Source organism: Mesorhizobium maamorense, from assembly GCF_044998965.1.
GTDB lineage: Bacteria > Pseudomonadota > Alphaproteobacteria > Rhizobiales > Rhizobiaceae > Mesorhizobium.
The window spans coordinates 288,358-403,700 of sequence record NZ_CP173356.1 but is presented as its reverse complement, the minus strand read 5'-3'; the positions used below and the strand labels follow the sequence as shown (position 1 = coordinate 403,700).

Here is a 115,343-nt window from a genome sequence, read left to right as displayed (position 1 = left end):
CGTATCACACACCCGGCGACCGCGCGTGTGTTCGGCATTCGTGCCTCAACGGCCAGACGCCTCCAGCATCCGCCCAATCGTCTCGGCGGCGCTCGGCATCATCCGCGATAGCGAGACGCTACGCGACGGGGTGACAACCCTGTTGCCGATTGCAGCTCACGACAGCGCTGCCTCGGATCCCGCCTTGGTCGCGCTGATGATCGCCATTGCGGCCCTGCGGCGCGAAGAGAGCCGCGGCTCGCACTATCGTTCCGATTTCCCCGGACGCGATGCTGATGCGCGCCTGTCACGGCTGACGCTGCGCAGCGCAATACAGACCGCCGTCGCACTCAGCTGGCGGGCACCGACACGGAGCACCATGGCATGAAGTCATTCTCACCCCTTCCCTCAACCCTGATCGAGCCGATCGTGCGCGGTGCTCTTCTCGAAGACCTGGGCAGATGGGGCGATCTGACCAGCGACGCCGTGATCCCGCATGATCGCACAGCCACGTTGGTGCTCAAGTCGCGACAGACGGGGATGGTTGCCGGGCTCGATCTGGCCGCCTTCGCCTTCATGCTCGTCGAACCTGCGATCGACATGCAAATCTGGCGAGCTGACGGCAGCGATGTTGCGGGGGGCGAGACTATCGCCGTGCTGTGCGGACCGGCGCGAGGCCTGCTCACGGCCGAGCGCACGGCGCTCAATTTTCTGTGCCGCCTGAGCGGCATTGCCACGGCCACGGCGGCTATGGTCGAAGCCGTGCGTGGCCACAAGGCGAGGATCGTGTGCACGCGAAAGACGACGCCCGGCCTGCGCGCGTTGGAGAAATATGCGGTACGCGTCGGCGGCGGCGCCAATCATCGCTTCGGGCTCGACGACGCCGTGCTGATCAAGGACAACCACATCGCTATCGCCGGCGACATTCGCACGGCAATAGAGCGTGCGCGCGCCGCCGCAGGGCACATGGTGAAGATCGAGGTCGAGGTCGAGACCCTTGAGCAGCTCGATACAGCGCTCACGCTGGGAGTCGACGCAGTGCTGCTCGACAATATGTCGGTTGAGGACCTTGCCCGCGCCGTGGCAATGGTCGGTGGCCGCGCCATCACCGAGGCTTCCGGTCGTGTGACACCGAAAATGGCTCCGGCGATTGCTGCGACGGGTGTTGACCTCATCTCGGTCGGATGGCTGACACACAGCGCGCCCATTCTCGACATTGGCCTGGACATGCCGGCTCGCGGGAACATCAGCACTCATTTGAACTAACGGGAAACACAATGAGGAGCAACGCGCTCGGGCTGCACGCGCAGACAAGAGGCTCGAAAGAGCATGCTTCATGCGGCTCACCATTCAACACTTGCGGTATTCCAGTGTGCGCTCACCGACGAGCCCATCGGAAGGGGCTCTCCAACGGACGGACTCGTGAGTGCGCTCGCTGATCAGCAATAGAGGCTTTGACGATGATGACGGGAATGAACGAGGAGTGCGAGTCGGACTGTGCCACGCAGTCGATGGAGGCAGCACTAGCCCGATGGAGCCGCAAAGAGGCCGAGGCCATATACGATATGCCGTTCAACGATCTGCTCTTCCTGGCCCAGACCATCCATCGCCAGAACTTCGATCGCAACCGGGTGCAGCTTTCGCGGCTGCTCAGCATCAAGACCGGCGGATGCCCGGAGGATTGCGGCTATTGCAGCCAGTCTGCGCATCATGAAACCGGCCTGAAGGCATCGAAGCCGATGGAGGTCAAACGTGTCATCGAGGAGGCGACCAAGGCACGAGATGCTGGCGCAACCCGCTATTGCATGGGCGCTGCCTGGCGCAGCCCGAAGGAGCGCGATATGGACGCAGTGCTCGCTATGATCGAAGGCGTGAAGGCGCTCGGCATGGAGACCTGCATGACGCTCGGCATGCTCGACCTCAGCCAGGCGCAGCGCCTGAAAGCGGCCGGTCTCGACTACTACAACCACAACATCGACACTTCCGCGCGCTATTACGGCCAGGTTGTTTCAACCAGGACCTTTGCCGACCGGCTGGAAACGCTTGGGCGGGTGCGCGAGGCTGGGATCAAGGTCTGCTGCGGCGGCATTTTCGGGATGGGAGAGGAAAAAGCCGATCGCATCGATATGCTGGTAACGCTGGCGAACCTGCCCGAGCCGCCGGAAAGCGTGCCGATCAACATGCTGATCCCCATCAGGGGGACGCCGCTTGCCGATGCCGAGCCCATGGATCCGATCGATTTCATCCGCACCATTGCGCTCGCCCGCATCATGATGCCGAAATCCTCTGTGAGGCTCTCCGCCGGCAGGACGGCGATGAGCGACGAGACGCAGGCGCTGTGCTTCTTTGCCGGGGCCAATTCCATCTTTGTCGGCGACACGCTTCTGACGGCGGACAATCCCGGGGAGGACAAGGATTCTCGTCTGTTTAGGCGTCTCGGCATCGAACCGATGCATTGCGAGGCGAAATGAACGAGCCACCGCTCGCCCGCTATGAAGCCACCTTGCAGGGGCTGGCACGCAAGGACCGGCTGCGCACATTGGCGCCGCGGGCCGGGTTGGACTTCTCCTCCAACGACTATCTCGGGTTTGCCGCCTCGAAGAGACTTGGCGATGCAGTCGCGGCCGCAATCGAGCGGGGCACCAAGGTCGGCGCTACCGGATCGCGGCTTCTGCGCGGCAACGCGCCGGAGCATGAGGCGTTGGAGTCAGATGCTGCCGCGTTCTTCGGGGCCGAACGGGCGCTGTTTTTCGGCAGCGGCTACATCGCCAACTTCGCCCTGCTGAGCACCCTTGTGAAAAAGGGGGACCTCTTGATCCTCGATGAACTCGCGCATGCCAGCATGCATGAAGGGGCGCGGGCTGGACGCGCCGAGTTCAGGCTGGTCGCGCACAGTGACATTGATGCTTTTGAGGATGCGATCAGGCGCTGGCGCGCCGAAGGCGGCATTGGCCGCATCTGGATCGGAGTCGAAAGCCTTTACAGCATGGATGGCGACCGCGCGCCGATAGAGAGCCTGGTCGAGCTGGCCGATCGGCACGAGGCATTCATACTGATCGACGAGGCACATGCCACCGGGGTCTGGGGATCGGGGGGCCGCGGGCTGGCCGCGGCGTTCGAGGGCCGCGACAACATCATGGCTCTTCATACATGCGGCAAAGCGCTCGGTGCATCCGGCGCGCTCGTCACGGGGCCGGGAGTGCTGTGCGACTATGTCGTCAATCGCTGCCGGCCGTTTATCTACGCCACCGCGCCATCGCCGCTCATGGCCGTAGCTGCGCGCGAAGCGCTCGCAATGCTGGTCGACGAGCCGATGCGCCGCGTTGAGCTGCATGAGCACGTTGCCTCAGCAAGCCGGCAACTGGCCGAGCATTGCGGAGCCACGCCCAGCGGTTCGCAGATCCAGCCATTTGTCATTAGGGACGTGACGCGCACCATGGCGGTCGCGGCGGCTCTGCAGGCACGTGGCTTCGACATACGCGGCATTCGTCCGCCGACGGTGCCAGAGCGTACCTCGCGGCTGCGCATCTCCCTGACGCTCAACGTGGGCAAGGCTGACATTTGCGCCATGGTCGAGACACTTGCCGAAGTATTGGCCACTGCATGAGCAAGCGCATCGTCGTCACGGGAACGGATACGGGAATTGGCAAAACCGTTTTTGCCGCGGGGCTCGCAGGTCTGCTGGACGGCTTCTACTGGAAGCCGGTCCAATCGGGTCTCGATGGTGAGACCGACAGTGAAGTGGTTGAACGGCTGGCCGGCCTGCCCTCTGGGCGGGTGCTGCCGGAGGCCTACCGCTTGAGGAGCCCGCTGTCGCCGCACCGTTCAGCCGAAATCGACGGTGTCTCGATCGAGCCTGCCGATCTTTCATTTCCGGTCCTGCCCACACCGCTCGTCATCGAAGGCGCTGGCGGACTGATGGTGCCGATCAACCGACAGACAAGATTCATTGACGTCTTCGCTGAATGGCGGCTGCCGGTGATCCTGTGCGCCCGCACCGAGCTCGGCACGATCAACCACAGCCTGCTGTCGATCGAAGCCCTGCGGGCTCGCTCCATCCCGCTGATTGGCGTTGTCTTTGTCGGTGAAGAGGCGGCCGATACGCAATGGACAATCACCGAATTCGGCGCGGTGCGTCAGCTCGGCAGACTGCCACACCTCACTCCGCTCACGCGCGAAACTCTGCGAAAGGCGATGGTTGCTGGCTTCGATCTCGCCCAGATCCTCGGAGCCGAGTGATGTCGCGGTCGCGCGTCTGGCACCCATTCACCCAACACGCGATCGAGCCGCCGATGCTGTCCGTTGTCCGCACGGAAGGAGCTTGGCTGCAGACGAATGACGGAAGTCGTATCCTCGATGCAATCTCCTCCTGGTGGGTGGTCACTCACGGCCACCGCCACCCACGGATCATGGAAGCGATCCGGATTGCGACCGAGATGCTTGACCAGGTGATCTTCGCCGGCCTCACCCATCAGCCGGCAGAGCAATTGGCCTTGGCGCTGATCGAAATGGTGCCGCCAGGCCTCGACTGGGTCTTTTATTCCGACAGCGGCTCTACTTGCGTTGAAGTCGCGCTGAAGATGGCACTCGGCTATTTCCGCAACATCGGCGCGCCGCGCTCGCGCATCGTCGCCATGGAACACAGCTATCATGGCGACACGATCGGCACGATGAGCGTCGGCGCCCGTGGCGTGTTCAACGACGCCTACGAACCGCTGTTGTTCGAGGTCGACACCATTCCCTTTCCGGCCGCGGGGCGCGAGCAGGAAACGCTGGACCGTTTCGAGGCGATGTCTCGCGAAGGCCGCGCCGCCGCGCTGATCATCGAGCCGCTCGTCCTTGGCGCCGGCGGCATGCTGATGTATCCGGCCTGGGTTCTGACCGAATTGAAGAGGATCGCTGAGGCGTCCGGCACGCTCTTGATCGCCGACGAAGTGATGACCGGCTGGGGGCGCACCGGGACCATGTTCGCCTGCGAGCAGGCATCGATCTCACCGGACATATTGTGCACTTCGAAGGGCTTGACTGGCGGCGCCGTCCCGCTGGCAGCCACGCTCGCCAGCGATGCCATTTTCCAGGCCCACTATTGCGTGGACCGAAAGAAAACCTTTTTCCACTCGAGTTCCTACACCGCCAATCCGATCGCCTGCGCGGCCGCACTTGCCAGTGTTGAGGTCTGGCGGAGCGAGCCGGTCGCCGAGCGGATTGCGGCCTTGAGTGCGAAACAGGCCATTGGTCTGCAACGCTTCCGCAGTAATCCCTTCTTCGCCGACAGCCGAGCGAACGGCACGATCCTAGCTCTCGATCTGCGCACCGGCTTGACCGGCTACCTGGCGGAGATCGGGCCGAAACTGCGCGCTTTTTTCCTCGAGCGTGGCTTGCTGGTGCGCCCGCTCGGTAATGTGCTCTATCTGCTTCCGCCCTATTGCATCACCGGCGAGGAGCTCGACCGACTCTATGGCGCCATCGAGGAGGCCGGCGAACGCTTCGGTTCGCGGTCATGATCCGGTGGTCGCGCATAGTCGGCTTCGGTCATCATGCGCCGGCGCGCAAGGTCGAGAACCCGGAGATCGAAAGCCGCCTCGGACTCGAGCCCGGCTGGATCGAGCGACGCACCGGAATCCGCTCGCGCTTCTGGGCAACGGGCGAAGACACGTTATCGGGCCTTGCCGCGCGTGCCGGCGACATGGCGCTGGCGAATGCCGGCATCGGGCGCGCCGACATCGGTCTTTTGTTGCTTGCCACCTCGACGCCCGATCACCTCTTGCCGCCCAGCGCGCCGCTGGTGGCACACCGGCTGGGACTCGACCGCGCCGGTGCGGTTGACCTGACAGGCGCCTGCGCCGGCTTCATCTATGCCCTGATGTTCGCGGACGGATTCACCCGCGTTCATGGCAAAGCAGCCCTGGTCATCGCCGCCAATATCCTCAGCCGCCGCATCAATCCGGCCGAGCGCGCCAGCGCCGTGCTGTTTGCAGATGCCGCCGGCGCCGTGGTGATCGTTCCGTCCGAGGACCAGGATCGAGGCATTCTCGGCGCTTCGGTGGGTTCGGACGGCTCGCGCTACGGGCTGATCCAGATCCCCGCCGGCGGAAGCAATACGCCGTTTCATGGCGACCTGGACCTCGAGCAAACCCGGATGACCATCAGTGACGGCCGTGAAGTGTTCGCCAAGGCCGTAGAGATGATGTCTCGCTGCTCGCAGGATGCCCTCTGTGCTGCCCGAATGGGATCGCAAGACATCGACCGGTTCGTGCCACACCAGGCCAATGCGCGGATTTTCGATGCGGTCGGCAGGGTTCTCAGAATAGATGATGAAGCGATCGTCAAGACGATTGCCGACTACGGCAACTCTTCCGCCGCGACCATCCCGCTCTCGCTCTCGCTTTCGCATCGGGCACAGCCGTTTCGGCCCGGTGAAAAGATTCTTCTTGCGGCAGCCGGTGCCGGTCTCAGCGGAGGCGCCCTCATTATAGGAATTTAGCCGCACGGCGGTCATGCACAGGAGTGGTCACGGATGACAAAGCAAACGGGTCTGCCAAAAAACGGTAGCCGGCAAGCTTCACGGGCGCTGGCGCGGTGACGCGAGAGCGATCAAAGTTGCAGGCCATTCTGTCGATCAGCACAATCGGCAATGTTATCTTGCCGCAAGGGTTGTCGGCGCCAGCGTGGGAGAGTCGAGCCGACAGAGCTCACAGCCTCCGCGTTCGACGGGTCATCCTGGTCGATAGGTCGGCCCTTCCGGTGCATAGATCAACATTGTAGCGGCAGCAGTGCAGCCGAGAATTTGAATAAGCGGCCCTCTAAGGCATCATCATGCAGTCCGAAGACAATACAAATCTGCCTTCCTCAACAACGCTCGCTCCCTTTCGAAACCAGGTGTTTCGCTCGATCTGGATGGCCACACAAATATCCAGCCTCGGCTGGCTCGTGCAGACGGTGGCCATCAGTTGGCTGATGGCCACGATTTCCGCTTCGGATCTGATGGTTGCACTCGTGCAGGCTGCATCCACCTTGCCGGTATTCCTCCTTTCAATCCTGGCCGGCGCCATTGCCGACAATTTTAGCCGCCGATGGGTGATGTTTGCGGGACACTGCCTGATAGCCTTGGCGTCAACGACGCTGATGATTTCTGTGGGTCTCGGATTTGCCGGTCCCTGGCTAATCCTCGGATTGGGTTTCCTGGCCGGCTGCGGCTTTGCCTTGAATGATCCGGCCTGGCACGCTTCTGTTGGCGATATCCTTCACAAAAGGGATATCCCGGCCGCGGTTACCCTCATGTCCGTCGGATACAACATTGTGCGCAGCCTCGGTCCGGCTTTGGGGGGCGTGGTCTTGGCATTCTTTGGACCGCTGGCCGCTTTCGCCTTGGCAGCGTTGAGTGATCTGGCGCCTCTAAGCGCAATATGGCGTACTCGCTGGGATGTTCGCACTTCCCCTCTCCCTCGTGAACGCATGACGATGGCCATTCATGACGGAGTGCGCTTCACGGTGATGTCCCTGGAGATCAGGGCAGCAATTGCCCGTGCAACCCTTTTTCGGCCTGGCAAGCATCTCCATCCTTGCATTGCTGCCGCTGCTTGTCCGGGACCAGCTGAAAAGCGGACCCATCATCTACGGCATCTTGCTGGCCGGCTTCGGCATGGGTGCTTTCATCGCGGGCATGAGCAATAGCTTTCTGAGGCGGGTCACGTCTCAAAACAGGCTGGTGTCCTTCGCCTCCATCGCTTGTGCAGCATGTTGCCTTTCGCTTGCACTCACATCGTCGGTCCCTGTGGCGGCCGTTTCGCTGGCACTTGGCGGCGCGGGTTGGCTCATCACCTGGACTGGCATCGACGTGTCGGTGCAGCTGGCAAGCCCCAGATGGGTGGTCGGCCGCACATTGTCGATCTACTACGCGTTGAGCGCAGGTGGGATGGCAGCTGGCAGCTGGATCTGGGGTACTGTCGCACAGAACTACTCCTTGGGCTGGGCTTTGGAGGGCGCCGCAGGTGCTCTGTTGCTGGTTGCAGCTGCGGGAATACTGTTTCCGGTCGGTCCATGGGAGGAAACGGATCAGGAAAGTTCGGATTTTCGGCCGCCGGAGCTGGCACTCGACTTGAAGCCCAGAAGTGGTCCCATAGTAGTGAAAGTGGAGTATCGTATATCCGAAAAGAATATCGAGACCTTTCTGGGCTACATGCGCGCAAGGCGCCATGTCCAGAGCCGTGCCGGTGCGCGTAACTGGACACTGCAGCGAAATCTTCAAACGCCTTCGATCTGGACAGAGACATTCCGCACGCCAACCTGGATGGATTTTCTTCGCCTGAATCATCGGCTCACGGCAGCGGATAAGGAAATCGGTGATCATCTCCTGTCCCTGCATGATGGGGAGCGTCCTCCTCACACAGTGCTTTCCATCGAACGCACGACTGAGGCTGCTCGTACCCGTTCGCCGACGCTCTTTTCTCGCCCACCCAGGTGACGTGCTCCAAGAGCGATGCTCAGCCTGCGCCGACAAGAGAGCGCCACGAGCAGCAGCGGCCAATTTAAATTATCGCGAAGCCGGCTCGTCGGAATGGCACGTCGCTTGCTGCTCCGCATGGAACGCACCCTGCTAGCCCACTAACAGCGGAGATGATTATGGCGATTGATTCACAAGGGCTGCCCCTCCCGTGTGCCCGAAGAGTTTGGCCGAACAGCCGTGTGGAAGCGGGGCGGTAGGCGTTGTGACGTCTATTTTTAAGCCGGACGCAGGTCGATCCTCACTTTTGTCGGCAGAAGGCAACCCAGCACAGCGTTTCTTCCGTGTGTCGCACCATTGTCGACGCAGTACGTCCTCGCGCCAGACAAGACGTCGATTTCCTTATGCCAATATCAGACGGCAACTCACCTATTCAGCGGGTATTCCGCATTCCTCAGATCGCAATGAAGAACGCGATCCCCTTTTGAATGGAGAATCCAGAATGAACGTGAGCAGCCTTCTTCTCGGCTCGGTTGCGGCCCTGATCTCCGTTTCGGTGGCTCGCGCGGCGGACGAAATCTCCGCGTCGGACCGGACCGAACATGTCCACATCTGCGACGTCTACGGTGCAGGCTACTTGCATGTCCCCAACACCGACACCTGCCTGCGCATCGGCGGCTACGTCCAATATGACGTCGGCATCGGTGGTGTCCCTTCGCATGAGGGGGCAAGAACATCCAGTGCGAGAACCGGGGAGGCTCAGGGCAGTTGGCGAAACAACACGCCTTTCACGTTCAAGACTTGGACAAGCCAGGAAACCGAAATGGACCACTGAAGACCTATACTGAAAGCCGCCTGAACTTCGGCAACCGCAACCCTTATCCGGGTCCGGACAGTGCTCAGAACCAAGCCTTCAACAGTGGCGCCAAGTTGGCTTCCGCCTGGATCCAGCTTGGTGGTCTCCGAGTCGGGAAGGACGAATCGGCCTTCGACACATTTATCGGATACACCGGGAACGTCCTCAAAAACGCACTTGTTCCGTATGGCGACTTCGCTCAGTACTACATGGATACCGTCAATGGGTTTTCGGCTGTGGTTCACTTGAACAAGGGGCGAGTGAGGTCGGTTCTCTCGACAGCCATGTTCCCGACGTCGGTCTTAGGCGTGAGACAGAGGCCGGGGAACTGCGCTCTCTGGGCGATCCGCAAGGCGGCAGAAGCGCATTGGTCTTGAGGGCTGGTGGTCGCCGGCTTTCGCCCTTCGGCGGGCGGTTCAGCCAGTTGTGCAGCCCGGATGGCGGGCAAGAGGGTCCCGCTCGCTGCAGGGCAGCCAGAAACGGGGCTGTTCGAGACCAAGCGTTTCGAATTGCACCTGGCGAAGCGCACGCAGGGTCCTCGAGCTTTCGGCGCCGGAGACGGCGGGTGAAGGGAGCCCCGGGACGAGAACGCGTTCAGTGTCATTGCTGCGCAATTTGGGCGGCTTGCCTTTCGCGATGTTCGCGTCGGTGAGCTATCGAGTTCTTGGTGGGTCATCCCAAGCGCCCGCCCCTCCTCTCGCCATGTGGCGACCACCCTCTCGACGTCTGCGAGCTTTTGGGCAAACGTTCGGCGACGAGGAGCAGGCCTTGTTCGTTCCGCTGGGCGTCGACGATCTTAGTCAGAGCCTCTTCAAAGCCCAGAACAAAAAAGGTCATGGCGTAAGCACCCATAGCCACCGTGGGGTCTCCTTTTTCGATCTTCAAATAGGATGCCCAGTCGTTCCGCCATCATCATCACAGTCAGGCTGTATTTTTGCGGGCGAGCGCAATGTCGGCCCAGACTCTGGGAGGCAATGTGTCGGTCACTGTCGAGCGCATCTTTGTCTCATAAAAACGGCCTTAACTCATTTTAGGTCGTTTACATAAGCCCGAAGCCGGAATGTGTCGGTATTGGCAAAGGCTGTCGGCATCGGGCGAAAGTGTCAGATTCCAAACATACGAAGTTGTCCCAAGCTCTGATTCTCGTGCTCAGCCTGCGCCGACAAGAGAGCGCCACGAGCAGCAGCGGCCAATTTAAATTATCGCGAAGCCGGCTCGTCGGAATGGCACGTCGCTTGCTGCTCCGCATGGAACGCACCCTGCTAGCCCACTAACAGCGGAGATGATTATGGCGATTGATTCACAAGGGCTGCCCCTCCCGTGTGCCCGAAGAGTTTGGCCGAACAGCCGTGTGGAAGCGGGGCGGTAGGCGTTGTGACGTCTATTTTTAAGCCGGACGCAGGTCGATCCTCACTTTTGTCGGCAGAAGGCAACCCAGCACAGCGTTTCCGCCGTGTGTCGCACCATTGTCGACGCAGTACGTCCTCGCGCCAGACAAGACGTCGATTTCCTTATGCCAATATCAGACGGCAACTCACCTATTCAGCGGGTATTCCGCATTCCTCAGATCGCAATGAAGAACGCGATCCCCTTTTGAATGGAGAATCCAGAATGAACGTGAGCAGCCTTCTTCTCGGCTCGGTTGCGGCCCTGATCTCCGTTTCGGTGGCTCGCGCGGCGGACGAAATCTCCGCGTCGGACCGGACCGAACATGTCCACATCTGCGACGTCTACGGTGCAGGCTACTTGCATGTCCCCAACACCGACACCTGCCTGCGCATCGGCGGCTACGTCCAATATGACGTCGGCATCGGTGGTGTCCCTTCGCATGAGGGGGCAAGAACATCCAGTGCGAGAACCGGGGAGGCTCAGGGCACCTGGCGAAACAACACGCGTTTCACGTTCAAGACTTGGACGCGCCAGGAAATCGAAATCGGACCACTGAAGACCTATACTGAAAGCCGCCTGAACTTCGGCAACCGCAACCCTTATCCGGGTCCGGACAGTGCTCAGAACCAAGCCTTCAACAGCGGCGCCAAGTTGGCTTCCGCCTGGATCCAGCTTGGTGGTCTCCGAGTCGGGAAGGACGAATCGGCCTTCGACACATTTATCGGATACGCCGGGAACATCCTCAATAACGCACTTGTTTCGTATGGCGACTTCGATACCAACGTGGCTCAGTACTATTTGGATTTCGCCAATGGCTTTTCAGCTCTGGTTTCACTTGAACAAGGGGCGGGTGAGGTCGGTTCTCTCGACAGCCATGTTCCCCACCTCGTCCTAGGCGTGAGACAGACGCAGGCCGGCGGCGCGATCACCGGCGTAATCGCTCGTGACAGCAACTACGACGCTTTGGCCGGCAAGGTCCGAATCGACGTCAATGTCACAGATGACCTGTCGCTATTCGGTATGTTCGGCTACGGCTCCGTTGGCAATCTCAACGACGACCCAACCAAGGCAGTCGCCGCTCATGGTCGCGGCTTCTACAAGAATTGGAGCGGCGACTGGGCTTTGTGGATGGGTGCCACTTACACGCTCGACGAGAAAACGTCGTTGAACCTCCAGCTCTCTGGTGATCAGCTCAGGAACTCCGGACTGGCTGCAAACGTCGCCTATATGGCCATTCCAGGTTTCACAGTCACAGCCGAAGTCGACTATGCCCACTACGCCAATCTCACTGCCGTCGGCCGTTCCGGCATGAATCCGACACACGGCAAAGCGGACAGCCTCGGCGGCGTACTGCGATTCCAAAGCTCGTTCTAGCGCAACGAATCTGAATGTCGGGGTCCGACTGGTGTGGCCTCGGTGTCTGGCCTTGCGATGTTCAAGATGTCGTCCCGGAAGATCATGCCGGGACTTTTGCTGGACTTCATAGCCTGCTCAGCGAGGCTCCCGTGGAGCGCTCAGCAAAGCCACTCAACAGCTGGTCCAGGACATCCCTGGGTCCATCTGCATCCCTGTGGTGCTACCCCCATTGCGATGAGCTGCTCGATATCGAGAGCTCCGGCGGCACGGCAAGAATGGTAGACACCTGGACGCCAGACACTCGTCAACTTTCCTCGGTGGTTCAGGATCAGTTTTCGGCGGGCGTCATTGCAAATCAGTCTAAGTCAGCAAGAATCTTATTCTGGTTGGGCCATCTTCAAGGGGAACTCAATCCGTGTTTGAGTCGCAGCGGATCGCCCAGAGGTGCGCAAGCGTTTGGTCCTGATCGAACGCTTGACAGCATAATGTCGATCTTTAGTCCACGTTCGTCCTACCTTGCGTAGTTCTCCGCCGCGTGATGGCGCCGAAAATGTGGCGGACGCTGCGATGTCGAGCCGGTGTCCTCAGCAGCACCGATCGGGCATCAATGCATCCATGTCGTGGATGTTCCTATCGAAGCAATCGATTTCTCTGGCTGTCCGATGATGAATATGAAGCGTCACTTGGCGTGGCGGGCGCCATCGGAGTCGTTGCATGGAATCGTTTGTCCAAGGCGGCCCGGGTGCAGGCGACCTTCAGTGGGGTCGACCTTGTGATCTACTACGAACGGCAATCGGGTGTCGTGGAGACGATGGCTTCGATCAAGTAGCTGGGACCATCTGCCGGGTGAAAAATTACTGTAGCAAACCGCATGTGGTGGCGAGCACGGCCGCGCGCCGGGACGGCCGAGCTGAAGCGGCGATGGTGCGTACCGAACTGTTCGGCTGCAAATTGCGACGACGTCGCCCACATCACAGCTGCGCCTGCAGTCTCCCGTGCCAGCGCTAAATTGACGTGTTCAGAGGAGCCATGGCAATATGCACCGTCGTAGTCTGATCAAGGGATTCGTCGCGCTGGGCGCGCATCCTATTTGCGCTGAAGCCGCGCAGGCGTCCAGCACCGAATGGGGATATGCCGGCCCGGTCGGACCAGAACAATGGGGGCATCTGGACAAGACGAATCTGGTCTGCTCGGCGGGCATGCAGCAATCGCCGGTCGATATCAAGGGCGCGGTCAAAGCGGATATCCCGCGCATCGCCATAGGCTGGCACAGGGGCGGCGGCAGGATGGTGAACAACGGCCACACCATTCAAATCAACCTGCCACAAGGCAGCACGCTCACTCGAGGGGATCGTGTTTATGAGCTGCTACAGTTCCATTTCCACGCGCCAAGCGAGCACCACGTCGCAGGCAAGAGTTTCCCGGTGGAAGTGCATTTTGTCCATAAGGACCGCAACAGCGAAATTCTGGGTGTGCTGGGCGTGTTTCTGACGCCAGGCGCAACAAATGCCAGCTTTGCCAGGCTTGCTGCATCATTTCCAGGAACGTCAGGCGAAGAGGCTGTGCTCGACGACGTCGACCCGAACGCGCTTCTGCCGGCTTCGCTTGGCTACTGGACATATGAAGGATCTTTGACGACACCACCATGTACCGAAAACGTCGACTGGATGGTGGCGATAGAACCGGTTGAGGTCGACCCAGCGGATATCGAGCGATTTACCTCGCTATATCCCCGGAACGCGCGCCCTATCCGTTCACCCAATCGGCGCTTCATCCTGGGCCTCGACTGAGGGTCCGTGAGGCCGTGAGGGATCGAAGCACCCCCGGCGCGGTGTATTCATCTGCTTCCAAGATCGTAAGGATGTGCTCCGCCTGGCGGAGGCCTTTGGGCGCTCATTCTCGTCCTGGAAGCGGACCAAGACACAGTTTGGCAACGGTGTTGAACCGTCTTCATAAGACAGAGAGGTAGGCGTGGCTTTCCTGTTCCCGCAGCATCCTGCTGCATACCGAGGCCATGGCGAACTGGAGTTCAGGTCGGACCTTCGCAAGGCGTGCACCGCGGATCAAACGCCGTTTCCTTGGGAAACATGGCTCAGTTCCGACAAAGCAATTGTAGTCGCCCTAGCCGCCTCGATTGCGCTCTTGGTCGGGACGCAGGGGCCGTTCACGCAGATGGACTACGCGATCCTAAGCCAGCTGCGAGCGATTCAGATCAACGATGCATTGCTGCGGCGTGACGTCTCCCGCGCCCGGACGAATGCGGCATTGGACTCCCGGTCGGTTGCTTCTGCCGGACAGGCATTGCAAAGGAATCGTGAAAGCTTGCGACGCGCTCCCGAGGTTTCGCCCGATGAGAGCTCCGGGCAATCCAGATTGCGCGCGCAGCTCATAAACTCGATCGAAAACAAAGAGGCTGCCGTCTCAGCCTTGATCAAGCAATATCAGCTTGTGCAAAACTGCCTTGCTGATCTTGCTCGCTCCTTTGGTCGCCTTGGGGGGGCACCTTCGCGCAGGGTTGCACTGTCCAAGCTGATCGCGTTTTTGGCCGAACCGGGGCTCACGCTCGCATCACAGATGGATCAGGCTCCCGACCGGGTTGCTGCCAGCCAGGCCCGGACTGCCGCGGATGTCGTGGCCAAGGCCGTCGCTACCGGGTCTTCTTTGTGGTGGTTGGACCAAGCTGCCAATCAGATCGCATCGCTCGACACGTCATCCAAGGCAACCGAACTGGAGCGAGAGCATTTGAAAGGCTGCGCTTTGGCCAGCGCGCAAGCGCAGCGTACGCGAATTTTCTTCGGCTTCGTGTCCATATGCCTCTGCTTGTTGGCGGTCATTCGGTCCTCCAGGCAGCATCTGCGGATAAACCAGCTGAAAAGGCGGTTGGAGCTTGAAGAGGCAATGCGTGAGATCGAAGCTCGCTTCAACGACACTAAAGCAAAAAACGCCTCCGCGCGCTTTTCCACCGAAACAGCGCTTGGACTCGTTCAACGCGTTTTCGATGCGCGTCAATGCGCGCTCGCGCTGGTGGATCCAAGTCTCAGCAGGCAGACTGAGTGTTTTGTGGCGAACACGTGCATACCGGTCTGGAACGTCGCGCTTCTTGATGAAGTCGTTTCACTTGCCCGCGCAGGACGGCCAGTGTTTCGCGTCGTTCCGGCGGCGGAAATGGTTGGCACCGCCCCAGGCACTTCCGGTGTTTGTCAAATTGTTGCTTGCAGGGCCTCCGATCAGCAGGCCGTGGTTTGCATCCTTGATTTTGAACGAGATCGCTCACTCCCCCCAGCAGGCGACCTGCGGGTTCTTGCCAGTGCCATTGTGCGTTTGAGCAACCATCTTGAAATCCAACGTGTGAATACCGAACGCGACCTTCTGGTAAGTCGATGGGAGCATGTGGAAAGGCTGAGGACCGTCGGCACGATCGCAAGCGGCGCCACACATGAGTTCAACAATATTTTAGGCGCGATAATCGGATATTCAGAAATTGCCCGAGGTCTGGCGCGTCGCCCCTCCAGAATTCGGAACCAAATCGACCAAATCATCTTAGCTGGACATCGAGCCAAGCCGATCGTTGACCAGATCTTGTCACTCAGCCGAGACCGAAAGCGCGTTGCAGTGCCTTTCAACGTCTCCGAAATTGTCATGGATCTTGCGCCATTGCTGCGGGTTACAGTTCGTGCGGGTGTTCAGTTGAATTTCAAGATCAATGAGTGGCAAACGGTGGTCGAGGGCAGCCCAACCGAGATACAGCAGATCCTTATGAATCTGTGCAAGAACGCGTCGGAGGCTGTCTTGAACCAGGGCCGTATCGAGGTTAGCGTTTCCCGCGCCCAGGTGTGCCAAACAAAGCCGCTGGCTCAGGGCAGCTTGAGACCTGGACATTACGTTCTGCTCTCCATCAGCGACGATGGCCCGGGAATTGCAAGTTCGATACTCCCGCATGTCTTTGAGCCCTTTTTTACCACGCGCTCTCTCGTCGGCGGGACCGGGCTGGGTCTTGCTGCGGTTGACAGGCACGTGAGCGCGCTCGCAGGATGCCTTGACGTCACCTCGGCTGTTGGCCGAGGGACGCGGTTTGATATCTACTTACCGGCCTCCGAGGAAGAGCCAGTCAGCGCCGACATCGCCGTCGGCCCATACGACGGATCACTTGGCAACGGAGAAATCATTGCAGTCGTGGAGCCCGACCCAGCAGAGTTGGACATCTACAAAAAGAATATCGCCGCGCTGGGTTATAAGCCGGTCGGCTTCGCGACCTTCGAAAGCCTTTGCGGCTGGATCGAGAGCGGGAAAGCAGCCGACCTGCTGATCTTGGGTAAAATGCCTTTCCTCGAGCGAGAACAGGTAGAATCGGCATGCCCCACCCTCATGACGGTGCCTGTCATAGTCGTCGGTGAAATGGACCTCATGCCGGTCACATCTGCCAATCAGGCCTTCGTCCTTTGGCTAGCGAAGCCGGTCTCGTCCCGGACAATGGCGCATGCGGTTCGTACAATGATGATGGCATGATGCCCCCGACTCGCTCAGGCTATCCAAGCACTCCGAGGAGGCCCGTCAAAAAGACATCGAAGTAGAACAGAATGACACGTCGCGGCGGCCGGCTTACCGATCCCGAGACGTTGTTCCCGCCTTAGTGCTTGTTGAGAAGGTCGGCTACTGTCTCTCCCCGTCGGCGGGCATCGGCGGCGAGCCATACCTCTCCCACCTCGTACACTTCGCCTTGGGTACGGAACGGGACAATGACGTCAATGGCAGCCGACAGCATATCAATAAGCGTGCTGTCTTCCACAGCGGCTCCTTGCGCGCTGCTCTTGACGAGTGAAAAGAGCTTTTTGAAACCTTGGACCGGATCAGCCCCATGGATCGTTGATATGGATCCCGCATGGCCGGAGACGACTTCACTAAGATAGGCCCAAGCGGCATCATCGCGCATCTCGCCAAGCAAAATTCGATCAGGGCGCATGCGCAAGCTGGCTTGCAACAGTTGCTCGGCCGTCACCGCACCTGCGCCTGCTCGGTCCTTCGGATAAAGTAACCGGACATGGTTCTCGTGCGGGATTGCAAGTTCGAGCGTGTCCTCGATGCTGATCAACCTCTCTTGCGGGGGTATAGCGTCGATCAAAGTCTTGCTCATTGTCGTTTTGCCGCTTCCAGTAGGTCCGCAAAGCAGCATTGTGAGCCGCCCGCAGACGCAGGCTCGCAAAAAATGCTCCAAGTCACCATGGTCGTAGTGCTGAAGGATCGTTTCGTCCTGCCGCTCTTGGCGCTTTTTTCGTGAGCGCCATTGATTCCAACGCGAGTATTCGTAGCGAGAAGAGACATCCTTTAGTTCGGTCACACGACTTGAGGGACTCCGTATCGTCAGGCTTATTGTTCCTGAGGGCACAGCGGGCGGCAAACAGATCTGCAACCGCTCTCCGTTCGGCAACTCGGTCGCACAGAGGGGGCTTTGCGGTCCGACATCTTGCTTGCGCAGCGCTCCAGCGAGAATCGCGATGTCCTCAAGATCGTCATAAGACAGTGGCAGCGGATGTTTCGCGAAAACGCCGGCCTGTCGGACAAAGGCTTCCCCAGGCCGGTTGATAGCGACCTCTTCGGTCCTTGGTTCCTCAAGCCATTTCAGAACGGGCTCGAGAAGCAAACGCAGTTGAGGATCAGCCTCCGATTGCATTGTTGTCTCTCCGGCGTTCGCGATGTTGGGGGAATGGCGCCACGGCAGTCGCTCTAAGATCGTATACACCTGAGAAGTCTAGGTCCCGAGCCACAAAGATGGATACGGCATCTCCCTGGTTTTTCCTCAGGGTTGGCGGAACGTTGATCGTCGCTCTCAGTGTCGTCTCGACGGCTTGTCCGCCATTGCTCTGCAAGCTGTCGATGCCGCTTCCTCCGCCAGAGCTGGCCGCAAATTGACCGGCGGCCTGAAACGCGCCTTGGATGACGCTCATGAGAATCGCGCCGCCAAAGCGTTCCCGGAAGTGATTGTCCACCGTGCCAGGCATTCCGGAGCGGCCGAGCTCGTCAGCGCCCGGCGATGCTATCGAAACGAGGGCATGGTCAGGTGTTTCGATGCGCGTCCACAGCACGAAGACACGCGCATCCCCCTGCTGGAGACCGCGCTGGATTTCGCCAATCACGGTCGTCCCGCGGTCCAAGAGCACGACATTGTTGGTTGTGCCGCGGACGTCTTTAGGTAAAACGCACTTCACATAGCCGGGTAGATTTGTGTCAACTGCCGTTTGCAAAATGCAGGGGATAATCGTCCCTTGAGTAATTACGAGATCAGGGTGCGGCAAAAGTGTAGCCCGGCTCGGCTCCTGTATATCTGGCTTCAATCGGCCTGACAGATCGCCACCGACTGAAATCTCATCCGCGTTCGCCGGCGCATCCTTATGCTTGTCTTCGCTCCGCTGATCGTCATTGGGCATTTGACCGCTGCCACTGTAGGCGAAAATTGGTGATTCCTCCGGCGGCGGATCATCTGGCGCCGGTGGGGGCGGCGTGGATGGCGCAGGATCTGCCGCCTTGGCCGCCTCTACGGGTGCTGGAGGTTCTGGAGCAACCTCGATTGGCACGGGGCGGAATGGCTCGGCGTTGGCGACAATTGGCGGTTTTGGCTGAGATGGCTCGTCTTCTTTGCTGGAACGACCTCCGAGCCAGATGAGCGATAGAGATGAGACGAGAACAAGAGCAGCGATGGCCAACTTCTGCGATCCCGAAACATGCCGGCGGGTCGGCTCCGAGACCATCGATCCGGATGCATGGACATCATGTCCCGCCTGTGGGCCGGTACCATTCATTGGCCTGAGCCTTTCAAAACGCGCCAGACGTCGGGTGTCACTGTACCGGTCCCTGGCGCTCGTCCCAAAGGATCATAAGCCCTGTTGAAAATGGACAAGACCGTATTGCCATCTCTCAGACGCCACTCCCGGGCGACGGCGGATACTTCAACATAGTCGCCTTTGACCGTGTAATTGGCAGCGGCTTCCTTGCCGTCGGGATTGATGACGTAGAGGGAGGGTATGCGGGAATTGCTTGCGAACCCAAAAACGGTCGTAAAGCCATTATCGAAAACTTCCAGCGGCGCCAGCGATCGATCGCCCTTTGCGACGTAGTGAAAATTGCTTTCGTCCGGACTGGCAGATGCGGCGGGCCGACTCAATAAATCCTGAACTCTCTCGTCCTGCAGCACCTTCGCCCGGGCCTTACCAAGAATCGAGCGCCTTTCTGCTTCCTTTCTCTGAGCAGCAGCCTCATCAGCAGGATAGGTGAACTGCACACTGTAGTATAGGTCCGGTTGCCGCTCATCGAGCTTTGGCATCGCTTTCGTAGAAATACTGAAGACGTATCTGCGCGTACCGGACTCACTTTCGGCCAGCACGATCACCGGCTGCGGCGGGAGCATCCGGCTAGCCTTGAAAAAAAGATAGTTGGCGCGCGGGAGCGCAGCCAGGTCTTTGCTATTGGAAACGGCCACGGCTGCTACGGTCTCGTTGGCCGCGAATGTGACGACCAGCGTTGCCCCCACTGCGGTCGACAGGCGCACCACTTCATCGGGACGGTAGGCCAGGTAGCGCATCCGCGCATCATGCTTTCCGGCAAGTGGCGTGTCTTCCGCGCCCGCTCCCATCGTTAGGAAGAGTGAACAGGCCAGGGCGAGAAATGCTCTTTTTGTCATGGCTGCACGTCGCCCAGGTTTGATACGGTATCTTCCGAGGTTTGATAGGACGTGACGAGTAGGCCGCCCGGATTGGTGAGCCTCGATTGCCCCGGCAGACCCGTCAGGCGCTCGTAGCGGATGGTAGCTGTCCAGGTAGTCACTATCGGCATCTGCCCATCGATAAGAAGCATACGCTTGTATCGGATCTGCTGAACGTCGGGACTGAGGTCGCTTGAGGAGATATGCCCGACCTCGAGCTTGCCGCGCTTGCCGACCGTGACCTGCGGCGAGGTGGGATTCGGATAGTTGAAGAAATCTTGATATTGCTGTTGCACAGCCGGTGCGCTGAAACTGGACACGAGGTCATAGGCGTATTGGGCTGTATCTGCCGTGTAGCCCTCCCGCAGGCGTACATATTCCCACAGCGAAGCGTTTATGACGGCTCGGTCTTGGGTTTCGGGCAGTCGAGAGATTGACACTTCGCTGTCAACGGTCCCGTCCGGCCGGACCCAGAGGAACACAGGTACGAGCTTGGCCAACGGGACCATGGCAGCAATGGTAAATGCCTGGGCAACATTGCCTAGGACCGCCGCTGCGGCAAAGGCTATAAGGGCCTTTGACAGGCGCCGCGCAGACTTTGCTCGTGAAGTTTGAAACGCTTCCACCTTCTTGTAGTGAGCGGCTAGAGTTTCTCTCTCCACCAGAAGGGCATGTTCAGGAAATTTCACTTGGGCTCTTCCGCACATTCGACCTGAAGATCCTCAGGGGTGGTTTCCCATTGTCCCGCGTTCAGTTGGAATGGCGTACCCGTGCAGGTCGCAAGCCGATCGGTTGTCTTGCAGGCCGCCAAAACTAGGATTGACAAAAGTAGGTAGCGTTTCATGTTTTTGGCACCGGTTGATTGATTATTGACGCGCCGTTTTGGCAAAGTAGCGGTTGAGGTTGCTAAGAGGTCGGTTCTCGCCTGCCCAAGAGCCGCCGGCGATGCTGCTGGCGATCGTCGGAAGCGCGACGATGAGAGCGTCGCCAGCCAGGAAGAGCATGTCGAGCTCGTAAAGCCCGATGATCTTGGCAGCTGTCGTGCCCGACATTTTGATCATGATAATCATGCCCCCCAGCCCGAGTGCTTCGGCAGCGATAACTATCGTTGCAACGATGTTGAGGAGGAGAAGCAGCAGCCCGTACGAGAGCAGTTGGCCAATCCACCTGGTGGCCATGTCTCGCGTGTGATCGAAAAGATAGCCTACAAGGACCAAAGGGCCGATCGTCAAGAGCACCTTCGTCAGAATTCCCACGGCATCGTAGATCTCGAACGCTGTCCACAGCGAGCCGTAGAAAATCCATTGCGCTCCCTCGAACGCAAGTATGTCCTGGCCGTTCATAGGCCCAATTTCGGAAGCAATCATCTGAAACGCAAACTGGCTTGAGGCAAACATCATGTCGAGCTTCCGGGGAATGTCGACGAATGGCAAGTCGCTGCTACTCATCTTGTGAGCAAACCTTGGAATCGTGTCGTCGAAGAACGCCTCAATGTAATACTGGTATTTGGACTGGTCTAAGATAAGGGCAACGACGATCGACACCATGATTACGCGGGAGATACCCCCGCGCGCATCGACTTGACCACGCATGACTAGACAGCCTTGGATTATTATCCAAAGCGTCACACACGCAACCAGAGGCGCGCTGACCGCCTCTTGATTTTTTTCAAGCACGTTGTGCAGCCCTGACGTAAAGGCCACATGAAAGATCGTGTGTATGGCCGTGAATGGCGCGGGAATCTTGAAAGTCATGGCATGAGCCTGATTTGTCCCTGATCAGCGGAACTGAGCCGGATGAACTCTGCGTGGTTCACGGCAGCATGAACATCTTGGCGGTATCCTGGCGTTCCCGACGCTGCGTGGCGGCCTCCTCCACTGCGTGAAGGCTCCCTTGTGCAGTGGCCATCGTCAGCAGACTGGTGGCCTGGACATTCTGGACGATCGCATCGTGAATCTGCTTGAGGACCAGACCGTTGGTCACCGTGGCCTGCACAATATTTCTCGAGCTGGAGAGCTGACCAGGCGTGCTGTCGTTAGCCTTAAGGCGCTTGTCCATTACGTCCAGAGTGTCGGCTGCAAGAGCTGCGGCATTGGCGGCACCAGCGATTTGCCCCTGTAACAGTTTCCCTTCTGCATCGGTGCCGGTGACTATCCGAGTTGGGTCCTGCGCAATATTACGCGCCATGGTCGAAACTGGCGCCCGAGCATCAAACATCTGCCCCTCCAGCTTATTGCTCGACGGGTAGTGATTTCCTTGGTTCAGTGCGCCCAGCAGTCCCGTGACAGCAAATGACGACTTCAGCATCTCCACCATTTCGATCGTGGTAGCGAGCGTCTCGATTGACTTCTTAAGCATTGCCGCAGTGGAAGCCGCTGTTAAGCCCGCTTGGAATGCTACTCCGGGGTCTGTGACGACCCATTGCGACCGGGCCTGTGTGCTAAGCAGAAAGGAAGCAGCAAGCGTCGTTGCTGCAAGCTTGGCAACTCTCATGAATATTCCTCCGTCAGTCTTGAACTTCGTGGTAGCGAGCCATGAACTTGTCGAGCCACCCGCTTGGGGCATCTCCGTGCTGGTCACGAAGCTGGTCGGCAAAGCGTACGGTGTTGGCCCGCCCCGAGAGTACGGCGACATACTCGCGCATCTGGCCAAGATCGAATTCGCAAACAACACTCCCGCTGTCGCGCTTGAGCAAAAACTTGCGGCTGCCAATTGCCATTCCCTGGCGGATTGCCTCGAACTCCTGCGTGGTGCACTTCAAGCCATCGACATAAGCTGCCCGGTCCGCCGTCGGTGATGGGTAGAAAATCTTCGTCATGCATTGTGCAACGAGACTGGCTCCGAGCGGCGATTCAAGCACGTGTTCAGGCTGCTGCGTTGCGAGTATCAACATCCCGTTGTTCTTGCGAACGGTGAGCAAGAACTTGTCGATCACAGCGGAGAATTGGGGGTTGAGCAGATAGAAGCGAAATTCGTCGCAGCTCATGACGAACCGACGACCATCGACAACAGCGCCCACGCGGTGCAGAAGATATGCGGCGGCCGGCGCACAGACCTCCTCAAATTCCAGGAGCTGTGTCATGTCGAAGCCTGTGATGGAGGCATCCAGCCTCACTTCGTCGACATCTCCGTCAAAGGCCCATCCAAGCGCATTTCCTCTACACCACCGCTGCAGCCGCGCTCCTGCGCCCTCGGAAGGGCCGTGCAGCAGGAATTCGCGCAGGCCCGCAATTGAGCGCATGACGGGTTCGAACGAAAGTTGACGAACAATGCCACGTTCTAGTCGACGGCTTTCCTCCGGCGAGATCGGGCCACGGCCGTCACTCTCGATTAGAGCCACCGACCATTCGCGCAGAAAGTCCAATGAGGCGGAGGTGTTGTCCAGTCCACGCAGAGGGGCCAAGCCGCTCGGAGCGCCTCTGCGCAACGCTAGATATGTCCCTCCGGTGGCTCGCACCAGCAGTTCACCACCCCGGTCCTTATCGAAAAAGACGATGGCACCATCGCGATCGACCACGCTTTGCTCAAGCATCGCGAGGATAAAGGTCATCAGCGTCGTCTTGCCTTTGCCGACGGGTCCGAATATCGCCGTCATGCCGACGTCATTCTCATGGGGGATGTAGTCGAAAGAAGTTCCACCGTTCGTGCGAAAGCGCGCAACAGCTTTGCCCCAGTGGCCGGAAGTGGAACCGCTTGGGAAGTTTTCAAAAGAGACCAGCCCGGCAAAGTTATGCGAGGTGATCGCCCCGGGGCGTGTGCGCCACCTGCTGTTCCCCGGAAGCTGAGACCAGTAGGCGGCCTCCATGCCGATACCTTCTTGAACGATAACGGCGCCTGCGTCAGCCAGCCTTGCGCGCGCATTTGCTGCGCGATCTGCAAGGCTATTAAGGCTGTCGGCATAGACGCACAGGCTCAAATGATGCGAACCCATGACGAACTCGTTGCTTGCCAGGGCGTCCTCTGCCTCGGCAAGTTCACTGATCTGGGTGAGAGCCTTGTCGCCGGCGCTCGTCATCTGGCTGGACTTAAGGCTAAGCTTCGCATGAGCTTGTGGCCGAGTGAGGAAGGAAAAGCTCTGGCTGAGGACAAGCGGGAAGTTGGCGGACAGCAAGGGATTCAGCATGCCTGGCCGCGTCGTCGCCGGATATTCACGGAACGAAAACAATGATCCCACGGAGCTGCCCCCGGGTCGTCGAATTTCAAGCGCCCGCTTCCCGCAGATGACCTGGTCAGTGTAGATCGAGGCGCCAAGTGAGCCGGTAACCATCGGAACCGGAAGAAACCGGCACGTCATTATCAGCCGAAGCGCCTCACCGATTTCCGTGAAGAGCACGTTGCCTTTCTCACGGATACCCAACCGGCGCAGACCGTAACTGCCCAGTGACCCAACAATGATCTGCCAGAGGTCCTCCAGGCTTCGAATTTGTGTGGCCAGATCGTTGTCATTGCGCCTGGGGGATTTGGCAACGCGCCAGCCGATCTTGCCGATTGCGGTGCGGGGGAACACGACGAGAGTGAGGAAGTGATCGTTGCGAAAGAGCTTGCCCGACAGCACACGGGTCTCATAGGCCTCGCTCAGACTGCCAGCGAATGCACTTTGAAATTGGCGCGATGCTGTCTCCGGCACATCGTTGTTTCGCACGAGATGTGCGTACAGCGTGACATTGTCGTCGGCGATGTTGCGCAATAGAGTGTTGAACGCGCGGCAGCGCGAGTTGCGCATCTCAGCGTCTTCCAAATCAAAGGGCAGTCCATTCAAATGTCCCATGGCCATGATCGACCCGTCCTCCAGAAGGACAACTTGATCGCTTAGATGACCGACATACGGAAGGTAGATCTCGCCAGATCTCTCGGTCCGGCCACCGGCACCAAACATCACACCATTCCTCTTCCGCGTTTTGGCACTCTGATCGGATTGGCGCTGACGCTCGCGCCGCCCCAGACCTGTCCGTCCACGCTTCTGCCGGCGGTCTGCAAATAGAGGAACACCACGCTTGCGGCGTTATAGTCACGCTCAACAATCAGCCGTGCTCCGAACCAGAGTGGCACGAGCACGACTTCATAAAGTGGGTTCTTAAGGAGGATAATGACGAGCCCCGCCAACATCATGAGCGCTCCGGCGAGCGTCAGCGGCACCCCCAGAAAAAGTGCGGGACGTGTCGCCGCCACATAGAGGGTGCTCACTTCCAACCGGTCGCTCATCAGCCGCCGCCTATGAGCGCCTTGCCCAGGAAGCTGGCGCCAAACATGATGACGATTCCTCCAACGACGCCCGCAACCAGGCCAAGTGAAGCACGACCGAACATCCAGGAGATACCGATGGCCACGAGTCCGAGCACGGCCAGCGATTGTCCGAAGGGGCCAAGTATGAAGGCGCAGATATTCTGGACCATCTTGGCAGGATCCGTCCCTCCGGTCACCTGGGCCGCGGCTGGCCCGCTGGAGAAGACCGTCCACGCGACGCCCGCAGCAGCGGCCGGTACGTATTCAGCCGCCATGCGCAGCATGGAAAAAGGCGAAGGAACACGCGTTCTAAGCGCACGAAGTATTTTGAGTGGCTTCATCATTGTATCTCCATGATTCAATCGAATACGAGTTTGTTCGGGTTCGAGGGTTCCCGCTCTTGCGCAGTCTGGCTGCCTGTCGGACCGAAGGGATCGGCCCCGGAGCGGTTTGGCTGATAGGAGCCCCAGATGTCCCAGGAATTTTGGTTGGGCTGCTTTCTACTGGCCTGTTGGCTCCGTTGGAGCAGAGGCGGCACGGCTTTGCGACCGAGTTCCTCAAGGTGTGGCGCATCTCGGGCGGTCGGCTCCAGCGTTCGCTCAAGCTGACTTGACATGTCCTTTGCGGCCGACTCGACCTTGCGTACATAACCGTTGGCGAAGCCACGCGTGACGTCGCCCGTGTTATAGGCCGAGATGGCACGGCGTAGCGACAGTTGCTGCGCCGGTGCAGTCGTCCCGCCGACATACCGGCTCTCAAGCAGGTGTGCAGCAGCCGAAAGCGAGGCGCAGGGCTCGAAAGCCTTTTCCGGCGTGAGATTGAGCATGGGAAAGTTCTTGCTGTTTATCTGCATCAATCCAACATCGACAGAATGTTGTGCTTCGAGGCGGTCCTTGATGCCCCGCGTGGCTTGCAGGTGGTCTATCCAGCGAAGCTGCTCGCCTGTGGTGTTGTCATGAGCCACCAGCGTTTCAAAGCCACTTTCAATCTTGGCAATCGCTGCGAGGGTGGACGGCGCAACCCAGGGAGCGCATTTGCGCGATAGGCTGTGGAACTCACGGGGCGAAAGTGGCGCGGGCTCGGCTGGGAGCGACATGGATGTCAACAGGACAATGGCCAGCGGCCAAACTGCAATAAACATTTCCTTTCACCTACCTTTCCAAGCCGCCGGGCGGGTTCTGGCCCTGTCCGGCACGCGCTTATCGCGGAGGTTTGTTACTGTGTGATGTTCAAGTTCAGCCTTTCGGCTTCAACTGAAACAAAGACCTTGTTCGTGTCAGCGTGGGTGAGCATCTTGCGCATGCGCGGGGTGGCCCTGGCCCGATCAAAGCATCTTGATATGATGAGTCGTGTGCGGATTTGCCCGTCCCGGTCGTCCGTTGCTCCTGGACCGTAAACCGCGGCTTCGGCGTCATGGATGATGGATCGTCTGCGGGCGCTTGGTCAAAGGCAAATGGAAGCTCGGCGGGTTGTCCAGGCTGAGGATACCGTCGGCCCGATCGAACGGGAGGACGCCAAGCTGCCACGTGCGGTATGCTGCCATTGCTTTAAGAGACTGCCATGAGCAGCCCCACACGGTCAGGTCATCGATTTGACCGCGAACTCGTCCGCAAAGCAGGCGGAAGGCGCAAATCCGCGGGGCGCGAGGGTCAATTCGAAGACGCAGCGGCGCAGCCCAGCCTGATGCGAGCCTAGTCAATTGCTCGGGCGCACTGCCAACGGGGATCATGCACAGTCCGGCACAAAACCCCACGCCATTGGCGGTTTCCGGGGCCGAGCTTGGATCCGTCTGGTCGCCCTTGATGCGGTCAATTGGCTTTGGATGAGAAGACGAGGACGAGCAACGCCTCACATTGGCCGCACGCTACGGCGAGTGGTAGCAAGGAGCAGCTGTTCTGCGTCGGTGACCCAGGGTTGCTCGGCAACAGCTTAAAACAGGGGATTCAAGATTGAAGGTGAGCCGTTGAAACATGTTCTTGTCATTGACGATGATGCCGCAATGCGGCGCCTCATCGCTGAGTATCTCATGATGCATGCCTTGAAGGTGACCGCAGTCAACGATAGCAAGCAGTTCAACCACGTTCTATCCCATGAGCCAGTCGACCTCGTGGTTGTTGACCTCAATCTGGGCCGGGAGGATGGGCTTGCGATCGTCCGCAATCTAGCGACAAAATCGGATTTACCCATCATAGTGATCAGCGGCGACCGGTTTGATGAGGCGGAAAAAGTGGTCGCACTGGAGCTCGGCGCAACCGATTTCATTCCCAAGCCTTTCGGGATGCGCGAGTTCCTGGCCCGCATTCGCGTAGCGCTGCGCCAGCGAATCTCCAGTCCGCGAACCAAAGATCATCGCTCATTTCGGTTTGGAGCCTGGAAGCTCAGTGTCAAGCAGCGGCGGCTGATCTGTGCAGAGCGTGGAGAAGTCAAGCTTACCGCATGTGAGTTCAACCTCTTGATCGCGTTCCTGGAGAACCCCCGCAGCGTATTATCCAGAGAACGGCTTTTGCTCGCGAGCCGCGTGCGTGGAGAAGAGGTCTACGATCGAAGTATCGATGTCCTGGTCTTGCGATTGCGCCGAAAGCTGGAGGCTGATGCGGCCAATCCTCGCCTGGTCAAGACGTGTCGTGGTGCGGGGTACTTCTTCAACGCTGACGTAGACGTAAGCTACGGAGGCACCTTGGCCGCGTGAAAGGAGCTATTTGTGGATAGCTGATGAGGCTGATCAAGCGTAAGCGTTGTTCTCCGGCCACGGCCTTTAGCTCGCGGGCGTCCCAGTGTAAGCCCAAGGGGCAGGTCGTCGATCTGACTGCCCGGTGTTCGGGACGCCGTTCGAGCCAGCGAAGAGCCCGATCGGGCGACTGAGCGCTCGATGGTGTTGCTGCCGATCTCCATGCGACCATCGTCAAGGAAGCGTGTAAGGCCTTCCCGGCGTGAGACCATGTAGCGGATTGCCTTGGCACGCTTGGTCTTCTGACCGACAGGCAGGGCTTTCGCGCAGCCAAGGTTCAAGATCGGCGACACTAGTCTAGCGCGGCTATTTTCCTGACGCGTCGCCCGGCGTTCATCGGCCGATGCGGTCGCGGGGACACCGTCCTCCGTCTTATTAAGGTCGGCGATCCGCTCAGCGCCCTGACTGCGGATCGGCGAGTTCCAAGCCTAAAATCGCCTTGCAACAGCCTCACCGTTACAAAAAGAGCTGTTCTGCTTCATCCGCCATCGAGCTCACCGCCCCGCGTCGGAGCGCTCTCTGCTTCTGAAGGAGGCCATCAGGTCCGCTCGGGCTTGATCGGAGGCTTGCCTGATGGACGTCGTGGTTGCTTCGCTCGGCTGCCGCCCCATGGCGAGGCTTTGCGGATCATCAGTCCTCTGCCTCTTCGCCGGTCTCAACAGCGCTGTGTAATGTTCATTGTTGATGATGATGCCCCCGGTGTTCACGCGGTTGCTCCTGTCAGGTGTACTCGTCAGCTCGTCCTGGGCCTCGCGAGTCCTGCCCAAGCGCCGTTCAAACGGTGCTGGCGCGACTTGTCGGGCTTGCTGCTCTTGCAACACGGCTTGTTGCACCTGCGACCCGGCTGCTGCAAAAGCGTCGGCGGGGATTGCGGCAAGCTCGTGCGGCAAGCGGCCCAGCCTCAGTCGGTTTTGCAGCGCCTGCCGATCGGCCACGAGGTCGTCGAGGTGCAGCGGCCGCTGCCGTTCCGGCCACTCTTGGTTCGCCAATCTCTGAACCAGCGCGCGCGTGCCGTCCACCACGAAGACGCCGCAATCAACACCGTTGTTCTGCCGGGCCATGGCGGGTGTCACCACGGTGGTCGCGTCCAGTCTTGTTGCGAGCTCTCGTGCAGGCGCGTCATTGTATCCCCGTCCATCGGGCTGATGGATGGAGTCGTAGTGATAGGCGACCGCTCTTTCCGGGTCGCGGCGATCAACGAGCAGCAGCGACCAATGCTCGGTGCGTCCATCATTCTCCGCCATAGCCATGGGATTGCCACTGTTCACCGGCAGGAACACGAAGTCGGCTGCGACGTCGTTTTGATGATAGATGGACAGCACCGTATGTTGCGCGTCCCGGTCGGGACGGCGCAGTTGCTGGGAGACCAAGGGATCCACGAACCGCGTTCGGGCGGCGAGCGCTGGGTGGGCCTGCTGCAGGTCCTGCTCCAGCAACCGGTAATCCCTGTGGATATGGGCGTCGCTCAGCAGGTCGGCGCCGAGCACCGCCCCCTCGGGGAGGTTGGACGAGCCTGACGGAAGCGCTGCGATCCGTGCGTCGGAGGAGGTGGTCAGATCGACTACCGGAACACCGCGATAGGTGTCTGACAGCCTGGCGGTCGCTGGCGAGGCGGGTTCTGGAGCCCTTGCCGGTACTGCTGCCGCTGCAGCTTCACTCAGCGGACCGCGATGGACAAGCCAAACGTCGTTGCCTCCCTCTGGCCTCCGGGCGGTGTAGCCGTGACCTTTAATCTCGTAGTTCCATTCCGACTGGTCCGCGTCCGGCAAGAGGCCATAATTGTACAAGGAAGAGAGCATCGCATCTGGGACGGGTTGAGTCCCATGGGAAAAGCCTTCGGGGACGGCGAACGGGATGTTTATGAAGTCCTCGACCGCAGCGGGGGGCGCCTCCGACCTTGCGGAGGGCGCGGCCTCCGCATGCAGCCTTCCGATGTGTTCGGCCCCTGTGCCTTGAACGGGTACCCCTGCCAATGGCAATTCACCCAATTGCTGCATGGGGGGCTGCATCGGCACGAGGCCGGCTGAATTGCCGATTTCGCTCGGCGGCTGCTGAATGGCGGCGGCTTGCGGCGTATTCAGGGCCCTCTGCCTCTCCGCTGGCCGCAACAGCGCCGTGGAATGTTCATTGTTGATGATGACCCGCTCGGGTGCCAGGTGGTTGCCCTGGTCAAGCGCATCGGGCCAGGGCCGGTGTTGGCTGGCAGCTAACGCTGGAGGGGCGGCGGCCTCAACTCCGGCGTGCCCAGAGCCGGCCGCTGCGAAAGCGTCCGCCATGATCCTGTCTGACGCGGGTTCCGCATTGCGAACCCGTTTCAACGCGAAGAGGAGACTGCTGTTGCCTGGAAACAACGTCTCGGCGAGTTTGATCCGCGAATCATGATCCAGCCCAGAGATCGTCAGGCCCTGACTCTCAAGCGCCTCAGAAAATCTGCGAAGAGGACGACCATAGACACCAAGGGTTCTTGGATTCAACCTGCGGCCACTGGCTAGTTGTTCCAAGACATGCGCGTCTGCCTTTGAGGGCTCCGGCACTCGCCACCCGCGAGTAGCTGAATAGCCTGGCTCATGATACGCACGCAGGACGTTCAACGCCGTCTTTATATCATTGTCTTGCGGAAGGAAAGCATCGACGTGATCGACCAGGGATTGGTGATTTTTTAGATCAGTCGCTTGGCCACGAGCGCCGAGATCATTTGCCAATCGGCGAAGTGAATACCTGTATTTTCGGGCCGTGCTCTCGCTAAATGTTTTCTGAGCCGCAGCGTGGGCGATCGCCTTATCAATAAGGTCCCGGTGTTCGTCGGACAGATGGGGATGATAGCGGGTAGCACGGGCGCCACTCGCGACAGGTTCGGCTCGGCGCGGCTCGGCCACGTGCTGCTCAAAGCTCACTTGCCGGGCCTGGCCCGCATTCGGCAAGGGGTCTTGGCGATCCACGAAAGAGAGCATCGCGTCTGGGACGCGTTGAGTCCCATGGGAGAAGCCTTTTGGGACGGCGAATGAGACGTTTATGGAGTCCTCGATCGCAGCGGGGGTGCCTCAGACCTTGCGGAGGGCGCGGCCTGAGCATGCAGCCTTCCGATGTGTTCGGACCATGTCCCTTGAACGGGTACCCCTGCCAATGGCAATTCACCCAACTGCTGCATGGCGGGCTGCATCGGCACGCGGCCGCCTGAATTGCCGATTTCGCTCGGCTGCTGCTGAATGGCAACGGCTTGCGGCGTATTCAGGCCCCTCTGCCTCTTCGCCGGTCTCAACAGCGCTGTGTAATGTTCATTGTTGATGATGACGCCCCCGGTGTTCACGCGGTTGCTCCTGTCAGGTGTACTCGTCAGCTCGTCCAGGGCCTCGCGAGTCCTGCCCAAGCGCCGTTCAAACGGCGCTGGCGCGACTTGTCGGGCTTGCTGCTCTTGCAACACGGCTTGTTGCACCTGCGACCCGGCTGCTGCAAAAGCGTCGGCGGGGATTGCGGCAAGCTCGTGCGGCAAGCGGCCCAGCCTCAGTCGGTTTTGCAGCGCCTGCCGATCGGCCACGAGGTCGTCGAGGTGCAGCGGCCGCTGCCGTTCCGGCCACTCTTGGTTCGCCAATCTCTGAACCAGCGCGCGCGTGCCGTCCACCACGAAGACGCCGCAATCAACACCGTTGTTCTGCCGGGCCATGGCGGGTGTCACCACGGTGGTCGCGTCCAGTCTTGTTGCGAGCTCTCGTGCAGGCGCGTCATTGTATCCCCGTCCATCGGGCTGATGGATGGAGTCGTAGTGATAGGCGACCGCTCTTTCCGGGTCGCGGCGATCAACGAGCAGCAGCGACCAATGCTCGGTGCGTCCATCATTCTCCGCCATAGCCATGGGATTGCCACTGTTCACCGGCAGGAACACGAAGTCGGCTGCGACGTCGTTTTGATGATAGATGGACAGCACCGTATGTTGCGCGTCCCGGTCGGGACGGCGCAGTTGCTGGGAGACCAAGGGATCCACGAACCGCGTTCGGGCGGCGAGCGCTGGGTGGGCCTGCTGCAGGTCCTGCTCCAGCAACCGGTAATCCCTGTGGATATGGGCGTCGCTCAGCAGGTCGGCGCCGAGCACCGCCCCCTCGGGGAGGTTGGACGAGCCTGACGGAAGCGCTGCGATCCGTGCGTCGGAGGAGGTGGTCAGATCGACTACCGGAACACCGCGATAGGTGTCTGACAGCCTGGCGGTCGCTGGCGAGGCGGGTTCTGGAGCCCTTGCCGGTACTGCTGCCGCTGCAGCTTCACTCAGCGGACCGCGATCAACGAGCCAAAGGTCGTTGCGCCCTTCCGGCCTCTCGGCGGTGTAGCCGTGACCCTTAATCTCGTAGTTCCATTCCGGCTTTTCCGCATCCGGCAAGAGGCCATAATGGTCCAAGGAAGAGAGCATCGCGTCTGGGGAAAAGCCTTCAGGGACGGCGAATATGAAGTCCTCGACCGCAGCGGGGGGCGCCTCCGACCTTGCGGAGGGCGCGGCCTCCGCATGCAGCCTTCCGATGTGTTCGGACCATGTCCCTTGAACCGGTAGCCCTTGCAATGGCAATTCACCCAACTTCTGCACGGGGGCTGCATCGGCACGAGGCCGGCTGAATTGTCGATTTCGCTCAGCGGCTGCTGAATGGCGGCGGCTTGCGGCGTATTCAGGGCCCTCTGCCTCTCCGCTGGCCGCAACAGCGCCGTGGAATGTTCATTGTTGATGATGACCCGCTCGGGTGCCAGGTGGTTGCCCTGGTCAAGCGCATCCGGCCAGGGCCGGATCTGCTGTTGGCTGGCAGCTAGGACTGGCGGGGCGGCGGCCTGAACTCCGGCGTGCCCAGAGCCGGTGGCTGCCAAAGCGTCCGTCACGATCCTGTCCGACGCGGGCTCCGCATCGCGAACCCGTTCCAGAGCCAAGCGGAGATTGCGGCTGCCTGGAAACAACCCCTCGGCGAATTTGATCCGCGAGTCATGATCCAGCCCAGAGATCGTCAGGCCCTGACTCTCAAGCGCCTCAGAAAATCTGCGAAGACTAAGACCATAGTCAGCACGAGTGCTTGAGGCCAAGCTGCTGTCACTGGTCAGTTGTTCCAAGACATGCGCGTCTGCCTTTGAGGGCACCGGCACTGGCCATCGGCCAGACGCTGAATAGCCCGGCTCATGATACGCACGCAGGACGTTCAACGCCGGCTTTATATCCTTTATGCCAGTGTTTTTCGGAAAGAAAGCATCGACGTGATCGACCAGGGATCGGTGATTTTTTAGATCAGTCGCTTGGCCACGAGCGCCGAGATCATTCGCCAACCGGCGAAGCGCAGACGAGTATATTCGGAGCGTGCTCTCGCTATGGTGTTGCTGAGTCGCAGCGTGGGCGATCGCCTTATCAATCACGTCCCGGTGTTCGTCGGACAGATGGGGATAGCGGTTAGCCGGGGCACCGGCAGTCGATGAATAGCCCGGCTCATGATAGGCACGCAGGGCGTTCAACGCCCTCTTCATTTCGTCGTTTTTCGGAAAGAAAGCAGCGACGTGATCGACCAGGGATTGGTGATTTTTTAGGTCAGTCGCCTGGCTACGAGCGCCGAGATCATTTGCCAATCGGCGAAGTGCAGACGTGTATTTTTGGACCGTGCCCTCGCCATATTTTTTCTGAGCGGCAGCGTGGGCGATCGCTTTATCAATAAGGTCCCGGTGTTCCTCGGACAGATGGGGATAGCCGGTAGCACGGGCGCCACTCGCGACAGGTTCGGCTCGGCGCGGCTCGGCCACGTGCTGCTCAAAGCTCACTTGCCGGGCCTGGCCCGCATTCGGCAAGGGGTCTTGGCGATCCACGAAAGAGAGCATCGCGTCTGGGACGCGTTGAGTCCCATGGGAGAAGCCTTTTGGGACGGCGAATGAGACGTTTATGGTGTCCTCGATCGCAGCGGGGGTGCCTCAGACCTTGCGGAGGGCGCGGCCTGAGCATGCAGCCTTCCGATGTGTTCGGACCATGTCCCTTGAACGGGTACCCCTGCCAATGGCAATTCACCCAACTGCTGCATGGCGGGCTGCATCGGCACGCGGCCGCCTGAATTGCCGATTTCGCTCGGCTGCTGCTGAATGGCAACGGCTTGCGGCGCATTCAGGCCCCTCTGGCTCTCCGCTCGCCACACCAGCGCCGTGGAATGTTCATTGTTGACGATGACCCACTGGGGTGGCCAGTGGGTGCCTTGGTCAACCGCATCCGGCGAGGGTCCGATCTGCTGTTGGCTGGCTAACACTGGCGGGGTGGCGGCCTCAACTCCGGCGTGCTTAGAGCCGGCCGCTGCAAAAGCGTCGGCCACGATGCTGTTGAGGTCACCCGGTCCAGCGGGCATCCCTAGGTCGCTGAAAAGAGACGAGGCGGCGTGATCATCCTGCCGTCGCTGAAGCACTTCGCTCAACAGCACTTCGCTCAACGCCTGTTCCAGTCGCAGAACCTCCTCTGGATTGGTTGGCGACTCGTCAGCTTGATCGAACAGCCTCCGGGCCTCGGCAAGGTGCTGCTCATCGCCCACTTGCCGGGCCTGGCCCGCTTGCCCCTCTTCCAAGCTGGCGTCCTGCACCTGCGACGAAGCTCTTACACGGGATGGATTACTATTTCGCGGGTCCACACTAGCCTCACATCAAATTGTATCGTCAAAGTTCTGCGCTAATCCACGCAGCGGCTCATCGAGTTGAGATTCTGCCGAGAGCCCCTCGTCTGCTATCGTCAAGGGTGCCGGCTCCGGGAGGGCGCCTGTCTGGCTTTCAAAGATGCGTTTCAGAATGCGGTCCGAAAAATATCGCACCTTCCTCAATTGCAATGGTGGCAGACCTTTGATGAGAACAATCTCGTAGTCGTCATCGAGCAGCCGAACCTGTTCGGGACGCAACAGCGGTGCACCTTGATGCGAATTCTGAATGTTCCAGTCGAAGGTTCGCGCCTGGCTGTAGGAAATTGATTTGGCTTCAAACGTGTATTCACCGATGGCTTTGGAAATGTAGTTCGGAGTCTCGTCATCGGCCGTGGCCATGAACACTTGCAGTCCGGTATTGCTGAGAAAGTTCTGCTTGCCAGCCTCTCCATAAGCCCCCGTCAGTGCCGAAAGGCTTTGGATGATGAGCATGAAACGCCCCTTGTAGCCAGCAATAGTCGTAATAGCGGTTTCGATCGCCTCCAGCTTACCCAAGTGCTTGAACTCATCGAGCAGAAAGAGAACCTCGTTCTTTTCATCCCGGCGGGGGAGCGACCGCTGCAGAATTGAAACGATTTGTTGAAAAAACAAGCGTATCAAAGGCGCGATCACCTCAAGATCGTTCGGACCAACGCAAAGATAGATGCACGTTCTGCGACGGCGAAGATCATAGACCGAAAAGTCCGAGCGACTTGTAGCTGCCTTTACAGCGGGATCCGCCCACAGATTGAGCCCGCCATCGCCGAGCACGGAAGTGTAGGAGGTCAGGATTTTCGTGTCGTTCCCCGCCATGTCGTCGAATATGCGTTGTGCCTCTTTGTTCCGGGTCTCCATGGCGAGTCGCGCGAAGAGCTTAAACTTCTCCCCCGGCTGGGCGAAGAGATCATAGACGGCGCCGATTGTTGGCGTGCCCCGCTCGATGCAGGCGAGGATCCCCGCGACAAAGATATCTCGCGCGCCGCTGACGAAACCTTCCGCGCCCTCCCCCTTGGCCGTAATCAGGTTTGCGGCCAAGCGGCGGGCCTCGGTGAATTGCTGCTGTGGCGGCAGCGCTATAAGATCCAACAGCGGATTGTAGCAGTTTGTGCGCCGCTCCGAATCCAGCGGCGCGAATTTGAACACGTCGTCGCCTGCGGTTTTGCGCGCCCTCGAGGTGAGCTCAAAGAGCTCCCCTTTGACATCCAGAGCTATCACTGAGCCTTTGAATGTAAGTAGCGTTGGAATGACTATGCCGACGCCCTTGCCAGCGCGGGTCGGTGCAACGATGAGGCTGTGAGGCTGCTCGCCATTGGTCAGGTAGTAGCCAGGCCAGAAAGGGCCACTCGTCTTCCCAAATACCGGGCCTGTCACGCCACGGTATCGTCGCAGATATCCGGTGCGTCGCATTTCATCCACTCGAGCCCAACGAGCCGTCCCGTGGTGTTCGAGCTTGCGGCGCAATACGATCTGCTGAATCAGCAAGACCACCGCGGATGTCGAGAGCACGATAGCCGCGCCCCGATAGAAAACGGGGGTTGCGAAACCCAGATAGAAGGGCGTCTCAAACCAAAAGGCACGGACATCAAACGTCATCAGAGCCTCGCCGCCAACGCCGTGGCGGAAGGTTGCGTACAGACTTGCCGCACAGAAGCCCAAGGCGAGTGAGCAGGCGATGCTAACGGCTATGTTAGGGGGCGTCGTTTTTGTTGAAGGCATTGTTCCATTGCCGATTAGCCGTAGCTAATGCTGCGCTTGCTTCAGACACCGAACCGACGTCGCGCGCGATGTCGCCATTCGACAGATCGATGCCGCAGCGGGTGGTGCGACGCTTGCATCGCACCACCCGCAGCCGTGGTTTTTGAAAGTTACACTAAGCAGGTACGTCAACGGACAGCGAATTGAAACGGCAAGGCCGTGAACGGAATTCGGGAGAGAAGGCGTCACTGTACCATGGCCGAGACCTCAACGGCCCGAGCGATCTCTGCTTCTGGAGGCAGCCATTAGATCCTCGCGGGCGTGATTGTAGGCGTGGCTTATGGACTGCCCGAGTTGACCACCCCGCTGCAGCTGTTCATGGGAGATTTGCGCACCTACTGTATCACGGACTGCAGCCTCAATACCTGCTATGTGGCCGTCCAGATTCGCAGTCCGTTCCTCTGCTGCACGCTGCGGCCGAGGCATGTTCTGCAACAGACCATGCAGGTGGGGAAGTGAGCTAGCTTGCGCCTGTTGATTTGCGTCTAATTCATGATACACGGCGATAATGGCATTTTGTGCGGTCTCCTTGACCATGTGGTGATTATGAGGATCCGCAGCCAAGTCGATGGCCTGCTCAAAAATGCGAGATTTATTTTGGTCATTAAACTTACTGAAGTTTTCCGCCACAACCATAACTCCAGCAGCTTGCCCCATTGGGTCCATGTTGCCAATGCGATTAACAACAGCATCTTGCATCTGTGGCGTTATGTAATTGGCTATACTACCGACCGCTCTGACTTGCTGCAATGCTACGTTATCCGGTTGATACCCCAATTCGGCTGTCAATTTCCCGGCCAGCTCGATGGATGATTGTCCGAGTTGATTGGCTCGCCTTTCAAATTTCGCGAGGTCAGTTTCTGGCCCGGGTTGAGTGCCCCGAACGGCTGTTCGCGCTTGCGTCCCGAGGTCTTTGAAGCCCCCAAGATTTCGCGCTGTATCGCGCGGGTTAGCGGTTACCAGCCGTTCTGCAACATCGCTCAATGGCCCCTCCGGAAGGTCCAGGAGACCACTGCGTCTCCCCCCGCCTTGGGATGAACTTGCAACTGCGCGTGCCGGTTTATTATCGCGATCCATTCCTCGGCCTCCAAAGTCGTTTCTCTACCCAATGAGGTTACCACCGAAGCTTGACCTGCTGAACCAATATGAAGTTACAGTTGTAGTCTGGCAGAGGGTTCAGCCCCGTCTAAGCCAAAGAAGGCTGGCATCAAATGCGATGAGTGAGTTCTGCCTGAGCGCATGAATGGCACGCCTTCGCCGACTCCTTGGCCTGCTGCTTCCGGTCATTCCGAGAGCCCGGCATAATATCCCCCGCAGCAGCTTCTCCTTCGAGCGCAGGTTTGCATGCTTGAAGGTTTCGAGGACGACCATCGCCCCCTCCGGCTGATCGGCCGAGTTGTCGTGCTCCCTCGGCCAGGAAAACAGTCGCAACCTGACCGGCAATTTGCGCAGCGCCGCGCAAATTGCATCACTGTTCCATGCCACCACTGCCATTCCTGCTGGAGGCCGTGGTCCGACGAGGAAAAAATCGCGCGCGAGCGGCCAGCACGGCATCGCGCAACGCGCCCCGTGCTTCACGCAGCCGCCTGTCGCCTATGAGTGCCGCGGTCGTCAGCACCAGCCGCTGGCGAGCCAACCGCCGGCTGGGCGATGGCGACTTCTTCAATGCCTTGGGCCTGGGTTTTCACAACAGGAGTCACCTGGCGCAGCCGGCATATTCAGCGCCACCTCCGCAGCAAGGTGACCGGCTGCAATCGCCGCGCTGCCCCAATCGCATCTTTGCAGGCGCACCATCGACATAACTTGCTTTGGCTGCAACATCCCCTCGCCTTCCGTGCGACGGTCTAGGATTCACACCCTTCAGGCCGCAGTCTGGCGCCAATCGTGAATGGTCTCCACGATCGGGTGCAAGGGGTTCAATGAAGGAGGGGGCAAGTGGCGCCCACCCGCTTTGCTTGTCAGACCCGACTGGCATGACTGCGGGGATGGAGTCATCCTGGCCGACACCATGCCTGTTCGTGGGCACAGCCCGATTGATCGCCTTGTCAAGGCTCAATGACGTTTCAGCTTACCGTCGCGATCGGGCATTAGCACGCTCTCACCACCCACATTTCTGCGCGATGCCAAGGCAAACATAGGTGGCCCACAACCCTGTCGTTGAAAGCTTTTTTCTTTTGGCACGCTTAGTGCAACATGGTCCTCAAACTTGCATGGAACTGCTGAGAGCGCGAACCCAGGCACGAACATGAGAGGCATCATTACGTCGGTCGCGCTGTCGACTTTGTCCGGCTGCCAGAGGTTGGAACAGTGGGACGCAGGCCTGATATCGTTAGGGGCCGATCCTACAAAGCGGCATTTCACGTCCTGAACCCGGTGCAGGGAGCAACATGGCGGACAGCGTGTTTTCACGTGTAAAGCCTGACGCGGCTGTCCACGGTTCCAACATTGAATTCGACCACGACTTTGGGAATGAGGAGCCGATCTGCAGCCAGAGCCAAGGCACAGTGACCGATATCTACCACGATCACTGCAACATCGACGAGATCGTCGGATCATCAGGCACGGTTGAGGACACCAACTATGATGGGAGCATCGACAGCGTTGAGGGTATGCAAGCCTGCTTAGCGACCAGCATCAGTTTGCTAATTTGCAGGAGCCTCTCACAAAAAGGCATCGTGGCGCCGGCCAGAGTTGCCACTCGCCTGAAGCCGAGGCGCGCCTCAAACCATTGTTGCTGTGTAGGTCTTTGCCGCCCCTGTGCAACTTTGGGAGACCACGCATCAATGAAGCGGATCAGCTTGCTTCTGTTGAGCGCATTCGGGGCTCGACTTGAGTCACTCAAGAAGAGAGTGGTTCGATCCGGCACTGACCCTCGGGCGGGGGGCTTGTTTGAGCCGGTGCCGGACCGAACCGTCTCAGGCAACGCCGGCTATGTCGTGGGATTTTGTGGCAATCGCGTGGCCAAATCATGGCGGGAATGTGGCGCAGATTCACCGATTCCAACACGCGCGTTGCAAACGTGACTGGACGTTTCGGAAAGCGCCTAGGGCTGCTGGGTCTGACAGGAGCTCTGCAGGTGGGATGCTACTACCTTGGCTGTGAAAATAGCCGTCCGACCAGACGTTGGATGCAGGAAGGGAAACTCACAATGTGGTTTCCGCGTGATGAAGGGGGACACACCACCGCAAGCCAGCCGGCGCGGCTCGACCGCGTCGAATTCGGCCATCTCTTTCGAAAGGGCTCACAGAGGACAGGTCTATCAGGACATGCGGATCCGAAGCAGAAGTCGTGCGCTTCAATCTCGCGGCCTTATACTAGACGCCCGAGATTTCATGATCTGGCAAGGCCGTTCCGTTGGTCAGCGATGCCGGATCGGCGAGGCGGGCCCGAGTCGGGACTATACAGATGAGGCGAGCCGGCCGGGTGTGGGGTCGGCTGACGCTGGGCGACAACCCTTGAGCGGCAGGGTTTCACGGCGCCAGTTCATCGCAGCGGCGGCTTGCGCGGGGATCGCGGTCAAGATCGGTTTTCTGGGCCAGCCCGCATCGGCTGCGCTCATTGCCGATCTGCCCGGCCGCCCGCCGGAAAAGACGGCTCCCGGCTTCTATGGCGACATGTTCCTGGTGCCGAAGGGACGCGTTCCGCGCCTGCTCGGTCAGCCGGTCGCGCTCTTGATCTACAAGGATTTTGCGCGCTTCGACGCGGCCAAGCGGCTGGTCCGTTTCGCCAAGGGCATCGTGCGCTGGGGCGCGATCGGCGGCTACGACACGCCACCGCATTACGGCGCCAGCCGCTTCGTGCGCATCAGCGGCGGGACATCGGATGCAACCGCTCCGCTCGAAGGCACCACCACCTACGGCACTTTCGACGGCGATCGGGTCGTCTGGCCGAAGCCGGATCAGAGCGGCGATGCGGTGGCCCGCGCCATGTGGGCGGCGGGCGAGATCGAGCGTGAGATCACGGCAGCCGGCGACGATGCGTTGGTCCTGAAGCGAAGCTATTTCTCGCAGTCGACCGACGCCTGCGCGATGGAAGCCGACAATGGCAATGCCTGGTTCGAGCCGGGCAATTCGACCCTGCACGCAGTCATCGCGACCCAATCGCGTATCCGACCGTGTCAGCGATTGAAAAGTCGAGTGCCTTCACCGCGAACCGCGATTTCGAGAGCATTTCCAATGTCGAGGTCGCCACCTCATAAGGCGCGGCACCAAGGATCATTCCATCTTTCCCTATTACGCTATCCTGGCAGGCCTCTATGGCGACGGGCGCCCGGTGCGTCTTGCCAACGACCGCTTCGAGCAGTTCCAGATGGGATTGAAGCGCCATGCCTCTGGATGGAGAACACACTTGTCGTGGATCGCTCCACGCACGCCTTCCGCATCATGAAAGGCAACTATCGCACGGATGCCGGAGGGCGGCGCAACTTCTCGCCCGACGTTGGCAAGGTCGGGGGCCGGCGCGGCGCAGAGCATCTATTATCTGCCGAAGAGCGATTTCTCGGTCGAGGTCCGCGCTTCGCGCGCTGTCGATGCTGGCTCGACGCGCGGGTACGGAACGCTGCAGACCATGGCCGCGACAGAGATGATGGTTGATGAGGCGGCCGAACTGCTTGGCATCGATCCCATCGAGCTTCGCCTCAAGAACGCGTTCAAGACCGGCATGAAGGGCCCGGTTCGTGACGATGTGGCCGGCGACATCGACTGCGTGAACTTGGAAGACGTGCTTAGCCAGATCGAGGCCAACGGTAGCGACAGTGCTGAGGTCGGTGGTAGTCGTGCCCATGGACGGTGCTCCTTCAGATGAGTGCTCGACAGCAGCCATCTTGGCACGCCTCTCGCGAGGATGATGCCGTTGCGGGCGCCGTCCACCCCATCAAGCGAGCCTGAGGGCGCTTTCGAAGCGCTATGGCATCAACCCTAAGACGGTCGCGAAATGGAAGAAGCGGAGTTCGACCGCCGATCTACCCACCGGCCCCAGGGAGCCGAGATCGGCGGTTCTGTCTATCGAGGAAGAGGCTGTCGTTGTGGCCTTCCGCCGGCACACGCTGCTGCCGCTCGATGATTGCCTCTACGCATTGCAGCCGACAATCCCGCATCTGACACGCTCTTCATTGCACCGCTGTCTGCAGCGCCACGGCATCGGCCGGTTGCCGGATGTCGAGGGCGACAGGCCGGCGAAGAAGAAGTTCAAGGCCTATCCGATCGGCTTCTTCCACATTGATATCGCGGAGGTCCGAACCGAACAAGGCAAGCTACACATGTTCGTCGCCATCGACCGGACCTCGAAGTTCGCCTTCGTCGAACTGCACGAGAAGGCTCCGACAGCCATTTCCAAACAGTTTCTGCTACGCCTGATCGCGGCCGTCCCCTACAGGATCCACACCGTGCTCACCGACAACGGGATCCAGTTCACCACGCCAGGCGCTGGCGGTTCGGCCGTTCCGCTGATCAAGGAAGCGATCGCAAATGGCGAGATGTTCCGGGCTCATGCCTTCGAATACGATATCGAACATCGAACCACAAAGCCAAAGCACCCCTGGACCAACGGTCAGGTCGAGAGAATGAGCCGGACCATCAAGGACGCAACCGTCAAGCGCTTTCATTACGACGATCACGACCAACTGCGTCGGCATCTTGCCGACTTCGTCGCAGCCTACAACTTCGGCCGCAGGCTCAAGACCCTCAACGGCCTCACGCCCTACGAGTTCATCTGCAAGGCATGGGCTTCCCAGCCCGAGCGCTTCACTCTCAACCCGATCCAGCAAATGCCGGGACTTCTCTATTCGGCGTGTTGAAGTCAAGCGCTTTCGAGCTCCCTCATCCAAGGGGTTTTGGTGCCTTCGCGGGGCCTCGCTTCTCTTCGGGATCGGCGCTTTGGCCCTCCCAGGATGGGATCAGTTGGAATGAAGGGAGCAATCTAAACAGCGTTCTCACCATGTTGCCATGGCCGACACGAGTCCCGGCACGCTCTTCCTCATCCTCCGTCCCGCGAAGGACATCTATCCACCCCAAGGCGGATTCCGTTATTGGTCGTTGCGTTCTGTTCTTCGATGAATCAGCTACATCACCGCTGGCGTATCTCGCTGCCGTCAATCCATATCCTGTGCATGATGACCGCCAATCTGCGTGCAAGAGCGACTGTAGCCCTTTGTCGACCACGGCGTTTGGCAACATTCATCGCCCACGCTTTCAACCACGACCACTTCTTCACGACGGTCAACAAGACTTGCGCGGCTTCATAAAGCAGCGTCCGCATCATAGCGTCGCCGCACAGTGAGACACGTCCGACGCGATGGTCTTCCCCTGATTGATGCAGCCGCGGCGTCAAACCGAGAGAAGGACCCACAGCCTTCGAATTCCTGAAGCGTGCCGGAATGTCGATCGTGGCTTTGAAAGCCAGCGCAACAACGGGACCCACCCCGGGCACGGTCATCAATCGTCTGCAAACAGGGTCACCCTTCACAATCGACAATAATTTTCCCTGCAAAACCATGAACTGTTCGCGCAGCTTCTGACGAGCTGCCAGCAGAGGTTCCATGATCTCGGCCAAGTCGGAGATGCCATCGACAAGCTCACGGATACGCTCGCCGAACTTGATTACACTCACAATGCCGACCTTAAGCCCGAAGTTGCGCAGCAGCCCCCGGATATCATTCTCGATTGCCACAGCCTTTTCCTGCAACAGTTTGCGCGCAGTCAGCAAAGCCCGGCGCTTTTGACTGGTGAGCGTCTTCACATGCACGGGTCGGAACAAGTTGACCCGCATCATCTGGGCAATGCCACGGGCGTCGTTGCGATCGCTCTTGTTTACCTGCGCCTTCAGGTAGGCCTTCGTGTGCCGGGTCTCGATGCAAACCACCGGTAGCCCGGCTTCCGCCATCCCGCTGAACAGCCACTGTGACAGCGGCCCGGCTTCAAGACCGATGCGAGTCGCTGGCATCGCAGGATCATTGAGCAACCTCACCAAATCGTCGGGATAGCTCGGGATCTTGGTCTCACGGCAAATCTTACCGGCGTCGTTCACGATACAAACCGAGGTCTCTTTGACCGAGACGTCCAGGCCAACATAATATGACATGCTGCGCTTCTCCATCTGATGCTTGTGGCTGCTCCAAAACAGACCACGTTTACCATCAGCTCGAAGCGCAGCACCTCAACGGGGAAACGAGGGGCTCGGACAGCCGAATACCCCATCTAAACATCTAGTTCGCCAGCGTTCGCAGCTGAAGAACCTGATTCGGTCAATCCTCCACGCCCATCCGATCCCGCGATGTCCGCATGGGAACCTCGTCGGGATCAGCGGGCGAAAATGGCTGACGAGGGCAAATATTCCTTGCGGATGAGCGCGCCGCCATCGAACGCCACCTCGGCTTGATTGGCCAGATCAACGAGGCGTTGACGGCGGTTGAGGCGGATATCGCGGTGCATACCCTCCAGAACCGGCAATCCGCCGTCTGATGACGTTGCCGGGCCTCGATATAACGGTGGCTGCAAGCGTTGCCGCGGCGATCGGCGACATTCGGCGCTTCGGCGATCCACAGAGGCTTGTCGCCTATCTTGGCCTCAATCCGAGCGGCAGTCCGGTGAGAGGCCGGCCTATCACTGGCGCATCACGAAGCGGCTTGCCCGGCGCGATTCTATTCGCTGATCCTTCGACCTTGAGAGAATGGCGTTCGAGGTGAACTCGGTGCTTGGATCGGACACGCCCATATCTGGCTTGCCACGCTGATCAGGGCTGTCAGCTCGCGCGCGGCGCGGGAGCCGAAGGTCGAGGTATTTCGTATCGAGGCCAGGCATTTGCGCGTCACGTCGTCGATGATGTTGAACACGCGGAACCTCGGCCCGCAGGCGAACTGGTCATGGACGAAATCCACCGACCAGCGCGCGTGCGGCTTTGCCTCAACCAGGGCACCCACGCGCTAATATCGGCGAGACCGAGCGTCAGTTTTTCTCCAGCATAACCGCCGTCGGCCAACAGACGACGCAACCTAGGGTAAAGCCGTCGAATGGGGCTTGCGCCACCCCCGCTCCTCGAGGCTGGCGTATGCAACCTCAACTGACCGACCCGTCAGTGTCAATGATATCGAGCTTGCCGCCCTCGATCGTCGTAGCCATGGAAGCCGGCAACGTCCTTGGTCTTGCCGACTGACTCTCGAGCGCCGACGCTCGGGCTCGCCTCCCGGACCAGGACCAGGGTGCAGGGAAGTTGATGGCCTTCCCCAGCATCCCGACAGCCGGGCAGCCGGCCCCTGGCCAATCCGAGTTTCGGGTTCAGGGCCCCATGTCGGCCAAAAATGAAAAAAAGCAGCAAAAAATTTTACAGCAATAACACACACCGCTGGCCCAGGGCTGATTATAGTTTCCCTGATCGACATGAATGTTCCGGGGGCTATGATCATGAGCGGCCAAAATCAGACGAATACGCCCTACTCAAAGAGAGCTGATGCAGATTGGCTGCAAATGCTTGACAGAGCGCGCGAGGTAATCCGCGCTGAGGCGCAAGCGCTCGAGGCAGTGGCTGCTCGCCTCGATGAACAGATTTGTAACTTGGCGGAGCACATACTCTCAACATCCGGTCTCGTCGTCGTTTCGGGGGTCGGCAAATCGGGTCTTGTCGGCGAAAAAATCTCGGCAACGCTCGCTTCGACGGGTACCCGCTCGATTTCGCTTGATCCGCTCGACGCTCTTCATGGCAGCCTTGGGCGCATTAGTGCAGGTGACGTATTTCTTGCACTGTCAAACTCGGGCGAAACCGAGGAGCTCAGGCAGGTCGTATCGGCTTTGAAGGCGCAGCCGGTTTTCATCGCGTTGATAACCAGTCGTGCGGACTCCTCGCTAGCGCGAGCAGCTCATAGCGTGCTCGGCATCGGCCCGGTCCAGGAGGTCTGCGCCCTGGGACTTACACCGACCACTAGCACTACAGCAATGATGGCGCTCGGCGATGCCCTAGCGCTTATCATACAGGAACGCCGCGGATTCACTGAACGCGATTTCGCACGTTTTCATCCAGGTGGAAGTCTCGGCAGAGAACTCGTGCGGGTGCGTGATCTCATGTGGCCGCTAATAACTGTTCCAGTCGTACGTCCGGGCACACAGCTCGGCGAGGTACTCGTGAGTTTATGTGGGGCGGCACGCTGCACCGAAATGGCTATTGTTCGAGGTGCCGACGAAAAGATCGTTGGGATGGTCAACTCGCGAACAATCGCAAGCTATTTAATGCGAGCGCAGCAATTGGACTTGGAAGGGAGCGTGGATTCGTACATCCAGCGGCCCCCAGACGCAATTCAGGACAATGCAAGCCTAAGTGACGCCGTCCAGGTATTTCTGCGTGATGGTGGTGACGTCTTGTTTGTCCAGGATACAGCCGGCCACTTCATCGGCCTCCTGTCCCGAAGAGATGTGGAAACGAACAGCGGATTGCGCCGCAGGTCGCGTGTCATGGATGTCTAAGAACAACCGTTCGAAAATTCGGTTTGTACGTACCTCGCGCGTGGGCAGAAACCGAGACTTTATGAGGGCTTCAACATGAAAACGCCGCGTTATAACTCGGGCCATAGGCATTTGCGCTTTTGGGGACAGGGAAGGGGTAACTTTAGCACCTCATTTTGGTCTAGCCGGTGGAAGCAGGACGTCCGGACGCTCATTCCAAGTAACCGGTCGGAGGAAGGCATCCCCCATTTCCAATTCACTGATGTTGCCGGTATCAACTCGGGCCAATTGCCTTATCGGGTAATCTCCAAATCGTCCCATCAGACGCCGTCCGATGCACTTGAGAGGCCCATGAGCGGTGACCACGAGGATGGTTCCGGTGGGTTCGCGATAGCGCCTGAGATCCAAAAGAAAGCTGTCGATCGCGTCGACATAAACATTCTGGTCCGTGTTCCAGTTCGATATAGGCCATATACTACGTCGATACCAGTCGAAGAAAACACGCGCGCCAAAACGGCGGACCACTTCAATATTGGAGAGTCCTTCCCAGTCGCCATAGTCTATCTCGCTAAGCCTCGAATCAGGGATCGGAGACCGCATTGCACCAGAAGTGGCCAAAGCGATCTCTGCATATGCGCTTGTTCGTCGCAAAGGGCTACAAAAAGCAGCGGATGGAATGCGCCTTGCACGTCGCAGTGCGATCCCAAGTCGCCGTGCCTGACGTTCCCCTTCCAAGACGAGAGGAGGATCGGTCTGGCCACCTATCCATATCGCCTTCGCGGCAGTCGAAAACGTATTTCCGTGTCTAGAGAAAATAACTTTCATAGCTGCGCAGGCTTCCGTTGGAGAACTTCTTTAACTTATCAGTTCTCACCTATTAGTCCTGTTAAAAGACCTTCATATTTGTTTTCAGATTTATGAACGGAAGAAGGGAGGAGTGTATACTGGGGGCCGGCCCCCCGCTGACGCTTTCGGAACAGGACGCGTCGGATCGACGGATGACGAAATGCAAACAGGAACACTTACGAATCAACAGTTGCAACTGATAGAAACCTTGGTCGTGCCATTGTGACACGCTTCGTCTCAGACCCGGCCCACGTAGCAGTGTCAGACCTGGCCCCCGATGAAGTCGTTGACGGAAGCAAGTGAGGTTTTATGGATGGTTCGCCTTTGGAGTATGTTTGATGGTGACCAATTCGACGGTCGTCGTCGGCGACGGTGCCGGCTAGGTGGTATTCTCGCCGAAAAACCGGTTCACCCTAATCGCCGGCTCCCTTGCCTGATGGAGAGCCACGAACATGCTTTCATGATGGCTGGCAAGCTTGCTGAGCTCTGCAGGTCATTCGGCGTAGGCCTTGTGTGCAAGTCGTCCTTCGACAAGGCAAACTTCGCTGTCCGGCAAGAATACGGCTTTCGGGTGCTGACGACATCCACACAGAACTGTGATCAAGGTTGCTATGCACAACTTGCGGTGGGTGAAGTAGACGATCAGGATTAAGGGAAGAAAGCGATCAGCGGCGTGGGTAGACAGGAAAACTTAAATGAACACAGCGGCTCTTGAAGGACGGGTAGCGATTGTAACGGGTGGACACGGTGGGATCGGCCGCGCAATCGTGGCGCGACTCCTTCGAGAGGGTGCGCGGGTTGCGGTGTTTGACCTCGCGGCGAGCAAAGAAAAGAGTCACGATTCGGTGCTTCGGATCCATTGCGACGTCACCGTGCCAGCTGACGTCGAAATGGCGCTAGCCTCAGTTCGTGAAACTCTCGGACCGGTTCAAATCCTGGTCAACAATGCCGGGCTTCTCGGCCCTGTTGCGCGTGTACTAGAAATCACGATCGAGACGTGGCGACACGTAATAGACGTGAACCTGACGAGCACATTTGTCTGTTGTAAGGCAGTCGTAAGCGACATGGTTCAAGCTGGCTATGGCCGAATCGTAAACATAGCCTCGGTTCAAGGAAAGGAGGGGATGGAGCTCGCGGGAGCATACGCCGCGTCTAAGGCAGGGGTCATCGCTCTGACCAAGACTCTTGGCAAGGAACTCGCCACAAGCGGGGTCTTGGTGAACTGTATCACACCAACGGCAGTTAACGGCGGCATGATTGATGAGATTGCGAACCAACGCCGCACTTACATTCTCGATCGCATTCCAATGAAGCGTTTCTGTTCCGTAAACGAAGTTGCGGCTATGGTCGCTTGGCTCGCAGGTGACGAGTGCTCGTTTTCCACAGCAGGTGTGTTCGACCTTTCGGGTGGAAGATCGAGCTATTGAGTTTTTGCGCCTGTCCGATCACTTCCCCTCGGGATCGAAAGAGGGTCTCTGGGGCTGATTCGGTAGCCTTGAACTAGTTTTCGCAAACCTCTCGGCCTCTTTTGCACGCAGCCACGACAGCGACGAGAAGCGCGTGACCCGCGAACGTAACGACCCGAAAAAAGAGGGAGTAGCTTAACCTCAATGACCCAATCAGAGAGGTCCCGAATTGTCAAATTTGTTCGGTCCGCGACATACGTGTTTTACAAGTCTCCTGCTTTTCCAAGTCTAACTAGCTGAAATTACCAGAAACCTTTTTTCGGACCGGCCAAACAAATTGGCACGCATTTTGAACCCTATGCAACGTGGGCTGTGGGGGGGCGCGCGCCGCCGCATTGATCTGCAAAGTGACGTCCAATCCCTGGCGAGACGATGCAGTGTCACAGCTTAAGGAGGAAGAGAAACCCGCGAGAAAGGAAAGCATCATGAAAGATCAGGTAGTAGATCATGACCTCTATACACAGTATGGCGAAGTATGGTACGACGTCTATGACGAATATGCGGAAGTACTCAATAAATCCGTCGAGAACGTGCATGCAGTCGGCTTCCTCAAGTCCTACCTCAAGGACGGAACTGCGCTCGAACTTGGCGTCGGAAATGGCCATATCGCCCTACCCCTCGCGGAGACAGGGGCATCGGTTCACGGTCTCGATAACTCGGAAAGGATGCTTGCCTCCCTGCATGCGAGGGAGGGAGGTGATTCGGTCACGACACACTTTGGCGACATGGCAATGTTCGATCTTGGAACTCAATATGATCTGGTATACTGTGTAAATAGTACATTCGCACTTATGGCAACGGCCGAACAACAATTAAGCTGCTTTGAATCAATTGTGAAGGCGCTAAGGCCAGATGGCCGAGTCGTATTGGACTTATACTATCCTTATACCGCAGACTTCTCACATTCCGGCGTATACGGAGACCAGAGAACCACCGTCATGCATACGGACGAGCGGCGGATGATTGTGCGTTTTGCCAGACATGAACGAAATCAGCAACTGTTTATTTCTCAGGACCTTTTGATCACAGCCTCTAGAAACAAACTGATACCGCTCAAGTTGCGTTATGTCTATCCAACCGAGCTCGACTTGCTTGCAAGGATCAGCGGACTTGAGCTTATCGAGCGGTATGGAGATTGGCAGAGGCGCCCTTTTGAGAATGCATCTCGGCAATACATGTCGGTGTTCCGCAAAGCCACGAACTGAAGTGACCCGGCTGGAGACGTTACGTGCGGTATGCGCTCGCTTGGATGCATATCGCACGATGGGTGAGGTGGTGCCGCTTTTTGAGACAGTTCGGCGGCCTGGCTGACGTGGATCGAGGTTCTTCTAGGCGGCCAATTGCTCCGTCATTCCCGCCGTATTATGTGCGTCTCGGACGGATCGCTTTGTCAGCGAGGGTATTGCCCGCTGCCTAAGGCGATCATCCTGAGTGAATTGCAATAATGCGGCCTGCGTCGCAGCGGCCAAAACGCCGCAAGATCGTCCGCCGCAATGGAGATCAGCCGCGATATTTCCAGAATTCTTTCACCCCCAAACCGAAGGCTTGGACCAGCGACACTCACCGTTCCGACTGGTGATCCGCCATTTGGACGTATTGCCGAGGCTATCGATATCACGCCAAGTTCGGCTTCGTCCACCGCCAAGGCCCAGCCTTGTTCTCGTGTGACTTCGAGTTCGCTTAGGATCGCCTCAATGGTCCGAACGGCATTGGGACCATGGGTGTCTGGATCCCCGAACCCATTTTTCAGTACTGCCTTGACCGCGGCTCCGGTAGTAAGAGTTGCGAGCCACGCCTTCCCCTCGGCGGTGACTTGTAACGGCACTTCTGCCGTAGTCTCCGGTTCGTACATGAGGCCAGCCTTCGCGCCTTGCGCGTAGGCAATCCAAGCAAGACCGTCCTGTTGGACGGTAGCCACACGCACGAGTTCTTGGCTGTCCTGCGCAAGGCGATTCACGATAGATTGGCAGATATCAGGGGTTTTGGTTGCAGACAGGAGCCTTTGCCCGAGAACAGCAAGTCGCAGTGTTAGACGATAGAAGCCGGTTTGAGAATCCTGCTCGAGCCAGCCAATTAGGCAAAGCACCGATAGAAATCGACAGACTGCGCTATTCGGCAAATCGAGATGCTCGACGATATCCTCGAGTCGCAGGCTTTTCGCTTCAGTCGCCAATAGCTCAATTGTATCGAAGCACCGTTCGACAAGAATGTTTGACATGTTTATGATAAAATGCGGTGTATTCGTCTGCACCGACGGTCACATTTCCTTCCGCGATGCGGATGATGCCGGCGCGACAACGACAACTTGTCAAGTGAGACGGACCGGAATGTCTTTGTCAACCTCTCGTAACCTAGCATCGTTGGACCAACCGCCCTCCCGCAATGTTGCATTCGGTCACGATGTCGGCCGCGAGGCGAAGGCCGAGAGCGGTCAACTTCACGTGGTTGCAAGAGCCCTTCTCGCCGGCGGGCTCGCGAATCTGCGCGGCAGTCAGCAACAGCGGGTCGGTTGCCGGCGTCGTAATGGTCAGTGAGACGATGCATCCGATCACCAGTTCATGTCGGAAAGCCGACCGTCGAATCCCTGACGGACCGGGCGAGGAAAGGAGTCAGCTAGGCGCTCAATATCGCCAGCGTCCTGAGCGGAGGCAGGCGGATCGGAGCCCCGGCTGTTGGCGACAACGCTGATGTTGTAGACCGGATACCCCGGTCCGCTGGCATAGGTTCCTACGCGCGCATGGCGGTAACCGAACCCCGCAAAGATCAGGTGATAAAGGAGAAGCCCCGCGTTCCAGAGCGACACATCTCCGTTCACAAACTGATTCTTCATCGGCGGCACCGTCACGAGGAAACCGCCTGGTCGAAGGCGAGCCAGGTATGGCCTTAGGAATGCGTTCGGATTCAGTTGATGCTCCAGCACGTGGCAGACCCACACCAGCGCCTGCCATCCGCGGACGCCAGGCCTGACTCCAGCGTCATCCCTCGATCGGTCCGGGAGGCCCGCCGCCCCGGTGTTCTTTGGTAAGGTGATCATGGAACAATTTCCTTGGTCCGTGACGTGTTTGCAGATGACCCGCACGTACCATGCCAATTGAGAAACCGTTTAAAGGCTGTGATATATTTGCGTATCCGAATTTGTCGGACATTGGAAAGGCGCCGAACGCGAAGCGCTTACGGGTTGGGACGATATATCTTGCTCTCGGGCAGGATTGACCGTGCTGCTGCGCAGGGACAGGATGCGTTTCGAACTGGCCTTGGCCCTTGTAATAGAGTGAAAGCTAATGAGAGCCTGGGGATGATAGTAGTTGCCGCGGAACGCTTCCTCGACAGGCAGGCCAGGGTCAAACGAGCAGAGGAGACAGGAGGGTGGCCGGTAGGGAAGAGGAGTTGGCACCAGGCGACTCCCAGTGCAAATGCATTGCACCGACCGCTCCCGCTCTAGTAGATGCCCGCCCGCCCCATTTTTGGGAAGGCTCGAATTGTGCGTCGGGTTCTCAAAACTTGAACTGGTCAAAATGTGCTCGGTCTTGGGCGGTTCCTTCGAACCAGGTTGCCGTTACCAACCCACCGACCTTGCCGGAGATGATCACCGCAACCCCGCTCGCTTCAGCGCTGTTGGGGGCGCGCTCACGAGCGACTTCGGCAGGGACACGACCCTCCATTCCGCATTGTCTGCAATATAACAAAGTCGGACATGACAGGCTCGTGCAGCTATCATTTTGATAAAGACATTTTTCACCGTGACACGGAACCCTCCTGACCCTGTGCCCAGATCGAGGTCGCCACCGCTCTGCGGCTCACAGTTACAGAATCCCGGAGTGTGGCAGTACAAATCCTGTGGCCGCTTAGATGCCCACATGATTTGGAAGTCATTCGCTAAGGCGCGCATCATCAGGATGGCTGCAGGATCCTGGCGAGATAGCAGGCCCGCGAGCGCTTCCTGCCCATCGTGCAATGGCATCAGCTCGATTTCGCGCTCACGGAACAGCTGCACGGCTTGAGACGCGTGCCCGGAACTGTTTGAAGGCCGCTGCATGGCGTCACGACACGAAAGTAATGCCGTCAGCCGCGCATATCGTCATCGAGCTTGGCTTGCGCACAAGCCGAGGGGAGGCAGGTCGCGTATCTGCCCGTGTTTAACAACCCCTGGGCGAGGGCGAATTTTTCATATCGCTGCAAGGAAAAGTACATGAACAATTCACACTGAAAATCGCCCTGGCGTTTATAGTATCCCTATGATTGCCGATGACCGGAGAATCTCGCATGAACATTAATAGGATATCCTATGTAAGAAAGCGCCTGGCAGAAAGCCAATTATCTGAATTCCCGAAGTATGCCCGTTGTCTTGGACTAGATATAGAAGTACACAAAGACGTATTCTGGGACGACAATAATAACGGCACTGGCCGTTGGGTAGCGGAGAATGTACCCCCAACGGCTGGGAAGCGCGTGCTCGAACTCGGATGCGGATGCGGCCTCATTGCCTTATTCTTGGCGAAGAGTGGCGCTTCCCACGTGCTTGCCACCGATTTAAATCCGAACGCGATCACCAACACACTGGCCAACGCTCACCGAAACGAAATTACCAACGTTACTAGCATTCAAAGCGACCTTTATAAGAGCGTTGATCAAAATTCGCGTTTTGACCACATTGTGTTCCATTCGCCATCAACCCGTGTTCCAGAGAACTTCGATTTCTCCAGCATGATCGAATACAGCAGTTTCGATCCAGGCGGGCAATTACTCAATAGGCTTCTGCAGGATTCTGGAAAATATTTAACACGAACTGGTACATTAATGTTGGCATACAATGTATCGCAAAATGAATCTGCGATCACAGACAAGTTGGATAAACTAACTCTTTCTCATAAGTTGATTGCGAGTAAGAAATTTACATCTGATAGCATGATCAATCTGCATTTGTATGAGATTTGGCCGCTTCCCGCTGAATGATGGCCGAGTATACGATTAGTGGTGGTTCGCTGATTCGAGGTCTCAAGTGATTTATAAAACGTTCTCCTGATGAAGTGCCGCCTAATGAGTGGGGATCCACATACCAGGCGCAATTGAGTGGCTGCAGTTTGCATCGCTCGCAAACTCGGAAGTCAATTTAATGCCCAACGTATTCGACAGCTCCCGGCGCGCAGGATGCCTGTGGCAGTGGTGGGTGATGGGATGTACATAGTCATTAGGATAGCAGGTGATACATCGACGGCTACGTTGGCGGCGCCTTGGTCACAGCCAGGATCGGTTATTGAGGCCCGTTCGGGATCAAATAGGGAAAATGGCCTTCTTCCACTCCGCTATGTTCACCTCGGAGCCGCTCGAGGAACTAGTAGTTTTTCACAGTGATGTTGACTGGTCGATTTGCAGCCATTGTAGGATTGGCAGGCGTTGCGGCGGATGAGGATCTCGATGCTTCGGCGAACTCCGGGTTGACGGCGAATGAGGCCATTTCGTTTTAGGGTGACAACCATCTGGTGGACCGACAGCGAACTGACCCGAAAATGGCGCTGGATATCGGCTTCGGCGGGTGGGCGTCGAAACATGTGCGAGTAGGTGTAGATGAAGGCCAAGTACTGGCCTTGCTTTTCGGTGAAGCCTTGGTCGACGGACCGGTGCGCAGCGCCTGATTTTTGACTGTTCTTTGGATTCGTCCAGGGCCCAACAAAAGGAGGCTGCGATGAACATCATCTGATGATCGATGCCACCATCTCAAAGCGCATCGCACTGCCGCCATCCTACTCAAAAAGGGGCTCTATCCCGATGTATCGGACGCAGCCGAGGCGGACTGACCACCAAGCTGCAAGTGGTGTGTGACGGCAAAGGACGCCGCGGCTACTGCATCTGAGCGAAGGGCAAGCCAATGATCACAAGACTGCTGCGGCAGCGATCGAGGATTTGCCCACCGCCAACACCCTGCTGGCCGACCTACAGTTCAGCGGCCTTCCGCCAGGCGCTCGTCGAGCGCGGTATCACGCCATGCATCCCGCCCCATGCCAAGCATCGTATTCAGCACAGCTACGATCCTGTCCTATACCGACAACGCCATAGGATTGAGAACATCTTCGCACGCGCCTCAAAGACTGGCGTCGCATCCACACGAGGTACGACAGATGTGCTCACACTTTCCTGTCGGCGATCGCCTTCGCCGCAGTCCTCATCTTCTGGATCAATGAGTCCTGACCCTAGCTCACCGATCACTACAGCTTGTCGCACGAGACGGTGCGCCGCCGGCTGGCCGAGAATGGCCTCAAACCCTGGCGCCGGGACATGTGGTGCATTCCCGAGGCAACGGCGAATACGTGGCGCGCATGGAAGACGTGCTCGATCTGTATGCCGAAGCCCTCGACCCCGAGCGCCCGGTGGTGTGCTTCGACCGCCGATCGAGATCTCGACCATGTTGAGCCAGCTGGCGTGCTTTGGCGTGTAATGAAACTCCAGGCGCTTGGCGTCGTTGATAGGTCGGTCCAGGCTGCTGAGGACGTATTTTCAGCAATAGAGGGTCCGAGGCGGTTGAAACAGCCGTCATGATGCACGAGCCAAAATGGGCCGCGCCTATCCTGAAACAGGCAACGAGTCACCCGCAGGAGGAGGCGGGCCTCGGTCGGCGGGAAGGTTTCGTAGAGGGCACCGGCCGTGTGGGTCCATAAGTTGTCCTGGACGACGCGAATGCAGGTGGGCCGTGGGAAAGTGGACATCGACGAGGTCGCGCATGCAATGGGCATAGTCTCGTGCCGTACGCTGTTTGGTGACTTTGACCTTTCGCAGAATCACTTTGAAACGGAACTAGCGTACTGACGACCGATGCTCTGGAAGGCCGCAAGGTCGGTTCACGTCGAGAAAGACAAACAGGGTTGAAGGTGCCGTTGCGGCGATACTCGTAATCGCACTATTTCGTGGAGATTGGTCTGCCGCGGCGAACAAAGTCATTGGCCGCCGGGCAAGGGACGGAACTTGGCATTGGCTACCAGGTAGCGCGCCGGACACCCTGCGAAGAGATGCTTCCGGAGCATATTTCATATTTCGCTCGGCTACGAACATAGGGGGCGATTGGAAAGCGAAACGCCGGAGCAATACGGATTGCGTGCAGCCAATGAGCCAATGAATTGGAACAGGCATGTCTGGACGACCCCAGTTGCGCAAGGGTGATTGTGGGTGACGGACCGGCCGGGCGCAGTCATATCTACGGGCGGTTTCATGTGAGGCTCGCCTCGCAGGCCAAGATGAAGTCCGTGGATCGGTTCCCAATCAATTTTGCGCGCTTTTGATGCGCTCTGACCGCAAGGGGTGTGCCGATCCCCGCACGGCCGGTTCGTCATCTCCTCTCAGCACCCATGCGCATTCGTTGGCAGCGCAGATACCGGCTACGCCGTCGGCGTCACGTAGGTCTCGTTGCGGTGCAGAGAAGCGCCTACGCGATCCGCGCTATCTTGTTAGCCAACGCGAGCGCGACGACTTTCGGGCGCTTCCTGCGAGAAGCTGCGTTGCCCAAATCTTCGCTCAATTGACGATCGTATCGCAGCACGGCTGTAGCGCCGACACAACCAGGCGGCGAAGATAGTCGTCTCCTTGTTTGCTGATGCCCATTAGCCGCTCATGCCCACCGCTCGAAGGAGCTCTCGGCGTCGTCAGGCCGAGCCAAGCGGCGCACTGTCGCCCTGAACGGAACAGTGAAGCGTCGGGGACGTCCGCAGCGATCACGCTTGCTGTGAGTGGTCGATCGTGGCGAGACGTTTGCTGGCGCGTGCCCGCGATGCCATTGCTGTACCGATCACATTGGGGGCGTTCAAACGGTGGCACAGTTAGCGTTGCAGGTCCGCGGTCGCGCCTGACCACGGAGCGGCAGAAAGAAATAGCATCATCGGTCGTGTCTACGGCTGCCAAGCTTGGAGAGTTATGGCTACTCAGACAACGACAAAACTCTGATAAGTGAATCGCTTGAATGAGCATCGGGCGCCGGCGGCGGCGTTCTGTATTTCGCTCGCAGCCGGTCGATGGTGCGATTTTCACACAAGACGCCTACGTGCAGGTAGGTCGTACAGCACACCTGGGTCGCATCAGGCTGAGCCGAGAGGTGCGGCGGAGGGCTGGCGCCCGTGATTGGTAACCCCCGCGCATTTTACCTACAGGCGATCCTCCTAGCAGCGTAACGCGAAAAAGCCCCGAGCCGCAATTGACACGCTATCCTAGTTGGAATTAGGTTCTATATAAGACGTGTGGAGTCTTTGGGCAAAAAGGTGAATTAAGCCGCCAAGCGCGAGCCCGTGCTTCCCTCAGTGATTAAGGTTGCGCGTTAGAAAGTGGTTGCGGATCGGTTTGCAGCCCAAAGTCCGGATTCGTTGCGGGCGACTGCGGGTTCCCGGAAAAGACCAGATATTTGGAGAAAACGTTGCATGAAAACCCGCGCCGCCGTTGCCGTTGCTGCCGGAAAGCCGCTTGAGATCATGGAGGTCGACCTCGACGGCCCGCGCGAGGGCGAGGTGCTGGTCGAGATCAAGGCGACCGGCATCTGCCACACCGACGAGTTCACGCTGTCGGGCGCCGATCCCGAGGGCCTGTTCCCGGCCATTCTCGGCCACGAGGGCGCCGGCGTGGTGGTCGATGTCGGCAAGGGCGTCACCTCGGTCAAAAAGGGCGACCATGTGATCCCGCTCTATACGCCCGAATGCCGCCAGTGCCCGTCGTGTTTGTCGCGCAAGACCAATCTGTGCACCGCCATCCGCGCCACGCAGGGCCAAGGCCTGATGCCGGACGGCACCTCGCGCTTCTCGATCGGGGGCGAAAAATTGTTTCACTATATGGGCTGCTCGACCTTCTCCAACTTTACGGTGCTGCCGGAGATCGCCGTGGCCAAAGTCAATCCCGACGCGCCCTTCGACAAGATCTGCTACATCGGCTGCGGGGTGACCACCGGCGTGGGCGCGGTCATCAACACCGCCAAGGTCGAGCAAGGCGCGACCGCCGTGGTCTTCGGCCTCGGCGGCATCGGGCTCAACGTCATCCAGGGCCTAAAACTTGCCGGCGCCGACATGATCATCGGTGTCGATCTCAACAACGACAGACGAGCCTGGGGCGAGCGCTTCGGCATGACGCATTTCGTCAATCCGAAGGAGATCGACGGCGACATCGTTCCCCATCTCGTCAACATGACCAAGCGCGGCGCCGACCAGATCGGCGGCGCCGACTACACGTTCGACTGCACCGGCAACACCAAGGTGATGCGCCAGGCGCTGGAGGCTTCGCATCGCGGCTGGGGCAAGTCGGTGGTCATCGGCGTGGCCGGCGCCGGCCAGGAGATCTCGACGCGGCCCTTCCAGCTGGTCACCGGGCGGACCTGGATGGGCACCGCCTTCGGCGGCGCGCGCGGCCGCACCGACGTGCCCAGGATCGTCGACTGGTACATGGACGGCAAGATCGAGATCGACCCGATGATCACCCACACGCTGAAGCTCGAGGACATCAACAAGGGTTTCGACCTCATGCACGAGGGCAAGTCGATCAGGAGTGTCGTGGTTTACTGAGGGCGGCCACACGCCGCAGGCAACGGGCCCGCGACCTCTGTGGTCAAAAATGGGAGGAGAAAAGCATGGCGGAAAAACTGCATCCGAAAATCGACAATGGTCTGCCCAGGGAGAGTGCGAGCTTTATCGGCGGCACGCTGGTCTGCGCCTGTACCAGCAATCCGGTCAAGGTGAAGGTCAAGGGCCAGATCGCCCACAACCACGCCTGCGGCTGCACCAAATGCTGGAAGCCCGAAGGGGCGGTGTTCTCGGTGGTGGCCGTAGCCGGCACCGGCGACGTCACCGTCGCCGAGAACGGCGACAAGCTGAAGGTGGTGGACCCGAGCGCGTTGATCCAGCGCCATGCCTGCACCGGCTGCGGCGTCCACATGCATGGACCCGTCGAGCGCGACCATCCGTTCAAGGGCTTGTCCTTCATCCATCCCGAGCGCTTCGAGGAGGATGGCTGGTCGCCGCCGGGCTTTACCGCCTTTGTTTCTTCGATCATCGAATCCGGTGTCGACCCGAGCCGCATGGACGGCATTCGCGGCCAACTGAAATCGATCGGCCTCGAACCTTACGACTGCCTCAACCCTGGCCTGATGGATTATATCGCCACCTGGACCGCGAAGAAGTCTGGCGCCTTGCCAAAGTAGGCTGGTAAGCCGCGACCCGGATCCCGAGCCCCAGTGTGACGCGCACGACCGTTCCCGTCGTTCTGTCGCTCGAATAACAATGTACGGTGAAACGACTGATTTGAAGGGAAGGCCATTGAAATCGACCGCAATAGAACCTGCTACTCTCCACAATCCTTCAGCTCCGTTTAGCCAAGCCATGCTCACGCCATCTGGCGCGAACTGGCTTCATGTTTCTGGACAGCTTTGTGCTGAAGGATCCTGTGAGGAACAAGCTCACTCAGTTTGGGACCAAATAGCGGCTTTGCTCAAGGAAGCGGGAATGGACATCCACAACCTTACTAAGATCAATCAATATATCGTCGCGGGTACAGACGTTTCAGCTTACACTGGCGTGCGAAATCAGTTTCTCGCAGGTCATCGCCCTGCCAACACGCTGGTCTTAGTACCAGCGCTGGCTGCACCAGGAGCGCTTGTCGAGGTAGAGGTAATAGCCGCCAAATTCTAGGCTACAATTGTCTGCGCAGATGAATGGGGCCGCGATCAGAGTCGCCTGACGTCACATGCGCGGGCGACGTCATGGCGGCTGCCTTTGATCGGCCGGTGATCAGCCAAGCGCGATCGGCGATTGCTGGCACAGCCGCCCCACGTCCAACGCAAGCCCGCGCACCATTTTCCACAAAATGCGTATCGAGTTCCAGATTGAATACCGTTCCACTGACATTGACTTCCGGCGTAGGATTTTGTACCAAATACTCACCCCCAACGTTTGCATGGCCCAGCAGAGAGAAGTTACGAGATGGAGAATATGGCTGAAAAGACGGTTACGGAGTTGGCTGCCCTTCAACGCCCTGGGCATTCACTCGACCGTGTCTTTTACGTTGACAAAGATATCTTTGAGCGGGACCTCGAGGTGATTTTCGGTCGACAGTGGCTTTTCGTTGATCATGTCTCGCGCATTCCGACACCGGGGGACTTCATAACTTTTGAGATCGGCGGTGACTCGATCGTCATTGTGCGCGGCACAAACGGCGAAATCTTTGCGCACCACAATGTCTGCCGCCATCGGGGCAGTATAGTTTGCCAGAAACCAGAGGGGAAGGTCCGGACGTTTACCTGCCCTTATCACGGCTGGGTTTACGATTTGAGTGGCCGTTTGGTGCACGCCAAGAATATGGGTGAAGGGTTTGATCGCTCGAAATGGGGGTTGCACTCATGTGCAGTGCGTGTGACTGCGGGATTGATCTTCATTTATCTTGGGAACGAGAAGGACGCCCCTGATTTTGCTGCGATGGAAGCGGATGTGCTCCCCTATCTGGAGCCGCATGGGCTAACGAGGGCAAAGATCGCTCACGCTGAAGTATACACAACACCCGGAAATTGGAAGCTGGCGGTTGAGAACTTTCGAGAGTGCTATCACTGCGTAATGGCACATCCGGAATACACAGCGGTAAATGCATATGTCAAAACGAATGATGCCGTGCCAGGCTCGTTTGAAGCGAATGTTCTTCCCGCATGGGAAGAGGCCGCGAGGGAGGAAGGATTCGTTGTGGGGTCTGTCGCGCTTGCCACTGGACTTCAGCCATATCAAGTCAGGCGGCGGCCAATCCGCGATGGGTGGCAAACCGCTTCCAAAGACGGCCAACCGGTTGCTCCACTCATGGGCAACCTGAGGAAGTTCGATGGGGCCGAAACTGCCGTGGACTTTATGCCTCAGTTCGGGCTTCATAGCACCAGTGATCACACAACCCTTATTCGTTTCACCCCGATAGATCCGACCCACACGGAGATGCGGCTCACTTGGCTGGTGCACGAAGACGCAGTCGAGGGGACGGACTATGACGTGGAGCGACTGAAGTGGATGTGGCATGTGACCACTCTGCAAGACGCAGAGCTCATCGCGAACAACCATCGAGGGGTGACTTCCCGCCATTACACTCCGGGCCTGTACTCGGTGCGCGAGGAAATGACAGCAGCGTTTGTCGCTTGGTACTTGAAAAGGCTGATCAACGAGTAATGCTGTGAGGACACTCCGGATTAGTCGATGCGTAGATGAGGCCCTCGGCATACGCTCTTACGAGTTGGTAGACCCTGACGGCGCGCTTCTCCCACCCTTTGAAGCCGGTGCCCACATAAATTTGCATTTGCCCGACGGCCGCACACGGTCTTACTCACTTTGCAACGATCCTCGGGAACGCCAGCGCTACGTTATCGCTGTTCTTCGCGAGCCCGCCGGGCGCGGAGGCTCTGTCTACGTGCACGAGAATCTTGCCGTGGGCAGTCAAGTTCAAATCTCAGATCCCCTGAACAACTTTCCGCTGCTGGCGGGAGCTAGTATCTATACCCTAATCGCCGGGGGTATTGGCATCACACCAATTTTGTCGATGGCCCGCTATCTCGAGAGAACGGGCGCGGCATACTCGATTCACTACTGTGCTCGAAATCCTGAGCGAGCCGCCTTTCGAGACATTCTTGACACGGCACCCTTTAGCCGGCGCACGGTGACGCACTTCCATGGCGAACATTCCGGACAAAGGCTCGACCTCGCTTCCCTGCTCCGTGAAAGAGTGGAAGGACAGCAAGTATATTGCTGCGGGCCTTCGGGTCTGATTGACGGTGTCAAAGCCGCCACATGGGATTGGCCGGCAAGCTCCGTTCACTTCGAACGGTTTAAGATAGATCCGACTCTATCAATCGGGTCAGGACGGGACTCCACCTTCGAAATAGAGATCGTTTCAACCGGACAAATCTTGGACGTACCGCCGCAAAAATCCATTTTGCACGTCTTGCGCGAGAACGGGATTTTCCCTGATAGTTCATGCGAAGAGGGGATTTGTGGGACGTGCGCAACAGGTCTTCTGGGCGGAACAGCAGATCACCGCGACCTCGTCTTGACCGACGAAGAGAAGGCGTCGCAAACCGTCGTTATGATTTGTTGCTCACGAGCGGAATCTAGGCGTCTAAAGCTCGACCTATAAGCCTTTCCTGTCGATGTGCCTTCAGTTGTGAAGCCCTGATTCTTAGGCGCTTAACGGCCGAACAAGTTCTTTTGGGGCGCCACCACGGCTGCTGTTTTCGGCGACTTTGCTGAGTGTCCATCGGCTTAGATTTGCTTGGTGGGCCGCAGGGCCTACGCACTGTCGGCCGCGCCCATCGGTGATTTACCTTCCAGCTCATGCGCAGCCGATCCCTAGATCCCTCGTTAGGCCAGTCAGCATCGCTACGTCGTCATACCGTGGTTGAGCCGGCAGCAAACTTTAGCGCGGCACTTGACGGTATTTTGAAACGGTGATCTAGTTGGAACAGGCTTCCATTTTGGTTGCTCCATGCTTGGGACCGTGCCCTCGGGACCTTCTAACGGCTGTCGGCGGCCTGTGCGCCCAGGCCCGTAACAGAATTCGGCAACTCACATTCTATCCACGCTAAATGCTGGATAGACCGACTGATAAACTACTTTATCACTGCTAGGAAACCAAAGGGGAAGAAGTAATGAACAAGGATGAGTTCAGTCATGTCGCAGAATTCGGCGGAGAATCCGGGTATAGCCGACGGGGCTTCCTCCAACGAACCATGGCTCTAGGTCTCGCCGCTGCCGCGGCAAATAGCATGTTCGGCACCGGCGTAAAGGCGGACGCGCCAAACAAAGGTGGTACCCTGACAATGGGACTGGGGGGCGGAGGCACAACAGACTCCCTTGATCCCGCACTGGCTTCCAACGGGGTCGCCCTCGTTTACCTCAACACCTTGGGTGAGACCCTGGTCCAAGTCTCGCCAAAGGGCGAAGCGGTGCCCGCCCTTGCCGAAAGCTGGGAAAGTTCGGCCGATGCCGCCACTTGGACATTCAAAATTCGCAGGGGCGTCGAGTTTCACAATGGTAAGACGCTGTCGCCGGACGACATCGTGAAGACAATTCAGCGCCATTCCGATAAGAATTCCAAGTCGGGCGCCTTCGGCATCCTTGAGCAAATCGCGGATGTGAAGGTGGATGGCAGCAATGTCGTCGTTTCGCTGAAATCCCCCAACGCAGATTTGCCCTATTTGATGTCCGATTGGCATTTGGTGATCCAGCCTGGCGGGGGAATAGACAAGCCGGACGCAGGGATATTCAGCGGCGCCTACAAGCTGAATAGCTTTGAGCCGGGCGAGCGTATCCAGATGGAAAAGTTTAAGAATTATTGGGATCCAACGGTCGGTCATTTCGATGCGGTCAATATCCTAGTGATAAACGATTCGACTGCGAGGAATTCGGCGCTTCAGTCTGGCCAAGTGGACATGGTCAACCTAGTCGAGCCACGCGTAGCCGGGCTCCTCAAGAAGGCACCGAAGGTCATCGTCGAGTCATCAGTTGGCCGCGCATACAACTGCTTCAACATGTTCTGTGACACTACTCCCTTCGACAACTACGACCTCCGCATGGCGCTGAAGCTCGCCATCAACCGCGAGCAGATGCTAAATAACATTCTTGCCGGTTACGGGTCGATCGGCAACGATTCCCCCGTCAATGCATCCTATCCGCTGTTTGACGACTCCATCCCGCAGCGCGCCTATGACCCGGATAAAGCCAAGTTCCACTATAAGAAGTCCGGCCATGACGGCTCGATCCTGCTGAGGACCTCCGACGTTGCCTTCGCCGGGGCCGTCGACGCGGCGCAGCTCTTCCAGCAGAGCGCCGCCAGCGCCGGCATCAAGATCGAGCTCAAGCGCGAACCGAGCGACGGCTACTGGGACCAAGTCTGGAACAAGGAGCCTTTCTCGACCGCAGAGTGGAGCGGTCGGCCCACACAGGACCAGATATTCTCAACCGTCTATTTCTCCTCGGCGAACTGGAACGATACTCGTTTCAAAAATCCAAAGTTCGACGCGTTGATCTTGAAAGCGCGAGGCGAACTCGACAAGACCAAGCGCAAGGATATGTATAGCGAAGCGAACCTGATCCTGCGAGACCAGGGGGGCTGATCACCCCGATGTTCAAGAGCTTCATTAAGGCCTACCGCAGCGACCGGGTCGCTGGATGGCAGGAAAACCCAAATATGGACATGATGAACGGTAAGGCCGCCGTCCTGTGCTGGCAGGCCTGAGAGGTGAGTTTCGTCTCAAGACTGGTGGCTCAGCGCATTGCGCTGGGCTTCCTCCTGTTGATGGCCGTTTCGGTCCTGATCTTCGCCGGTACCCAGATTCTTCCGGGCGACGTCGCGCAAGCCATTCTCGGACAATCGGCGACGCCGGAGTCGCTCGCCAATCTGCGCGAGCAGCTCGGGCTCAACGACCCGGCCTATCTCAGGTATTTCCGCTGGCTCGGCGGCGTTTTGACCGGCGATCTCGGGACCGCCATGTCGAGCGGACAGGATATCGCGACATCGATCAAGGGCCGGCTGTGGAACACGCTGTTCCTCGCCTTCTGGGCGGCGATCGTGGCCATTCCGCTAGCCATAACGCTTGGCCTGATCGCGGTGCGCTACCGCAACGGCTGGGTCGACAAGCTGATCTCGGGACTGGCGCTCGCCTCGACCTCCTTCCCGGAATTCTTCATCGGCTACTTGCTGGTCTTCTACTTCGCGGTTCAGCATCAGTGGTTCCCCGCCATCTCGACCGTCTATGACGGCATGCCTTTCGGTGAACGCATGCAGGCGATCGCGCTGCCGGCGGCGGCGCTGACGCTGGTGGTGCTTGCCCATATGATGCGCATGACGCGCGCTGCGATCCTAAACGTCATGCAATCGGCCTATGTGGAGACCGCCGAGCTCAAGGGGCTCTCGGCTTTCGCGGTCATCCGCAAACATGCCTTCCCGAACGCCATCGCGCCGATCATCAACGTCGTCATGCTCAACCTCGCCTATCTGATCGTCGGCGTGGTCGTGGTCGAAGTGATCTTCGTCTATCCCGGCATGGGGCAGTATCTGGTCGATCACGTCACCAAGCGCGACGTGCCGGTGGTGCAGGCGGTCGGACTGATCTTCGCCGCCGTCTATATCGGCCTCAACATCATCGCTGACATAGCGGCAATCGTCGCCAATCCGCGTCTCAGACATCCGAAATAGGGAGCGGGCATGCTCGACATAAAACGCATCCCCATCCCGGCGCTGATCGGCCTGGTGCTGACGGCGCTGTTCGTGCTGGCGGCGATCTTCGCGCCCTGGATCGCGCCGTATGGCAATGGCGAGATCGTGGGCGATGTCTGGGGACCGATGTCCGCGGCAGATTGGCTGGGCACCGACAATCTCGGCCGCGATCTGTTGTCGCGCATGATCTATGGTGCGCGCATCACCCTTTTCATCGCAGTGCTCGCCACGGCGTTGTCCTTCTCGCTTGGCGCCATTCTCGGCTTTTCGGCGGCGGTGTTCGGCGGCTGGTTCGACACGATCCTGTCGCGCCTCGTCGATCTCCTGATGTCGATCCCGACGCTGATCATGGGCCTTGTCGTGCTCTCGGTGCTGCCGACAAACCTGGTGACGCTGATCCTGGTGATGGGCATTCTCGACTCGACCCGCGTCTACCGCCTGTCGCGCGCGGTCGCCGTCGACATCAACGTCATGGACTATGTCGAAGCCGCCAAGCTGCGCGGCGAAGGCAGCACGTGGATCGTCTTCCGCGAGATCCTGCCCAATGCGTTGTCGCCGCTGGTCTCGGAACTCGGCCTGCGCTTCATCTATGCCGTGCTGTTCCTGTCGACACTGTCCTTCCTCGGCCTCGGCGTGCAGCCGCCTAGCGCCGATTGGGGCGGCATGGTCAAGGAAAACAAGGACGGCATCGTCTTCGGCATTGCCGCGGCGCTCATACCGGCGGCCGCGATCGCGGCGCTTGCGATCTCGGTCAATCTCGTCGCCGACTGGGTGCTCAACCGCACGACAAGCCTGAAGGGAGGGCGCGGATGATGGCCGACAGTAAAGCGAAACCCGGGCAGCCGAAGCCAGGAGTGCTGCTCGACATCCGCAACTTGCGCATCGAAGCGACGGTATACCCGCCCGGCGAGCCGCCGAAGAACATCGTGCTGGTGCATGATGTCTCGCTGACCCTGGAAAAAGGCAAGGTGCTCGGCCTGATCGGCGAATCCGGTGCCGGCAAGTCGACCATCGGCCTGTCTTCGATGGGTTATGGGCGCGGCGGCGTGCGCATCACGGGCGGCGAGGTGATCCTGAACGGCCGCGACATCCTCAAGGGCGGCAAGGAAGGTTTCCGCAGACTGCGCGGACGCGAGGTCTGCTATGTCGCGCAGTCGGCGGCAGCGGCTTTCAACCCGGCGCACCGGCTGATGGACCAGGTGGTGGAAGCCACCCTGCTGCACGGCAGGGCGACGCGCGCGGAGGCCGAGAAACGCGCCGTCGCGCTGTTCAAGAAGCTGAGCCTGCCGAACCCCGAAACCATCGGCGAGCGCTTTCCCCACCAGGTCTCAGGCGGCCAGCTGCAGCGTGTGATGACGGCGATGGCGCTGTGCTCGGAGCCGGACCTGATCGTCTTCGACGAGCCGACCACAGCGCTCGACGTGACGACGCAGATCGACGTGCTGTCGGCGATCAAGGACGCCATCCGCGACACGCATGTGGCCGCGCTCTACATCACCCACGATCTTGCCGTCGTCGCCCAGGTATCGGACGAGATCATGGTGCTACGCCATGGCCGGCTGGTCGAATGGGGCGGCACCCAGCAGATCATCAAGGAACCGCGCCAGGAGTACACCAAGGCGCTGGTGTCAGTGCACGAGATCGAACACGCCGAGCAGAAACCCGGCGTCTCGCCATTCCTGTCCGTGAAGAACGTCACCGCCGCTTATGGCGGCGGCCACATCAAGGTGCTGAAGAACGTTTCCGTCGACATCTATCCGGGCCAGACACTGGCTGTGGTCGGCGAGTCCGGCTCCGGCAAGTCGACGCTGGCGCGCGCCATCACCGGCCTGTTGCCGCCAGAGCAGGGCACTGTCACCTTCGACGGGCGGCCCCTCCCCAACCGGCTTGCCGACCGGCCGAAGGAGGATCTGCGGCAGCTGCAGATGATCTACCAGATGGCCGACGTGGCCATGAACCCGCGCCAGACCGTCGGCACCATCATCGGCCGGCCGCTGGAGTTCTATTTCGGCATGCGGGGACGTGAGCGCGACCGGCGCGTTGCCGAATTGCTCGACGAGATCGAGATGGGCAAAGGCTTCATCGACCGCTATCCAGCGGAGCTGTCGGGCGGCCAGAAGCAGCGCGTCTGCATTGCCCGCTCGCTCGCCGCCAAACCGAAGCTGATCATCTGCGACGAGGTGACCTCGGCGCTCGACCCGCTGGTGGCCAACGGCATTCTCAAGCTTTTGTTGAACCTGCAGCAGCACGAGAAGGTCGCCTACCTCTTCATAACCCACGACTTTGCAACCGTGAGATCAATCGCCGATTCGATCGCGGTGATGTATCGCGGCGAGGTCGTGCGCTACGGTGCGAAGAGCAAAGTGCTGATGCCGCCCTTTGATCCCTATACAGACTTGCTGTTGTCGTCAGTGCCAGAGATGCGACCGGGTTGGCTGGATGAGATTCGCGACGCGCTAACAACCGACTTCGCGAAAATGGCGGAGATGTCGGATGAGCGTGCACGTCTCGCATCAGGCGGTTAGAGATGGCACCGAAAGTTACAAATGAAAACCGGAGATACCAGACAGCTCCTGTTTCATATTTCTCATCGACATAAGCTTCGTAGGTGGCTCGTAGGGTTAACCCAAAAAGTATATAGTGACGCTCTCCAATGGTGACCATGCCGCAATGGCCGCCGCCAGCGCCGACGCTGACCAGGAAATTTCGGGACCTCGGTGTTCACACTCCAACTGCTTCTCTTCTTCGATGAGCCGCAGGAGTGAGGCAACGCCATCGGGAACAGCAATCGTTCCCGATGGCGCCGATCGCCACTACAGCCCGCTACGTAGCGTCTACGCCGCCTTTGCGCGTACCTCTTCCAAGGCTATCGCTATAGCCTCACTTAGCAATCCCGAGATTGTCTCGACATTTTCCGGAGTCGCGATCAGAGGTGGGCAAATCACGACGTGGTCCCCGACATGGCCGTCAACGGTTCCACTCTGCGCATGTGTGATCAGACCCTTAACTTGAGCGCTTTGATAGATCTTCGAGCTTAAGCCGAGCGCCGCCGGGAACGGAGCCTTCGTTTCCCTATTTTCGACGAGTTCCAAGGTCATTAGCATACCTCGACCTCGAATGTCGCCGACATGTGGATGTTGAGCAAACCGGTCTTTAAGCTGAGCGGCTAGCACATTTCCTGTTGCCTTTACGTGGTCAAGAAAACCAGGAGCGCGCAGAATCTTTTGCACTGCTACCGCAGCTGCACATGCCGTGGCATGCCCGGAATAGGTATATCCGCCCTTAAAAGTTCCTGAGCCGCCTACAATGGCGTCGTAAATCTTCTGGTTCACCATCGTCGCGCCAATCGGCTGGTAGCCAGCCGCAATGCCTTTTGCAAAGGTCAGAAAGTGGGGGGCCACGCCATCCTGCTCGCAAGCATGGAGAGTACCGGTTCGGCCCAAGCCACAGAAAACCTCATCCAAGATGAGTAGGACACCATATTTGTCACAGATCTCACGAACACGTTTGAAGTAACCCGGAACAGGTGGAGTAGCACCGCTCGTGGTGCCGGTCACAGTTTCTGCGACGAAAGCCATTACGCTTTCGGGCCCGAGCCCAAGAATTGCCTGCTCCAATTCATTGGCTGTACGCAGACCGTATTGTTCCGGCGTCTCGCCTTCCAATCGGCCTCGGTACTCATAGCAAGGCGAAATGTGAAAGACGCTTGGGAATATGTCTTCAAATGGTGTTCGACGTGCCACCTGGTATCCAACGCTTAACCCCGTTAAGCCGGCTCCGTGGTAACTGCTCCGGCGTCCAATGACTTTTTTCCGCCTAGGATCGCCGACCTCCACAAAATATTGCCGAGCCATCATGATGGCTGTTTCCACCGCTTCTGACCCACTGTTCGTGAAAAAAACACGAGTTAGGCCTTCCGGAGCATCAGTCGTCAAAATGGATGCAAGTTCCTCGAGCGGTTCCGAGGTAAACATCCCGGCGTGGAAAAAAGCCATTTCACCGACTTGATGCCTGATGGCGTCAATTACCTCTTGTTGACTATGGCCGAGGCATGACACGCAAGCGCCGCCGGCGTAGCCGTCGATGTATCGCTTGCCATCTCGGTCGAATATGTACATGCCGTCACCCTTGACGGCGACAGGAAGATGCCGCTTAGGAATTCGGTGGAACACGCTGCTCATATCAGCTCTCCTTGATTGGTTCTCATTCGAAACGGGGGCCGGATACCAAGAGGTTAGGTCGAGAGGTGGATTGTTCGCCCCCCCTCAGCTGCTGACGTGTAGGCGGCTTCGACAAGCTCCAGCACGCCAGCCGCGTCCTGGAAATTTGCTATTGCGGGACTGCCTGCCTTCAACGCATCAAGCACATGTTCGACGAATTTGGAGTAACAGGGCTCGAATTCGAAATCGGCAACCACAAATTCATGCTCGACACCGGCTCTCATGTCTTTAATGACTTCGATGCCCTTATCAACAGACCGCAAGAACCGGTCGCTGGACCGAATAGAGAACGAAAAGTCACGTTGCAGGCCGGGGGCACTGGGGAATGTGTATCCACATTCGATTATGCCGATAGCCCCGGATTCGTTTTGAAGCGTGACGGCAATGAAATCTTCGATGGACAACTCGTTAATGTGTGATGTGGCAAAAGCCGATACCGCGACGATCCGGCTTTCACTTAAGGAGCGGAAAAGGTCAACCATATGCACACCAACGTTGATTAATGGCCCACCGCCCGCGATATCGCGCTCCAGCATCCAAAGGTTGCCCGCCTGCCTATAACGGCTTGGCGGTCCAGCAATGAAGCGAAAGCTGGCGTGGTCGATTTTAGCCGGAAATCCTCCACTGCGAATGACCCTCATCGTGTCACTCAAGCGAAAGATAAAAGGAATTGCTACAAATGCCTGCTTCTGGGCGGCCTTCGCCGCCAGCTGTCGAACATCAACAGATCTTATCCCACACGGCTTTTCGATCGCGAAGGGAATGTCGTGATCCAACAACAGGTTAGCTGAAATAGGCATGTCGATGTGCCGGCCAAAGACAAATGCCAGATCGGGCCTTACCTGCGCGATAAGCTCCTCGCAACTTGCAAAGCACTTCGTCTTTAGTTTTTGAGCGAGGGCGGGTCCGGTCGTTCCGGTGGGATCGGAGATGCCTACAAATTCGACGTCGGCTTTGAGCAGGGCGTCGAGGTAGAGCGGGACGTGCCAATGGGCCGTATCGATCAATGCTACTTTTATCAATGGAGCGTCTCCTCTGCGGCAAGTCTCATAGTAAACGTGCTTCGACTCCTTTTCGGTACTGCAAGGGCCGTGCCGGACCGCGAGTCGCTAATAGTCATGGCGCCAAGTGCGCCGCGGCACCGGGCCTCGTCCAGGGTATCAGGTTCCGAAGCCTACCCACGGAGGACGACGGTTTGCCTTTGCCGGCCTAGCCCACTGGCCCCCAATTCCACCACATCGCCCGGCTGTAAAAATACCGGGGGTTTCATTCCGAGTCCGACACCATGGGGCGTACCGGTGGTAATGACGTCCCCCGGCTCAAGCGCCATGAACTGCGAGATGTATGAGATCAGATATTTGAAGGGAAAGATCATTTTGGCGGTCGATCCTGACTGCCTCATGTCCCCATTCACCGTTAGCCACAGATCCAGACTTTGAGGGTCCGGAACCTCATCTGCCGTCACAAGCCAAGGCCCAAGGGGGCCAAAGCTCGGCGAGGATTTCCCTTTGATCCACTGTCCTGAACGATGGATCTGAAATTCGCGCTCCGAAACATCGTGGCAGACAAGATAGCCAGCCACAACCGACAACGCATCCTCTTCTGCCATCTCAAAAGCATGCTCTCCAATGACAACAGCGACTTCCGCCTCCCAGTCCAACATGCGGGATTTTGGCGGCATCAGGACGTCATCGTTCGGTCCAACAATGCACGACGGCGCCTTTGAAAAGACAACTGGCTCCTCAGGCATCGGAGTATTGGTTTCGATTGCATGATCGGTGTAGTTCAGGCCGACGGCGATGAAATGTCGGACATCGGCCACCGGAGGTCCTAAACGAACATTGCTGTCAATAGTGGGCAATGACGACGTATCTACTGAACGCAGCATCTCCAGGCCGGTGCGAGAGAGCGTTTTTTCGCTAATATCCGGAATCACACCACCGAGGTCACGAATAGTTCCATCATTGTCCAGCAACCCCGGCTTCTCAGACCCGGGTGCTCCAAATCGTAATAGTTTCATGACTTTTCCCTTAAACTACCCGGCCGCCGAATCGGTCTTCAACCGGGTGTACTCGAGCGAATAGCGGCCGACCTGCGCCTGCCGTACCATTGGATGTTGGAGGACAGCCTGCAACGGTATTTCCAGAGACTCCACGGTGCAACCTTCCAAAAGCATGAACCAATTGGGCGGCGCATCAAAGTCCCTCCGCCCCTCACTCTCGGCAGTGCGCACCTCCGTAGCCTCTTCATCAGATTTGCATAAATGCGCACCGGTTATGAGTGGTGCCTGCATAAGCTGGGATGCAAGCGATGAGAGCTCACCGGCTACTTGCTCGTCGTGGACTGTCGCACCATGGAAGCGTACTGTCGCAAGGACGCCGCCCGGCCCAGGTCCCTCCGACGACAGGACTCGCGCCAAACCGCGAGACGTATTGCGAAAATTTGATGTCGCGCGCTTTGTCCAAGGGGTCGGGGCATTGAGGCGCCTGGCATATTCCTCGCCTTTTATGACCTCGAATTGCTCAACTTCGTAGAGCGTAAAGAACTCAGGATGGGTGTCTTTATCAGTCGCCCTGTAGCGTCGCCCCCTTTGAAAGCCCGGGATGCCGGCTCGCTCCGGCATGTGCTCGTGTATGTGCCACTGATAGAAGTCCTGGCGCCCGTCCTCGGATATTCCGTTCCAGATGGCAACCACGCCTTTGCCGCAGAGCATTGCTGTCTCCTCAATTCTCAAAGCTGTTGAAAAGCCACCGAGACTGGCGAGAACCCGTCAAACTCGGCTGCTATCTCATCACCGGATCTTGCTGTGTGAAAACCTGTGTAGCTTCCCGTCGTCACGATCTCACCGGGCCTCAAGACGAGCCCTCTTTCACGAAGATCGTTTGCGAACATAGTGAGGAGGCCAATAAGGTCGCTGTTTGGGTGACCGCCCGTGCTTTGGCAGACAGTGGTTCCGTTGATGCCGAGGTGAGCCCGAAGGTTGTTAAATGCCACGTCCCGCCAATTTTTGTTCACTGCGCCAACGACCAACGCGCCGTTCGAGAGCAAATCCGCGATCATTGCGTTGCGAGGAGTCGAGAAGGCCGTCGTCCACCGGCTGTCTACAATCTCGATTGCTGCGCAGGCCCCGTCGATTGCCTCGATAATTTGCGCTCTCGCGAAGCCACCTTTGTCCGGAACTGGCTCTTTCGCAAAACGAAATGCAATTTCGCATTCGACACCACCAAGTCCATAAGTTGTTTGAGAAATGCGCGCCGGACTATGAAGAAGGCGGCTAGTGACGATCGGGGCAGATATTAGGTCTCCATCGGGCAAGGCAGCAACCTTCCAACCCGCGATTGGAACTGAGAGTCTGCTGACGACCTCATGTTGGATACTTAGAGCTTGTGCGCGGCTCAGAGACTCTAGGGTCGATAAGTCGGCTCCGACGCGCTGGCCGCCTTGGTGGGCAGCGACAAGACTTTGTGCGAGGGCACTCGAGATTGGGGATGCTGTGTTTGACATGACATATCATCTGGAATGGCGTTTCATTTGCCATACGCTTTTCGACTGGCTAGGTCAACCGGCGGTCGAGAAGAAGTGCCGCCGCCGTAACCTGGGCCTGCCCGCCGGGATCAGATCAGGGCGCGATCTGCCCCGGCCTCTTTGTGTGCCCTGCCGCCCCCACCGGTATGGAACGGAGTTCTCGACAAAGAGATAGTTGCGTTCTTCTTTTATTGATTGGCTTGGCTTTTGAACGGCTACGAGGTCATTGAACCTACTTCAACGTCGTCGATCTTGATCAATCGGCTTGAGACCGAGCACCGTGGCGGCAAACAGCCCAGCATCGCCGACTGTCTCACCCGTCTCGACTTCGTCATACTCGACGAACTCGGCTATCTCCCCTTTGCCCAAGCCGGCAATAATCGGCTTGACATCATTTTTATGACTGTTCTAAGTGGAACGTCGTTCGAATAATGAAATGATCGCCAGAAGAGGACTGGGAGGGATTTCCATCGGCATTCCTCTAATGGCGTCGAGAGCCTGCATACGACAGCGGCACGGCCCGCAGGTTCTGGTGCACGAGGTAACAGGCGAAATGGAAGCGAGTGGCCAAGTAGCAGCGTGTACAGCCAGACAATGTACCTTTACGACAGGACAAAGACGGCGGTTAGCGGCGAAGATAACGTTTTCACCGAAGACAAAAAGCGAAACATTGTTCCGCAAACAGAACAGCATTTGACTGCCACATCTAGAGAGTCCGAGTAAACTTCCGGGATTGGATAATACGCACTGGAGTGCGCCAGTCTTATGCGGCATGGCAAGAGGTGACTTATGACAAACCACTATGAAGTAATCGTATTAGGTGGCGGACACAACGGCTTGGTGTGTGCGGCTTATTTGGCACGAGCAGGAATGCGAACGGCTGTTCTGGAACGGCGGCACGCAGTCGGCGGTGCGGCATTTTCAGACGAGGTGTTTCCCGGCTTCACATTCTCAGTCTTTTCGTACGGGTTACAGCACCTTTACCCGCAGATTATCCATGACCTGGACCTTAGGAAGTTTGGGTTGAAATCTGTCCCTTATGGGGACCTCTTCAGTCCGACAGAAGACGGTCATTGCTTGATAACAAATGATGACGTCGCAGCAACTGCGAAGAACATAGCACAGTTTTCTACGCGAGACGCTGAAGCGTATCGCAAGTTCGTCGACTTTCATAATGGATTAGCGGTCTACTTGCGTCATCTCGGTACGGAGGTTCCGCCAGATCCAACTGCTTCAACGTTCCGCGATGTGACCAGAACGCTCGCCTTCTCTTGGCGAAACTTTGGGCTGAGAACGAAGTTATTTGATTTTGCGGAACTTATGACTCAAAGCGCCGAGGAATATCTGAGCCATTGGTTTGAGAACGACGCAGTTCGTGCGCTGTTCGCCTATCAGGCGGGCATTGGGAATTTCGTAGGTCCGCATTCGCGAGGGTCCGCGCTTGCGTGCCTCTACAATATGCTGACTGATCATTCCCACGAAATACCACGCGGGCACGTTATCGGAGGCATGGGAACCGTATCGAAAGCCTTGGCTGCATCCGCTCAGCGCTTAGGTGTAGAGATTCACACCAACTCTGAAGTCGAACACATTATCGTGGACGGTGGTAAGCTCAAAGGCGTAGCAACCAAAGACGGTCGGGAGTATCGCGCTGCAATTGTAGCCAGCAGCATGAATTCGAAAATTCTCTTTGGTGAGATCGTTGATCGAAAGCATCTTCCAGATGACCTTCTTCAATCGCTGGAAAAATTCAACACTGTGGGTACAAACTGGAAAATCAACGTCGCTTGCAATCGGCCACCTCAGCTCAAATGCCTTGGGTCGGACACTGGCAGGCCAGTATCAGCATTCGTGCATATCGGGCCGACTATAGATTACCTAGAAAAAGCATACGATGATGCGAAGTACGGAAAATTCGCCCAGGCCCCCTGGATGACCGTGGCAACGCCTACCTACCTCGACAAGAGTATGGCGCCCGAGGGTAAGCATGTTGTGAACCTGTACGGTGGTCATGTTCCATATAAACCGCGCGAGGGAGACTGGTCGTCACATCGATCCGAGTTCGTCAAAACTGTGTGGAAAGTCTTGGATGAATTTATTCCAGGATTTGTGAATGAGATCATAGATTATCAGGTCCTGCTTCCTACCGATATCGAAAATATCCTTAACATACCAGGGGGCAACATCCTGCATGGGCAGATGACTCCCGATCAATTGTTCTCGCGCAGACCGTACCCGCACTACGCGGACTATAGGACACCCATCCAAGGTTTATATCAATGTGGCTCCTCCTGCCACCCTGGCGGGGGTGTCACCGGATTACCGGGCTATAACGCGGTGCGGGAGATTCTGCGAGATCGAGGGAAGAATCGATCTTGAAGCTGACGCTCGGTGGTCGCCATGACGCCACGGCTCAGTTTACAAGTGCCTGTCACCTGGGCGATCTCGTGGGAACGAACTCTTAGCCTCTTTGGAGGTAGTCGCGCCGCGAGGTGGTCCGGTTAGCGGGATGACCTTTCTCTGACAACGGCGCTCGGAAGTTATGCTCGACACGCCGTTGGCACTCTGGACTGCTGCCGGTTTTCGTGACACCGGTCGCGGCGAACGCTCGAAGACAGATTTCATCGATCGATCGTGCCTCGCTCCGGTCCACCGGGTTGATGTTGCTTTCCAGCGCGACCGGAGAGTTTCTGCGTTTTACCCGAGCGGTACAAATCATGCGCTTGCATCCAAAGGTGCTGCTATCGATACGTCCGCAGTTGCAAGCCTACGCTTTGCGTAGACCTCCGGAATACCCTTGACCGATCCACTTCTGCGGCTGATAGAATGTCATTATTTTTGGAACGATCCGTAGGAGGTGCATGGTGCGAGTGGTGAATTCCCTTGTGGAGCGTTGCTTTGCCGTAATAGAGCTATTAGCGAATGAGGCGGCAGCGATGCGTCTCGGTGAGATTGCTGAGAAACTCGACCTTCAAAAGAGCGCAGCCCATCGAATGCTCAACATTTTGAGTGAAACCGGTTGGGTAGAGCAGGAGCCTGTCACCGGTTTTTATAAACTCACGCTCAGGCTTGCCATTTTTGGTCAACGGTTTCTAAGCGCGACCCACCTGACTGATGTTTGCCAGCCTGCATTGGAGCAATTGGCGGCAGAAAGCTCTGAGCTTGTTCGAATGGCTGTTGTGCAGGGCGAAACCCTCACCTGGATTGCACAGGTTCAAGGCGCTCGAAATGGCCTGAAATATCAGCCTGAATTGGTAGCAAAAGTTCGCTTGGCGAATACAGCCAACGGCAAGGCCTATTTGTCGACGCTCGACCAGACGGATGCAATTCGCATCGCCATTCATGACAGCGCTGATGGACCGGAGCGATCTAACGTCCGCGTGGAAGAATTTATGGAGGAATTGAAACGAGCTCGAACCCGAGGTTGGGCCATTTCGAACGAAGAGGCTGAGCCCGGCGTTGTTGCGATTGCTGCACCGATTACATTGGCGGGCGTCCGAACGGTTGGCACAGTTAGCGTTGCAGGTCCGCGGTCGCGCCTGACCACGGAGCGGCAGAAAGAAATAGCATCATCGGTCGTGTCTACGGCTGCCAAGCTTGGAGAGTTATGGCCACTCAGACAACGACAGAACGCCGATAAGTGAATTGCTCGCAGGACGCGATTAGCTAGGGCCTGTCCTCAGTTGAGGAGGAAGGTTACGGTGACGAGTTGGACGGCGAGGAAATTGCGCGCCGTCTTGGCACATCGTGTGGCGATGGCGCGGAAGTGCCTGAGCTTATTGAAGAACCGCTGGACGATTGCGCTCGCGGATTTGGCGCGGCATGACGCGGTTGGCCTGGGTAGGATGACGGGGGTGCTTCGCCGGTCGTCGAGGTTCTGGATGAGAGCCTCGGTGTCGTAGGCGCTGTCGGCCGAGCGCTTGCGGGTCGACTTGGCCCAGCAGCGGCTCAGTCTGGCTAAGATCGGAGGCTTGGCCGGGGGGCAGAGAGAAGCCAACGGGGTTGCCCAGGGCGTCGAACACGGCATGGGTCGTGTCAGTCCGACTCGGGAGCGTCCCGGCGCCGAGCGGGAAACGAAATCCGTAAAAACAGCGGCGCATATTTGCGGACGTTCGCAGATTGCTCTGCTGCCACGAGCAATGGATCAAGATCTCCATCTTTTACCATGGCTTCGAGAGCGGGCGAAAGCATCCTCATCAGTAGCGCCCAGCCGTTCAGCCGGCGCTGAAGGGTTTGGGCGAGCCAGGCGAACGGATCGACATCGTTCATTTTCGCGGTCTATGCCGACCGCCGAACTATGCCGTCTCCAAAGACTTTCTTGTGCTGCCAGCCGCCGCGTTCCGACACCAGTTCATAGGGGCGGCCGGCGAGCTCGGCGCGAATGTCGTCGATCACCAGATCGAGATTGCAGCTTTTGCCGACCACCCGCACCAGCACCTCGCGCGGCACCGGCTCGCTGGCCGCAAAAGCCTGCGAAAAGTGAAGGATTCGCCCCATGCCCCGCTCCGCCGTCATTGATAGCCAGCGCATGTCGTTTCGCATCAGGCCCGCCGACAAGGCGGTGATCCTGCGCGCAACTCAGTTGGCGGGCGCCGCCGGGATAACGGATTTTGTTCTGCGCACCGTCCTCGACTGCGCGTTCTGGAGGCGCTGGAGAACCCGCCTGCCCCCACGAGAAGCTGATCGCGGCGGCGCGGGCGCTGCCGGCCGATCTATGAGCCTGCCGGCGTGGGGCGAGGAGCCCGTCGCCCGGCACGACCGCGACAGTTTCGACTGCGGCGATGCCCCTCTCAATGAATTTCTTCGCATGCATGCGCGCCGCAACCCTGAGCGGGGCGCCTCCAAGACATTTCCCGCCCTGGCAAAGCAGGACGAAACGGTTCTCGGTTTCTACACGCTGAGCCCCGCCGCGGCGGAGTTCGAGCGCGTGCCGGAACTCCGCAAGGGCCTGGGCCGCCATGAGGTCGGCGGCTTCCGGTTGGCGCGCCTCGCCGTGGCGCGGTCGGTCCACGGTGAGGGCGGCCTGGGCGGCCAGTTGCTGCTTACGGCGGCGTTGCGCTGCATTCGGGCATCGGCCGAGGTTGGCGGCACCCTGATGTTCATCGATGCCAGGAATGAGCGTGTGGCGGCATGGTATCGATCGTACGGCGCGCTCGGTCTGGAGGATCGGCCGTTGTCGCTATTCCTGCCGTTGGCCTCGTTTGAGGCCGCGCTTCATCTCGGCGGGAGGCTTTGATCATGACGGCCGCCGACAGATCCAAAGGTGCCGGCCAGGATGACGATCTACCGGACGTCATCGAGATCGTCCGTGCGATGGGACTTGATGCGATGGCGAGGACACGGAACCCCCTCCCCTCCCTCCCATGCGCTCCGGCGGCCGCACCTCATGCGGATGATGGTCCGCGCCTGCCGGCGCATCTCCAGACTCGCCGATCCAGCGCGAGACTATGTCGAAGCGGCAAGCTCCGCCAGCACCCGCCGCGCTTATGCCGCCGACTGGAAGCATTTTCGCGCCTGGGCGCGGCGGCAAGGTGTCGACGCGTTCTCGCCCGATCCGCGAGTGGTCGGCCTCTATATACCGCTTGCGCGTCCGGGTCTGTCTGCAGAGACAAGCGCCTCAACTCGGTATCGATCCATCGAGCGGCGGCTGTCGTCGCTGAGCTGGAATTTCACCCAGCGCGGCAGCCGCTCGACCTCAAGGACAGTCACATCGTGACTGTCATGGCCGGCAATACGCACGTCGCGCCGCCCCGGCAAAGGAGGCCATCCCTGCCGGAGAATCTGATTGCCATGCTGGATACGCTCGACCGCGGCACCCTGCGCGGGCTGCGCGACCGCGCCATGCTGCTGCTCGGCTTTGCCGGCGGGCTGCGCCGCTCCGAGATCGTGACTTTGGATGTCGGCCGCGACCAGACCGAGGACGGCCGCGGCTGGATCGAGATCCTCGACAAGCGCATGCTCGTTTCCCTTCGCGGCAAGACCGCCTGGGCGGGAGGTCGAGATCGGCCCCGGTTCGTCCGACGCCACCTGCCCGGTCGCCGCCCTGCAGACCTGGCCGAAGCTCGCTCGCATCGCGCACGGACCGTTGTTCCGCCGCGTCACCGGCCAAGGCAAGGCTCTTGGCTCGGAGCGGCTGAACGACCAGGAGATGGCCCGGCTGGTCAAGCGCTCGGCCTTGGCCGCCGGCGTGCGCGGCGATCTTCCGGAGGGCGAGCGGGAGATGAAGTTTTCCGGGCATTCGCTGCGCGGGCCTCGCCTCCTCGGCCGAGGTCGACGAACGCTACGTGCAAAAGCAGCTCGGGGCTTAGTCTACTTGCCCGACGGCATCCTCGCACTCGACCCGACGCCGAGGTCCAGGCCGCGGCCCGCATGTTGTTCACGACCTTCGAGCGCCTAGGTAGCGCAACCAGAACCGTCAAGTTCTTCCTCAACGAAGGCATCCTGTTCCCGCGACGACTGCGCAAGGGACCGCGCAAAGGCGAACTCATGTGGGCGCCGCCACGGCACGCCGGCACCCTCCAGGTCCTGCATAATCCGAGATATGCCGGTGCCTTCGTCTACTGTCGAACGCATGGACGGCCCCGGCCGGGCGGCGGCGTCTCGCAGGTCAAGGTGGATATGGCTGACTGGCGGTTCGTAATCCCGACGCGCACCCGGGCTATATCGACTCGGAGCGCTTCAAGGCCAACCAGGAGCGTCTCGCCACCAATGCACAAGCCTATGGAATGCAGCGCCCCGCCGGGCCGGTCCGCGAAGGATCCGCCTTGCTCCAGGGCAGAGTTCTCTGCGGCCCTTGCGGCGAGCGCATGGGCGTCCATTACAGCCAGGAGCACGGTCAGCCTGTCCCGACCTATGTCTGCCAGGAGACTGCCACCGCCGTGGCGGCAAGGTCTGCTAGTCCGTGCCCGGCAAAGTCGTCGACCCGCTACAAATCGCCGCTGGACGATGTCGTGTTCGCCAGGCGATCAACTACGCCATCGATCGCAAAGGTTTGATCGGCACCGTCTCCCCAGCCACCTACTAGGCGGCAAACTCATAAACTGAGTTTCGTTTTGTGACGAGTTCTGATTCAAGGCTTCTTTTGGAGGCTTGAATGCGTCGTTACGAACTTAGCGACTTTGAATGGGGCGTGATCCAACCGCATTTGCCGAACAAGGTTCGCGGTGTGGCGCGTGTTGATGACCGCAAGGTTCTCAACGGCATCCTGTGGCGCTTCCGAAGGGGCTCGCCATGGGCGGATGTGCCGGATCGCTATGGTCCCTATACGACATGCTACGACCGGTTCGTGCGATGGCGCAAAGCCGGGGTCTGGGATCGGCTGCTGGCGGAGGTTTCCAAGGCTTTTTGACGGCGAGATCATCATGATCGACTCCTCCTGTGTCCGCGTTCACCAGCACGCGGCCACGGCAAAAAAGGGGGCGATGACGATGGTTGCATGGGACGTTCCCGCGGCGGGCTCACCACCAAAATCCATGCGCTTGTCGATGCCGAAGGGCGGCCAATCGATCCCGACCTGACGGCCGGACAGGCGCATGACGGCAAGCCCGCTCTCGCCATGCTCGACGCCCTCCAGCCCGATGCGATCCTGCTCGCCGACCGTGCTTACGACAGCGACGCCATTCGCGGCATCGCCGCAGAGAAAGGAGCCTGGGCCAACATCCCGCCGAAGAAAAACCGAACCGGCAGCTTCTCCTTCAGCGCATGGGTCTACAAACAGCGCAACCTCGTCGAACGATACTTCAACAAGCTCAAACACTTCAGAGGCATAGCGACCCGATACGACCGCGATCCGCGAAACTTTCTCGCTACGATCAAACTCGCTTCAGTTCGCATATGATTGCGGGCTTATGAGTCTGCGGCCTAGATCGCCCAGAACTACATGATGCCCGCTAACCAATGGCTTCGATCCGAATGTTCAGCCCTATGAGTACAACCCCGAACGCGCGAAGCAGCTGGTTTCGCGCGCCAGCTGCTACGGCGCAAGGAAATGAGCGGGAGGCGCTTCCTACGCCAATACCTTCCTGAAATAGGCGACCGTCTCTTTCAGACCGTCTTCGAGCGGCACGCGCGGCGCCCAGCCGAGCGCTTCCTTCGCGAGTCTGATGTCGGGCTGGCGCTGCTTCGGGTCGTCCCCGGGGAGCGGCAGGAAAGTGAGCTTCGATCGCCCGCCGACGGTCGCAAGCACTTTTTCCGCAAGTTCGAGCATGGTGAACTCGCCCGGATTGCCGATATTAACGGGGCCGGTGAAGGCGGCCGGACTCCCCATCAGTCGTACCATGCCGTCGATAAGGTCGTCGACATAGCAGAAGCTCCGCGTCTGTGAGCCGTCGCCATAGATCGTGATCGGCTCGCCCGTGAGCGCTCCGACGATGAAATTTGACACCACCCGTCCGTCATTGGAATGCATGGGCGGTCCATAAGTGTTGAAGATGCGCATCACCTTGATTTCGAGGCCGACCTGACGGTGATAGTCGAAAAAGAGGGTCTCAGCGCAGCGCTTGCCTTCGTCATAGCAGCTTCTGATGCCGATCGGATTGACCCGGCCCCAATAGGATTCGACCTGCGGATGGTTCCGGATCGCCATAGACCTCGGAGGTCGATGCCTGCAGGATGCGCGCCTTCAGCCGCTTGGCGAGCCCCAGCATGTTCATGGCGCCGTGCACGCTCGTCTTCGTCGTCTGGATCCGATCGTGCTGATAATGGACGGGCGAAGCCGGGCAGGCGAGATTGTAGATCTTGTCCACTTCCACATAGAGCGGGACGGTCACGTCGTGCCGCATCAGTTCGAAATCGGGATCGTCGAGGATGTGGCGGATATTGGCCTTCGAGCCGGTAAAGAAATTGTCGACGCACAGAACATCGTGGCTCTCTGAAAGAAGCTTGTCACAGAGATGAGAGCCGAGGAAACCTGCGCCGCCGGTGACCAGGATCTTGCTCATTATTCAGCCACGGTCGTCCCGTCGATTGGTCGCAACCCTGGACCAGGCCGATCTCTGCCACTGTCGCGCAGTCAAAGGCACGCGATAAGCGGTTCCGCTGAGCCAAATCAATTTCCGGCCGTTCCCGCTAAGCTGCTTCATGGAAGCGGTCGCAGTCAATTTCTGCATCTTTTTCGTGAAGTCCATAGGGTACTCGATGATACTCATTGCCGGTGAAGTTAATGGCCCAGCCATGAATGCATTCACCAACCTACTTCCCATGGCCGGGGCTTGGCGTGGAAAACCACTGCGCGAACGCCGTCCGGGACGCGGCCGAGGCGCTGAACGTCCATCTTGTACGAACACAGTTGACCGGGGCAGATGTCTTGCCACAGGCGCCAATCAACCCACCGGCAGCTCTCAATAAACGACTGATCGCCGCCCTCAGCGAACCGCCGCATGTGGTCCGCGGGTGCCGCTGTGAACGCCTCCCACACCGCCGCCTTGATCGATTGCGGGATTGCCATGATGGCGCTTTGTAAGCCGGACGGCTCGACAACGTCGCGCATGATCACCGGACCCTCGACCGCCGCCATATCCACGAGACTACCGACAATGGAAGTGTCCAGATCGAAAAAAAGCCAGTCGTCGGGCAGCTCCGGGCGGAACAGCTCCATCTTCGCCCACCAGCCCGGCCACCCGTGCCGGAGCGGTATTACCTCGACGCCCGGCACATTGATGTCGGAGAAGCAGCGGAACTTGGCGCCGGGCAAATGCTCGGTCACCTGATCCAATAGACGGGCAACATGGCGCGGCGCGTATTCGCCGCCCGAGCGGAGCACGAAAGCAACCGTCTTCATTCTGCCAGGCCTTGCTCGAGCGTCATCTTTGGATGGTTCTGCCACCGGGAGACCTGCGGCGGCGATATTTTCGGTGACCGTGCTCATGGGCGATTTCTCCTCAGTCCGTGAGCGTTTGCGGATAACCTTGCATGTCCCATGCCAAAGGAGGAGATCATTTCAAAACAATACGATAGATTTGGCTCTGCTACGTTGGTATCCGACATCGTTGGACATCGGACAACGCCGCGGAGTTGAGCAGCGCGCGAATCAGCTTCTCTGCGCAGGAATCCTGCCCGCAAGGGGAAAACGCCGGGCAACCAACATCCACTTGTCAAGCGAAGTGAGGGTTTCGCCCTTTGTGTCGCCTCACCGGAGAAGGTTACTGAGCGTTGAAGTGCCGAGATGGTCCGCGCTATTCATCCGGAGAGGATGATCCGCTCCGCCGTTTCCGCGCGCCATGCCTTCCAGCCAATTGCACTGTCCTCAGGCTCTTTTCGTGAAGCGCGACGGATCGGCACGTATGAGACTGTAAGCCCGCGCGCCCTACGAGTTCGGCTGCGAGGTCGGGATCGCAACCACCAACCGTGAAGGCGTCGTGCTGGCCGCCAAATCCTTCGAGGGCAATCCGTATGACGGCCACACGCTCGCAGCGACGGTCGATCAGGCCGCGCAGAATGGCGGCGTCGAGCCGGACCGCATCTACGTCCACAAGGGCTATCGCGGCAGCGATTGAGCTGGCGATGAGCGATGAGGAGATTGGAAGTCTGACGGCGCTTTCGCGCTCGCGAACCGAGCCGGCACAGCGGGTTGAGCGGGCGCGAATGCTGCTCGCCTACCGTGACAATCCGTCGTTCTTCGCGGTCGGGCGGAGGCTTGGCGTCCATCATCAAACAGTCGAGCGCTGCGTGCAGCGAGCGCTGGCCTACGGGCCGCTGACGGCATCGATGACCGACCGCATCCGGGAAAGGAGCCGACGATCCCGCCGGAGGCCAAGGCTTGGCTGGTATCTCTGGCGTGCGACAAGGCCAAAGAGCACGGCTATCCACATGAGTTGTGGACGAAGCGGCTTTTTGGCACCCATGCGCGCGAGCATGGACCGGCGGCTGGGCACAAATGTCTCGCCAGGCTGGTGCAGGGCACGGTGTGCAAGATACTGGGCCAAGAGGAAATCAATCCGCACAAGGTGCGCTACTACCTGGAACGTCGCGACGCCGAGTTCGAGCAGAAGATGGTGCAGGTCTTGTGTCTATCGCGAGGTCCAGATCCTGAAAGAGACCGCCGCCAAGTCGAAGAAACCGGGCAACGGGTGGCGATCGTCTCCTACGACGAGAAACCGAGAATCCAAGCCATCGCAACGACGGCGCCGGACTTGCCGCCCGTACCTGGTGTCCACCCGACCTTCGCGCGCGATCATGAGTATAAACGCCATGGCACGCTCAGCCTGTTGGCCGGATCGATCTGCTCACCGGCAAGGTGCATGCGCTGGTCAGAGACCGCCATCGTAGCCGAGAGTTCATCGAGTTCCTCAAGCTGCTCGATGCCGCCTATCCGCCCAGCACCGCGATCAAGTTGATCCTCGACAATCATTCCGCACACATATCGAGAGAAACTAGAACTTGGCTTGCCGCCCAACCGCCTAGTCGCTTCGAGTTCACGTTCACACCCAAGCACGGCTCCTGGCTCAACCTCGTCGAGGGCTTCTTCTCAAGGTTCGCCCGATCCGTCCTGCGCCACATCCGGGTGGCATCGAAGCAAGCTCAAGCAGCGCATCATCTGGCATCGAAGACGTCAATCGCCATCCCGTCATTCAACACTTGGTCCTACAAACTCGCCGAAGCCGCCTGATATGATTCAATTCTTGGAAACGCTCAACTAACTTGCCTGCTTGGCTGCCTCGCGCTGCATGACATGGTTCTTTGTCGCCACGTCGTAGAGCGCTACCAGTTCCTCCGGATAGTACCGGTCCAGGATCTTCCGCGCCTTTGTTATCTCGTAGTCGGTGATCGGCACCGCCCAATCCAGGGTCAAGGCTAGAAAGAGGTCGCGGAGATCGTCGACAGCACGTGTCTCTTCGTTCACGATGAAAGCGCCAATGTTCGATGTGTTGAAGTGCTCCAACTTAGTGCGCGGATAGATTTTGACCGCGGCCACTGTGCACATCAGCAGCTTTGGGGCTATGGATTTAGTCTGCACCACCAGGTTGAGACTGATGTCATGCAGGACGAACAGGCCATCCTCCGTCACAAACGGAAGGATCGTCAGAAAATCGAGCAACTCGCCGGGGAGGCCGTGGGCGGCGTCGAGCAGTACGAAATCAATTCCAGCCCCGATCTGCTCAATGTGCGAGGAAACCATGCCGTTGGTGTAGATTCGCCATTTTGGCAGCAACTCTGGGAAATGCTGTCCGACAAGGAAACCGGTGTCGCGCTGTTTCTCTTTTGGGACGTTATTCCAAACATCGAGATAATATTGCGAGGATATGTCGATCGAGTGGACCCGCGCGTTGGCGTCACTCGCCTGCAGCAAAAGCGCGGAGCTTGCGCCGGAAGACACCCCGACCTCAAGGATCTTCCTCGGTTTATAGACAGAAAGAAGCCCGAGGATGAAGCAGCGTTCCTTCTCTGACATTTCGGAATATTCGGAGACTCTTGGGTCCGCCACGATTTGATGCTCTGATCCGATTCCTTCGAAGTCGCAATGATGCCTGATGCTCATGGTTCGCTCCCTAGCTTTGCGGTGGAGGTATCATTCTCGGCTTCCTGCGGCTGCAAAGTTTCCGTAAAGATCTGTTGCACGTTCGGTTTACTTGACCGGAGCGCAACGATGCCCGCCGATGATGTAATGCCATGCGTCAATGCGCCGGACAGGCCCGGCAGAGCGCATTCTCGTTCAGTTGCGCCGCCTGGATCCTGAGCATGTGCAGGATCACCTGGGCATTCTTTGTATCATGCGCACCGCTGTCTCAGCTTCCGCCGCTCCTTAATTCTATAGGTGCTACGGCTACGTTCGCGCTCGATGACCTGGAGGTCCTCGCCCAGCGGATCGAACTCGCGCAAATGCCGATCGATAGCGAGGCGCTCATCTTCCGGCACAAGTCGCATAATACGGGAGATACGCCCTCTATCCGAATTCCTCCCCGGACGAGCAGTTTGCCAGTGGTCGCCCGCCAGACCAGCAACTCGCCTATTGTCCTTGCTAATTCAGCCGTTGCAACAACACCTTCAACGAAATTCACAGAAGCTTTACGTCCGCAAATCGCTGACAGTGGTAGCTTGAGGATCGCTGCACAGCACGCAACGCAGGATCAACAGCCAATGTCAAGAAGAGCGCTCATCCTGGTTGATGGCATGCCGGCGAGTTAATCAATTGGTCGATCACACCATTTCCGACCGTTGGCGAGGAAGAACAACATGCGGCCCCTCGCGTCGTCGCAAGGTAATCGGTCGCCGAACATTGGGGCACTTGAGGGCACGACAAAGGTGCAGGTAACGTGAATGCCGCCACCCTGACGCAGCATCGTTTTTTCCGCTCTTCACGAAAGGCCGCACGTATTGCGGCGCAATCAGCTTTACCTCGTGGCAAAGTTTTACCATTTCTCGGGCCCAGTAGCTCGCGCTGTTCCATCACAACCACAGCAGGCGAGCCGTTCGCTCAGTTTTCCCTGGAAGGCGTGCAGCTTCTCCGCCTCGGTCTTCGCACGGTGCTACTTAGCTTCCAGTAGATATGTCGTTCCGCCGTGCTGGAACGAGCCGTCGATCTGCTCCCGGATGAGGCGGAACCCTCCCTTTGCATCCATGTGCCATGCGTTAAACAAGGCAGTGAGAAGCCGCTCGAAATGATAGCCGCGCGCCTGCGCTGTGTCCGACATGGCATGCAGCGCCAGGTAGTCGTTCTCGTGACGATCGAGCGCAGCCTGGTCGGGGCCGATTCGGACAGGCGAGGCGTCCGGCCGAGGTGAGACATCGTCGACATCGAAGGACGGCAGTGGCCCACTGCCCAACCGCTCGACGATGGCGCTGAGGCGCCTGCGAGCGTTGGTGACGGATCGCCGCGGCCGATGCGTGCAGTTTGGCGATACTCCCACAATGATGTGACCGCGCGCATGATCGCGCGCGGTTGGCCGACAGTAAGAAAGGCACGTAGGCGCTTCCTCTTGCTGCCGGAGCCCCGCGCATAGGCGTCGTCATAGATGTCGATACCGAGCTCGCGGCGGAAGAAATCGTCGAACGTCGCATTAGTGAAATCTAGGACATAGCCGGAACGCATTCCGAACACCTCGTCCACGACCTTTAATTCAACGGCCCTAAGTTGATCCACTTCGTTCAATCCGAGCTTGCTTCGTCCAGTAATGCTTGCTCCTCATAGCCGACAGCACTTTGGCTCTCACCATCGTCACCATCGGCCAATGCAACCGGAATATCTCCAGTCAGCAGCTTTTCCTTCGACAGCAGGCCGGCATCCTCGAGCGCCTCGAAATCCGGCAGCTGGCGCACCGTGTCGAGCCCGAACTGCGACAGAAAATTTTTGGTCGTCACATAGGTATAGGGCGCGCCCGGCTGCGGGCTGCGCGGCCCCGAGGCGATCAGCTCTTGCGCGCGCGGCACGCCGATCAGGTCTCGTGACACTTCCTTGCCGAAGAAGCCTGACAGCTCGCCACGGGTGATCGGCTGGAAATAGGCAATGCACATCAAGACAAGCGCCTCCGCCTGCGACAGTTCTTTTGCCCCCTCGCCCGCTGCCGTGCCGAAGGCGGCGCGGATGGCGTCCCCAAAAATTTTCTTTGTCCGGTGCTGCCAGCCGCCGGCGACGGCGACCAGCTCGTAGGGGCGCCCGGCGAGCTCGGCGCGGATGTCGTCGATGATCAGCTCGAGATTGCAGTTCTTCCCCACCACCCGCGCGAGGACACTACGTGTCACCGGTTCGCTGGCGGAAAAAATCACCGCTTCGACGCGGCCCATCTACTCGCGCCAGCGAAGCTCGGCCGGCAGATGCTCGAGCTCGATATCCAGCAAAGCCGGCTGAACGTTTGGCTTCCGGCGGGCAGACGCTTCGCTCATGGCTACAACCCAAACAGCCGAAAAGTGGTGCGACCGGAAAGCTCGCGCACGGCCTCCAGTTGTTGCAGCCGGTCGAACAAGCGCCGCGCCGCAAAACGGGACAGGTTTTTGGTCGTCAACGAGCCCGAAACGGCGGCGTCGTCGAGCAGTTTTTGGATCACCTCGCTGGCGCACTTGGCGCGCAATTGTGGTGCGATGGCAATGAGCCGCGTCGCGACAGCTCTGCGGCCAGCTGACAGGCGTCCGCCGCAGCCTGCGCCAGCGCCAGGCACACCGCCCGCTCAAACCCTTTTTCGCCGGGTCGGATGCGCTTGCCGCCAGCCTCGCCGCGAAAAGCCGGACCAGAGGCCTGAGCCATCAGCAGCGGCAGCGGCCGCGGCCAGCGCAGGCTTTGCGCCAGCACCAGGTCGGCGAGCAGGCAAAAAGCTCGGCATCGGGGCGCATGGCAACAACGTGGGCGGCGATCGCCGCGGCGGTAAACGGCGCCGGCCGCCCCGAGCGCGCCAGGTCGTTAATGTGTTCACAAAGCGCGGCCAGCGCCTCGCCGTCCCAATGGAGACCCAGCTGGCCGACGATTCTTTCGAGCCGATCGGCGCTGGCGGCGGGCGGCTGCACGGCCAGCTGCCGCCAGGCGCCAAGGACGGCACCGGCTGGACCGGGAGCGGCGCCGGCCGGGCGCAGGTACCAGGCGTCGCGCAAGGCGGCGGCGTCCTCGGCGCGACCGGCGAGCCGCATGCTGGCGGCGGCACAGCGAAGCGCCAGCCGCTGCCGCCAGGCGCCGGCCCAGCTGGCTTGCGCGCGGGCAAGCGTGTCGAGGGCGCCCAAGGCGGCGCCGGCCTGGAAGGCGGCATCAGCATCGTTGAGAGCGCCGCCATGAGCGAGCGCCCAGGCCGGAACGGTCGGCGGCGCGGCGGGGCTGGCGGTCGCGGGATCGAGGCGAATCATGATTTGGAGGGTAAAGCGGCTGTGCGCTTTGCGCCAGAAATGGCCATTTTTAGCATTGAGAAATGGCCATTTTCGGCGAGCAGAAGCCCAAAATTCACGCCGAGCAAGCTTCCCGACCGCCCCACAGCACGGGCACCGGGGATGACATTTTCGCCGCGCAGCCGTTGGCCGAAACCGCCGCGCTTGACGCCGACGATCTCGCTAACATCATCGCCGTCGTCTTGGGGATGGGCGGGACGCCGGACGAACCGGCGGCCGAAGCCCAGTCCCTCCGCTATGGCTCCGGGCGTTCGTCGCTCGGAACGCCAAATCATTGGCTTTCCGCCGGCGACCCGACCACTTCTCACCCCCTCTCCCGGCCGTCGCCAATCCCCGCCTGCCGGCGCGTCACCGGCCAGGGCAAGGCGGTCGGCGCCGACCGGCTTAACGATCAGGAGGTCGCCCGCTTCGTCAAGCGGACCGCGCTTGCCGCCGGCGTACGCGGCGATCTTGCCAAAGGCGAACCCGCAAAACTTTTCGCTGGCCACTCCTTACGCGCCGGGCTCGCGTCCTCGGCCGACGTCGATGGGGCGCTATGTGCAAAAGCAACTCGGCCATACCAGCGCCGAGATGACGCGCAAGTACCAGCGCCGCCGCGACCGCGTGTCAATCTCACCAAGGCGTCCGGGCTCTGAAAAGCGCCCTCCCTCCCCCAGTTGATCGTTGGTGAGGCGGTCAGGTTCTATGAGGTATGACAACGCCTCGTCGAGCACAGCGAGCTGCGTCTAGACTGTCGGCGTCCGACGCTTCGTAGTCAGGCATGGATCATCAGCTGCGCGATCGCGCGGCATTTATGCCGGCGTCCTGCAGGCACTCGGCCTCCTGGACGGCCTGAGACAGGTCGCCGACATCAGCAACGATAGCGACGGTCAGGCGCTCGCCACTGCCGACCTGCCCAAGCATGTCCACCTCAAGCGGCCAACCGGATCGTCCCGCGATGGCTGGCTTCGAGGTCCATGTCGATTTGGCTCGACAGAGTTCACGCCTTGGATGAACAAGTGATTCAAGTGAGATGAGCGTGTGGTCTGCCGAAACGTATTCGGCCCCGTCCGGTACTGTCGCAATATCGATACGCCGGGGAAGGCCGCGCCTTGAGGCCAAAATGGCGGCCGCCTCGACCCAAACAGACCGGATTTCCGGCTGATGGGGGGCAATATGGCGGCAAGCCTCAGAGTTTGACATCAGTTATCCGAGGATTTGTATCACCAGGCCCGCTCTCGAGATGAACGACAGCAACATGCCATGACATCCCGGGGGGCAGTTCGGGTGCCTGACGCAGCGCCATAGCAGCGAGATCCAACACAAGCGGGCTCAGCGGTGAGCGCGTCGCTTGGCCGCCCCGCGCAAGGACCTCGATGAAGTCCTCCTGATTGAGCTTTCCCAACGCCGGTATGCACGCGTCGCAACAGATCCTTCAAAGAAAATCGCGGACTTTTAGCACTCTAAACCGCTGAGAATATGTACGTTGAGCCTCGTTTAAAGCCGCGGGTCGAGACCGTGGCGCCGTGGCCCGACCAAATACCTGCAGCTCGGTAAAGCGGAGCCGGCAGGAGCATTTGCCTTGGTCGAAGAGATGTGTCGCACACGATCTCGGTCGAGCGTATTGAACTTGTCGGACGGCAAGATTGCCTCTGAAAGAGTGGAGGACGCCAAATGGAGGAAGTTAGTACAACGAGTGCCGGCCGATGATGACACTGGTCAGGCGCCTAAAAGCCGCGGCTCATCTTGATCGACTTCGAATCCTGGGACTTTGTGCGCATGCGGACCTAACCGTCTGCGAGCTAGCAGAAGTTCTGAGTCTGTCTCGTGAGCACGTGGTCGCACACGTCCGCCAGCTCGCCAGAGCCGGCTTTCTTCTCGGCAACGAACAGCGTCCCTGGCCTTCGTACCACCTCGAAGCAGGAGGCTCGGACGGCGGCTTGGTTCAATTGCTGGTTGATCTCCTGCCCCACGGCGATGGCCATCACAGACAAGACCTACAGCGCCTGGAGGCGATACAGGGCGCGCGGTCCAAGGTGACCGCCTGCTTGCCTGAAACTTAGTCCCAATGGAGCGCGAAGCTAATATGAACAATTCGACTGGCGGCGCGATCGCGGAGCTTGGCACTTGCGAGTGGCCTCACCTGGCTGTCACAGATTCTCGCGTTCACGAGCTGCTTTTAAGACAGGAGCGCCAGGAGCGGACGACCCTCAAACTTATCGCCTCCGAGAACTTCGCGTCCTCCGCGGTGCTGGAAGCGACCGGGTCTATTTTCACCAACAAGTATGCCGAGGGATATCCCGGCGCGCGCTACTACGCCGGAAACGAGATCGTCGATGAGCTTGAGAACCTCGCTATCGAGCGATTGAAGTCGCTATTCGGCTGTGAACACGCGAACGTGCAGCCTTATTCCGGCTCGCCGGCCAATCAGGCTGTCTGTCGAGCGCTGTTGTGTCCGGGAGACAAGATGATGGGGTTGACCCTCCCCGGCGGCGGGCATCTGACTCACGGTTGGGCCGTCAACTTCTCCGGCACTGACTATCAGCGAGTTCCGTACGGGCTGCACGAAAAGACGCAGCAGATTGACCATGACAGCTTGCGCGAGACGGCCAAGCGGGAACGACCGAAGCTCATTTGGGTCGGCGGAACTGCCTATCCGCGTATCTTTGACTATGAGGCAATGGCAGAAATTGCTTCGGAGGTGAACTCCTACCTGGTGGCCGACATCGCCCACATCAGCGGCCTCGTTGTCGCAGGAGTGCATCCGAATCCTGTTGGCCATTGCGATGTGGTCACCAGCACCTCTCACAAATCGATCCGCGGTCCCCGCGGTGGCTTCATCTTGTCAAGGAATGAAGACCGCCATCAGGCGCTCTATCATTCCAAGAGCAAACACAATCTGGCCAAACGCATAGACCGTGCCGTGTTCCCTCTCCTCCAGGGCGGACCGCACATGAATACGATTGCCGCGCTAGCTGTCGCTCTGCAGGAAGCAGGGAACCCGTCCTTCCGTGTGTACGGTCAGCAGATCGTTGACAACGCCAAGGCTCTGGCCCAGGCGCTTCTGGAGCGAGGTTATGAACTCGTCACGGGTGGCACTGACAATCACATGCTGATCCTTGATCTTCGGGACCGGCCGTTGTCTGGGAAAGCCTATGCCGAGCGCTTGTCGCAAGCAGGTATCATTACGAATTTCAACATGGTGCCTGGCGACCGGCGCCATCCCGCGCTCACCAGCGGCATTCGGTTAGGCACGCCAGCAGTAACGTCTGTGGGCATGCGCGAAGCGGAAATGGTGCAGATTGCCGCTTTCATCGACCTGGTCTGTCGCCAGCCCGATGATTCGGACGTGCATGCCAGAGTACGCAGAGACGTTGCCGACTTCTGCGCTGCGTTCGACGTGCCTGGCATCTCCGACAGGTAAGGCGGCCGGATCAACTGTCACATCCAATTCCAACGTTTGAAGCGAGGACATTCCATGACCAGACAATTCGTGTTCTCTTCCGAATCCGTCGGCGCGGGACATCCCGACAAGATGGCCGACAATATCTCAGATGGCGTGCTTGATGCGATCCTTCGCAGGGATCCTACGGCCCGAGTTGCTTGCGAAGCGTTGGTTAAGTCAGGGATGGTCGTTCTGGCTGGCGAGATCACCAGCCACGCGCAGATCGACTACAGCCAAGTTGCCCGCGATATCATCCTGGACATTGGATATGACGACGATGCGATCGGCTTTGACGGCCGGCGATGCGCCGTGATCTTGGCCTTGACCGAGCAGTCGCCCGACATCAGCCAAGGCGTCGACGAGGGGCGAGGGCAGGATCTCGAGCAGGGAGCTGGGGATCAGGGCCTCATGTTCGGATACGCGTGCAACGAGACCGAAACATTGATGCCGTTGCCAATCCAACTTGCTCATGATCTGACAAAAAAACAGGCAGAGGTGCGCCAAACCGGAGGCCTTGGCTGGCTTCGCCCGGACGTGAAATCTCAGGTGTCCGTCCGCTATGAGGGTTTGCGCCCGGTAGCGCTTGATACCATAGTCCTGTCGACGCAGCATGACGAGGAGGTCTCACAAGCCACGGTCCGCGAAGGCGTCATTGAGGAGATCATAAGGCCGGTCTTGCCTCAGGACCTGGATACGACGGGGATCAGGTTCCTGGTCAATCCAACAGGCCGGTTCGTGGTCGGTGGGCCGCGCGGCGATTGCGGGCTTACCGGCCGCAAGATCATCGTCGATTCCTACGGCGGGATGGGGCGTCACGGCGGTGGCGCCTTTTCGGGCAAGGACCCGTCCAAGGTTGATCGATCGGCCGCCTATGGGGCGCGGCACGTCGCAAAAAACGTCGTTGCCAGCGGACTCGCCGAGTTGTGCGAGGTTCAGCTTGCTTATGCGATCGGTGTGGCCGCGCCGGTCTCTGTCCTCGTCAATACATTCGGAACCGCAAAGATTGATGAAAAAAGGATCGAGCGCGCCGTCCTTGAGCTTTTCGATCTCCGGCCGAAAGGCATCATCAAGGCGCTTGATCTCTTACGGCCGATTTACCGCAAGACCGCGACCTACGGACACTTCGGCCGCGAAGAGCCGGAGTTCACCTGGGAAAAGACGGACAGAGCTGACGAGCTGTTGCGAGAGGCAGGACCGGCAGCTGCGTGATGCACCGGTATTGGACGCGTCGGCATAGGGCGACCCATTCCACACTCGTAAGAAACACCCGCTAGGGCATGGCAAGAAGCCGGCGCGGATTTTGGCGGAGACATTGATGCCGGACTATGACGTGCTTTGCATCGGCAATGCGATTGTCGACATCATCGCCCAGTGCGAAGAGGAATTCCTGGAGACCAATGGCATCATCAAGGGCGCGATGAACCTCATCGACACGCACCGCGCCGAACTGCTCTACAGCCGCATGGGCCCGGCGATCGAGGCGTCCGGCGGCAGCGCGGGCAACACGGCGGCCGGCGTTGCCTCCTTCGGCGGCCGCGCCGCCTTCTTCGGCAAGGTTTCCAACGATGCTTTGGGCGAAATCTATGCCCACGACATCCACGCCCAGGGCGTCGCCTTCGACACCAAGCCGCTTCAGGGGGAGCCGCCGACGGCGCGCTCGATGATCTTCGTCACCCCCGACGGCGAGCGCTCGATGAACACCTATCTCGGCGCCTGCGTCGAGCTCGGGCCGGAGGACGTCGAGGCCGACAAGGCGTCGGGCGCCAAGGTTACCTATTTCGAGGGTTATCTGTGGGATCCGCCCCGCGCCAAGGAGGCGATCCGGCAGACGGCCAAGCTGGCGCACGCGGCGGGCCGCGAAGTGTCGATGACCTTGTCGGATTCGTTCTGCGTCGACCGCTACCGCGACGAGTTCCTCGACCTGATGCGCTCGGGCACCGTGGACATCGTCTTCGCCAACAGCCACGAGATCAAGTCGCTCTACCAGACCTCGTCCTTCGACGAGGCGCTGGCCCGGATCCGGAAGGACTGCAAAGTCGCCGCCGTGACGCGTTCGGAAAAAGGCTCCGTCATCGCGCGCGGCGACGAGACCGTCGTCATCCAGGCGACCGCCATCAAGGAGCTGGTCGACACGACGGGCGCCGGCGACCTCTATGCCGCGGGTTTCCTGCATGGCTATACGCAGGGCCGCGACCTCAAGACCTGCGGCGATCTCGGCTCACTGGCGGCCGGCCTGGTGATCCAGCAGATCGGCCCCAGGCCAAGGCAGAATCTGCGCAGAGAAGCCGAACTGGCGGGATTGCTGTAGGCGGCATATCGCAAGGTGCTGCCCACCGCACTTGCTGCAGGGCTGTTAAGACAAGCGCGTGCAGAAATGTCGCGTGCCCTTCCGTGAAGGATGGCAGTTTTCTCCAGATTTCGGATTTTGACGGCTCGGAAACATTTACGCTCTTCGGGCCAGCACTGTGGCCGATCATGGTGGCCAACACGCCATTTGACGAAGTCGTTAGCCAGGATCGTGCTGCTAGCGGATTTGCCGGAGCAGCCAGGCACGGCCTGCGCAAAACTGGGGCACAAGCGGCTCAGCTGGACCGGGGCCTTGGACCGTGCAAACCCGTAGCAGGTAAAAGGTTTCACATAAACACATAAACATTTCTTTATACGTTATTGACAGCAACACGAGGGGCTGCGATTGTTCGGGTGTCGTGGTTCTTCGCAAGGCGTTGCCCCAGCGGAGCTAAGAGGGAAGCCGGTGCAATGCCGGTGCTGCCCCCGCAACTGTAAGCGGCGAGCCTACCCACCAATGTCACTGGGGTGAACTGCCCCGGGAAGACGGGGCAGAGGCTGTGACCCGCGAGCCAGGAGACCTGCCACGGTGAACAACGTCCACGGGCGGGGTGTCTGGTGGCCGCGGCAGTTCGGCATTGATGCCGGCCTGTTAGCGCCTTCCTTGTCCCCGCCCCCAACCATCGGGGTATGGAATGAATGTCTCCCAGCAAGTTCCCATAGCAACGCTTGGCGTGCCGCGTATCGGTCGCCGGCGAGAACTGAAATTCGCGCTCGAAAGCTACTGGTCCGGAAAATCGTCTGCTGCCAACCTTCTGGCGACGGCGAAGGCGCTCCGTGCCGCCAGCTGGAGCGAGCAGCACGACCGCGGCGTGTCGAAAATCCCGTCGAACGATTTCTCACTGTATGACCATGTGCTCGACACCGCAGCAATGGTCGGCGCCGTGCCAGCTCGTTACGGCTGGATGAGCGGCGAGGTCCCGCTCGACATCTACTTCGCGATGGCGCGCGGGACGCAAGGCGATACGGCGGGTTGCGGACACGCCAGTCACGGGCATGCAGTTCAGGGGCAGCGCGTAACCGCGATGGAAATGACCAAATGGTTCGACACGAACTACCACTACATCGTGCCGGAGCTTGGCGACGATCAGACATTCGCCCTCTCGTCGACGAAACCAGTCGATCACTTTCTGGAGTCAAAAGAGCTCGGCATCCATACACGCCCGGTCATCCTTGGACCGATGACCTTCCTCAAGCTGGCGAAGTCTCCCGACCAGGGCTTTAATCCCATAGCGCTCTTACCGCGGCTGCTGCCCGTCTACGAGCAACTGCTTGGGAGGCTGGAGCTCTCGGGGGCCGACTGGGTGCAAATTGACGAGCCGGCGCTTGTGCTCGATCTCAACCCGAACGAACGAGCTGCCTTCGAATTCACCTACGGGCAGCTGTCGAAAGCCGCGCCCAAGTTGAAGATTATGCTGGCTACCTATTTTGGGCCGCTGGGAGACAATCTCGAGACCGCGCTTTCGCTGCGCCTGGCGGGCCTGCATCTCGACCTCGTGCGCGCTCCCGAGCAGTTGGTGACGGTTGGTCGGCTCGCACCGAAGGATCTGGTGCTCTCACTTGGCTTGATCGACGGGCGCAACGTCTGGCGCGCGAACCTTAATGCCATTCTCGACCGCATCGAGCCGGTGATTGCCGGCTGGCCGCTGGACCGCGTCGAAATTGCGCCTTCCTGCTCAATGCTTCATGTGCCGATGGACCTGCGGATGGAGACCGCGCTCGACGTGGACGTCGGGTCGTGGCTGGCATTCGCCGCCCAGAAGACTGAAGAGCTGCTCGTGCTGGCCCAAGCCCTATCGGAAGGCAGGGAGGCCGTAGCAGGCGCGCTGAAGGCTTCTGAAGAGGCGGCCGCCGCGCGCGCAATGTCTGGAAAGGTCCATGATCCGCTCGTCCACGGGCGCGTAAGCAGCATTGACGGCGGCAAGAAGCAACGAAAGAGCGCATTTGCCAAGCGCTCGAGAGTCCAGGCTGACACGCTCGGCCTGCCGCCGTTCCCCACGACGACCATCGGGTCCTTCCCGCAGACGCCCGAGGTGCGCAGGGCGCGCTCCGCACATGCCAAGGGCCGACTGAGCTATATCGACTACCAGGCGTTCCTGAAGAAGGAGACAGAGGCGGCGGTCCGTTGGCAGGAGGAAATCGGGTTGGACGTGCTGGTGCACGGCGAGTTCGAACGAAACGACATGGTGCAGCATTTCGGGGAGCAACTGTCCGGCCTCGCCTTCACCCAGCATGGCTGGGTGCAAAGTTACGGGTCCCGGCTTGTGCGCCCTCCCATCATCTTCGGCGACGTATCGCGGCCGAATCCGATGACAGTCCACTGGTGGCAATTTGCCCAGTCACTCACGAAAAAGCCGGTGAAGGGCATGCTCACAGGCCCGGTGACGATCCTCAACTGGTCTTTTGTTCGCGACGACGTACCCCGCGCCGAGGCCTGCTGCCAGATCGCACTCGCCATCCGCGATGAAGTGGCCGACCTGGAAAGAGCTGGCGCAAGGGTGATCCAGATCGATGAGGCCGCATTTCGCGAAGGCCTGCCCCTTCGGAAGTCCGATTGGAAACATTATCTCGGCTGGGCTGTCGAATGCTTCCGGATCGCTTCGACGGGCGTAGAGGACGCGACCCAAGTTCACACCCACATGTGCTATTCGGAGTTCAATGAGATCATCGATTCCATTGCTGAACTGGACGCGGACGTCATTTCGATTGAGACGTCGCGCTCCAAAATGGAACTGCTGGACGCCTTCACGAAGTCCAAATATCCGAACGAAATCGGTCCTGGCGTCTACGACATTCACTCACCACGTGTCCCGGAAGTCGGCGAGATTTTGCATCTCGCCCAACTTGCCCGCGAGCGACTGTCGGACAGCCAACTTTGGGTCAATCCGGACTGTGGCCTCAAGACGAGGAAATGGGAGGAAGTCCGCCCTGCCCTCATCAACATGGTCGCTGCAGCACGCGCGCTACGGGAGAAGGTCCAGGCGCAGGCCGCTGAGCCACTGTGAGCGGCAAGTATCTGACCCCGCGGGCTTCGGGGATAATTCGAGGCAGAAAGGACGCCATCGAAAAGCCGCGCGCAAGTCGGTAGGCACGAGCGGGGCCCCGCCCTTGTCGTCTAGCCGAAGGCCCGCTGGACGGCTGAGCCCGCGGGGCAGGATCTGGGAAGCCGCTTCTGGTCAGAGGACGGATGATCTAGAGCACGAGGTGTGAGAAGGCGGCTTCGTCCATGAGTTTCTGCCCCTCACATCGCCAGCGGTCAACAGACACTTCACCGAGGGGCGAACGTTTGCGGATGCCGCCTGTGCGTCCGTACTATTGAGATATCGCGGCGAGATCGATCATCGAGAGGATCGTGTCGAGTGATTGCGCCGCATGTGGCGGACATCGACAACATAGCCCGAGCCGAAAGCTGCTCTCATTCCTCATCCTTGAACTGAAACTTCGCTGCATCTGGCGCGGCGCTTGCTCCGCTTCCGCGGAGGTTCGAACTGGGTTTTCTCGCGCACCGCTCGCGGTTGGAGTGTTCGACACCAACGCAGCCGCCAACATCACGATCGGTCCAAAGATTTCAGCTTTGCTCTCGAAACCTACCTTTCCGTTCTTGGGGCTACCAGAGGAGAGGAGCGGCGAGGAGTGGAACCAAACCAAGTTGTAAGGAGCACCTGATGTCGAACATAATGAAGGCGCTGGTGAAGGCCAAGGCCGAGCCGGGCATCTGGATGGAAGAGGTGCCGGTGCCGGAAATCGGCCCCAACGACGTCCTGATCAAGGTGAAGAAGACCGCGATCTGCGGCACCGACGTCCACATCTACAATTGGGACCAGTGGGCGCAGAAGACGGTGCCCGTGCCGATGGTGACCGGCCATGAATTCGTCGGCACCGTCGCGGATTTCGGCGCCGCGGTCACCGAATACAAGGTCGGCCAACGCGTGTCGGGCGAAGGCCACATCGTCTGCGGACATTGCCGCAACTGCCGCGCGGGCAGGGGGCATCTGTGCCGCAACACGCTCGGCGTCGGCGTCAATCGCCCGGGCGCCTTCGGCGAGTACCTGGCGATCCCACAGCACAATGTCGTGCCGATCCCGGACGATGTGCCGGACGAGATCGCCGCGATCTTCGATCCCCTGGGCAATGCGGTTCACACCGCATTGTCATTCGATCTGGTCGGCGAGGACGTGCTGGTCACCGGCGCCGGACCGATCGGCATCATGGGCGCGCTGGTGGCGCAATGCGTCGGCGCCAGGAAGGTCGTTATCACCGATATCAATCCGGTTCGGCTGGATCTTGCGCGCAAGCTTGGCGTCCAGCACGTCGTCGACGCCTCCAAGGAAAAACTGCGCGACGTGATGCCGGCGCTCGGCATGACGGAGGGTTTTGATGTCGGCCTGGAAATGTCGGGGGCAGCCCCCGCCTTCCGCGACATGATCGACACCATGAACAATGGCGGCAAGATCGCCATCCTCGGCATTGCGCCGACCGGGTTCGAGATCGACTGGAACAAGGTCATCTTCAAGATGCTGCATCTCAAGGGCATCTATGGCCGCGAGATGTTCGAGACCTGGTACAAGATGATCGCGCTGGTCCAGGGCCCGCTCGACGTCTCAGGCCTGATCACGCACCGCATCGGCATCGATGATTTCCAGGTTGGATTCGACGCGATGCGCAGCGGCAGTTCGGGCAAGGTGGTGATGGACTGGTAGGTCGACTGGTCAGCGTGACTTTGCCGAGGTGCTGACAGGACACCACCTTGGCCTGCCGGCGATCTCCGCGCGGTAGCATGGCTGGCTACAAAGCAATGGCTCCTCCCCAACGTGCGCCGCTCAATCGGAGGCGACGTATCGCGGCCCAATCGCACGGCGGCGTTTTTGGCAATTCGCCCGGACCAGGCAACCAATGCTAACAGGCCCCGCGCGATCGTCTGCTATCCCAACGCCTAGGATCGAGGCCGAGGTGTTGTGGGCGTTTCAGGTGGCAAGATGGGATTTGCAATGTCCGGTCGCTTTCCGGTCACCGAGTTAAGGAAGGCAACGATCCGATCGATTTCGATTTGCGTTAGCTCTTGGCCAAGCTGGGTGGTGCCCATGATGGCGACCGCCTCTCTCAAGTCCCAGACCTTGCCCGAATGAAAGTATGGCGCGGTGATTGCTACATTGCGTAGCGACGGCACGCGGAAAACATAGGCATCCTCTGGTACATTGGTGACGGCAAATCGTCCCTTGTCGTTCTCCGGCAGAATTTCGGCGCTAGGCTTCTCAACGAGGCCGAATGGATAATAGCCTTCCCCACCAAGATTGACACCGGAATGGCAGGACGAGCAGCCCTTTTCGATAAAAAGGGCCAGGCCCTGTTTCGCTTCGGGGCCGATGGCGGTGTCATCGCCGTTGAGGTAGGCGTCGAAGGGGGCGGGCGTGACCAGTGTCGCCTCGTAATCTGCGAGTGCGTTGGCTAAGTTGTCGAAGGTGATGGGTTCGGCCTCCCCCGGGAAAGCTGAATGGAACCACTCCACATATTGCGGCATCGATTTGAACGTCTCGACCACTCGATGCGATGTGTTGGCCATCTCGACACCGGCCTCTATCGGCCCTTTGGCCTGAGCTTTCAGGTCTTTGGCGCGACCGTCCCAAAACTGTGATTTGTTGAAGATAGAGTTAAACACCGTCGGCGCGTTGCGCTGCCCCTTCTGCCAACCATGGCCAATCGAAGTTTCGCGATTGTCGTCGCCGCCGGTGGCCAGGTTGTGGCACGAGTTGCAGGAGAAAACGCCTGAGGACGAGAGGCGTGGATCGAAGAACAGTGCCTTGCCGAGGGCAATCCTCTCCGGCGTGCGCGGGTTATTGGTGACCGGCGGGATCGATGGCAAGGGCTTGAAGATGGCCAGTGCCGTTTCTTTGAGGTCTGGCGGAATGGACTGCGCAGCAAAAGCTGTGGCTGCAACGAGCGCAACAGCTATCGCTGTCAATAGACTTTTCATAGATGGAATCCTTACGATGTGCACGGAAACCATTCTCCACATGCGGCTTGCGAACGCCCTGCGCTAGATCAGCGGATCGAGGGAATCGTGCCACCGACCAAGCCGATCGAGCGGCAGAACAGTGACTGCGATTCATCATCCGATGACGATTCCAATGGCGGGCGCGCGCAATCACTGTTTGTTCGCCTGAGGGTTTGGTCGGTTCCCTGGCCTGTCGCCGCATGGTACCGCAACGACTACCTGTTTCACACGCGCAAGATTTCTGTCTCCAGCGCATTCACGGCTCATATTGCTTTCAAGGTTTCTGCGCCTTGCTCTTGCAATTAAGACGGACGAGATCGGGGCTGAACGGCGGATACCGGCGCAGTTATGGACAGCGATTACCGCGCAGACTAGTGTGACGGGCAGCGTGCAGTGGCGCTATAGGCCTCGATCCTGGACGAGCAACGAACAATGCTGTGGCGAGATTTGTTGCTTTCATCGGGAATCACCACTAGAAGCGGCGCTCCCCAAACCAATCCAGCGGAGAGTTTCATGCCAGAAGAAGACTTCGGAAGCGCCGACAACCTCATCGACCTTACCGCTGACGTTGTCTCAGCCTATGTTTCCAACAATCCCGTTCCGGTGGGCGAACTGTCTACCCTGATCGGCCAAGTGCACGAAGCTTTGAAACGCACGGCATCCGGTCGCGTCTCGGCACAAGAGCCGACGGTGTTGACGCCGGCCGTCCCGATCAGAAAATCGGTGACGCCGGACTACATTATCTCCCTTGAGGACGGCAAGAAATTCAAATCGCTAAAGCGTCACCTGTCGACCCATTACGGACTGAGCCCTGACGACTATCGCGCCAAATGGGGCCTGCCGGCGGACTATCCCATGGTCGCGCCGAACTACGCGGCTGCGCGCTCCGCATTGGCCAAGACAATGGGACTGGGCCGCAAACCAAAAGAGCCTGAGGTCTCGGCGCCCGAGAAGCCGTCTAGAAAGAAGGTATCAGCGTGACTTCCTCCATCCAGACCCGTTGTGGGACTGGTGGCTCGATCAGCAAGATGTGAGCGAAACACTCGAAAGGCGGGATCAAAATCCCGCCTTTTCCTTGCACGGTGTGATTACACGCCGCAAAACGCAATGGAACTGACATAGCGCAGAGACACAGGAGACCGCAGCGGTAAAAGGACCAATTTTCAGCTTGGGACGGAAACCGTTGCAGACCTCTATCCTGAAAGAATATCGCGAGGCTCTCCTGCCTTGGTACACCATCTATCCGACTGTGCCGGAGTTCACCGCCAGCGTCGGGGCTGTGAGCTATGAGGAATGGCTAAGAGGTCTGTCGGCTGACGATTCGGTATCGCTCTATCTCCACATCCCGTTCTGCCAATCGATTTGTTGGTTTTGCGGCTTCCCGACCACGATTGCCCGCAATCAGGGCCCAATCCTCAACTATCTGGACGTTCTGCGTAACGAGATCCGTTTGGTCTCGGAGAAAGTGCAGCAGGGGCTCGTCGTGAACGACGTACATTTCGGCGGGGGAACCCCGACCCTGATCGGGGCAGCCGAGTTCCTGGACACCATAGAACTCCTGCGCCGCCGCTTCGCGTTCAGGGAATCCGCTACGATCGCCGTCGAAATTGATCCGCGCACCTTCACGGCCGAGATCGCCGAAGCGTTGGGAGCAGCGAACGCGAGCCGCGCGAGCCTTGGGGTGCAGAGCTTTGATCCGATCGTTCAAAAAGCGATCAACCGGGTCCAGAGCGAGGCGCAGACGTCCGCTGCCGTCGAAAAGCTGCGCCGGCATGGAGTAAGCGGCATCAACTTCGATCTCATTTTTGGCCTCCCGAACCAGACTGTGGAGTCCTGCGTCGAGACTGCGATGGCGACTGTCGCCATGCGTCCCAACCGGCTCGCGGTGTTCGCCTACTCCCACATTCCATCGGTGATGAAGAATCAGCGTCTGATCGAGAAGACTGCGCTGCCTGACAGCGCCGCCTGCGCCGAACAGGCTGCCGCCGTGGCAGAGACGCTGGTTGCGGCCGGCTACCGTGAGATCGGCCTCGACCATTTCGCCTTGCCGGACGACGAACTTGCGCTGGCGCAGACCAGCGGTCGCCTACGGCGTAACTCGCTGGGTTACTCGGCCGATACCTGCAAAACCCTGATCGGTTTCGGCGCGTCCTCTATCGGGCGGGTCGGCGAGGGTTACGTCCAGAACGAGTTGACACGTGAGTGCTACAGCCAGCACATAGCAGCTGGCCGTCTGGCAACGTCAAAAGGCTACCCACTCACAGATGAAGACCGCGTGCGAGCCGCCATCATCGAACGGCTGATGTGCGATTTGCAGGCCGATGTGCCGGCAATTTGTGCGGCCTATGGATTCGATCCAACTCGCCTTCTGGATTCGGCTGCTGAACGCCTGGCGAAGCTGGCCGAGGATGGGATCGTGGACATCGAAACCGGTTTCATCCGGGTGCGGCAGGAGCATCGCTTCGTGATTCGCGCTGTTGCTGCCGCTTTCGATGATTTTGTCGACCGGACTGTCCCATAGCACAGCCAAGCATCGTGAGGGGGCCAAAGCGATAGCTCGTGCTAAACGGCCTGCTCGAAACGCGCCGAAGACCGGTCACGGCGCCCTGTGCGGATTTGAAGTGTTTCATATCCCGAATGGGCAAGCGTACCGCGTATAAGCGTCACAGTCACACGGTGACTTGTTTTGCGAGATGCGCGCCGGTCGACATCTGTGCCTATGAATACCCCCGTTTAGCAGGCAAGAAATTGGCCGGACGAAAGATCGTCGGCGCAATGATCTCGTTCACTTCCCGAGGCAGGGTCGTGTGCATCGCAAGTTTCGATGCGGCGGTCCCCTGTTCGTCAGTAATGGATCAACAGTCTTGGGGTTATGGGTGGAAACTAGCCTGGCCATAGCTAATAACGACGTGGGTACGATCCGAGAAATCTCAGGCCATCAATCTCCGCCAACGCGGCCAAAGCCGGATGCGTCAAAACGTGCCCAGCGACATCGACGACATAGTGATGGGTGTCCAGCCGCTCGCATGTCGGACGCTGATAGACATTGAGAACGGCTAAATCGTCCTTCGAGAACCTGTTCAGGACACAACTGAGATTTTGCTCTGAAACGCGGAGGTGAAGTGTTGTCCGGTCAAACCTGTCGGCGCAGGGGTGCTGCGCCCGAGCACCCACCACCGCGTAACGTTATGCAGGCCTTCTTCAGTTCCTGCTCGCAATATCTGTCGCAGCTTGATCTCATATGTCCAGATTCTTTCTGATGCGTGCGGTTGCCGTCGGCATCTGCTACGCAAGAACCTTCTGCAGACAATAAGAGGGCTGGGACCCGCTCTCTTCGTTTGCAAATATCTGTTTCAGTAACTCAGCAGCTTCCCGCAATCCGCCGCCCGGTCAGCGGGAGATCCGTGGTTCTTGCATATGGCGGACCCAGCGGCACTTCTGCCCGGCTCTCGCCGGGCAGAAGCAGAAAAGATCAGCCAGCTTTGCTGAGACTGCCCGCGGAGGACTTGCCGGTACGGCGGTCCTGTTCGACCTCGTAGTTGATCTTCTGGCCCTCATTGAGGGTCGAAAGGCCCGCTCGTTCGACAGCGGAAATGTGGACGAAAACGTCCTGACCTCCGTTGTCAGGCTGGATAAAACCGAATCCCTTGGTGCTGTTGAACCACTTCACCGTTCCAGTCGCCATAGCGTATTCCTTTGTAACCATTCAATGTAGGCAGGCTATAAGCCAGGTCCGCTTCATATCCGAGATTTTAGGGGCAGCAAAAGCGAAAATAGCAAAAGCCCCGGTCAAATCGCAAATCGGCTCGAGAGCTCCATCATGACCGCCTGTCACGGACAGCGTCTCCCGCGCTGGCGCTCCGAATGCAAACATAAGTTCTGCAACGCTCCGGTAACTTCAAGAACCGCGCCTATCGCTGGTTTGGAGTCGTGTTGCGGGACCTGCGGTCGGCCGAAGTGAGCAAGAGCACGCGGACGACCAGCAACCACGGGCGCGCTAACGTCACCATGTTCGCGCCGCTTTGCGGAGGGTATTGCACCTAGCAACCTCTTTACCGGCAAGCGCTCCCCGTCGGCGTTGTCTAACGTCGGACAATGTCAGATACGCAACACAGATTCCGGTGGATCGCATCCCCGAAACGGCTTTCTCATTTGGCACGGCTCGTGCGCGGTTCATGGAAACGCGCAGGAGAGTCGTCCCATGATCCCCACACAGAAAAATGCTGCCCCACTTTTCGCCGATCTACTGAAAATTGACACCCGAGCGGGGCCTGGCAGCATTGTGAGCGCTCGTCTGAACCGGCGCTCTCCACCAATCCACCTGCTCCAGGTGGGGGCGACAGGGACGCAGAACCTTCAAAATGAAGGACAACTCACTTCGGTTCGAGCCTTGTCAATCGCCCGGTCACCGCAACCGAAGCGACTGTCTGCCTGGCTGCGGGGCGCTCTTTTTGCGACCGCGATGGCATTTCTGACGACCGCGCCTGCGGCGGCCGCCAATGACATCAAGGCAGCGAAGTTCCTGCTCGAGAACGGCATGGAGGTGGTTGTCATTCCGGATCACCGCGCGCCCATCGTCACCCACATGATCTGGTACAAGGTCGGCAGCGCCGACGAGCCCCCTGGCAAGTCCGGCATCGCACATTTCCTCGAGCATCTGATGTTCAAAGGGACGGCCAATCACGGCGCCGGCGAGTTGGAGCGCGCGGTGTCCAAGATCGGGGGCTCTCTCAACGCCTTTACCTATTACGATTTTACTGCCTTCTACGAAATAGTGCCGCCTTCGGCACTGGAGCAGATGATGGGCTACGAGGCTGATCGCATGCGCAATCTCACCCTCACGGACAACGTCATCAAAACCGAGCGTGACGTGGTCCGCGAAGAGCGTCGCTCGAGGGTCGACAACAATCCGCAGGCGCTTCTCGATGAGGAGGTCGTCACGGCGCTCTGGCAGAGCCAACCTTACCGCATCCCAGTGATCGGCTGGATGCACGAGATCGAGAAGTTGAATCGCAGCGACGCCGTCACGTTTTATTACAAATACTACTGGCCGAGCAACGCCGTGCTGGTTGTGGCAGGCGACGTTGACCCCGAGGCCGTGAAGGCGCTGGCCGAGAAGACCTATGGCAACATCCCGCGTGGACCGGAGCTGCCGCCGCGTGAGCGCGCCTCTGAGCCGGTACAGAACACCAAGCGCACATTGACGCTGAGCGACGACCGCGTTTCGGTCCCCCTCTTCTCCAGACATTGGGTGGTGCCGTCCTATCGCACCGCCGAGCCCGGCGAAGCGGAGGCGCTGGACCTGCTGGCGGAGATCCTCGGCGGCGGTAGCCGCAGCCGGCTGTACCAGGAGCTCGTTGTCAAGCAGGGCATAGCCGCGGCGGCCTACGCTGATTTCCAGGGCACCATGCTGGACGCTGGCAAGTTCAGCATCCGTGGTTGGCCGCGCGGCGACGCCGAGCTTGCGGACGTCGAGGCCGCCCTCGACGCCGAGATAGCGCGCATCGCCAGCAACGGCGTCACCAGCGACGAACTGGAGCAGACGAAAAACCGCTATATCCGCTCGTTCATCTTCGCACATGACGAGCAGGACTCCGTGGCTAACATGTATGGCGACACGCTCGCCACAGGCGGCAATGTGAAAGACGTCGAGGAATGGCCGGACCGCATCCGCAAGGTCACCGCCGATCAGGTTAAGGCCGTTGCCGCCCGCTACCTCGCGTCCGACCATTCGACCACCGGCTATCTCCTGCCCAAGGAAAATTGATATGATGACGAACCTACACCGCTGGGCCATTCCACGAGGCTTGCCCTCTCCTTTTGGACATGGCTGGCGCCTCGCCTCCTCGCTGGCTGTGCTTTGCCTAGCCATTTTGTTCCTCACCCTCCCGGCACTTACCGCGCCTGCTGCCCTGAAGATCCAGGAGGTGAAATCTGAAAAGGGGATCACCGCCTGGCTGGTGGAAGACCATACGCTGCCAATCATCACGCTCGAGTTCGTGTTTGACGGTGGCACCAGCCACGACCCGGCCGGTAAGGAGGGGCTTGCCAATCTGATGACCGGCTTGTTCGACGAAGGCGCAGGCGATTACGGCGGCGACTCCTTTCAGGTGCGGCTCGACGATGCCGGCGCTGAGATGAGCTTCCAAGCGCGGCGTGATGGCATCTATGGCTCGGTGCGCATGCTTTCCCTGCGCCGGGACGCCGCTTTCGATCTTATCAGGCTCGCGTTGAACAGGCCCCGCTTCGATCAGGAACCCTTTGACCGAATCCGCGCTCAGCTTCTCTCCGGCATCATCGCCAACGAGCGCGAACCTCACGCGATCGGCGAGGATGCGTGGCGACGCAGTATCTACGGCGCGCACCCTTATTCGAGGCCGCCCGAGGGTACCAAGCAAAGCCTGGCCCGCATAACGCCCACCGATCTAAGCGCCTTCCACAAGGCCGCTTTGGCCCTCGGTGGGCTGCACGTCGCGGTCGTGGGCGACATAGATGCCAAGTCCCTGAGTGCAAGGCTCGACCAGTTGTTCGGCGATTTGCCCCCGAAACAGACGCTTGCGACGGTACCTGATGTCACCCCGAAGCTCGGCCAGTCGACCTTGGTTGCCTACGCCCTGCCCCAGACTTCGCTCCAGCTGGCTTTTCCCGGCATCGGACGCAGCGACCCGGAATTCTATGCCGTGCAGCTGATAAACGACATACTGGGTGGTTCGCCATTTACCTCACGACTGTTCCAGGAAGTGCGTGAAAAGCGTGGCCTTGCCTACAGTGTCTCCTCTCGCTTGGAAACCTACCAGCATTCCAACACGCTTGTCGTGACCACGTCGACGCGCGCCGACAAGGCGGCCGAGACGCTCGGCCTGATAAGAGAGGTAATCAAGGATTTGGTGGACACAGGCCCAACAGCGGCCGAGCTCGATGCGAGCAAGAAGCATCTGATCGGCGCCTACGCTATCCAGAATCTGGGTTCGTCCAGATCCATTTCAGCCACGCTTCTCGCGTTGCAGCTTGACAAACTTGGCATAGATTACGTTCAGCGCCTCCCGGCCCTCATCCAACAAGTGACGATCGACCAGGTCAGGGCGGCGGCGAAGAATCTGCTTTCGGCCGAGCCAGCCATTATGGGTGTTGGCCCAGGGCTTGCCCATGTCCCGTGACGACCGGCAATCTCACGCTCTACTAGGGCCCGCGCTGATCGTCTTCGGAACGGCGTGAATGCTGAATCGGCCAACAGTCGGCAAGAAAGGGACTCCAACTTTCCCTTAAAGCGCGAAAGTTAGGATCTCTGTTCACTTGGGCCGGTCGGCAGACTGCAATGACAAGATCGGTCAAGACGGCAGCCGCGGAAGTGCCGGTATAGACCCAGATGGCGGACCACGTGGCTCCACGGCCCCGATGGAGTGCTGTTTTCCAACTAGGGATTCCTCAGTTGCTAGGCCGAAGCGGATCTTGCGGTTGGGTTGAGCCTGCCAGCGTATCCGACATACTCCGCAACCAGGTTCGTTCTTTTGAGTATTTTATGGAGCGATTGATTGGGTAACGTCGCTTGTCTCACCGGTTCAAGGTCATGTGCGACTGCAGGCAGTGCTCTCCTCGCGCAAGCGTGATGGCGCCAACTTCCGTTAGGAGCAGCGACTTTACTTAGGCTCGAGGACGATCACGGCTTTCAACACAAAGCCTCAAACGCGCTGAGAGATGCCCCAAAAGAAGAAGCTCGGAAGAAAAGCAACTTCTTCGGAAGGAACCTTCTGCCCAGTTTAGTCGAGTGATCATCAAATGCAGCCTCACCGTCACTTTGGCGGAGGAGTCCTGTCGTGCGCGCAGAACCAGCCGCGGTGGGGGAAGCCGATGTCCATTCTTGAGGTTGCACTGGTGAGAACCGGAATCAATCGACTGGAACGGTCAATCTTCTGGCTTTAGGGTGAGTGGAATGGTCTACCGGCCCTCTGTCCGAGGTCCTATCAAGACCGTCAGGGTCCGCAGTACACACAGACGGCCTGTCGACCTACATATCAGCCCCACCTTGAGAGGAATACGGTATTGCCCCTGTGCCTGCCGATGATCCGTCACTTGAAATCCCCGGACCTGTTTGGCGCCATCGATAGCTTGCCGGCGCTCGGCACGCCGATTAGCGAGCGGACATTCGAGGTCCTCAATCCGTCGAGCGGTGAAGTGCTGGCTGTGCTTCCCGACATGGGTGTGGAGGAGACGCGCGCTGCGATCGACAGGGCCTATGTAGCGCAGCCTGGATGGGCGGGGCTGACCGCCCGAGAACGCAGCGACGTTTTGTTGCGGTGGCATGAGCTGATCATTGATCACACCGACGATCTTGCCGCGATGCTGACTGCTGAGATGGGCAAGCCGTTTACCGAGGCCAAGTCGGAGGTTTCGCACGCGGCCGCGTATCTGCAATGGTACGCCGAAGAAGCCAATCGCATCTATGGTGAGACGATCCCCGCACCGTCGACAGACCGTCGCATGCTGGTGATCAAGCAGCCCATCGGTGTGGTCGGCACGATTACGCCTTGGAATTTCCCGGCGTCGATGGTGGCGCGCAAGATCTCGCCGGCTCTGGCGGCGGGCTGCACGATCGTGCTTAAGCCTGCTGAACAGACGCCGCTCGTGGCAGGTGCAATGTTCGCCCTCGCGCACCAAGCTGGCTTTCCCGACGGCGTGGTGAACCTAATTTATGCGTCTGAAGGTGATGGCGTCGGACGTGAACTTTGCTCCAACCCGAAGGTCCGAAAGATCAGCTTTACAGGCTCGACCGAGGTTGGCAGGCTGCTCATGCGCCAGTGCTCGGACCAGATCAAGAAAGTCAGCCTGGAGCTCGGCGGTAATGCGCCTTTTATCGTCTTCGACGCCGCCGACATAGACGCTGCGGTTGACGGCGCGATCCAGGCGAAGTTTCGCAACGCCGGCCAGACTTGCGTTTCAGCGAACCGGCTTTACGTCCAATCGAGCGTTCACGATGAGTTCGTCGAGAAGTTCGTGGAGAAAGCCCGGTCCTTGTCGGTCGGCGACGGCTTCGCTCCGGCAGTGGACGTCGGACCGCTCATCGACTTGCATGCTTTGGCCAAGATCGAGTCCCACATCGCAGATGCCGTTGCCAAGGGTGGGACAATTCGATGCGGGGGCGAACGTATTGGCAAGGATGGGACCTTCTTCAAACCGACCGTCCTCACTGAAATCTCCAGCATCATGGCGGTTGCGCAAGAGGAGACTTTCGGGCCGCTGGCCCCGATCATTCGCTTCCACGATGCGGATCAGGTTGTGCGTGAGGCCAACGACACGATTTACGGCCTCGCCGCCTATTTCTATGCCTCGAATTTGAAGCGTGTCTGGCGCGTTGCCGAGGCATTGGAATACGGCATGGTTGGCATCAACACCGGGCGAATGTCTTCGGAGGCGGCGCCCTTTGGCGGCATGAAGCAGTCCGGCATTGGGCGAGAAGGTTCCCGCCACGGGCTCGAAGACTACCTCGAAATGAAATACCTCTGCATGGGCGGCATCTGATCTCTGCGTGGATGGACACCTCAGGCGCAGAATGAACCAAAAGCATGATCGAGCGCTTTGGAGAACCTTGTTGCGGATGGTTTCGGGTCATTCACCGCGACCTCCGGCCTGCGCGCCTTAAGTGAGATCCAGACGCCCAGCTACGTTGAACCGCCTCTGCGGCGACGCGGCAAGGCCCCGCTAGCCGACGGTAGGTTGCTTATCCTATCCAAGCGCGGCACGTCTCGCCAGGTTCGTGGTTCAATGAAAATAGAACGCGATTATCAATCAGCTGCACTGACGCCGCGATTCTCGTCAAGCCGACGGTGCAGGGGGTCCGCACGGTGAGCGGGTGTACCGATATGGTTACGCTGCAGCCTCCTTATTGCCGCACGGCCAATTAAGCGCCCTTCGCGCATCGCTCTCAATCGGTGCAGTCGCAGGCATTCTCGCCTAGAGAAGATTCAGTGACACAAGACGTGCCCAGGCCGTGCATGCACGAAAGACATTGAGGGTTGAGATCCAATGATTACAGCGCATCTGCTCGACATGGACGGGGTCCTGGCCCGGGGCGGCCAACCGATCCGCTGGCTCGGTCGACTATGTCGCCGGACTAATCGCCAGGGGTGAGCCGTTCAGATCTTCACCAATAACTCGCGCTTCACGCCCGAAGATCATGCCGAGCGTCTAAGAGCGGTTGGCTTCGCCGTACAGCCAGAGCACATCTACAATCGGCGCTCGCCACCGCGCGGTTCATGGAACTGCAAAAGCACAAATCATCTGCCTGTGTCATCGGCGACCACGGTCTTGTCGAGGCCCTGCGGCAGGCAGGCTGCCGGATAACGGAGTTTGCCCCCGAGTTCGTGGTCCTCGGGGACACAATTTCGTACGATTACGAGCAGATCGCAATTGGCGCCGAGCTTGTGGCGAGGGGCGCGCGTTTTCTCGCCACCAATCTGGATGCGCAGCGGCAAGTTCCGCCTCCTCGACTGCCTTTCGGCACCAGCCCGCATAGCCGGACGCGAAACATTGCGTCTCTAATTTAAAGTCCTGGACGCGAGCACGTCTGAACCCGCATGCCCGGCAGGAGACTGAGCTCGCTGCCGGGCCGGCTACGCCTCGGGAGGTGGCGTAAGTCCGCGACCTTCGTGGCGGGGGGAACCACTCAGTCCGCGCGTTTTGCTGAGCGTGCATATACCGTGCCAAGGCAAAAGCCTTTTGCAACACGCGACGTGACAGCTCTTTCTCCGTTGCGTACTCGACATTGTCACCTATGGGACAATGTCGAACGTGCCTCTCAGCATCGACTGACGCCTGAACCAGAGCGCACCTTTAATTGCCGTTCCCCGCCAAGTCGACCGGGCAGACTGGCGGTGACCGGTTCCAGCACCGAACGATTCGACGGCTGATGTACAGGTCGGATTGTTCCTTTTCAAAGAAGGAAATCCCTGTACCCTCCCTGCATGAGGGCGCGGCCACGAGAGACCGCGCGGCGAATGCGGTCGCGCAGATGATCGCGAGGATCCCTCCAGTCGGCATGGACGCGCCGTTGACCGATCAGCGCTTCGGCAAGCTCGCGATGTGACGCCCCAGCAAGTGAGCCGTGGAGCGCACGAAGAACGAAGGACAAACGGGGACCCCGTTTTTCTGGCGGCAACAAGCGGGCAGGCAGATGTTGATCCAGATTTAGAGCATTGAGGTACTCGAGCGCCCTCAGGCGCTGTTTCGAGAGCGTCGCGGGCCAGATAGCCTCGGTACGGAGGCAAACGGGGCGCAAGATATCCGCGCCAGAGACGGCGAGCTGGAGCGTATGCTCCGCGTTGCGAAGAAGAACATGCTGGCTCTTGTCGGGCGCCAGCAGGACCGTCGCACGGCATGGCAATGCCGAGAGTTCGAACGGCCCTGTCGCCGACCACGTAGACAGCTGTTCCGCAATCACCGGCAGCACATGCACGCACCAGATCGGAGACCAGAATACGAGCGAATTTCGCCCGTAGGACTCGGCGAAACAGGATACCCCAGCTTGACAGGTCACCAGCCGACCTGACTACGTCGAGAGAGGGTCCGTAGGACAAAGTACTGGCCTGCTGGCTTGCAGCGATCACGTCACGCTGGAATGCTGGATTGCGACGTAAGAACTCCCAGGCCCACTCGCGCGGCGTCAGGCCAGCAGTGTAATCGTATGATCTTTCATCGCGCCAATCCGGCTCGTCCGCGCCTTTCACGAGAACTGCAGGCAATATTGTGCTCCCCTGCCCGCTCCCACGGACGTCGAAACACCATGCCACTTGGCAAAGCGCTGGCGCCGAGGGCACCAGACCTCGATGGCGTCGTTTCGTCGAAGCGTGCGCCAATGGCACTGTCGAGAGCAGATGACGCGCGCAACCAGCGAGCAGACCGTCGAACCGCCGCAGAGACAGCCAAGGCGGCCGGAGCACGCCAAGGGAGTCGGTTCGATAGCGGTGATCGGCTCCTGCGTGTTCGAGACGTTCCTTGGAGGTGCAGTGGCGTGGTGGATTGCACGCTGATTGTGGGCAGGTTGTCGTAGCGCGAGCGTTATAAGCTCAGTCATCGGAGGTCTCCTGAGAGAAATGCCGCCATTGGAGGCCAAGTTTCACGCTGTGGCAGCCTGTATAGGTTTACAGGTTAAGGCGACTGTTCAGTGCGCTCGCCAAACGAACCGGCGAGGCTCGCATTGCTTCTAGGGTTGGTGCTCACGCCGGGCTTTGAGCGGCTGGGAGATGGAGCCGGCTGGGGCCACTTGCGCCTGCTGCCGCCAATTTCACAGGCTGACTTGTCCCACCTTGGCTTTGGTGCGGGCATACAGATCGCAGCGTAAGCCAAAAACCGCCGATCGTTTGCCGTCTCAGCGGGCGGCGGAGCTTCCCTGTCTCCTGCCCCTCATACTTGTAGATCGGACGACGGTCGCCAGCACCTGAATGTAGCTACGACCACTCCCACGTGTTCGCTCGAGCGCAGCTTGCTGGGTAAGCGCTGTTCCGGCGGCACCTTTCGCGCGTGGATGTAAGGGACGATGTTCGAGGCCTTTGAGGGCTTCGACATATGACGGTTTCAGAGTTTACGCTTAAGTCCAGGGACGGTGAGCCGGTCCGTCGGCTGGAGATCTTCACTGGTTCGGGTCGGCGGCGTGAGTGGCCGCCGGAGGAGAAGGCCCGGATAGTGGCGGAGAGCTACGAGGCGGGCGAGACGGTTTGTGCTGTGGCACGCCGGTATGGACTTTCCCCGCAGCAATTGTTCACCTGGCGTCGGGCTGCTCGCCGGCCGATGGGGGAGGAAGCGATATCGGAATCCATGTTCGTGCCGGCGGTGGTGACGGCAGCGCCTCCGACGCCTGCGGCGAAGCATCGGCCACAGCCAAAGAAGCGGGAGCCGGCTCGAGACGCTGGTGAGATCGAGCTCGAGATCGACGGCATCGCAATGCGGGTGGGTCGTGGGGCGGATTCGAAGACGGTTGCAGCGGTGATCCGTGCGCTGAGGGCAACGTCGTGATCGGGCCAACGGGAGCGGTCAAGGTCATGGTGGCGACGAAGCCGGTCGACTTCCGCAAGGGAGCGGAAGGTCTGGCAGCGCTCGTGCGCGAGGCTATGGGCGCGGATCCGTTCTCGGGCGCGGTCTACGTGTTCCGGGCCAAGCGGGCCGACCGCATCAAGCTCGTCTACTTCGACGGCACGGGCGTATGCTTGTTCGCCAAGCGGCTGGAGGATGGCAAGTTCTGCTGGCCGGGCATTACCGATGGTGTCGTGCGACTGACGGCGGCACAGTTGCAGGCACTCCTGGAAGGCCTCGACTGGCGGCGGGTGCACGAGACGCGCCAGATGCGTGTTCCAACGACGGCGAGCTAACCATCGCATTATTGCCAAATCACTGGAATCCATGCTTGAATCCGCTTCGTGACTGACGCGGCCGCTGCCCTACCCGACGATCCTCAAGCGCTTCAGGCGATGCTTCTGGCCGCGCGCGCGGAGAATGAGAGGCTCCGCCAAATCATCAAGGAGTTGCAGCGCTATCGCTTCGGCCGAAGGGCGGAGAGCCTGCCTGAGGACCAGCTGCTTTTGGGGCTGGAGGAAGCCGAGCAGGTAGAGGCGGAGGGCTTCGCCAGCGCGGAAGCCGCGGACCCCTCAAAGCGTGATGCCAGGGCTCGTAAGCGTCGCGCCAACCGCGGCTCGTTGCCCACCCATCTGTCGCGCGTCGAGCAGGTAATCGACATTGCCGACAAGATCTGCCCGTGCTGCCAAGGTCAGCTGCATGTTATGGGCGAGGACGTCTCCGAGCGTCTCGACATCGTGCCCGCCCAGTTCCGTGTGATTGTCACCCGTCGACCGAAGTATGCCTGTCGGGCCTGCGAAGAGGTGGTCGTGCAGGCGCCAGCGCCGGCACGTCTCGTCGAAGGCGGCATTCCTACAGAGGCCACGGTGGCTCATGTTCTGGTGTCGAAGTATGCCGACCACCTTCCCCTATATCGTCAGGCCCAGATCTACGCCCGCCAGGGCGTCAATCTCGACCGTTCGACACTCGCCGACTGGGTGGGCAAGGCAGCTTTCCTGCTTCGCCCTGTGCATGAGCGGCTGTTCGAGCGGCTGAAGGCTTCAGACAAGCTCTTCGCGGACGAGACCACTGCGCCTGTGCTTGATCCGGGCCGGGGGCGGACCAAAACGGGGCAGTTGTTCGCCTATGCCCGAGACGACCGACCTTGGGGCGGAATGGACCTACCCGGCGTCGCCTATCTCTACGCTCCGGACCGCAAGGCCGAACAGCCGATCCGGCATCTTCAGGGCTTTGTCGGAACCCTGCAGGTCGACGGATACGCGGGTTACAAGGCGCTGGCCGAACGCAACGCCGTGAGCTTGGCCTTTTGCTGGTCGCACGTGCGTCGCCGCTTCTATGAGCTCGCGCAGTCCGGCCCCGCGCCGATCGCGACGGAGGCGCTCGCCCGCATCGCCCAACTCTACCACGTTGAGAGCGATATCCGCGGTCGTTCCGCCGACGAACGCCGCGCCGTCCGGCAGGAGAAAAGCCGTCCCGTCATCAATGCCCTTGAGCCGTGGCTTGGACAGCAACTCACCCTTATCAGCCAGAAGACCAAGCTGGCGGAAGCCATCCGCTACGCGCTCTCGCGCTGGCAAGGTCTGACACGATTCCTCGACAACGGTACGATCGAGATCGACTCCAACGTCGTCGAGCGCGCCATCCGTCCCATTGCGCTGAACCGCAAGAATGCGCTCTTCGCCGGCTCCGACGGCGGCGCCGAGCATTGGGCAACGATCGCTTCGCTGATCGAGACATGCAAGCTCAACGGCGTCGAGCCTCACACCTACCTCGCTGACGTGATCGCCCGGATCGTCGCCGGCCATCCACAAAGCCAGATCGACGATCTGCTGCCTTGGGCCTACAGACCTATGCCGCTCAAGGCAGTGGCCTGAGAACAGCGGTTACCTTGCTGGCGCGAGCGGCAGACTTGAAAAATCCATCAAGTGGACGGTTCAGGCCAAGTTTGCTGGCGTGCTCAGAGACCATCAGGTCGGTCTAGTGGCGCCCGCGGTTTTCTCGGATCTCTTTGCCGCTGGCGGTGTCAGATCCATAGGCTCAGCCGTCTCGAGTCACTCAAGCGTCCATCACCTCATCTCTATTTGCCTGCGTGAAGCGTTCCGGAGCGAAGATGTCGGACCCAACCAAGTTCACTTCGAGCTCACCGCTCGAGTTCGTGCACGGTGTCACCGCGCCGAAGGTTGATCCCATGATACGGGGTGCACTCGTTGTCGCATTCGCGACGATGTCTGACATCTGACACAGCGCTGCCAGAGCGATCCCATTGTTCCGTAAGGATTTCCCAGTTGGCATGACGGTTGCGGTCCTATGCGCAAAAGCACTGCGACGCCGCACCGAGTGGGAAGAACTCATTCATGATCACGCTTTTCGAACGTGCGGGCGCCGCCGCAAACATTGATCCTTCTCGAGCAGGCGAGAGCCATTGCGCCTTCATTCCTCAGGTCTTTCGGACATGAGCGAATTCGATTTCCGTCCAACGCTGGATGCACCCGACGATGACCCCCATCTTTGGCTCGAAGATGTAGAAGGCGAACGGGCACTTGCGTGGGCCGCCAGCCAGTCGGCAAAGACCCTGAAGCACTTCGCGGGAATGCAGTTCGAGCGCGACCGGGCGGCGCTGGCAGCCATTTTCGACCGTCGCGACAGAATTCCCCTGGTCACGCGCCACGGTCAGTACCTCTACAATTTCTGGCGAGATGCCGGAAATCCGCGCGGACTGTGGCGCCGGATCACCCTTGCCGTCTACATGCAGGCGGATCCCCAATGGGAGCTACTGCTCGATCTGGACGCCCTCGCGGGTAGCGACGGAGAAGACTGGGTCTGGGGCGGCGCGTCGATCGAGCCGGAGACGCGCGAAAGAGCCGTCTTGCGCCTGTCGCGCGGCGGCAGCGACGCGGTCGTGCATCGCGAATTCGACCTGAGTTCTCTGAGCTTTGTCGCCGACGGTTTCAATCT

At 59.2% G+C, this 115,343-nt stretch carries 83 protein-coding genes, 22 pseudogenes and 1 riboswitch (2 of these 106 only partly in view); of the genes and pseudogenes, 61 read left to right on the top strand and 44 right to left on the bottom strand.

Going from position 1 to position 115,343, the window contains the following annotated elements; genetic code table 11:
- The 12 genes and pseudogenes from ACIU1A_RS02515 to ACIU1A_RS02460 form a co-directional block, all read left to right on the top strand.
- Nucleotides 1-367, top strand: partial view of an L-aspartate oxidase gene (locus ACIU1A_RS02515; RefSeq protein WP_404926492.1) — the 3' portion only. The gene continues 1,181 nt to the left of window position 1, outside the view; 367 of the gene's 1,548 nt are visible here — the last part of the coding sequence; its start codon lies beyond the left edge, outside the window; the stop codon is at nt 365-367.
- Nucleotides 364-1,245 (top strand): carboxylating nicotinate-nucleotide diphosphorylase, encoded by an 882-nt coding sequence (nadC, locus tag ACIU1A_RS02510; protein WP_404926491.1) that lies wholly within the window; start codon nt 364-366, stop codon nt 1,243-1,245. The genes ACIU1A_RS02515 and nadC overlap by 4 nt, the downstream gene beginning before the upstream one ends.
- A gap of 194 nt (nt 1,246-1,439) precedes the next feature.
- On the top strand, nt 1,440-2,450 hold the full coding sequence (bioB, locus tag ACIU1A_RS02505; protein WP_404926490.1) for a biotin synthase BioB: 1,011 nt from the start codon (nt 1,440-1,442) through the stop codon (nt 2,448-2,450).
- Nucleotides 2,447-3,586, top strand: coding sequence for an 8-amino-7-oxononanoate synthase (locus ACIU1A_RS02500; RefSeq protein WP_404926489.1), 1,140 nt, complete (start codon nt 2,447-2,449; stop codon nt 3,584-3,586). Before bioB ends, ACIU1A_RS02500 begins: the two co-directional genes overlap by 4 nt.
- Nucleotides 3,583-4,218 (top strand): dethiobiotin synthase, encoded by a 636-nt coding sequence (gene bioD / locus ACIU1A_RS02495; RefSeq protein ID WP_404926488.1) that lies wholly within the window; start codon nt 3,583-3,585, stop codon nt 4,216-4,218. The genes ACIU1A_RS02500 and bioD overlap by 4 nt, the downstream gene beginning before the upstream one ends.
- A complete protein-coding gene (locus tag ACIU1A_RS02490; protein WP_404926487.1) occupies nt 4,218-5,483 on the top strand; it encodes an adenosylmethionine--8-amino-7-oxononanoate transaminase in 1,266 nt (421 codons plus the stop codon). The genes bioD and ACIU1A_RS02490 overlap by 1 nt, the downstream gene beginning before the upstream one ends.
- Nucleotides 5,480-6,463 (top strand): beta-ketoacyl-ACP synthase III, encoded by a 984-nt coding sequence (locus ACIU1A_RS02485; RefSeq protein ID WP_404926486.1) that lies wholly within the window; start codon nt 5,480-5,482, stop codon nt 6,461-6,463. Before ACIU1A_RS02490 ends, ACIU1A_RS02485 begins: the two co-directional genes overlap by 4 nt.
- A 332-nt stretch (nt 6,464-6,795) precedes the next feature.
- Nucleotides 6,796-8,443 (top strand): annotated as a pseudogene (locus ACIU1A_RS02480) (MFS transporter).
- 481 nt (nt 8,444-8,924) lie between these two features.
- Nucleotides 8,925-9,655, top strand: a pseudogene (locus ACIU1A_RS02475) (porin).
- A gap of 1,234 nt (nt 9,656-10,889) precedes the next feature.
- Complete coding sequence (locus ACIU1A_RS02470; RefSeq protein WP_404926485.1) at nt 10,890-12,041, top strand: porin; 1,152 nt, start codon at nt 10,890-10,892, stop codon at nt 12,039-12,041.
- A 1,019-nt stretch (nt 12,042-13,060) separates the two neighbouring features.
- A complete protein-coding gene (locus ACIU1A_RS02465) occupies nt 13,061-13,813 on the top strand; it encodes a carbonic anhydrase (protein WP_404926484.1) in 753 nt (250 codons plus the stop codon).
- Nucleotides 13,814-14,195: 382 nt separating this feature from the next.
- A complete protein-coding gene (locus ACIU1A_RS02460) occupies nt 14,196-16,529 on the top strand; it encodes an ATP-binding protein (protein WP_404926483.1) in 2,334 nt (777 codons plus the stop codon).
- Between the two features lie 121 nt (nt 16,530-16,650).
- Here ACIU1A_RS02460 and virB11 read toward each other — a convergent pair whose 3' ends face one another.
- The 11 genes from virB11 to ACIU1A_RS02405 form a co-directional block, all read right to left on the bottom strand.
- Nucleotides 16,651-17,691, bottom strand: a complete 1,041-nt coding sequence (gene virB11, locus ACIU1A_RS02455; protein WP_404926482.1) for a P-type DNA transfer ATPase VirB11 — start codon at nt 17,689-17,691, stop codon at nt 16,651-16,653.
- Nucleotides 17,675-18,817: a type IV secretion system protein VirB10 gene (virB10, locus tag ACIU1A_RS02450; RefSeq protein ID WP_404926481.1), complete on the bottom strand. Its 1,143-nt coding sequence runs from the start codon at nt 18,815-18,817 to the stop codon at nt 17,675-17,677. Before virB10 ends, virB11 begins: the two co-directional genes overlap by 17 nt.
- Complete coding sequence (locus ACIU1A_RS02445; RefSeq protein WP_404926480.1) at nt 18,814-19,695, bottom strand: TrbG/VirB9 family P-type conjugative transfer protein; 882 nt, start codon at nt 19,693-19,695, stop codon at nt 18,814-18,816. Before ACIU1A_RS02445 ends, virB10 begins: the two co-directional genes overlap by 4 nt.
- Nucleotides 19,692-20,405, bottom strand: coding sequence for a type IV secretion system protein VirB8 (locus tag ACIU1A_RS02440; protein ID WP_404926479.1), 714 nt, complete (start codon nt 20,403-20,405; stop codon nt 19,692-19,694). The genes ACIU1A_RS02445 and ACIU1A_RS02440 overlap by 4 nt, the downstream gene beginning before the upstream one ends.
- Nucleotides 20,402-20,560 (bottom strand): type IV secretion system lipoprotein VirB7, encoded by a 159-nt coding sequence (locus tag ACIU1A_RS02435; RefSeq protein WP_404926478.1) that lies wholly within the window; start codon nt 20,558-20,560, stop codon nt 20,402-20,404. Before ACIU1A_RS02435 ends, ACIU1A_RS02440 begins: the two co-directional genes overlap by 4 nt.
- A 22-nt stretch (nt 20,561-20,582) precedes the next feature.
- A complete protein-coding gene (locus ACIU1A_RS02430; protein ID WP_404926477.1) occupies nt 20,583-21,470 on the bottom strand; it encodes a type IV secretion system protein in 888 nt (295 codons plus the stop codon).
- Nucleotides 21,471-21,528: 58 nt separating this feature from the next.
- Entirely contained in the window at nt 21,529-22,209 is a 681-nt protein-coding gene (locus tag ACIU1A_RS02425) for a type IV secretion system protein VirB5 (protein ID WP_404926476.1), read from the bottom strand.
- Between the two features lie 13 nt (nt 22,210-22,222).
- Nucleotides 22,223-24,592, bottom strand: a complete 2,370-nt coding sequence (locus ACIU1A_RS02420) for a VirB4 family type IV secretion/conjugal transfer ATPase (protein ID WP_404926475.1) — start codon at nt 24,590-24,592, stop codon at nt 22,223-22,225.
- Nucleotides 24,592-24,918 (bottom strand): type IV secretion system protein VirB3, encoded by a 327-nt coding sequence (locus ACIU1A_RS02415; protein WP_404926474.1) that lies wholly within the window; start codon nt 24,916-24,918, stop codon nt 24,592-24,594. Before ACIU1A_RS02415 ends, ACIU1A_RS02420 begins: the two co-directional genes overlap by 1 nt.
- The gene (gene virB2 / locus ACIU1A_RS02410; RefSeq protein ID WP_404927828.1) at nt 24,918-25,223 is read right to left on the bottom strand and encodes a pilin major subunit VirB2; all 306 of its coding nucleotides are present in this window, start codon (nt 25,221-25,223) and stop codon (nt 24,918-24,920) included. The genes ACIU1A_RS02415 and virB2 overlap by 1 nt, the downstream gene beginning before the upstream one ends.
- A gap of 74 nt (nt 25,224-25,297) precedes the next feature.
- Nucleotides 25,298-26,080 carry a type IV secretion system lytic transglycosylase VirB1 gene (locus tag ACIU1A_RS02405; RefSeq protein ID WP_404926473.1) on the bottom strand — a complete coding sequence of 261 codons (783 nt, stop codon included), beginning with the start codon at nt 26,078-26,080 and terminating at the stop codon, nt 25,298-25,300.
- A gap of 822 nt (nt 26,081-26,902) precedes the next feature.
- On the opposite strand from ACIU1A_RS02405, the gene ACIU1A_RS02400 reads away from it, so the two are divergent.
- Nucleotides 26,903-27,628: a response regulator gene (locus ACIU1A_RS02400; protein WP_404926472.1), complete on the top strand. Its 726-nt coding sequence runs from the start codon at nt 26,903-26,905 to the stop codon at nt 27,626-27,628.
- Here ACIU1A_RS02400 and ACIU1A_RS02395 read toward each other — a convergent pair.
- The 4 genes and pseudogenes from ACIU1A_RS02395 to ACIU1A_RS02380 all read right to left on the bottom strand — a co-directional run bounded on the left by ACIU1A_RS02395 (nt 27,604) and on the right by ACIU1A_RS02380 (nt 37,065).
- Nucleotides 27,604-28,080 carry a transposase gene (locus ACIU1A_RS02395; protein WP_404927827.1) on the bottom strand — a complete coding sequence of 159 codons (477 nt, stop codon included), beginning with the start codon at nt 28,078-28,080 and terminating at the stop codon, nt 27,604-27,606. The genes ACIU1A_RS02400 and ACIU1A_RS02395 overlap by 25 nt on opposite strands.
- An 81-nt stretch (nt 28,081-28,161) precedes the next feature.
- Nucleotides 28,162-34,284: pseudogene (locus ACIU1A_RS02390) on the bottom strand (Ulp1 family isopeptidase).
- A gap of 12 nt (nt 34,285-34,296) precedes the next feature.
- Nucleotides 34,297-36,042, bottom strand: a complete 1,746-nt coding sequence (gene virD4, locus ACIU1A_RS02385; RefSeq protein ID WP_404926471.1) for a type IV secretion system ATPase VirD4 — start codon at nt 36,040-36,042, stop codon at nt 34,297-34,299.
- Nucleotides 36,043-36,288: 246 nt separating this feature from the next.
- Nucleotides 36,289-37,065 carry a hypothetical protein gene (locus ACIU1A_RS02380; protein ID WP_404926469.1) on the bottom strand — a complete coding sequence of 259 codons (777 nt, stop codon included), beginning with the start codon at nt 37,063-37,065 and terminating at the stop codon, nt 36,289-36,291.
- Between the two features lie 1,403 nt (nt 37,066-38,468).
- Here ACIU1A_RS02380 and ACIU1A_RS02375 point away from each other — a divergent pair.
- The 5 genes and pseudogenes from ACIU1A_RS02375 to ACIU1A_RS02355 all read left to right on the top strand — a co-directional run bounded on the left by ACIU1A_RS02375 (nt 38,469) and on the right by ACIU1A_RS02355 (nt 41,875).
- The gene (locus tag ACIU1A_RS02375) at nt 38,469-39,104 is read left to right on the top strand and encodes a hypothetical protein (RefSeq protein ID WP_404926468.1); all 636 of its coding nucleotides are present in this window, start codon (nt 38,469-38,471) and stop codon (nt 39,102-39,104) included.
- A gap of 141 nt (nt 39,105-39,245) precedes the next feature.
- Nucleotides 39,246-39,620, top strand: a pseudogene (locus ACIU1A_RS02370) (twin-arginine translocation signal domain-containing protein); the annotation flags it as partial.
- A 785-nt stretch (nt 39,621-40,405) separates the two neighbouring features.
- Entirely contained in the window at nt 40,406-40,666 is a 261-nt protein-coding gene (locus tag ACIU1A_RS02365) for a DUF982 domain-containing protein (protein ID WP_404927826.1), read from the top strand.
- Nucleotides 40,552-40,884: a molybdopterin cofactor-binding domain-containing protein gene (locus ACIU1A_RS02360; protein WP_404927825.1), complete on the top strand. Its 333-nt coding sequence runs from the start codon at nt 40,552-40,554 to the stop codon at nt 40,882-40,884. The genes ACIU1A_RS02365 and ACIU1A_RS02360 overlap by 115 nt, the downstream gene beginning before the upstream one ends.
- A gap of 79 nt (nt 40,885-40,963) precedes the next feature.
- Nucleotides 40,964-41,875, top strand: a complete 912-nt coding sequence (locus ACIU1A_RS02355; protein WP_404927824.1) for an IS481 family transposase — start codon at nt 40,964-40,966, stop codon at nt 41,873-41,875.
- A gap of 269 nt (nt 41,876-42,144) precedes the next feature.
- Here ACIU1A_RS02355 and ACIU1A_RS02350 read toward each other — a convergent pair whose 3' ends face one another.
- Nucleotides 42,145-43,158 carry an IS110 family transposase gene (locus ACIU1A_RS02350; RefSeq protein WP_404927823.1) on the bottom strand — a complete coding sequence of 338 codons (1,014 nt, stop codon included), beginning with the start codon at nt 43,156-43,158 and terminating at the stop codon, nt 42,145-42,147.
- Nucleotides 43,159-43,376: 218 nt separating this feature from the next.
- Nucleotides 43,377-43,526 (bottom strand): hypothetical protein, encoded by a 150-nt coding sequence (locus ACIU1A_RS02345; RefSeq protein WP_404926467.1) that lies wholly within the window; start codon nt 43,524-43,526, stop codon nt 43,377-43,379.
- An 11-nt stretch (nt 43,527-43,537) separates the two neighbouring features.
- On the opposite strand from ACIU1A_RS02345, the gene ACIU1A_RS02340 reads away from it, so the two are divergent.
- Nucleotides 43,538-43,762, top strand: coding sequence for a transposase (locus ACIU1A_RS02340; protein WP_404926466.1), 225 nt, complete (start codon nt 43,538-43,540; stop codon nt 43,760-43,762).
- Here ACIU1A_RS02340 and ACIU1A_RS02335 read toward each other — a convergent pair.
- Nucleotides 43,716-43,999, bottom strand: a pseudogene (locus tag ACIU1A_RS02335) (DDE-type integrase/transposase/recombinase); the annotation flags it as partial. The gene ACIU1A_RS02340 and the pseudogene ACIU1A_RS02335 sit on opposite strands and share 47 nt — an antisense overlap.
- A 478-nt stretch (nt 44,000-44,477) precedes the next feature.
- Here ACIU1A_RS02335 and ACIU1A_RS02330 point away from each other — a divergent pair.
- Entirely contained in the window at nt 44,478-45,530 is a 1,053-nt protein-coding gene (locus tag ACIU1A_RS02330; RefSeq protein WP_404926465.1) for a KpsF/GutQ family sugar-phosphate isomerase, read from the top strand.
- 150 nt (nt 45,531-45,680) lie between these two features.
- On the opposite strand, the gene ACIU1A_RS02325 is transcribed toward ACIU1A_RS02330, so the two are convergent.
- Nucleotides 45,681-46,334 carry a histidine phosphatase family protein gene (locus tag ACIU1A_RS02325; RefSeq protein WP_404926464.1) on the bottom strand — a complete coding sequence of 218 codons (654 nt, stop codon included), beginning with the start codon at nt 46,332-46,334 and terminating at the stop codon, nt 45,681-45,683.
- Nucleotides 46,335-47,050: 716 nt separating this feature from the next.
- Here ACIU1A_RS02325 and ACIU1A_RS02320 point away from each other — a divergent pair.
- Nucleotides 47,051-47,782 (top strand): SDR family NAD(P)-dependent oxidoreductase, encoded by a 732-nt coding sequence (locus ACIU1A_RS02320; RefSeq protein WP_404926463.1) that lies wholly within the window; start codon nt 47,051-47,053, stop codon nt 47,780-47,782.
- A 464-nt stretch (nt 47,783-48,246) separates the two neighbouring features.
- Nucleotides 48,247-49,026 carry a class I SAM-dependent methyltransferase gene (locus ACIU1A_RS02315; protein ID WP_404926462.1) on the top strand — a complete coding sequence of 260 codons (780 nt, stop codon included), beginning with the start codon at nt 48,247-48,249 and terminating at the stop codon, nt 49,024-49,026.
- 185 nt (nt 49,027-49,211) lie between these two features.
- Here ACIU1A_RS02315 and ACIU1A_RS02310 read toward each other — a convergent pair whose 3' ends face one another.
- Together ACIU1A_RS02310 and ACIU1A_RS02305 are read right to left on the bottom strand one after the other, a co-directional pair.
- A complete protein-coding gene (locus tag ACIU1A_RS02310) occupies nt 49,212-50,072 on the bottom strand; it encodes an IclR family transcriptional regulator (RefSeq protein WP_404926461.1) in 861 nt (286 codons plus the stop codon).
- 297 nt (nt 50,073-50,369) lie between these two features.
- Nucleotides 50,370-50,855 (bottom strand): hypothetical protein, encoded by a 486-nt coding sequence (locus tag ACIU1A_RS02305; RefSeq protein ID WP_404926460.1) that lies wholly within the window; start codon nt 50,853-50,855, stop codon nt 50,370-50,372.
- A gap of 1,229 nt (nt 50,856-52,084) precedes the next feature.
- Between ACIU1A_RS02305 and ACIU1A_RS02300 the strand changes: the two genes are divergently transcribed.
- Nucleotides 52,085-52,774, top strand: a complete 690-nt coding sequence (locus ACIU1A_RS02300; RefSeq protein WP_404926459.1) for a methyltransferase — start codon at nt 52,085-52,087, stop codon at nt 52,772-52,774.
- A 356-nt stretch (nt 52,775-53,130) separates the two neighbouring features.
- Here the strand turns inward: ACIU1A_RS02300 and ACIU1A_RS02295 are convergent, their stop codons facing one another.
- Entirely contained in the window at nt 53,131-53,370 is a 240-nt protein-coding gene (locus ACIU1A_RS02295) for a hypothetical protein (RefSeq protein ID WP_404927822.1), read from the bottom strand.
- Between ACIU1A_RS02295 and ACIU1A_RS02290 the strand changes: the two genes are divergently transcribed.
- Complete coding sequence (locus ACIU1A_RS02290; RefSeq protein ID WP_404928096.1) at nt 53,329-53,454, top strand: hypothetical protein; 126 nt, start codon at nt 53,329-53,331, stop codon at nt 53,452-53,454. The genes ACIU1A_RS02295 and ACIU1A_RS02290 overlap by 42 nt on opposite strands.
- Before the next feature lie 559 nt (nt 53,455-54,013).
- Nucleotides 54,014-54,201: pseudogene (locus ACIU1A_RS02285) on the top strand (IS630 family transposase); the annotation flags it as partial.
- 204 nt (nt 54,202-54,405) lie between these two features.
- Here ACIU1A_RS02285 and ACIU1A_RS02280 read toward each other — a convergent pair.
- A pseudogene (locus tag ACIU1A_RS02280) lies at nt 54,406-54,710 on the bottom strand (hypothetical protein); the annotation flags it as partial.
- Nucleotides 54,711-55,235: 525 nt separating this feature from the next.
- Nucleotides 55,236-55,540 (bottom strand): annotated as a pseudogene (locus ACIU1A_RS02275) (transposase); the annotation flags it as partial.
- A gap of 677 nt (nt 55,541-56,217) precedes the next feature.
- On the opposite strand from ACIU1A_RS02275, the gene ACIU1A_RS02270 reads away from it, so the two are divergent.
- From ACIU1A_RS02270 to ACIU1A_RS02230, 9 genes and pseudogenes are all read left to right on the top strand, one after another.
- Nucleotides 56,218-57,345, top strand: a complete 1,128-nt coding sequence (locus ACIU1A_RS02270; RefSeq protein WP_140497529.1) for an S-(hydroxymethyl)glutathione dehydrogenase/class III alcohol dehydrogenase — start codon at nt 56,218-56,220, stop codon at nt 57,343-57,345.
- A gap of 65 nt (nt 57,346-57,410) precedes the next feature.
- Entirely contained in the window at nt 57,411-57,980 is a 570-nt protein-coding gene (gfa, locus tag ACIU1A_RS02265; protein ID WP_404926458.1) for an S-(hydroxymethyl)glutathione synthase, read from the top strand.
- A gap of 79 nt (nt 57,981-58,059) precedes the next feature.
- Nucleotides 58,060-58,467 (top strand): RidA family protein, encoded by a 408-nt coding sequence (locus tag ACIU1A_RS02260; RefSeq protein ID WP_404926457.1) that lies wholly within the window; start codon nt 58,060-58,062, stop codon nt 58,465-58,467.
- Between the two features lie 300 nt (nt 58,468-58,767).
- Nucleotides 58,768-59,976 (top strand): aromatic ring-hydroxylating dioxygenase subunit alpha, encoded by a 1,209-nt coding sequence (locus ACIU1A_RS02255; protein WP_404926456.1) that lies wholly within the window; start codon nt 58,768-58,770, stop codon nt 59,974-59,976.
- 4 nt (nt 59,977-59,980) lie between these two features.
- Nucleotides 59,981-60,937 carry a PDR/VanB family oxidoreductase gene (locus ACIU1A_RS02250; RefSeq protein WP_404926455.1) on the top strand — a complete coding sequence of 319 codons (957 nt, stop codon included), beginning with the start codon at nt 59,981-59,983 and terminating at the stop codon, nt 60,935-60,937.
- 511 nt (nt 60,938-61,448) lie between these two features.
- A pseudogene (locus ACIU1A_RS02245) lies at nt 61,449-63,037 on the top strand (ABC transporter substrate-binding protein).
- Nucleotides 63,038-63,040: 3 nt separating this feature from the next.
- Nucleotides 63,041-63,997, top strand: coding sequence for an ABC transporter permease (locus tag ACIU1A_RS02240; protein ID WP_404926454.1), 957 nt, complete (start codon nt 63,041-63,043; stop codon nt 63,995-63,997).
- 9 nt (nt 63,998-64,006) lie between these two features.
- Entirely contained in the window at nt 64,007-64,831 is an 825-nt protein-coding gene (locus ACIU1A_RS02235) for an ABC transporter permease (RefSeq protein WP_404926453.1), read from the top strand.
- Nucleotides 64,831-66,543, top strand: coding sequence for an ABC transporter ATP-binding protein (locus tag ACIU1A_RS02230; protein WP_404927821.1), 1,713 nt, complete (start codon nt 64,831-64,833; stop codon nt 66,541-66,543). The genes ACIU1A_RS02235 and ACIU1A_RS02230 overlap by 1 nt, the downstream gene beginning before the upstream one ends.
- A 309-nt stretch (nt 66,544-66,852) precedes the next feature.
- Here the strand turns inward: ACIU1A_RS02230 and ACIU1A_RS02225 are convergent, their stop codons facing one another.
- The 5 genes from ACIU1A_RS02225 to ACIU1A_RS02205 all read right to left on the bottom strand — a co-directional run bounded on the left by ACIU1A_RS02225 (nt 66,853) and on the right by ACIU1A_RS02205 (nt 71,553).
- The gene (locus tag ACIU1A_RS02225) at nt 66,853-68,199 is read right to left on the bottom strand and encodes an aspartate aminotransferase family protein (protein ID WP_404926452.1); all 1,347 of its coding nucleotides are present in this window, start codon (nt 68,197-68,199) and stop codon (nt 66,853-66,855) included.
- Between the two features lie 53 nt (nt 68,200-68,252).
- Entirely contained in the window at nt 68,253-69,260 is a 1,008-nt protein-coding gene (locus ACIU1A_RS02220) for a Gfo/Idh/MocA family protein (protein WP_404926451.1), read from the bottom strand.
- 152 nt (nt 69,261-69,412) lie between these two features.
- Nucleotides 69,413-70,258 carry a fumarylacetoacetate hydrolase family protein gene (locus tag ACIU1A_RS02215; RefSeq protein WP_404926450.1) on the bottom strand — a complete coding sequence of 282 codons (846 nt, stop codon included), beginning with the start codon at nt 70,256-70,258 and terminating at the stop codon, nt 69,413-69,415.
- A gap of 15 nt (nt 70,259-70,273) precedes the next feature.
- Nucleotides 70,274-70,951, bottom strand: a complete 678-nt coding sequence (locus tag ACIU1A_RS02210; RefSeq protein ID WP_404926449.1) for a hypothetical protein — start codon at nt 70,949-70,951, stop codon at nt 70,274-70,276.
- A gap of 17 nt (nt 70,952-70,968) precedes the next feature.
- A complete protein-coding gene (locus ACIU1A_RS02205) occupies nt 70,969-71,553 on the bottom strand; it encodes a 2-keto-4-pentenoate hydratase (protein ID WP_404926448.1) in 585 nt (194 codons plus the stop codon).
- Between the two features lie 443 nt (nt 71,554-71,996).
- Here ACIU1A_RS02205 and ACIU1A_RS02200 point away from each other — a divergent pair.
- The 3 genes and pseudogenes from ACIU1A_RS02200 to ACIU1A_RS02190 form a co-directional block, all read left to right on the top strand.
- Nucleotides 71,997-72,186 (top strand): annotated as a pseudogene (locus ACIU1A_RS02200) (ATP-binding protein); the annotation flags it as partial.
- A gap of 366 nt (nt 72,187-72,552) precedes the next feature.
- The gene (locus tag ACIU1A_RS02195) at nt 72,553-74,142 is read left to right on the top strand and encodes a phytoene desaturase family protein (protein WP_404926447.1); all 1,590 of its coding nucleotides are present in this window, start codon (nt 72,553-72,555) and stop codon (nt 74,140-74,142) included.
- A 482-nt stretch (nt 74,143-74,624) separates the two neighbouring features.
- Nucleotides 74,625-75,407: an IclR family transcriptional regulator gene (locus ACIU1A_RS02190; protein ID WP_404926446.1), complete on the top strand. Its 783-nt coding sequence runs from the start codon at nt 74,625-74,627 to the stop codon at nt 75,405-75,407.
- Nucleotides 75,408-75,442: 35 nt separating this feature from the next.
- Here the strand turns inward: ACIU1A_RS02190 and ACIU1A_RS02185 are convergent.
- The 3 genes and pseudogenes from ACIU1A_RS02185 to ACIU1A_RS02175 form a co-directional block, all read right to left on the bottom strand.
- Nucleotides 75,443-75,803 (bottom strand): annotated as a pseudogene (locus tag ACIU1A_RS02185) (transposase); the annotation flags it as partial.
- Nucleotides 75,799-76,032 (bottom strand): hypothetical protein, encoded by a 234-nt coding sequence (locus ACIU1A_RS02180; RefSeq protein ID WP_404928095.1) that lies wholly within the window; start codon nt 76,030-76,032, stop codon nt 75,799-75,801. The gene ACIU1A_RS02180 and the pseudogene ACIU1A_RS02185, both read right to left, overlap by 5 nt.
- A 27-nt stretch (nt 76,033-76,059) precedes the next feature.
- A pseudogene (locus ACIU1A_RS02175) lies at nt 76,060-76,293 on the bottom strand (hypothetical protein); the annotation flags it as partial.
- Nucleotides 76,294-76,477: 184 nt separating this feature from the next.
- Here ACIU1A_RS02175 and ACIU1A_RS02170 point away from each other — a divergent pair.
- From ACIU1A_RS02170 to ACIU1A_RS02155, 4 genes and pseudogenes are all read left to right on the top strand, one after another.
- Nucleotides 76,478-76,999 carry a GNAT family N-acetyltransferase gene (locus ACIU1A_RS02170; RefSeq protein WP_404927820.1) on the top strand — a complete coding sequence of 174 codons (522 nt, stop codon included), beginning with the start codon at nt 76,478-76,480 and terminating at the stop codon, nt 76,997-76,999.
- Between the two features lie 77 nt (nt 77,000-77,076).
- Nucleotides 77,077-78,065, top strand: a pseudogene (locus ACIU1A_RS02165) (tyrosine-type recombinase/integrase); the annotation flags it as partial.
- Between the two features lie 423 nt (nt 78,066-78,488).
- Complete coding sequence (locus tag ACIU1A_RS02160; RefSeq protein ID WP_404926445.1) at nt 78,489-78,758, top strand: zinc ribbon domain-containing protein; 270 nt, start codon at nt 78,489-78,491, stop codon at nt 78,756-78,758.
- A gap of 98 nt (nt 78,759-78,856) precedes the next feature.
- Nucleotides 78,857-79,600: pseudogene (locus tag ACIU1A_RS02155) on the top strand (IS5 family transposase).
- A 168-nt stretch (nt 79,601-79,768) separates the two neighbouring features.
- Here ACIU1A_RS02155 and ACIU1A_RS02150 read toward each other — a convergent pair.
- Both ACIU1A_RS02150 and ACIU1A_RS02145 read right to left on the bottom strand, forming a co-directional pair.
- Nucleotides 79,769-80,702: pseudogene (locus tag ACIU1A_RS02150) on the bottom strand (UDP-glucuronic acid decarboxylase family protein).
- Nucleotides 80,703-80,944: 242 nt separating this feature from the next.
- Complete coding sequence (locus ACIU1A_RS02145) at nt 80,945-81,628, bottom strand: hypothetical protein (RefSeq protein WP_404926444.1); 684 nt, start codon at nt 81,626-81,628, stop codon at nt 80,945-80,947.
- Nucleotides 81,629-82,055: 427 nt separating this feature from the next.
- Between ACIU1A_RS02145 and ACIU1A_RS02140 the strand changes: the two are divergent.
- Together ACIU1A_RS02140 and ACIU1A_RS02135 are read left to right on the top strand one after the other, a co-directional pair.
- Nucleotides 82,056-82,247: pseudogene (locus ACIU1A_RS02140) on the top strand (IS5/IS1182 family transposase); the annotation flags it as partial.
- 749 nt (nt 82,248-82,996) lie between these two features.
- Complete coding sequence (locus ACIU1A_RS02135) at nt 82,997-83,368, top strand: transposase (protein WP_404926443.1); 372 nt, start codon at nt 82,997-82,999, stop codon at nt 83,366-83,368.
- A 27-nt stretch (nt 83,369-83,395) separates the two neighbouring features.
- Here the strand turns inward: ACIU1A_RS02135 and ACIU1A_RS02130 are convergent, their stop codons facing one another.
- The 5 genes and pseudogenes from ACIU1A_RS02130 to ACIU1A_RS02110 all read right to left on the bottom strand — a co-directional run bounded on the left by ACIU1A_RS02130 (nt 83,396) and on the right by ACIU1A_RS02110 (nt 87,525).
- Entirely contained in the window at nt 83,396-84,238 is an 843-nt protein-coding gene (locus ACIU1A_RS02130) for a class I SAM-dependent methyltransferase (protein ID WP_404926442.1), read from the bottom strand.
- A 790-nt stretch (nt 84,239-85,028) separates the two neighbouring features.
- Nucleotides 85,029-85,140 (bottom strand): annotated as a pseudogene (locus ACIU1A_RS02125) (IS110 family transposase); the annotation flags it as partial.
- 86 nt (nt 85,141-85,226) lie between these two features.
- Nucleotides 85,227-85,523, bottom strand: a complete 297-nt coding sequence (locus ACIU1A_RS02120) for a hypothetical protein (RefSeq protein WP_404926441.1) — start codon at nt 85,521-85,523, stop codon at nt 85,227-85,229.
- A 322-nt stretch (nt 85,524-85,845) separates the two neighbouring features.
- Complete coding sequence (locus ACIU1A_RS02115) at nt 85,846-86,481, bottom strand: SMC-Scp complex subunit ScpB (RefSeq protein WP_404926440.1); 636 nt, start codon at nt 86,479-86,481, stop codon at nt 85,846-85,848.
- 101 nt (nt 86,482-86,582) lie between these two features.
- A pseudogene (locus ACIU1A_RS02110) lies at nt 86,583-87,525 on the bottom strand (DUF1403 family protein).
- Nucleotides 87,526-87,896: 371 nt separating this feature from the next.
- On the opposite strand from ACIU1A_RS02110, the pseudogene ACIU1A_RS02105 reads away from it, so the two are divergent.
- The 8 genes and pseudogenes from ACIU1A_RS02105 to tdh all read left to right on the top strand — a co-directional run.
- A pseudogene (locus ACIU1A_RS02105) lies at nt 87,897-88,199 on the top strand (tyrosine-type recombinase/integrase); the annotation flags it as partial.
- Between the two features lie 145 nt (nt 88,200-88,344).
- Nucleotides 88,345-88,506 (top strand): annotated as a pseudogene (locus ACIU1A_RS02100) (XRE family transcriptional regulator); the annotation flags it as partial.
- A 743-nt stretch (nt 88,507-89,249) separates the two neighbouring features.
- Nucleotides 89,250-89,606: an ArsR/SmtB family transcription factor gene (locus ACIU1A_RS02095; RefSeq protein WP_404926439.1), complete on the top strand. Its 357-nt coding sequence runs from the start codon at nt 89,250-89,252 to the stop codon at nt 89,604-89,606.
- 23 nt (nt 89,607-89,629) lie between these two features.
- The gene (gene glyA, locus ACIU1A_RS02090; protein ID WP_404926438.1) at nt 89,630-90,967 is read left to right on the top strand and encodes a serine hydroxymethyltransferase; all 1,338 of its coding nucleotides are present in this window, start codon (nt 89,630-89,632) and stop codon (nt 90,965-90,967) included.
- Between the two features lie 54 nt (nt 90,968-91,021).
- Nucleotides 91,022-92,197, top strand: coding sequence for a methionine adenosyltransferase (metK, locus tag ACIU1A_RS02085; protein ID WP_404926437.1), 1,176 nt, complete (start codon nt 91,022-91,024; stop codon nt 92,195-92,197).
- Nucleotides 92,198-92,303: 106 nt separating this feature from the next.
- The gene (locus ACIU1A_RS02080; RefSeq protein ID WP_140497109.1) at nt 92,304-93,296 is read left to right on the top strand and encodes an adenosine kinase; all 993 of its coding nucleotides are present in this window, start codon (nt 92,304-92,306) and stop codon (nt 93,294-93,296) included.
- A 381-nt stretch (nt 93,297-93,677) separates the two neighbouring features.
- Nucleotides 93,678-93,878, top strand: a riboswitch (cobalamin riboswitch).
- Nucleotides 93,879-93,993: 115 nt separating this feature from the next.
- A complete protein-coding gene (gene metE / locus ACIU1A_RS02075; RefSeq protein WP_404928089.1) occupies nt 93,994-96,339 on the top strand; it encodes a 5-methyltetrahydropteroyltriglutamate--homocysteine S-methyltransferase in 2,346 nt (781 codons plus the stop codon).
- 660 nt (nt 96,340-96,999) lie between these two features.
- Nucleotides 97,000-98,034: an L-threonine 3-dehydrogenase gene (gene tdh / locus ACIU1A_RS02070; protein ID WP_404926436.1), complete on the top strand. Its 1,035-nt coding sequence runs from the start codon at nt 97,000-97,002 to the stop codon at nt 98,032-98,034.
- A gap of 233 nt (nt 98,035-98,267) precedes the next feature.
- Here tdh and ACIU1A_RS02065 read toward each other — a convergent pair whose 3' ends face one another.
- A complete protein-coding gene (locus tag ACIU1A_RS02065; RefSeq protein ID WP_404926435.1) occupies nt 98,268-99,305 on the bottom strand; it encodes a cytochrome-c peroxidase in 1,038 nt (345 codons plus the stop codon).
- 534 nt (nt 99,306-99,839) lie between these two features.
- On the opposite strand from ACIU1A_RS02065, the gene ACIU1A_RS02060 reads away from it, so the two are divergent.
- Together ACIU1A_RS02060 and hemN are read left to right on the top strand one after the other, a co-directional pair.
- Nucleotides 99,840-100,307 carry a MucR family transcriptional regulator gene (locus tag ACIU1A_RS02060; protein WP_404928088.1) on the top strand — a complete coding sequence of 156 codons (468 nt, stop codon included), beginning with the start codon at nt 99,840-99,842 and terminating at the stop codon, nt 100,305-100,307.
- A gap of 202 nt (nt 100,308-100,509) precedes the next feature.
- Nucleotides 100,510-101,847, top strand: coding sequence for an oxygen-independent coproporphyrinogen III oxidase (gene hemN / locus ACIU1A_RS02055; RefSeq protein WP_404926434.1), 1,338 nt, complete (start codon nt 100,510-100,512; stop codon nt 101,845-101,847).
- Nucleotides 101,848-102,798: 951 nt separating this feature from the next.
- Here hemN and ACIU1A_RS02050 read toward each other — a convergent pair.
- Nucleotides 102,799-103,011, bottom strand: a complete 213-nt coding sequence (locus ACIU1A_RS02050; RefSeq protein ID WP_008874821.1) for a cold-shock protein — start codon at nt 103,009-103,011, stop codon at nt 102,799-102,801.
- A gap of 777 nt (nt 103,012-103,788) precedes the next feature.
- On the opposite strand from ACIU1A_RS02050, the gene ACIU1A_RS02045 reads away from it, so the two are divergent.
- From ACIU1A_RS02045 to ACIU1A_RS02035, 3 genes are all read left to right on the top strand, one after another.
- Entirely contained in the window at nt 103,789-105,093 is a 1,305-nt protein-coding gene (locus ACIU1A_RS02045; protein WP_404928087.1) for a M16 family metallopeptidase, read from the top strand.
- Between the two features lie 4 nt (nt 105,094-105,097).
- Entirely contained in the window at nt 105,098-106,483 is a 1,386-nt protein-coding gene (locus ACIU1A_RS02040; RefSeq protein ID WP_404928086.1) for a M16 family metallopeptidase, read from the top strand.
- A gap of 901 nt (nt 106,484-107,384) precedes the next feature.
- The gene (locus tag ACIU1A_RS02035) at nt 107,385-108,842 is read left to right on the top strand and encodes an NAD-dependent succinate-semialdehyde dehydrogenase (protein ID WP_404928085.1); all 1,458 of its coding nucleotides are present in this window, start codon (nt 107,385-107,387) and stop codon (nt 108,840-108,842) included.
- A 755-nt stretch (nt 108,843-109,597) separates the two neighbouring features.
- Here the strand turns inward: ACIU1A_RS02035 and ACIU1A_RS02030 are convergent.
- The 3 genes and pseudogenes from ACIU1A_RS02030 to ACIU1A_RS02020 all read right to left on the bottom strand — a co-directional run.
- Entirely contained in the window at nt 109,598-109,795 is a 198-nt protein-coding gene (locus ACIU1A_RS02030) for a hypothetical protein (protein ID WP_404926433.1), read from the bottom strand.
- Nucleotides 109,796-110,253: 458 nt separating this feature from the next.
- Complete coding sequence (locus tag ACIU1A_RS02025) at nt 110,254-110,769, bottom strand: DUF2285 domain-containing protein (protein WP_404926432.1); 516 nt, start codon at nt 110,767-110,769, stop codon at nt 110,254-110,256.
- Nucleotides 110,770-110,884: 115 nt separating this feature from the next.
- Nucleotides 110,885-111,046 (bottom strand): annotated as a pseudogene (locus tag ACIU1A_RS02020) (transcriptional regulator domain-containing protein); the annotation flags it as partial.
- A 147-nt stretch (nt 111,047-111,193) separates the two neighbouring features.
- Here ACIU1A_RS02020 and ACIU1A_RS02015 point away from each other — a divergent pair.
- The 5 genes and pseudogenes from ACIU1A_RS02015 to ACIU1A_RS01995 all read left to right on the top strand — a co-directional run.
- Nucleotides 111,194-111,349, top strand: coding sequence for a hypothetical protein (locus ACIU1A_RS02015; protein ID WP_404926431.1), 156 nt, complete (start codon nt 111,194-111,196; stop codon nt 111,347-111,349).
- Nucleotides 111,350-111,884: 535 nt separating this feature from the next.
- Nucleotides 111,885-112,331 carry an IS66-like element accessory protein TnpA gene (gene tnpA, locus ACIU1A_RS02010; RefSeq protein WP_404924843.1) on the top strand — a complete coding sequence of 149 codons (447 nt, stop codon included), beginning with the start codon at nt 111,885-111,887 and terminating at the stop codon, nt 112,329-112,331.
- Nucleotides 112,328-112,684: an IS66 family insertion sequence element accessory protein TnpB gene (tnpB, locus tag ACIU1A_RS02005; RefSeq protein WP_404924842.1), complete on the top strand. Its 357-nt coding sequence runs from the start codon at nt 112,328-112,330 to the stop codon at nt 112,682-112,684. The genes tnpA and tnpB overlap by 4 nt, the downstream gene beginning before the upstream one ends.
- Before the next feature lie 48 nt (nt 112,685-112,732).
- Nucleotides 112,733-114,262: an IS66 family transposase gene (tnpC, locus tag ACIU1A_RS02000; protein WP_404924841.1), complete on the top strand. Its 1,530-nt coding sequence runs from the start codon at nt 112,733-112,735 to the stop codon at nt 114,260-114,262.
- Nucleotides 114,263-114,840: 578 nt separating this feature from the next.
- Nucleotides 114,841-115,343, top strand: a pseudogene (locus ACIU1A_RS01995) (prolyl oligopeptidase family protein) (it continues 1,587 nt past the right edge of the window).

Excerpts from the sequence above, each read along its gene's own strand:
- nadC (WP_404926491.1), top strand. The coding sequence starts at position 364 with ATGAAGTCATTCTCACCCCTTCCCTCAACCCTGATCGAGCCGATCGTG.
- bioB (WP_404926490.1), top strand. The coding sequence starts at position 1,440 with ATGATGACGGGAATGAACGAGGAGTGCGAGTCGGACTGTGCCACGCAG.
- ACIU1A_RS02500 (WP_404926489.1), top strand. The coding sequence starts at position 2,447 with ATGAACGAGCCACCGCTCGCCCGCTATGAAGCCACCTTGCAGGGGCTG.
- bioD (WP_404926488.1), top strand. The coding sequence starts at position 3,583 with ATGAGCAAGCGCATCGTCGTCACGGGAACGGATACGGGAATTGGCAAA.
- ACIU1A_RS02490 (WP_404926487.1), top strand. The coding sequence starts at position 4,218 with ATGTCGCGGTCGCGCGTCTGGCACCCATTCACCCAACACGCGATCGAG.
- ACIU1A_RS02485 (WP_404926486.1), top strand. The coding sequence starts at position 5,480 with ATGATCCGGTGGTCGCGCATAGTCGGCTTCGGTCATCATGCGCCGGCG.
- ACIU1A_RS02470 (WP_404926485.1), top strand. The coding sequence starts at position 10,890 with ATGAACGTGAGCAGCCTTCTTCTCGGCTCGGTTGCGGCCCTGATCTCC.
- ACIU1A_RS02465 (WP_404926484.1), top strand. The coding sequence starts at position 13,061 with ATGCACCGTCGTAGTCTGATCAAGGGATTCGTCGCGCTGGGCGCGCAT.
- ACIU1A_RS02460 (WP_404926483.1), top strand. The coding sequence starts at position 14,196 with ATGGACTACGCGATCCTAAGCCAGCTGCGAGCGATTCAGATCAACGAT.
- virB11 (WP_404926482.1), bottom strand. The coding sequence starts at position 17,691 with ATGCAATCGGAGGCTGATCCTCAACTGCGTTTGCTTCTCGAGCCCGTT.
- virB10 (WP_404926481.1), bottom strand. The coding sequence starts at position 18,817 with ATGAATGGTACCGGCCCACAGGCGGGACATGATGTCCATGCATCCGGA.
- ACIU1A_RS02445 (WP_404926480.1), bottom strand. The coding sequence starts at position 19,695 with ATGACAAAAAGAGCATTTCTCGCCCTGGCCTGTTCACTCTTCCTAACG.
- ACIU1A_RS02435 (WP_404926478.1), bottom strand. The coding sequence starts at position 20,560 with ATGAAACGCTACCTACTTTTGTCAATCCTAGTTTTGGCGGCCTGCAAG.
- ACIU1A_RS02430 (WP_404926477.1), bottom strand. The coding sequence starts at position 21,470 with ATGACTTTCAAGATTCCCGCGCCATTCACGGCCATACACACGATCTTT.
- ACIU1A_RS02425 (WP_404926476.1), bottom strand. The coding sequence starts at position 22,209 with ATGAGAGTTGCCAAGCTTGCAGCAACGACGCTTGCTGCTTCCTTTCTG.
- ACIU1A_RS02420 (WP_404926475.1), bottom strand. The coding sequence starts at position 24,592 with ATGTTTGGTGCCGGTGGCCGGACCGAGAGATCTGGCGAGATCTACCTT.
- ACIU1A_RS02415 (WP_404926474.1), bottom strand. The coding sequence starts at position 24,918 with ATGAGCGACCGGTTGGAAGTGAGCACCCTCTATGTGGCGGCGACACGT.
- virB2 (WP_404927828.1), bottom strand. The coding sequence starts at position 25,223 with ATGCTGCGCATGGCGGCTGAATACGTACCGGCCGCTGCTGCGGGCGTC.
- ACIU1A_RS02405 (WP_404926473.1), bottom strand. The coding sequence starts at position 26,080 with ATGTTTATTGCAGTTTGGCCGCTGGCCATTGTCCTGTTGACATCCATG.
- virD4 (WP_404926471.1), bottom strand. The coding sequence starts at position 36,042 with ATGCCTTCAACAAAAACGACGCCCCCTAACATAGCCGTTAGCATCGCC.
- ACIU1A_RS02375 (WP_404926468.1), top strand. The coding sequence starts at position 38,469 with ATGGCGGACAGCGTGTTTTCACGTGTAAAGCCTGACGCGGCTGTCCAC.
- ACIU1A_RS02365 (WP_404927826.1), top strand. The coding sequence starts at position 40,406 with ATGCCTCTGGATGGAGAACACACTTGTCGTGGATCGCTCCACGCACGC.
- ACIU1A_RS02350 (WP_404927823.1), bottom strand. The coding sequence starts at position 43,158 with ATGTCATATTATGTTGGCCTGGACGTCTCGGTCAAAGAGACCTCGGTT.
- ACIU1A_RS02340 (WP_404926466.1), top strand. The coding sequence starts at position 43,538 with ATGACGTTGCCGGGCCTCGATATAACGGTGGCTGCAAGCGTTGCCGCG.
- ACIU1A_RS02330 (WP_404926465.1), top strand. The coding sequence starts at position 44,478 with ATGAGCGGCCAAAATCAGACGAATACGCCCTACTCAAAGAGAGCTGAT.
- ACIU1A_RS02325 (WP_404926464.1), bottom strand. The coding sequence starts at position 46,334 with ATGAAAGTTATTTTCTCTAGACACGGAAATACGTTTTCGACTGCCGCG.
- ACIU1A_RS02320 (WP_404926463.1), top strand. The coding sequence starts at position 47,051 with ATGAACACAGCGGCTCTTGAAGGACGGGTAGCGATTGTAACGGGTGGA.
- ACIU1A_RS02315 (WP_404926462.1), top strand. The coding sequence starts at position 48,247 with ATGAAAGATCAGGTAGTAGATCATGACCTCTATACACAGTATGGCGAA.
- ACIU1A_RS02305 (WP_404926460.1), bottom strand. The coding sequence starts at position 50,855 with ATGATCACCTTACCAAAGAACACCGGGGCGGCGGGCCTCCCGGACCGA.
- ACIU1A_RS02300 (WP_404926459.1), top strand. The coding sequence starts at position 52,085 with ATGAACATTAATAGGATATCCTATGTAAGAAAGCGCCTGGCAGAAAGC.
- ACIU1A_RS02290 (WP_404928096.1), top strand. The coding sequence starts at position 53,329 with ATGGCGCTGGATATCGGCTTCGGCGGGTGGGCGTCGAAACATGTGCGA.
- ACIU1A_RS02295 (WP_404927822.1), bottom strand. The coding sequence starts at position 53,370 with ATGTTTCGACGCCCACCCGCCGAAGCCGATATCCAGCGCCATTTTCGG.
- ACIU1A_RS02270 (WP_140497529.1), top strand. The coding sequence starts at position 56,218 with ATGAAAACCCGCGCCGCCGTTGCCGTTGCTGCCGGAAAGCCGCTTGAG.
- gfa (WP_404926458.1), top strand. The coding sequence starts at position 57,411 with ATGGCGGAAAAACTGCATCCGAAAATCGACAATGGTCTGCCCAGGGAG.
- ACIU1A_RS02260 (WP_404926457.1), top strand. The coding sequence starts at position 58,060 with ATGTACGGTGAAACGACTGATTTGAAGGGAAGGCCATTGAAATCGACC.
- ACIU1A_RS02255 (WP_404926456.1), top strand. The coding sequence starts at position 58,768 with ATGGCTGAAAAGACGGTTACGGAGTTGGCTGCCCTTCAACGCCCTGGG.
- ACIU1A_RS02235 (WP_404926453.1), top strand. The coding sequence starts at position 64,007 with ATGCTCGACATAAAACGCATCCCCATCCCGGCGCTGATCGGCCTGGTG.
- ACIU1A_RS02230 (WP_404927821.1), top strand. The coding sequence starts at position 64,831 with ATGGCCGACAGTAAAGCGAAACCCGGGCAGCCGAAGCCAGGAGTGCTG.
- ACIU1A_RS02225 (WP_404926452.1), bottom strand. The coding sequence starts at position 68,199 with ATGAGCAGCGTGTTCCACCGAATTCCTAAGCGGCATCTTCCTGTCGCC.
- ACIU1A_RS02215 (WP_404926450.1), bottom strand. The coding sequence starts at position 70,258 with ATGAAACTATTACGATTTGGAGCACCCGGGTCTGAGAAGCCGGGGTTG.
- ACIU1A_RS02210 (WP_404926449.1), bottom strand. The coding sequence starts at position 70,951 with ATGCTCTGCGGCAAAGGCGTGGTTGCCATCTGGAACGGAATATCCGAG.
- ACIU1A_RS02195 (WP_404926447.1), top strand. The coding sequence starts at position 72,553 with ATGACAAACCACTATGAAGTAATCGTATTAGGTGGCGGACACAACGGC.
- ACIU1A_RS02190 (WP_404926446.1), top strand. The coding sequence starts at position 74,625 with ATGGTGCGAGTGGTGAATTCCCTTGTGGAGCGTTGCTTTGCCGTAATA.
- ACIU1A_RS02180 (WP_404928095.1), bottom strand. The coding sequence starts at position 76,032 with ATGAACGATGTCGATCCGTTCGCCTGGCTCGCCCAAACCCTTCAGCGC.
- ACIU1A_RS02170 (WP_404927820.1), top strand. The coding sequence starts at position 76,478 with ATGAGCCTGCCGGCGTGGGGCGAGGAGCCCGTCGCCCGGCACGACCGC.
- ACIU1A_RS02160 (WP_404926445.1), top strand. The coding sequence starts at position 78,489 with ATGCAGCGCCCCGCCGGGCCGGTCCGCGAAGGATCCGCCTTGCTCCAG.
- ACIU1A_RS02145 (WP_404926444.1), bottom strand. The coding sequence starts at position 81,628 with ATGAGCACGGTCACCGAAAATATCGCCGCCGCAGGTCTCCCGGTGGCA.
- ACIU1A_RS02130 (WP_404926442.1), bottom strand. The coding sequence starts at position 84,238 with ATGAGCATCAGGCATCATTGCGACTTCGAAGGAATCGGATCAGAGCAT.
- ACIU1A_RS02115 (WP_404926440.1), bottom strand. The coding sequence starts at position 86,481 with ATGGGCCGCGTCGAAGCGGTGATTTTTTCCGCCAGCGAACCGGTGACA.
- ACIU1A_RS02095 (WP_404926439.1), top strand. The coding sequence starts at position 89,250 with ATGATGACACTGGTCAGGCGCCTAAAAGCCGCGGCTCATCTTGATCGA.
- glyA (WP_404926438.1), top strand. The coding sequence starts at position 89,630 with ATGAACAATTCGACTGGCGGCGCGATCGCGGAGCTTGGCACTTGCGAG.
- metK (WP_404926437.1), top strand. The coding sequence starts at position 91,022 with ATGACCAGACAATTCGTGTTCTCTTCCGAATCCGTCGGCGCGGGACAT.
- ACIU1A_RS02080 (WP_140497109.1), top strand. The coding sequence starts at position 92,304 with ATGCCGGACTATGACGTGCTTTGCATCGGCAATGCGATTGTCGACATC.
- tdh (WP_404926436.1), top strand. The coding sequence starts at position 97,000 with ATGTCGAACATAATGAAGGCGCTGGTGAAGGCCAAGGCCGAGCCGGGC.
- ACIU1A_RS02065 (WP_404926435.1), bottom strand. The coding sequence starts at position 99,305 with ATGAAAAGTCTATTGACAGCGATAGCTGTTGCGCTCGTTGCAGCCACA.
- ACIU1A_RS02060 (WP_404928088.1), top strand. The coding sequence starts at position 99,840 with ATGCCAGAAGAAGACTTCGGAAGCGCCGACAACCTCATCGACCTTACC.
- ACIU1A_RS02050 (WP_008874821.1), bottom strand. The coding sequence starts at position 103,011 with ATGGCGACTGGAACGGTGAAGTGGTTCAACAGCACCAAGGGATTCGGT.
- ACIU1A_RS02045 (WP_404928087.1), top strand. The coding sequence starts at position 103,789 with ATGGCATTTCTGACGACCGCGCCTGCGGCGGCCGCCAATGACATCAAG.
- ACIU1A_RS02040 (WP_404928086.1), top strand. The coding sequence starts at position 105,098 with ATGACGAACCTACACCGCTGGGCCATTCCACGAGGCTTGCCCTCTCCT.
- ACIU1A_RS02035 (WP_404928085.1), top strand. The coding sequence starts at position 107,385 with ATGATCCGTCACTTGAAATCCCCGGACCTGTTTGGCGCCATCGATAGC.
- ACIU1A_RS02015 (WP_404926431.1), top strand. The coding sequence starts at position 111,194 with ATGACGCGCGCAACCAGCGAGCAGACCGTCGAACCGCCGCAGAGACAG.
- tnpA (WP_404924843.1), top strand. The coding sequence starts at position 111,885 with ATGACGGTTTCAGAGTTTACGCTTAAGTCCAGGGACGGTGAGCCGGTC.